The 106,392-nt window shown below is 29.1% G+C and carries 107 protein-coding genes (1 of these 107 running past the window's edge); 41 read left to right on the forward strand and 66 right to left on the reverse strand.

The annotated features are described in order from the left end of the window. Positions 1 to 480 carry the 3' portion of a lysophospholipid acyltransferase family protein gene (locus tag AMN70_RS05075; protein WP_075502409.1) on the forward strand. The gene continues 381 nt to the left of window position 1, outside the view, so only the last 480 of its 861 coding nucleotides appear in the window; its start codon lies off the left edge, out of view; its stop codon occupies positions 478 to 480. Between the two features lies 1 nt (position 481). Here the strand turns inward: AMN70_RS05075 and AMN70_RS05080 are convergent, their stop codons facing one another. Further along, positions 482 to 670, reverse strand: coding sequence for a DUF2093 domain-containing protein (locus AMN70_RS05080; protein WP_075502411.1), 189 nt, complete (start codon positions 668 to 670; stop codon positions 482 to 484). A gap of 20 nt (positions 671 to 690) precedes the next feature. On the opposite strand from AMN70_RS05080, the gene purD reads away from it, so the two are divergent. Both purD and rsmD read left to right on the forward strand, forming a co-directional pair. Continuing rightward, entirely contained in the window at positions 691 to 1,953 is a 1,263-nt protein-coding gene (gene purD / locus AMN70_RS05085) for a phosphoribosylamine--glycine ligase (protein ID WP_075502413.1), read from the forward strand. Then, positions 1,950 to 2,516 carry a 16S rRNA (guanine(966)-N(2))-methyltransferase RsmD gene (gene rsmD, locus AMN70_RS05090; RefSeq protein WP_075502415.1) on the forward strand — a complete coding sequence of 189 codons (567 nt, stop codon included), beginning with the start codon at positions 1,950 to 1,952 and terminating at the stop codon, positions 2,514 to 2,516. Before purD ends, rsmD begins: the two co-directional genes overlap by 4 nt. Here the strand turns inward: rsmD and AMN70_RS05095 are convergent. The 6 genes from AMN70_RS05095 to AMN70_RS05120 are packed head-to-tail and all read right to left on the reverse strand — an operon-like array spanning position 2,508 to position 8,910. After that, positions 2,508 to 3,668 (reverse strand): SIS domain-containing protein, encoded by a 1,161-nt coding sequence (locus AMN70_RS05095; RefSeq protein WP_075502417.1) that lies wholly within the window; start codon positions 3,666 to 3,668, stop codon positions 2,508 to 2,510. The genes rsmD and AMN70_RS05095 overlap by 9 nt on opposite strands. A gap of 4 nt (positions 3,669 to 3,672) precedes the next feature. After that, positions 3,673 to 3,984, reverse strand: a complete 312-nt coding sequence (locus AMN70_RS05100) for a DUF3035 domain-containing protein (protein WP_082255082.1) — start codon at positions 3,982 to 3,984, stop codon at positions 3,673 to 3,675. Next, positions 3,977 to 4,450, reverse strand: a complete 474-nt coding sequence (lspA, locus tag AMN70_RS05105; RefSeq protein ID WP_256998038.1) for a signal peptidase II — start codon at positions 4,448 to 4,450, stop codon at positions 3,977 to 3,979. The genes AMN70_RS05100 and lspA overlap by 8 nt, the downstream gene beginning before the upstream one ends. A gap of 1 nt (position 4,451) precedes the next feature. Beyond that, on the reverse strand, positions 4,452 to 7,169 hold the full coding sequence (ileS, locus tag AMN70_RS05110) for an isoleucine--tRNA ligase (RefSeq protein WP_075502419.1): 2,718 nt from the start codon (positions 7,167 to 7,169) through the stop codon (positions 4,452 to 4,454). Then, complete coding sequence (gene ribF / locus AMN70_RS05115; protein ID WP_075502421.1) at positions 7,169 to 8,086, reverse strand: riboflavin biosynthesis protein RibF; 918 nt, start codon at positions 8,084 to 8,086, stop codon at positions 7,169 to 7,171. The genes ileS and ribF overlap by 1 nt, the downstream gene beginning before the upstream one ends. A 5-nt stretch (positions 8,087 to 8,091) precedes the next feature. Next, positions 8,092 to 8,910 (reverse strand): TIGR01459 family HAD-type hydrolase, encoded by an 819-nt coding sequence (locus AMN70_RS05120; protein WP_075502423.1) that lies wholly within the window; start codon positions 8,908 to 8,910, stop codon positions 8,092 to 8,094. Positions 8,911 to 9,034: 124 nt separating this feature from the next. Here AMN70_RS05120 and groES point away from each other — a divergent pair, with 124 nt between their 5' ends. From groES to typA, 4 genes are all read left to right on the forward strand, one after another. Next, entirely contained in the window at positions 9,035 to 9,325 is a 291-nt protein-coding gene (groES, locus tag AMN70_RS05125) for a co-chaperone GroES (protein ID WP_075502433.1), read from the forward strand. 23 nt (positions 9,326 to 9,348) lie between these two features. Then, the gene (gene groL / locus AMN70_RS05130; protein ID WP_075502435.1) at positions 9,349 to 11,010 is read left to right on the forward strand and encodes a chaperonin GroEL; all 1,662 of its coding nucleotides are present in this window, start codon (positions 9,349 to 9,351) and stop codon (positions 11,008 to 11,010) included. 120 nt (positions 11,011 to 11,130) lie between these two features. Continuing rightward, positions 11,131 to 11,865: an FkbM family methyltransferase gene (locus AMN70_RS05135; protein WP_075502437.1), complete on the forward strand. Its 735-nt coding sequence runs from the start codon at positions 11,131 to 11,133 to the stop codon at positions 11,863 to 11,865. Positions 11,866 to 11,971: 106 nt separating this feature from the next. Continuing rightward, positions 11,972 to 13,798, forward strand: a complete 1,827-nt coding sequence (typA, locus tag AMN70_RS05140; RefSeq protein WP_075502439.1) for a translational GTPase TypA — start codon at positions 11,972 to 11,974, stop codon at positions 13,796 to 13,798. On the opposite strand, the gene AMN70_RS05145 is transcribed toward typA, so the two are convergent. Next, entirely contained in the window at positions 13,795 to 14,442 is a 648-nt protein-coding gene (locus AMN70_RS05145) for a membrane protein YczE (protein WP_075502441.1), read from the reverse strand. The genes typA and AMN70_RS05145 overlap by 4 nt on opposite strands. A gap of 52 nt (positions 14,443 to 14,494) precedes the next feature. On the opposite strand from AMN70_RS05145, the gene AMN70_RS05150 reads away from it, so the two are divergent. Beyond that, on the forward strand, positions 14,495 to 15,175 hold the full coding sequence (locus AMN70_RS05150; protein WP_075502443.1) for a DUF6134 family protein: 681 nt from the start codon (positions 14,495 to 14,497) through the stop codon (positions 15,173 to 15,175). 6 nt (positions 15,176 to 15,181) lie between these two features. Here the strand turns inward: AMN70_RS05150 and AMN70_RS05155 are convergent, their stop codons facing one another. After that, complete coding sequence (locus AMN70_RS05155; protein WP_075502445.1) at positions 15,182 to 16,498, reverse strand: TldD/PmbA family protein; 1,317 nt, start codon at positions 16,496 to 16,498, stop codon at positions 15,182 to 15,184. Next, positions 16,498 to 17,910 (reverse strand): metalloprotease TldD, encoded by a 1,413-nt coding sequence (tldD, locus tag AMN70_RS05160; RefSeq protein WP_075502448.1) that lies wholly within the window; start codon positions 17,908 to 17,910, stop codon positions 16,498 to 16,500. The genes AMN70_RS05155 and tldD overlap by 1 nt, the downstream gene beginning before the upstream one ends. A gap of 92 nt (positions 17,911 to 18,002) precedes the next feature. Between tldD and AMN70_RS05165 the strand changes: the two genes are divergently transcribed. Next, a complete protein-coding gene (locus AMN70_RS05165; RefSeq protein ID WP_075502450.1) occupies positions 18,003 to 18,365 on the forward strand; it encodes a DCC1-like thiol-disulfide oxidoreductase family protein in 363 nt (120 codons plus the stop codon). Here AMN70_RS05165 and AMN70_RS05170 read toward each other — a convergent pair. From AMN70_RS05170 to AMN70_RS05185, 4 genes are read right to left on the reverse strand one after another with little or no spacing between them, the layout of a single operon-like run. Next, the gene (locus AMN70_RS05170; RefSeq protein ID WP_075502451.1) at positions 18,345 to 18,638 is read right to left on the reverse strand and encodes a hypothetical protein; all 294 of its coding nucleotides are present in this window, start codon (positions 18,636 to 18,638) and stop codon (positions 18,345 to 18,347) included. The genes AMN70_RS05165 and AMN70_RS05170 overlap by 21 nt on opposite strands. Before the next feature lie 30 nt (positions 18,639 to 18,668). After that, positions 18,669 to 19,856: a DUF4670 domain-containing protein gene (locus AMN70_RS05175; protein WP_075502453.1), complete on the reverse strand. Its 1,188-nt coding sequence runs from the start codon at positions 19,854 to 19,856 to the stop codon at positions 18,669 to 18,671. A 28-nt stretch (positions 19,857 to 19,884) separates the two neighbouring features. Continuing rightward, complete coding sequence (locus AMN70_RS05180) at positions 19,885 to 21,072, reverse strand: SAM-dependent methyltransferase (protein WP_075502454.1); 1,188 nt, start codon at positions 21,070 to 21,072, stop codon at positions 19,885 to 19,887. Then, the gene (locus tag AMN70_RS05185; RefSeq protein ID WP_075502456.1) at positions 21,073 to 21,957 is read right to left on the reverse strand and encodes a dihydrodipicolinate synthase family protein; all 885 of its coding nucleotides are present in this window, start codon (positions 21,955 to 21,957) and stop codon (positions 21,073 to 21,075) included. Positions 21,958 to 22,005: 48 nt separating this feature from the next. Between AMN70_RS05185 and AMN70_RS05190 the strand changes: the two genes are divergently transcribed. Further along, a complete protein-coding gene (locus AMN70_RS05190; protein WP_075502459.1) occupies positions 22,006 to 22,968 on the forward strand; it encodes a glycosyltransferase family 9 protein in 963 nt (320 codons plus the stop codon). Here the strand turns inward: AMN70_RS05190 and AMN70_RS05195 are convergent. Next, complete coding sequence (locus AMN70_RS05195; RefSeq protein WP_075502460.1) at positions 22,965 to 23,468, reverse strand: J domain-containing protein; 504 nt, start codon at positions 23,466 to 23,468, stop codon at positions 22,965 to 22,967. The genes AMN70_RS05190 and AMN70_RS05195 overlap by 4 nt on opposite strands. Before the next feature lie 14 nt (positions 23,469 to 23,482). Here AMN70_RS05195 and AMN70_RS05200 point away from each other — a divergent pair, with 14 nt between their 5' ends. Continuing rightward, positions 23,483 to 25,558, forward strand: a complete 2,076-nt coding sequence (locus AMN70_RS05200; RefSeq protein WP_075502462.1) for a S9 family peptidase — start codon at positions 23,483 to 23,485, stop codon at positions 25,556 to 25,558. 100 nt (positions 25,559 to 25,658) lie between these two features. After that, positions 25,659 to 26,105 (forward strand): Hsp20 family protein, encoded by a 447-nt coding sequence (locus tag AMN70_RS05205; protein ID WP_075502464.1) that lies wholly within the window; start codon positions 25,659 to 25,661, stop codon positions 26,103 to 26,105. Positions 26,106 to 26,146: 41 nt separating this feature from the next. On the opposite strand, the gene AMN70_RS05210 is transcribed toward AMN70_RS05205, so the two are convergent. Continuing rightward, positions 26,147 to 26,452: a hypothetical protein gene (locus AMN70_RS05210; RefSeq protein WP_075502466.1), complete on the reverse strand. Its 306-nt coding sequence runs from the start codon at positions 26,450 to 26,452 to the stop codon at positions 26,147 to 26,149. Between the two features lie 126 nt (positions 26,453 to 26,578). Here AMN70_RS05210 and AMN70_RS05215 point away from each other — a divergent pair, with 126 nt between their 5' ends. After that, complete coding sequence (locus tag AMN70_RS05215) at positions 26,579 to 27,889, forward strand: NCS2 family permease (protein ID WP_075502467.1); 1,311 nt, start codon at positions 26,579 to 26,581, stop codon at positions 27,887 to 27,889. A gap of 38 nt (positions 27,890 to 27,927) precedes the next feature. Here the strand turns inward: AMN70_RS05215 and AMN70_RS05220 are convergent, their stop codons facing one another. Continuing rightward, positions 27,928 to 28,461, reverse strand: a complete 534-nt coding sequence (locus AMN70_RS05220; protein ID WP_075502469.1) for a phosphoribosyltransferase — start codon at positions 28,459 to 28,461, stop codon at positions 27,928 to 27,930. Between the two features lie 33 nt (positions 28,462 to 28,494). Here AMN70_RS05220 and AMN70_RS05225 point away from each other — a divergent pair, with 33 nt between their 5' ends. Together AMN70_RS05225 and AMN70_RS05230 are read left to right on the forward strand one after the other, a co-directional pair. Continuing rightward, positions 28,495 to 29,376: a glycosyltransferase family 17 protein gene (locus AMN70_RS05225; protein ID WP_075502472.1), complete on the forward strand. Its 882-nt coding sequence runs from the start codon at positions 28,495 to 28,497 to the stop codon at positions 29,374 to 29,376. Positions 29,377 to 29,391: 15 nt separating this feature from the next. Further along, on the forward strand, positions 29,392 to 29,679 hold the full coding sequence (locus AMN70_RS05230; protein ID WP_075502474.1) for a DUF1330 domain-containing protein: 288 nt from the start codon (positions 29,392 to 29,394) through the stop codon (positions 29,677 to 29,679). Here AMN70_RS05230 and AMN70_RS05235 read toward each other — a convergent pair. Continuing rightward, a complete protein-coding gene (locus tag AMN70_RS05235) occupies positions 29,676 to 30,311 on the reverse strand; it encodes a DNA-3-methyladenine glycosylase family protein (RefSeq protein WP_075502476.1) in 636 nt (211 codons plus the stop codon). The genes AMN70_RS05230 and AMN70_RS05235 overlap by 4 nt on opposite strands. Beyond that, entirely contained in the window at positions 30,304 to 31,188 is an 885-nt protein-coding gene (locus tag AMN70_RS05240; RefSeq protein ID WP_075502478.1) for a DMT family transporter, read from the reverse strand. Before AMN70_RS05240 ends, AMN70_RS05235 begins: the two co-directional genes overlap by 8 nt. A 35-nt stretch (positions 31,189 to 31,223) precedes the next feature. Here AMN70_RS05240 and msrA point away from each other — a divergent pair, with 35 nt between their 5' ends. The 4 genes from msrA to AMN70_RS05260 are packed head-to-tail and all read left to right on the forward strand — an operon-like array spanning position 31,224 to position 36,482. Further along, the gene (gene msrA / locus AMN70_RS05245; protein ID WP_075502480.1) at positions 31,224 to 31,667 is read left to right on the forward strand and encodes a peptide-methionine (S)-S-oxide reductase MsrA; all 444 of its coding nucleotides are present in this window, start codon (positions 31,224 to 31,226) and stop codon (positions 31,665 to 31,667) included. Next, positions 31,668 to 32,483, forward strand: a complete 816-nt coding sequence (locus AMN70_RS05250; protein ID WP_075502482.1) for a sulfurtransferase — start codon at positions 31,668 to 31,670, stop codon at positions 32,481 to 32,483. Beyond that, positions 32,484 to 33,353, forward strand: a complete 870-nt coding sequence (locus tag AMN70_RS05255) for an efflux RND transporter periplasmic adaptor subunit (RefSeq protein ID WP_075502484.1) — start codon at positions 32,484 to 32,486, stop codon at positions 33,351 to 33,353. Further along, positions 33,354 to 36,482, forward strand: coding sequence for an efflux RND transporter permease subunit (locus AMN70_RS05260; RefSeq protein WP_075502486.1), 3,129 nt, complete (start codon positions 33,354 to 33,356; stop codon positions 36,480 to 36,482). On the opposite strand, the gene AMN70_RS05265 is transcribed toward AMN70_RS05260, so the two are convergent. Further along, entirely contained in the window at positions 36,472 to 37,074 is a 603-nt protein-coding gene (locus AMN70_RS05265; protein ID WP_075502488.1) for a transglycosylase SLT domain-containing protein, read from the reverse strand. The genes AMN70_RS05260 and AMN70_RS05265 overlap by 11 nt on opposite strands. Continuing rightward, the gene (locus AMN70_RS05270; protein ID WP_075502490.1) at positions 37,071 to 37,463 is read right to left on the reverse strand and encodes a hypothetical protein; all 393 of its coding nucleotides are present in this window, start codon (positions 37,461 to 37,463) and stop codon (positions 37,071 to 37,073) included. The genes AMN70_RS05265 and AMN70_RS05270 overlap by 4 nt, the downstream gene beginning before the upstream one ends. Positions 37,464 to 37,507: 44 nt before the next feature. On the opposite strand from AMN70_RS05270, the gene AMN70_RS05275 reads away from it, so the two are divergent. Next, a complete protein-coding gene (locus AMN70_RS05275; RefSeq protein WP_075502586.1) occupies positions 37,508 to 38,221 on the forward strand; it encodes a 2,3-bisphosphoglycerate-dependent phosphoglycerate mutase in 714 nt (237 codons plus the stop codon). On the opposite strand, the gene AMN70_RS05280 is transcribed toward AMN70_RS05275, so the two are convergent. Genes AMN70_RS05280 through polA form a run of 7 tightly spaced genes read right to left on the reverse strand, consistent with a single transcriptional unit; the run spans position 38,199 to position 46,666 of the window. Further along, a complete protein-coding gene (locus AMN70_RS05280; RefSeq protein WP_075502492.1) occupies positions 38,199 to 38,885 on the reverse strand; it encodes a sugar phosphate nucleotidyltransferase in 687 nt (228 codons plus the stop codon). The genes AMN70_RS05275 and AMN70_RS05280 overlap by 23 nt on opposite strands. Beyond that, positions 38,886 to 39,833: a phosphotransferase gene (locus AMN70_RS05285; RefSeq protein ID WP_075502494.1), complete on the reverse strand. Its 948-nt coding sequence runs from the start codon at positions 39,831 to 39,833 to the stop codon at positions 38,886 to 38,888. It abuts the gene before it with no gap. A gap of 6 nt (positions 39,834 to 39,839) precedes the next feature. Beyond that, positions 39,840 to 40,280: a tRNA (adenosine(37)-N6)-threonylcarbamoyltransferase complex ATPase subunit type 1 TsaE gene (gene tsaE / locus AMN70_RS05290; protein ID WP_082255083.1), complete on the reverse strand. Its 441-nt coding sequence runs from the start codon at positions 40,278 to 40,280 to the stop codon at positions 39,840 to 39,842. Beyond that, positions 40,264 to 41,550 carry an adenosylhomocysteinase gene (gene ahcY / locus AMN70_RS05295; protein ID WP_075502496.1) on the reverse strand — a complete coding sequence of 429 codons (1,287 nt, stop codon included), beginning with the start codon at positions 41,548 to 41,550 and terminating at the stop codon, positions 40,264 to 40,266. Before ahcY ends, tsaE begins: the two co-directional genes overlap by 17 nt. A 43-nt stretch (positions 41,551 to 41,593) precedes the next feature. Further along, a complete protein-coding gene (locus tag AMN70_RS05300) occupies positions 41,594 to 43,135 on the reverse strand; it encodes a sensor histidine kinase (protein ID WP_075502499.1) in 1,542 nt (513 codons plus the stop codon). Further along, positions 43,135 to 43,842, reverse strand: coding sequence for a response regulator transcription factor (locus AMN70_RS05305; protein WP_075502501.1), 708 nt, complete (start codon positions 43,840 to 43,842; stop codon positions 43,135 to 43,137). The genes AMN70_RS05300 and AMN70_RS05305 overlap by 1 nt, the downstream gene beginning before the upstream one ends. A gap of 49 nt (positions 43,843 to 43,891) precedes the next feature. Next, the gene (gene polA, locus AMN70_RS05310; protein ID WP_075502503.1) at positions 43,892 to 46,666 is read right to left on the reverse strand and encodes a DNA polymerase I; all 2,775 of its coding nucleotides are present in this window, start codon (positions 46,664 to 46,666) and stop codon (positions 43,892 to 43,894) included. Positions 46,667 to 46,779: 113 nt separating this feature from the next. Here polA and AMN70_RS05315 point away from each other — a divergent pair, with 113 nt between their 5' ends. Then, the gene (locus tag AMN70_RS05315) at positions 46,780 to 47,331 is read left to right on the forward strand and encodes a biotin transporter BioY (protein ID WP_075502505.1); all 552 of its coding nucleotides are present in this window, start codon (positions 46,780 to 46,782) and stop codon (positions 47,329 to 47,331) included. Here the strand turns inward: AMN70_RS05315 and AMN70_RS05320 are convergent. Next, entirely contained in the window at positions 47,324 to 47,887 is a 564-nt protein-coding gene (locus AMN70_RS05320; RefSeq protein WP_075502507.1) for an ActR/PrrA/RegA family redox response regulator transcription factor, read from the reverse strand. The genes AMN70_RS05315 and AMN70_RS05320 overlap by 8 nt on opposite strands. Positions 47,888 to 48,037: 150 nt before the next feature. Here AMN70_RS05320 and AMN70_RS05325 point away from each other — a divergent pair, with 150 nt between their 5' ends. From AMN70_RS05325 to speB, 3 genes are read left to right on the forward strand one after another with little or no spacing between them, the layout of a single operon-like run. Beyond that, a complete protein-coding gene (locus AMN70_RS05325; protein WP_075502508.1) occupies positions 48,038 to 49,222 on the forward strand; it encodes a type III PLP-dependent enzyme in 1,185 nt (394 codons plus the stop codon). After that, positions 49,222 to 50,265: a 1,9-bis(guanidino)-5-aza-nonane synthase gene (locus AMN70_RS05330; protein ID WP_075502510.1), complete on the forward strand. Its 1,044-nt coding sequence runs from the start codon at positions 49,222 to 49,224 to the stop codon at positions 50,263 to 50,265. The genes AMN70_RS05325 and AMN70_RS05330 overlap by 1 nt, the downstream gene beginning before the upstream one ends. Positions 50,266 to 50,269: 4 nt before the next feature. Continuing rightward, the gene (gene speB / locus AMN70_RS05335) at positions 50,270 to 51,157 is read left to right on the forward strand and encodes an agmatinase (protein ID WP_075502587.1); all 888 of its coding nucleotides are present in this window, start codon (positions 50,270 to 50,272) and stop codon (positions 51,155 to 51,157) included. On the opposite strand, the gene AMN70_RS05340 is transcribed toward speB, so the two are convergent. From AMN70_RS05340 to AMN70_RS05355, 4 genes are read right to left on the reverse strand one after another with little or no spacing between them, the layout of a single operon-like run. Further along, entirely contained in the window at positions 51,141 to 51,692 is a 552-nt protein-coding gene (locus AMN70_RS05340) for a queuosine precursor transporter (protein WP_075502513.1), read from the reverse strand. The genes speB and AMN70_RS05340 overlap by 17 nt on opposite strands. Continuing rightward, on the reverse strand, positions 51,692 to 52,003 hold the full coding sequence (gene rpmB, locus AMN70_RS05345; protein ID WP_075502516.1) for a 50S ribosomal protein L28: 312 nt from the start codon (positions 52,001 to 52,003) through the stop codon (positions 51,692 to 51,694). Before rpmB ends, AMN70_RS05340 begins: the two co-directional genes overlap by 1 nt. A 54-nt stretch (positions 52,004 to 52,057) precedes the next feature. Continuing rightward, positions 52,058 to 53,104 (reverse strand): quinone-dependent dihydroorotate dehydrogenase, encoded by a 1,047-nt coding sequence (locus tag AMN70_RS05350; RefSeq protein WP_075502518.1) that lies wholly within the window; start codon positions 53,102 to 53,104, stop codon positions 52,058 to 52,060. After that, on the reverse strand, positions 53,104 to 54,666 hold the full coding sequence (locus AMN70_RS05355; protein ID WP_075502520.1) for a lysine--tRNA ligase: 1,563 nt from the start codon (positions 54,664 to 54,666) through the stop codon (positions 53,104 to 53,106). The genes AMN70_RS05350 and AMN70_RS05355 overlap by 1 nt, the downstream gene beginning before the upstream one ends. 88 nt (positions 54,667 to 54,754) lie before the next feature. On the opposite strand from AMN70_RS05355, the gene AMN70_RS05360 reads away from it, so the two are divergent. The 3 genes from AMN70_RS05360 to AMN70_RS05370 are packed head-to-tail and all read left to right on the forward strand — an operon-like array spanning position 54,755 to position 58,411. Further along, positions 54,755 to 56,194 (forward strand): TrkH family potassium uptake protein, encoded by a 1,440-nt coding sequence (locus AMN70_RS05360; RefSeq protein WP_075502522.1) that lies wholly within the window; start codon positions 54,755 to 54,757, stop codon positions 56,192 to 56,194. Between the two features lie 3 nt (positions 56,195 to 56,197). Continuing rightward, positions 56,198 to 57,658 (forward strand): AmpG family muropeptide MFS transporter, encoded by a 1,461-nt coding sequence (locus tag AMN70_RS05365; RefSeq protein ID WP_075502524.1) that lies wholly within the window; start codon positions 56,198 to 56,200, stop codon positions 57,656 to 57,658. Next, complete coding sequence (locus AMN70_RS05370; protein WP_075502526.1) at positions 57,659 to 58,411, forward strand: C40 family peptidase; 753 nt, start codon at positions 57,659 to 57,661, stop codon at positions 58,409 to 58,411. On the opposite strand, the gene AMN70_RS05375 is transcribed toward AMN70_RS05370, so the two are convergent. Beyond that, complete coding sequence (locus AMN70_RS05375; RefSeq protein ID WP_075502528.1) at positions 58,408 to 59,304, reverse strand: prephenate dehydrogenase; 897 nt, start codon at positions 59,302 to 59,304, stop codon at positions 58,408 to 58,410. The genes AMN70_RS05370 and AMN70_RS05375 overlap by 4 nt on opposite strands. Then, the gene (hisC, locus tag AMN70_RS05380; protein WP_075502531.1) at positions 59,305 to 60,387 is read right to left on the reverse strand and encodes a histidinol-phosphate transaminase; all 1,083 of its coding nucleotides are present in this window, start codon (positions 60,385 to 60,387) and stop codon (positions 59,305 to 59,307) included. 189 nt (positions 60,388 to 60,576) lie between these two features. Here hisC and metX point away from each other — a divergent pair, with 189 nt between their 5' ends. The 12 genes from metX to AMN70_RS05440 all read left to right on the forward strand — a co-directional run bounded on the left by metX (position 60,577) and on the right by AMN70_RS05440 (position 69,604). Then, positions 60,577 to 61,695, forward strand: coding sequence for a homoserine O-acetyltransferase MetX (gene metX, locus AMN70_RS05385; protein WP_075502533.1), 1,119 nt, complete (start codon positions 60,577 to 60,579; stop codon positions 61,693 to 61,695). A 2-nt stretch (positions 61,696 to 61,697) separates the two neighbouring features. Continuing rightward, on the forward strand, positions 61,698 to 62,294 hold the full coding sequence (metW, locus tag AMN70_RS05390; protein ID WP_075502536.1) for a methionine biosynthesis protein MetW: 597 nt from the start codon (positions 61,698 to 61,700) through the stop codon (positions 62,292 to 62,294). Between the two features lies 1 nt (position 62,295). Continuing rightward, a complete protein-coding gene (gene gloB / locus AMN70_RS05395; protein WP_075502538.1) occupies positions 62,296 to 63,015 on the forward strand; it encodes a hydroxyacylglutathione hydrolase in 720 nt (239 codons plus the stop codon). 65 nt (positions 63,016 to 63,080) lie between these two features. Then, positions 63,081 to 63,482, forward strand: coding sequence for a 50S ribosomal protein L21 (gene rplU / locus AMN70_RS05400; RefSeq protein ID WP_075502539.1), 402 nt, complete (start codon positions 63,081 to 63,083; stop codon positions 63,480 to 63,482). A gap of 11 nt (positions 63,483 to 63,493) precedes the next feature. Then, positions 63,494 to 63,748, forward strand: a complete 255-nt coding sequence (gene rpmA, locus AMN70_RS05405; protein ID WP_075502541.1) for a 50S ribosomal protein L27 — start codon at positions 63,494 to 63,496, stop codon at positions 63,746 to 63,748. Positions 63,749 to 63,775: 27 nt separating this feature from the next. Beyond that, positions 63,776 to 64,759, forward strand: a complete 984-nt coding sequence (cgtA, locus tag AMN70_RS05410) for an Obg family GTPase CgtA (RefSeq protein WP_075502542.1) — start codon at positions 63,776 to 63,778, stop codon at positions 64,757 to 64,759. Further along, positions 64,749 to 65,855: a glutamate 5-kinase gene (gene proB / locus AMN70_RS05415; protein WP_075502543.1), complete on the forward strand. Its 1,107-nt coding sequence runs from the start codon at positions 64,749 to 64,751 to the stop codon at positions 65,853 to 65,855. The genes cgtA and proB overlap by 11 nt, the downstream gene beginning before the upstream one ends. Next, positions 65,855 to 67,105, forward strand: a complete 1,251-nt coding sequence (locus AMN70_RS05420) for a glutamate-5-semialdehyde dehydrogenase (RefSeq protein ID WP_075502544.1) — start codon at positions 65,855 to 65,857, stop codon at positions 67,103 to 67,105. Before proB ends, AMN70_RS05420 begins: the two co-directional genes overlap by 1 nt. Further along, the gene (gene nadD / locus AMN70_RS05425; RefSeq protein ID WP_075502545.1) at positions 67,086 to 67,628 is read left to right on the forward strand and encodes a nicotinate (nicotinamide) nucleotide adenylyltransferase; all 543 of its coding nucleotides are present in this window, start codon (positions 67,086 to 67,088) and stop codon (positions 67,626 to 67,628) included. Before AMN70_RS05420 ends, nadD begins: the two co-directional genes overlap by 20 nt. Positions 67,629 to 67,645: 17 nt before the next feature. Beyond that, positions 67,646 to 67,996: a ribosome silencing factor gene (gene rsfS, locus AMN70_RS05430; protein WP_075502546.1), complete on the forward strand. Its 351-nt coding sequence runs from the start codon at positions 67,646 to 67,648 to the stop codon at positions 67,994 to 67,996. Next, entirely contained in the window at positions 67,993 to 69,129 is a 1,137-nt protein-coding gene (locus AMN70_RS05435) for a S41 family peptidase (RefSeq protein WP_082255084.1), read from the forward strand. Before rsfS ends, AMN70_RS05435 begins: the two co-directional genes overlap by 4 nt. A gap of 1 nt (position 69,130) precedes the next feature. Next, on the forward strand, positions 69,131 to 69,604 hold the full coding sequence (locus tag AMN70_RS05440; RefSeq protein ID WP_075502547.1) for an RNA pyrophosphohydrolase: 474 nt from the start codon (positions 69,131 to 69,133) through the stop codon (positions 69,602 to 69,604). On the opposite strand, the gene atpC is transcribed toward AMN70_RS05440, so the two are convergent. The 17 genes from atpC to AMN70_RS05525 all read right to left on the reverse strand — a co-directional run bounded on the left by atpC (position 69,596) and on the right by AMN70_RS05525 (position 89,876). Further along, positions 69,596 to 69,988: an ATP synthase F1 subunit epsilon gene (gene atpC, locus AMN70_RS05445; RefSeq protein ID WP_075502548.1), complete on the reverse strand. Its 393-nt coding sequence runs from the start codon at positions 69,986 to 69,988 to the stop codon at positions 69,596 to 69,598. The two genes, AMN70_RS05440 and atpC, sit on opposite strands and share 9 nt — an antisense overlap. Further along, on the reverse strand, positions 69,988 to 71,406 hold the full coding sequence (atpD, locus tag AMN70_RS05450) for a F0F1 ATP synthase subunit beta (RefSeq protein WP_023854661.1): 1,419 nt from the start codon (positions 71,404 to 71,406) through the stop codon (positions 69,988 to 69,990). Before atpD ends, atpC begins: the two co-directional genes overlap by 1 nt. 2 nt (positions 71,407 to 71,408) lie before the next feature. Further along, entirely contained in the window at positions 71,409 to 72,281 is an 873-nt protein-coding gene (locus AMN70_RS05455; protein ID WP_075502549.1) for a F0F1 ATP synthase subunit gamma, read from the reverse strand. A gap of 6 nt (positions 72,282 to 72,287) precedes the next feature. Further along, the gene (atpA, locus tag AMN70_RS05460; protein WP_075502550.1) at positions 72,288 to 73,823 is read right to left on the reverse strand and encodes a F0F1 ATP synthase subunit alpha; all 1,536 of its coding nucleotides are present in this window, start codon (positions 73,821 to 73,823) and stop codon (positions 72,288 to 72,290) included. Then, positions 73,824 to 74,381: an ATP synthase F1 subunit delta gene (atpH, locus tag AMN70_RS05465; protein WP_075502551.1), complete on the reverse strand. Its 558-nt coding sequence runs from the start codon at positions 74,379 to 74,381 to the stop codon at positions 73,824 to 73,826. Positions 74,382 to 74,489: 108 nt separating this feature from the next. Further along, positions 74,490 to 76,445: a replication restart helicase PriA gene (gene priA / locus AMN70_RS05470; protein WP_075502552.1), complete on the reverse strand. Its 1,956-nt coding sequence runs from the start codon at positions 76,443 to 76,445 to the stop codon at positions 74,490 to 74,492. A 22-nt stretch (positions 76,446 to 76,467) separates the two neighbouring features. Continuing rightward, positions 76,468 to 77,868, reverse strand: a complete 1,401-nt coding sequence (lpdA, locus tag AMN70_RS05475) for a dihydrolipoyl dehydrogenase (protein ID WP_075502553.1) — start codon at positions 77,866 to 77,868, stop codon at positions 76,468 to 76,470. After that, positions 77,869 to 79,161, reverse strand: coding sequence for a 2-oxoglutarate dehydrogenase complex dihydrolipoyllysine-residue succinyltransferase (odhB, locus tag AMN70_RS05480; protein WP_075502554.1), 1,293 nt, complete (start codon positions 79,159 to 79,161; stop codon positions 77,869 to 77,871). A gap of 5 nt (positions 79,162 to 79,166) precedes the next feature. After that, the gene (locus tag AMN70_RS05485) at positions 79,167 to 82,040 is read right to left on the reverse strand and encodes a 2-oxoglutarate dehydrogenase E1 component (RefSeq protein WP_075502555.1); all 2,874 of its coding nucleotides are present in this window, start codon (positions 82,038 to 82,040) and stop codon (positions 79,167 to 79,169) included. Between the two features lie 35 nt (positions 82,041 to 82,075). After that, positions 82,076 to 82,951, reverse strand: a complete 876-nt coding sequence (gene sucD / locus AMN70_RS05490; protein WP_075502556.1) for a succinate--CoA ligase subunit alpha — start codon at positions 82,949 to 82,951, stop codon at positions 82,076 to 82,078. Beyond that, complete coding sequence (sucC, locus tag AMN70_RS05495; RefSeq protein ID WP_075502557.1) at positions 82,951 to 84,111, reverse strand: ADP-forming succinate--CoA ligase subunit beta; 1,161 nt, start codon at positions 84,109 to 84,111, stop codon at positions 82,951 to 82,953. Before sucC ends, sucD begins: the two co-directional genes overlap by 1 nt. Continuing rightward, positions 84,111 to 85,076, reverse strand: a complete 966-nt coding sequence (gene mdh, locus AMN70_RS05500) for a malate dehydrogenase (protein ID WP_075502558.1) — start codon at positions 85,074 to 85,076, stop codon at positions 84,111 to 84,113. Before mdh ends, sucC begins: the two co-directional genes overlap by 1 nt. Before the next feature lie 60 nt (positions 85,077 to 85,136). Beyond that, on the reverse strand, positions 85,137 to 85,580 hold the full coding sequence (locus tag AMN70_RS05505) for a hypothetical protein (RefSeq protein ID WP_075502559.1): 444 nt from the start codon (positions 85,578 to 85,580) through the stop codon (positions 85,137 to 85,139). Positions 85,581 to 85,597: 17 nt separating this feature from the next. Further along, positions 85,598 to 86,962 carry a TRAP transporter large permease gene (locus AMN70_RS05510; RefSeq protein WP_075502560.1) on the reverse strand — a complete coding sequence of 455 codons (1,365 nt, stop codon included), beginning with the start codon at positions 86,960 to 86,962 and terminating at the stop codon, positions 85,598 to 85,600. Continuing rightward, on the reverse strand, positions 86,959 to 87,528 hold the full coding sequence (locus AMN70_RS05515) for a TRAP transporter small permease subunit (RefSeq protein WP_075502561.1): 570 nt from the start codon (positions 87,526 to 87,528) through the stop codon (positions 86,959 to 86,961). Before AMN70_RS05515 ends, AMN70_RS05510 begins: the two co-directional genes overlap by 4 nt. Before the next feature lie 81 nt (positions 87,529 to 87,609). Beyond that, positions 87,610 to 88,674, reverse strand: a complete 1,065-nt coding sequence (locus AMN70_RS05520) for a TRAP transporter substrate-binding protein (protein ID WP_075502562.1) — start codon at positions 88,672 to 88,674, stop codon at positions 87,610 to 87,612. A gap of 56 nt (positions 88,675 to 88,730) precedes the next feature. Continuing rightward, on the reverse strand, positions 88,731 to 89,876 hold the full coding sequence (locus AMN70_RS05525) for an iron-containing alcohol dehydrogenase (protein ID WP_075502563.1): 1,146 nt from the start codon (positions 89,874 to 89,876) through the stop codon (positions 88,731 to 88,733). 183 nt (positions 89,877 to 90,059) lie between these two features. On the opposite strand from AMN70_RS05525, the gene AMN70_RS05530 reads away from it, so the two are divergent. Together AMN70_RS05530 and AMN70_RS05535 are read left to right on the forward strand one after the other, a co-directional pair. Further along, positions 90,060 to 91,553: a CoA-acylating methylmalonate-semialdehyde dehydrogenase gene (locus tag AMN70_RS05530; RefSeq protein WP_075502564.1), complete on the forward strand. Its 1,494-nt coding sequence runs from the start codon at positions 90,060 to 90,062 to the stop codon at positions 91,551 to 91,553. A gap of 21 nt (positions 91,554 to 91,574) precedes the next feature. Further along, complete coding sequence (locus AMN70_RS05535) at positions 91,575 to 92,336, forward strand: IclR family transcriptional regulator (RefSeq protein ID WP_075502565.1); 762 nt, start codon at positions 91,575 to 91,577, stop codon at positions 92,334 to 92,336. Here the strand turns inward: AMN70_RS05535 and AMN70_RS05540 are convergent. The 14 genes from AMN70_RS05540 to trmD are packed head-to-tail and all read right to left on the reverse strand — an operon-like array spanning position 92,326 to position 106,294. After that, positions 92,326 to 93,105: a succinate dehydrogenase iron-sulfur subunit gene (locus tag AMN70_RS05540; protein WP_075502566.1), complete on the reverse strand. Its 780-nt coding sequence runs from the start codon at positions 93,103 to 93,105 to the stop codon at positions 92,326 to 92,328. The two genes, AMN70_RS05535 and AMN70_RS05540, sit on opposite strands and share 11 nt — an antisense overlap. Further along, complete coding sequence (sdhA, locus tag AMN70_RS05545) at positions 93,105 to 94,880, reverse strand: succinate dehydrogenase flavoprotein subunit (protein ID WP_075502567.1); 1,776 nt, start codon at positions 94,878 to 94,880, stop codon at positions 93,105 to 93,107. The genes AMN70_RS05540 and sdhA overlap by 1 nt, the downstream gene beginning before the upstream one ends. Then, the gene (gene sdhD, locus AMN70_RS05550; RefSeq protein WP_075502568.1) at positions 94,877 to 95,200 is read right to left on the reverse strand and encodes a succinate dehydrogenase, hydrophobic membrane anchor protein; all 324 of its coding nucleotides are present in this window, start codon (positions 95,198 to 95,200) and stop codon (positions 94,877 to 94,879) included. The genes sdhA and sdhD overlap by 4 nt, the downstream gene beginning before the upstream one ends. After that, positions 95,200 to 95,583 (reverse strand): succinate dehydrogenase, cytochrome b556 subunit, encoded by a 384-nt coding sequence (gene sdhC / locus AMN70_RS05555; RefSeq protein WP_075502569.1) that lies wholly within the window; start codon positions 95,581 to 95,583, stop codon positions 95,200 to 95,202. The genes sdhD and sdhC overlap by 1 nt, the downstream gene beginning before the upstream one ends. Then, a complete protein-coding gene (locus AMN70_RS05560; RefSeq protein ID WP_075502570.1) occupies positions 95,573 to 96,580 on the reverse strand; it encodes an aspartate-semialdehyde dehydrogenase in 1,008 nt (335 codons plus the stop codon). The genes sdhC and AMN70_RS05560 overlap by 11 nt, the downstream gene beginning before the upstream one ends. A gap of 15 nt (positions 96,581 to 96,595) precedes the next feature. Next, the gene (locus AMN70_RS05565; protein WP_075502571.1) at positions 96,596 to 97,705 is read right to left on the reverse strand and encodes a dimethylsulfoniopropionate demethylase; all 1,110 of its coding nucleotides are present in this window, start codon (positions 97,703 to 97,705) and stop codon (positions 96,596 to 96,598) included. Beyond that, positions 97,702 to 98,478, reverse strand: a complete 777-nt coding sequence (locus AMN70_RS05570; protein WP_075502572.1) for an alpha/beta fold hydrolase — start codon at positions 98,476 to 98,478, stop codon at positions 97,702 to 97,704. Before AMN70_RS05570 ends, AMN70_RS05565 begins: the two co-directional genes overlap by 4 nt. An 8-nt stretch (positions 98,479 to 98,486) precedes the next feature. Next, on the reverse strand, positions 98,487 to 100,103 hold the full coding sequence (locus tag AMN70_RS05575) for a long-chain-fatty-acid--CoA ligase (RefSeq protein ID WP_075502573.1): 1,617 nt from the start codon (positions 100,101 to 100,103) through the stop codon (positions 98,487 to 98,489). Continuing rightward, entirely contained in the window at positions 100,104 to 101,867 is a 1,764-nt protein-coding gene (locus AMN70_RS05580; RefSeq protein ID WP_075502574.1) for an acyl-CoA dehydrogenase family protein, read from the reverse strand. A 26-nt stretch (positions 101,868 to 101,893) separates the two neighbouring features. Continuing rightward, positions 101,894 to 103,000, reverse strand: coding sequence for a 3-isopropylmalate dehydrogenase (leuB, locus tag AMN70_RS05585; RefSeq protein ID WP_075502575.1), 1,107 nt, complete (start codon positions 102,998 to 103,000; stop codon positions 101,894 to 101,896). Beyond that, positions 102,993 to 103,598 carry a 3-isopropylmalate dehydratase small subunit gene (gene leuD, locus AMN70_RS05590; RefSeq protein WP_075502576.1) on the reverse strand — a complete coding sequence of 202 codons (606 nt, stop codon included), beginning with the start codon at positions 103,596 to 103,598 and terminating at the stop codon, positions 102,993 to 102,995. The genes leuB and leuD overlap by 8 nt, the downstream gene beginning before the upstream one ends. Then, positions 103,598 to 105,001 carry a 3-isopropylmalate dehydratase large subunit gene (gene leuC, locus AMN70_RS05595; protein ID WP_075502577.1) on the reverse strand — a complete coding sequence of 468 codons (1,404 nt, stop codon included), beginning with the start codon at positions 104,999 to 105,001 and terminating at the stop codon, positions 103,598 to 103,600. Before leuC ends, leuD begins: the two co-directional genes overlap by 1 nt. Positions 105,002 to 105,012: 11 nt before the next feature. Next, on the reverse strand, positions 105,013 to 105,591 hold the full coding sequence (rplS, locus tag AMN70_RS05775; protein ID WP_075502578.1) for a 50S ribosomal protein L19: 579 nt from the start codon (positions 105,589 to 105,591) through the stop codon (positions 105,013 to 105,015). A gap of 16 nt (positions 105,592 to 105,607) precedes the next feature. Further along, positions 105,608 to 106,294: a tRNA (guanosine(37)-N1)-methyltransferase TrmD gene (gene trmD / locus AMN70_RS05605; protein ID WP_075502579.1), complete on the reverse strand. Its 687-nt coding sequence runs from the start codon at positions 106,292 to 106,294 to the stop codon at positions 105,608 to 105,610. Positions 106,295 to 106,392 lie beyond the last annotated feature (98 nt).

Here is a 106,392-nt window from a genome sequence, read left to right on the forward strand (position 1 = left end):
TTAATGGCAATGCATATTGAAAAATCAGGAATTGATGTAGCAGCCATTTATAGACCACTAAATAATAATTTTTTAAATCCATTAATGGAAAATATAAGAAAAAAATATATTTGTCGTAAACAAATTAAGAAAGGTGTTTCAGGTACTAAAGAAATTTTAAAACATTTTAAGTCTGGGACTTCAATAGCTTTGATGATAGATCAAAGAGTTTCTCAAGGTATTAAATCTTTATTTTTCAATAAGAATGCTTTCACGACAACTATTCCAGCTCAATTTGTTAAAAAATTTAATTGTAAAATTGTCCCGATTTATATCGAACGAAAAAATGACGAAAAATTTTTGTTAGAAATTATGGAACCTATAACTTTTAAAGATGATCAAAATATCGAAAATATAACTTTGAAGTTAAATCAATTACTAGAACAAATGATACTAAGAAATCCTCATCAGTGGATATGGTCCCATAACAGATGGAAATAATTTAACTATTTTCTCTTTTAATAGTTGCCTCTTTGTAAGAATAATATGCCTCTTGTAATTCAACATTCCAGTAAGTTAATTTCTCAAGGGGAATTTTCTTTCCTGAGATTGCACATATAACATAATCCCCCTTCTGAATAACTTGAAAATTATTTGGTAAATATTTTATTTTTGCTAATTTTTTAAACATTTTTGGTTTATATACATTATATGAAAGTTGGTGTAATAGGAAGTGGTGGACGAGAACATGCTTTATGTTTTTCATTAAAAAGTTCAGATAAAATAAAACAAATTTATTGCTTTCCAGGTAACGCAGGTACAAGTTTAATAGCAAAGAATATAGATATAAATATTAACGATTTTGAAAAAATTAAAGATTTCATAATAAAAAACAACATTAATTTTGTTATTGTTGGTCCAGAAAAACCTCTTGTAGATGGAATAGTTGATTATTTAGAAAAATTTAATATCAAAGTTTTTGGACCGAATAAAATAGCCTCACAACTTGAAGGATCAAAAATATTTACAAAAAAAATTTGCGAAAAATATAAAATACCAACTGCAAAATTTGGAATTTTTTCTGATACAAATACAGCATTGTCTTTTTTAAAAAATTGTAATTTCCCAATAGTCATTAAAGCTGATGGTTTAGCTGCTGGTAAAGGTGTTTATATTTCTGAAAATTATAACGAAGCATCTAAAGCAGTAGATGAAATATTTAATGGAAAATTTGGTAATGCTGAAAATTTACTTATTGAGGAATTTTTAAACGGAGAAGAAATGAGTTTTTTTATTATCTCAGACGGTAAAAGTTATAAAATGTTTGGAACTGCTCAAGATCATAAAAGAGTTTTTGAGGGAGACAAAGGTAAAAATACTGGTGGGATGGGAGCATACTCACCCTCTAGACTAGAAACAAATGACCTTAATTTTAAAATAATTAACAGAATTATTGAACCAACACTTAAGGGCTTACAGGAATTAAATTGTCAATATAGAGGTTTTCTATACGCAGGACTTATGATCGTAAATGGAGATCCTTTTTTAATTGAATATAATGTTAGGATGGGTGACCCAGAATGTCAGACATTGCTACCAAAATTAAAAACTGATTTTTCAATAGTTATAGACAAATGTATTCAAAGAAAACTTCATGAGTTAGATATTGAGTGGCACAATGATAAATCAATTTGTATTGTATTATGTTCTCAAGGTTATCCTGATACTTATACAAACCATGTTGAAATTGATCTAAAAAAATTAAATTTAAATAAAAATCAATTTATTTTTCACGCTGGAACTAAAATTGTAAAAAATAAAATTTTATCTAATGGTGGTAGAGTTTTGAATATAGTTACGAGATCTAATGATTTTAAATCAGCTAGACAAAATTCTTTAAAAATCCTCGAAGAAATCAATTGGAAAAATGGATTTTATAGAAAAGATATAGGTTATAAGGTTATTCAAGAATGAGGATTATATCTGGATCTTTTAAAGGAAAAAAAATTTTAGAACCAAAAGATAGTAAAACAAGACCTCTTAAAGATCTTACAAAGGAATCTATCTTTAATATAATTAAACACTCAAACAAATTTGAGATAGATTTTTCAAAATCATATATTTTAGATTTATTTTCTGGAGTAGGATCTTTTGGCATTGAATGTTTATCAAGAGGAGTAAATAAAGTTATTTTTGTTGAAAATTATGAGGGTGTTTTACCTATATTAAAAAAAAATTTACATAATTTAAAGCTAGTCCAAAATTATGAAATAATTAAAAAAGATATTTTCAATGAAAATCTATTTTTAAAGTTTAATATTAAATTTGATATTATTTTTTTAGATCCACCTTATAAATATAAAAACTTATCAAATATACTTGACCAAATTCATAAACAAGAAATTTTAAAAAAAAATGGCATAATTATTTTACATAGACATAAAAATGAAAAAGATAATTTTAATTTAAATTTTAAATTAATAGAAAAAAAAATTTATGGGATTTCTAAAATAATATTTTTATCTAACTTAAATTAAAATTTTTTTTGTTTCTTTTTTTATTAATTCAACAGCTGGTTGATCATAAGGATTTATGTTCATTAATTTTCCTAAGAGTATCGTTTCAAGGATAAAATAAGTAAATAACTCACCGAGTGTCTCCTCTTTTCTGTTTTGAACAATAAAACTTCTAAAAGGAATTTTTTTTTGTTTAAAAACTTTTTCGGTAGCAAGAAATTGAGAGAAAGAAATTTGGTTAAGACTTTTATTTTTTAAAAAATTATGAGTATCCAAAATTTTAGTATTATTTATTTTTTTTGAATTTTTTTCTTTAACGAAAAAAAGTGTAAAAAAATGGTTTTGTTTTCCATCTAAATAATATTGCATTAAGCTATGGTTATCTTGAGGCATCATTGAAACTAAAGGGAGTATACCTTTATTCTTTTTTCCAAGACTTTCAGCTACTAACTGTTGATACCAATAAAATAACTCATTTGACTTAAAATCATAATTTAGAATTACAGAATTAGTTTTTTTTGAATTAATTAGCTTATATATACTCATAACATTTTTTATTAGTGTTTGAATAAAATACTTATTATTTACGAGATGATTTAATCTTCTGAACTTTTTTGGTTGAAATCCCATTAATTGTGCTGGTAGCATTCCTACTTCAGATAAAACAGAATACCTTCCCCCAATAAAATTATTATGGTGAACTACTTCACATTTTAATTTTTTAGCTAACTCAGTTAAGTAACTTTTTTTGTTTTCTGTTAAAAATATATTAATATCTTTTTCTTTTATCAAAATATTTGAATTTGAAATTGTTTCTAAAGTATTTCCTGATTTAGAAATTATAAGAGTTATTTTTTTTTTGTTACTATTCTTTAGGTTAGAATTTGAATAATTATCGTAAAAATCAATATTTTTATTTTTAGGATTTAAAAATTTATATATAGCTTTAGCGCCAAGAATGGACCCTCCCATTCCAATCAGTGCAATATGATTAATTTTTTTAAACTTATTAATTTTTTTACTTAAAAAAGAATCTTTATATTTGTTTGTTAAGGAAAATTTAATTTCATTATTTTCGTTTATAAAATTTTTATAAATTTTAAAAATCTTTTTATGTAAAAGAGAATTTTTCTTTAGGATAAAATTTTTAATTTTTATGTCTTTTCCTAACATCAAATTATTTTATTTGTTTTAAAATAGATTCTTCTAGAGATGCTGGTATATTATTCTTTTCAGTATTTTTAGATGAATTTTCATTATTACTTCCAATTATAAGTTTAATGTCATCATCTTTAGTTTCATTTTCATCTTTTATTTTATCATCTGGTAAAGGTAACTTATTATAGTCAGGAGGTAAAACTAATGGGCTTTTTTTTTCAACCAAGAATTCATCGGCACTTGATTTTTTTTTCAAAGTAAAAGCATCTTTCGCTGACTGACAACCAGACAAAAATAACATTAAAATTATAAAAGCAAAAATTTTACTCATATCTTTTCTTAAAAAACTCCAAACTTATTAGAATAATTACTCCTAATGAAATGAATATATCAGCAACATTAAATATAAACCAATGAAAATTATCAAAATATATATCTATAAAATCAGGGACAGCTGAATAATAAATTCTATCAAATATATTTCCCAAAGATCCACCTATTATCATTATAAAGCTGAATTTTTCTAAACCTTTAGATTTAATCATTAACCAAAAGATAATTAATATTATTATAAATATGAAAATTGTTAATAAATTATAATAAATTTTTTGATCAAATGAAAATAAACCAAAAGCTATTCCTTCATTCCAAATTAAATTAAAATTTAAAAAGGATGTTACGTTTATATTCATTTCTCCTTGTGCCTCAGCAAATCTAATGACAAGCAACTTGCTTATTCTATCAATACAAAAAATAATTATTATAAAAAAAAAATTTAAAAAATATTTTTTTGACATATCATTTATTATTATGTCTTTCACACGGTGACGTGCTTATTTTCCAGCAAACTGGACATTTTTGTCCCTTAGCCTTGGTCGTTTGGACTGTGATTTCTTGTTTATCGCTTTTTTCAATTTTAACTAAAGAAGTAATACACAATTCCGATAAATCTATTCCTTCAATAATTTTTTGATTATTTTCATTTAATTTAACCAATAACTCAGCTTCTAAGCTAGAACCGATTTCTTTATTTGCTCTTTTTTCCTCAATACTTAAGTTACAAGCATCTCTAATCTTAAGCAATTTTAACCATTTTGAATTAAGCTCAGCGTTTTCGAATTTTTTTGGAAAATCTAAAAAATTTTCTAAATGAATACTCTTTTTATCTTTTTTAATTAACCTATAAATTTCTTCAGTTGTAAATGACAAAATTGGTGCAAACCATCTAAGTAGTGAGTTTAAAATAATGTTAAGTAAAACTAGAGTGTTTTTTCTTTTTTCAGAATTAATTGGATCACAGTATAAAGTATCTTTTCTTATATCAAAATAAAAGGCAGATAAATCAACTGTGCAAAAATTTAAAAGTTCTTTATAGAGATTATGGAAATCGTAATTTTTGAAATATTTATAAAAATTTACATCTAAACTATAGATTTTGTGAAGCATATATTTCTCCAATTCAGGCATATTATTCAAATCGAGGTTCTTAAGATTTATATCTTCGAAATGATCATTTAAATTGCCTAATAAGTATCTAAAAGTATTTCTTATTTTTCTATAAGACTCAGAATGTTGATCTAATATTGAATAATCAATTCTTAAATCTTCAGCATAGTTAGATGAAGCTACCCATATCCTTAAAATGTCTGCACCATATTTTTTTAGTATATCCTCTGGAGCAATTACATTTCCCAATGATTTAGACATCTTAAGACCTTTTCCATCAACCACAAATCCATGGGACAGGATTGATTCAAACGGAGCTTTACCCCTAGTTCCGCACGACTCAAGTAAAGATGAATGAAACCAACCTCTATGTTGATCTGAACCTTCCAAATACATAGAAGCAGGCCATTTCAAATCTTTCCTTTTTTCTAAAACAAAAGAGTGCGTAGAGCCACTATCGAACCATACTTCAACAATATCACTTAATTTTTCAAAATTTTCTGCTTTATACTTTTTTCCTAAAAATTTTTGAGGGTCATCTGAAAACCAACAATCAGAACCTTCTTTCTCATAAATATTTGCAATATTTTCATAAACCTCATCATCAACCAAAATTTCTTTTGTATCTTTATTAATAAATATTGGAAGAGGTACTCCCCATACTCTCTGTCTAGAAACACACCAATCTGGTCTTGTTTCAATCATTGATTTTAATCTTTCTTTACCCTTGACAGGATAAAAATTAGTATCATCAATAGCTTTCAGAGCTTTATCTCTTAATTTATGACTATCCATAGAAATAAACCATTGAGGCGTTGCCCTATGAACTAATGGAGCCTTAGATCTCCAAGAGTGAGGGTATGAATGAATCAATTCACCATTAGATAATAATTTATTTTGATCTTTCAGTTTTTTAATAACAACTGAGTTTGATTTAAAAATATGTTGACCTTCAAAAAGTGGAACATTTTTTGTATACTTTCCGTCTCCATCAACTGTTTCAACCGCTTTAATACCATTATTCAAACATAGATTAAAATCATCAGGACCATGACTTGGGGCGCAGTGAACAATTCCAGTTCCTTGTTCTGTTGTTACAAATCTTGCTTCCAGCATTGGAATATCATATTTATATCCAAGATCATAAAACGGGTGTAGACATATAGTTCCTTGAAAATCTTTTCCTTTAAATTTTTTAATAATTTTAAAACTACTTATTCCACATTCTTTTAAAACATTCTCTTTTAAAGCTTCAGCAATAACAATTTTTTCATTCTTAATATTTTCAGAATCAACTTGAATTAATAAGTAATCTAAACTTTCATTATAAGCTAAAGCTTTATTTGCTGGGATAGTCCAGGGGGTAGTGGTCCAAATAACTATTTCACTTCCATTTAATTCTTTTATATTTGACGATTTGACAGAAAATAATGCATAAATAGTATCTGATTTATGATCTAAATATTCTACTTCAGCGTCAGCAAGAGCAGTTTTTTCTACTGTAGACCACAAGACTGGTTTAAATCCTCTATATAAACTCCCCTCTTTTAAAAACTTTCCAAGCTCTCTAACTATTTGGGCTTCGGCATCAAAACTCATTGTAGAGTAATAATTTTCCCAGTCTCCTACTACACCTAATCTTTTAAATTGACTTTTATGAACATCAATCCATTTTTCAGCGAATGCTCTACATTCTTTTCTAAACTCAACTATAGGGACTTCGTTTTTATTTTTTTTATTTTTTTTATATTGTTCCTCAATTTTCCATTCAATTGGCAATCCATGACAATCCCATCCGGGAACATAAACAGAATCTTTTCCATCCATTTGATGAAATTTTACAATTATATCTTTCAGAATTTTATTTAGAGCTGTGCCCATATGTATATTTCCATTTGCATATGGAGGGCCATCATGAAGAACAAATTTTTCTTTTCCTTTTCTAGAACTTCTTAACTCTTTATATAAATTTATTTCTTGCCAATATTTTAAAATTTCTGGTTCCCTTGTTGGCAAATTAGCTTTCATAGAAAAAGCTGTTTTTGGTAAGTTGATTTGGGATTTACTCATTATGTTTTTTTTGCAATTAACAAATCACTCTTAATTTGATTTTGTAATTGTTTAACATTTCTAAATTTTTTTTCTTTTCTTATAAATTTTATAAACTCAACTGACAAATACTTATTGTAAAGATTTCCAGAAAAATTGAACAAATGAACCTCTAGTAATAACTTATGTTGATTAAATGTAGGTCTATAACCTAAATTAGCTATTCCTTTGATTTTAGATTTAGAATTTTTTGTATTGGCTCTAACGGCATAAACACCTGGTTTAGCTAAAACATAATCTTTGATATCAATATTGCATGTTGGAAAACCAATTTTTTTTCCGTATTGTCTTCCCTTTTCAACTTTTCCAATAATTGTCCAATTCCTATTCAATAATTTATTTGCTTTATTCAAATAACCTTTTTCTAAATAATTTCTAATCAAGGATGATGAAGCTATCTTTCGTTTAAACTTTAAAGGTTTTGGATTTATTATCTTATATCTATATTTTTTTTCATAATTAATTAATTGATTGACATTTCCTTCTCTTTTATTTCCAAACTTAAAGTTATTACTTACAAAGATGAATTTTGCATTTAATTTTTTGAATATTATATCTCTGATAAAATTTATAGATTTTACTTTGGAGAATCTAATATCAAATTTTTTATTAATCACAAAATCTACTCCAAATTCATTAAGTAATTTTTTTTTTTGATCTAAATTAGATATTCTAAAATTTTTGATTTTTTTATTAAAAAACATTTTAGGCATTGGTTCAAAAGTCAAAACACCTATATTCAATCTAAGTTTTTTTTTATATCTTTTTGCTAAATTAAATAATTTTCTATGACCTAGGTGAAGTCCATCAAAATTTCCAATTAAAATTATTGATCTTTTATGTTTTTTTTTTAAATTAAAATTTTTATAAGTTTTCATTTAATTTACCACTTCAATTCACTTTGAGTGAAATTACAAATAGCTTCGTAATCCTTAAAAATATTTTCTAAACCATTGTCTTCAATCTCTTTTTTATGAATTCCATTTGTAATTAATAAAGAGTCATAATTTAATAAATTGGCACCTTTGATATCTGTATTAAGGTTATCACCTATACAAAGTATTTTTTTATCTTTATTATTTATAGACTGATTATAAACTTCCGGATAAGGTTTTCCAAAATAAATTACTTCTCCTCCCATTTTTTCAAAAACCATAGCAACAGACCCTGCACATAATTCCCTTTTACTTCCTCTATCTACAATTAAATCTGGATTTGTACACACCATTTTTTTTTTTATTTTTTTTTCTAGTAAATCTTTATAATAATTTAAATCTTCACTTTTATTATCAAATAAACCTGTGCATAAAAAATAATCACAATCATCTATATCTTTTGATTTTTTTTTTTCAAAAGCTTTAAATAAGTCAAAGTCTCTTGGAGGTCCTATATGATAAAATTTTTCAGTTGAAAAATTTTTTTTTAAGTAATCCAAAGCAGCTTCTCCAGAGCTATAAACATGCTTACGAAAATTGTTATCAAGTCCCATTTTTTCTAAAAAATCTTTTACAGTCGTATTTGGTCTTGGAGCGTTTGTAAGTAAGACGAATTCTTTATCATTTTTTTTAAGTTGTTGTAAAACGTTAATAGCCTCTTTATATAATGAAATGCCATTATGAATAACTCCCCACAGATCTATATAAAACAAACTATAGTTCTGTGCTATAGAACTAAGCCCCTCTTGATCTAAATTTTTAGTCATTAATTTATCTATAAACCATTAAACCTTGAATTTCCTACATTTTTTAAAAAAGTAAATTTTAAGAACATCTTGAAATAGTAGGTCAAATATCTATATGAAGTGCATATTTATAAAGGAGAATTTTATGAAATTTAGACCGTTACACGATAGAGTTTTAATAGAAGTTTTAGATAGCAGTGAAAAAACTGCTGGTGGAATAATCATACCTGATACAGCACAGGAAAAACCTCAAGAAGGCAAAGTGGTTGCAGTTGGTGGTGGTGCAAAAACTGAAGACGGCAAAACGATACCAATGGATGTAAAAGTTGGAGATAAAGTTTTATTTGGCAAATGGTCAGGAACTGAAGTTAAAATTGATGGCAAGGAATACAGCATAATGAAAGAGTCAGACATTATGGGAATTTCAAGCAAATAATTTAATTTAAAGGAGAAAATAAAATGGCAAAAGTAGTAAAATTTGATGCAGAAGCAAGGGCAGCAATGATTAGAGGAGTAAATATCCTTGCTGATACGGTTAAAGTAACACTAGGACCAAAAGGAAGAAACGTAGTTATGGACAAATCTTATGGTGCTCCAAGAATTACAAAAGATGGTGTTTCTGTTGCTAAAGAAATTGATCTCGAAGATAAATTTGAAAACATGGGTGCTCAAATGGTTAAAGAAGTTGCTAGCAAAACGAATGATGAAGCTGGTGATGGAACAACTACAGCAACTATTCTTGCACAAGCAATTGTAAAAGAGGGTGTAAAATATGTTACTGCAGGTATGAACCCTATGGATGTAAAAAGAGGAATTGATGCTGCGGTAGATGTAGTAAAACAAAATCTTGTATCTTCAGCTAAAAAAGTAAAAGATAGTGATGAGATTGCTCAAGTTGGAACAATTTCTGCAAATGGCGATAAAGAAATTGGCACTATGATTTCGAAAGCAATGCAAAAAGTTGGTAACGAAGGTGTTATCACGGTTGAGGAAAACAAAGGAATTGAGACAGAACTAGATGTTGTTGAAGGTATGCAGTTTGATAGAGGATACTTATCTCCATACTTTATTACTAATAGTGATAAAATGACAACTGAATTAGAAAATCCTTTTATTCTATTACACGAAAAAAAATTAACAAACCTACAACCAATGGTTCCTCTTTTAGAGGCAGTTGTTCAGGCTGGAAGACCATTAATGATTATTTCTGAAGATGTTGAGGGTGAAGCATTAGCTACTTTAGTGGTAAATAAATTAAGAGGTGGTTTAAAAGTTGTAGCTGTAAAAGCACCAGGGTTTGGTGACAGAAGAAAAGCTATGCTTGAAGACATTGCAATTCTTACTGGTGGTTCAGTTATTTCTGAAGACTTAGGAATTAAACTTGAAAACGTTAAACTTGAAGATCTTGGTTCTTGTAAAAAAGTTAAGGTTGATAAAGATAACAGCACTATAGTTAATGGTTCTGGTAAAAAATCAGATATAGAAGCTAGATGTTCTTCAATCAAACAACAAATTGATGAAACAACTTCAGACTACGACAAAGAAAAACTGCAAGAGAGATTAGCAAAATTAGCCGGTGGCGTTGCAGTCATTAAAGTTGGTGGAGCTACAGAAGTTGAAGTTAAAGAAAGAAAAGACAGAGTCGAAGATGCTTTAAATGCTACTAGAGCTGCCGTTGAAGAAGGTATCGTAACTGGTGGTGGTTGTGCCCTATTGTATGCTGCTCAAGAACTTGAAAAAGTTAAAGCTAAAGGTGAAGATCAAAAAGCTGGTGTTGATTTGGTAAGAAGAGCATTAGAGGCTCCTATAAGACAAATTACAAAAAATGCTGGTGTGGATGGATCAGTAGTTGTTGGCAAACTTTTAGAACAAAATAAAAAGACACATGGCTATGATGCACAAAATGAGGAATATTGTGACATGTTTGCTAAAGGAATTATCGATCCGGTAAAAGTTGTTAGAACAGCTCTTCAAGATGCTGCTTCTATTTCTGGGTTGCTAGTAACGACTGAGGCTATGATAGCTGACAAACCAGAGGAAAAAGATGCTGCTCCTGCCGGAATGCCTGGTGGAATGGGTGGCATGGGTGGTATGGGAGGCATGGGTGGCATGGGAATGTAAACCCGCTATTCCTTTCTAAGAATTAATAAACGCCAGAGAAATCAACCTCTCTGGCGTTTTTTTTTGTTTTTAAAGGTAAATTAAAGAAAATGAGCTATATATTTTAATTAATTTAAAAACATGAGTATAAAATTTAACTTTTTTAAAATTTTTTCTAAAAAATTTAAGACATTATTTAAATCTCTTTACAAACATAAGTTAGATTACAATTTAAACGAGCTCATAAAGAAAGGATTAAATTTAGAAATAATATATGACATTGGAGCATATAAAGGTGAATGGAGCAAAGGTATAAGTAAAAAATCTTTAAAAAATAAAAAATTTTATTTGTTTGAGGCAAATGTGAGTAATGAAAAATATTTAATCGATACAAAATTTGACTATTTTCTTGGAGTTCTCTCGGACACAAAAAAAGAATTAAAATTTTATTCAAGAGGGCTTACTGGAGATTCTTATTATAGAGAGCAGTCTGAGAGATATGACGAAAGATATAAATCTAAAAATGTTACTACTACAACACTAGATGATATTGTTGAAAAAAATAATTTAGATCATCCAAATTTTATTAAAATAGATACTCAAGGAAGTGAGATTGATATTTTGAAGGGTTCAAAAAAAACACTAGATACTTGCAATCTTCTATATTTAGAAACACCAATAATAGAGTATAATTTAAATTCTCCTAATTTAAGTGAATGCATTAAATATTTAGATACAATAGGTTTTGTGCCTTATGATATTTGTGAGATACACTATATGGATAATATTTTAGTACAAATTGATATTTTGTATATACGTAAAACTAAGTTCTTAGAAATTTTTCCAAATCAACAAACAATTGATTTGTTAAGATAAAATCAGAAAACATAAAGATTATTAAGTTTTGATCATTAAAAGCAAGTATAACGTGGTTTTTTTTGAGTTTTCAAAGTCTTTTTTTAATGTATAACGGCGAGAATTTATGAGCCAAGAAATAAGAAACATAACAATCATAGCTCATGTTGATCATGGAAAAACTACTTTGATTGACAATTTAATGAAGCAAAGTGGATCTTTTAGAGAAAATGAAATAGTAGACGAAAGACTTTTAGACTCTGGCGAATTAGAAAAAGAAAGAGGTATAACTATTTTAGCAAAACCAGCTTCAATAAATTGGAATAACTCGAGAATAAATATAATAGATACCCCTGGGCATAGAGATTTCGCTGCTGAAGTGGAGAGAGTTTTAAGTATGGCAGATGGTGCTTTATTGTTAATTGACTCAGCTGAAGGTGTAATGCCACAAACAAAATTTGTTTTAGCCAAAGCATTAAAACAAGGATTAAAACCAATAGTAGTTATAAATAAATTGGATAAAACCGATCAAAGAGCAAATGATGTTTTAAATGAAACATTTGATTTATTTGTAAGTTTAGATGCAAACGAGGATCAATTAGATTTTCCAGTTCTTTATGCTAGTGGAAGATCGGGTTGGGCCGACACGGAGATTGATGGTGCAAGGGAAAACTTAAATCCACTTTTGAATAAAATAATAGAACATGTAAAACCAGCTGAATTAGACAAAACAAAGCCTTTTGCGATGCTATCAACATTATTATATTCAGATAGTTTTTTAGGAAGAAGTCTAGTTGGAAGAATTAACCAAGGAACAGCTAAAGCTAATCAATCAATTAAAGCAATTAATTTGAGTGGAGAAAAAATTGATGAAGGAAGATTAACTAAAATATTTAGATATGAAGGTACAAAAAAAGTTCCAATTGAAGTCGGAGTGGCTGGAGATATTGTTGTAATAGCTGGACTAGAGAAAGCAAATGTAGCTGATACTATATGTGATTTAGTAGTTATGGATCCAATAGCAGCAACACCAATCGATCCTCCGACAATGTCTATTACAATTACTGTAAATACATCTCCTTTGGCGGGTACTGAAGGAAAAAAACTTACCAGTACTCAAATTAGAGATCGGTTAATTCAAGAAGCACAAAACAATGTGGGAATCACTTTTTCTGAGAACGACGGAAAAGACTCTTTTGTAGTAAGTGGGAGAGGTGAATTAATGTTAGAAATATTACTTACTCAAATGAGAAGAGAAGGTTTTGAAATGACAGTAACTCCCCCAAAGGTTTTATATAAAAAAGATGAAAACGGAAATAAACTTGAGCCAATAGAAGAAATTACTATGGATCTTGATGAAGAATATTCCTCAAAAGTTATAGATTCAATGAACAAAAGAAAAGGTAAGTTAATAGAGTTGAAGGATACAGGTAAAAATAAAAAACGTCTGATTTTTCATGCTCCAACGAGAGGATTAATGGGATACACTAGTAGATTTTTAACAATTACAAAAGGAAATGGAGTAATAAATAGAATCTTTCATGCATATGGACCATTTGAAGGTAATATGGAAGGAAGGAGAAATGGCGCTTTAATTTCAATGGAAAAAGGTAAAGCAGTTGCTTTTGCAATTTTTAATTTACAGGCAAGAGGTGAAATGTTTGTAACTCATAATGATCCTGTTTATCCTGGTATGATTGTTGGTCTATCGCCTAAACCAGGCGATATGATTATTAATGTTATGAAGGGTAAAAAGTTAACTAATATGAGAACTCAAGGGACTGATGAAAATGTTGTTTTGACCCCAGTACGAAAAATGTCAATTGCCGAGCAATTAAGCATGTTAAATACTGATGAAGCTTTAGAGATAACACCAGAATCGTGTAGATTAAGAAAAGCTATTCTTGATCCTCATGAAAGAAAAAAAAGCGAAAAATCAGGAGCTGCAGCTTAATTAAAAATTTTATCTACCAGATATAATCCTAAAGCAACACATGGACCAATTCCAAAAGCAAAAAGCAAAGTTCCAAATCCAACTGTACCACCCAAATACCATCCAATACTAACAACTGAAATTTCTAATGTTGCTCTCACAACAGCAATTGGTAAGTTTGATATTTTTTGTAAACCTATCATTAAACCATCTCTTGGTCCTGCTCCTAAATTAGATACTAAGTAAATACCTCCACCTATTCCTACTGTTATTACTGACACTACTGCTAAAATAAATTGATAAATCAAATTTGAAGGGGTTGGAACAAATTTAATACAAATATCTATCATTAAAGCAATTATTAAAGCATTGAAAATTGTTCCCATTCCAGGTTTTTGACCTAATGGTATCCACAAAATTAGAACAGCTATACTTATTAACAGTGTAATTGTTCCTATGCTTAAATTCACGTTTAAAGAAATTCCCTGAGCCAAAACACTCCAAGGAGATGCTCCAGTGAAAGATACTATTAATAAGCCTTCACCCAATCCGAAAAGCATTAATCCAAAGCATAAAAAAAAGAATGTGGAAAATTTTGGTTTAAAATTATATGGTTTTTCAGAACTCCAATTTACCTTTGGTATTTTCTTTATTTTTAAAAACATTTCTTAATAAGTTATTTCTATTATTGATAAAGTTTAATAATGTAATTGCCAAATGAAAAAATTTGTTATCATTTTAATATTTGCACTTTTTTCCTCCATTTCATTAGCCCATATGGATCATTATAAAAATTTAAATAAAATTGAAATGGAAATTTTCAGGAATGGTCAATTAATTGGTTATAGTAATTATTCATTTGTTAGAAAAGGTAATAACACTATTATTACAAATAGAACTAAGTTTTCTGTAAAAGTTTTGGGAGCAACAATATTTAAAATCGAAGGATATAGTGAAGAAAAATATTTTAAAAATCAACTAATTTCATTCAATTCTAAAACTAAACAAAACGATAAACAAAAATTTGTAGAACTCATTTTTGACAAAAATTCAAAAAAATTTGATATTAAAGGTTCTTCTTATAATGGAGGTGCATCCATTGATAATGTTATTGGAAATTGGTGGAATCATAAAATTTTGCAAGCAGATAGTCAAATTAGTCCAATTTCAGGAAGTATAAAAGAACAGGTTGTTACTTTTATTGGAAAAGTAAAAATTGAACAATATGGAAAAATTTATAATGTAGATCATTTCACACTTAAATCTAAAGATATGACTTTACCAAAAGATAAAAGATTAGATTTTAATATTTGGTATGATAAAAAAAATGCTCAAATTATAAGAATATCATATTCTAGAATGGGAAATTGGGAATATCGTTTAAAAAATTTTGAATAGATACTATTATTTACCTGCAACTACCATTCCTTCGATCATCATTGTTGGAGAATTTGTTGAATACTCAAATTCTAGATCATTAGCGAGTGTTATATTTTGAAACATTTCTTTAAAATTTCCCGCGATTGTAATTTCGTTAATTGGATATTTGAATTCACCGTTTTCAATTAAAAAACCTGTGGCACCCACTGAATAATCGCCCGTAACAATATTGCTCCCATGACCAATGGTTTCGGTTAAATAAAGACATTTTGAATTTGAATTCAAAAGATCTTTATAAGAAACTTTCCCATTATTAAAGTAAAGATTGCTTGTTCCGCCACTTCGACCATTAGATCTAAGTTTCAACTTTTTTCCATTATAGGTATCTATCAGGTAATGCCTCAGAACTCCTTGTTCTACTAATTTTAATGTATCAGTTTTAACTCCCTCAGCGTCAAAGACCCTTGAGCCAAGACCTTTTAATATATCAGGTTTATCAAAGATATTGATTTCATCTGAAAATATTTTCTGATTTATCTTATCTTTTAAAAATGATGTTCCTCTTGAAATAGCAGACGATGAAATTGCATTGGCAAAAGTACTTAAAATTCCTTTTGCAATTCTTTTATCAAAAATTAAGGCAATCTTTTCACTACTAATTTTTTTTGGACTGAGTTTTCTTATAGTTTGTTTAGCGGCTAATTTTCCTAATACTTCTGCATCTTTAATATCTCTTAGATGACATTTGCTTGTATATTCATAGTCACGTTCCATACTTTTTTCATCTTTTGCAACAGTAACGCTTGAGGCAATAAATGATGAATTTTTATAACCTTTACAAAAGCCATCGCTATTAGCTAGGATAAAATTTGATTTATCTTCAGTAAAGCTAGACTCAGTATTCACAATTTTTTTGTTACTCGAAGCTGAAATTTCTAATCTGGTTAAATATTCAATTTTATCCTCATTTTTAATGTGAGTTTCATCATATAAATCTAAATCTTTTACTTCTTTAGCCAATAAATCTTTATCTGGAAGTGAATTAAATTCATCCTCTGGTGTATTTTTTGTAGTTTCAATACATTTTTCAATAAGAATATCTAAATTCTCTTTTAATAAATTTGAAGATGATATTGATGATTTTTTTTTATCAATGTAAGTTGTTATACCTATAGCAAGATTATCCGATCTATTAGACTCGTCTAATTTTTTATTCCTGAAATTTACTGTTTCAGAAATTGAATTACTTACAACAACGCTTGAGTCTGTTGCTCCTTTTTTTTTTGCTAAATCCAAACAATACGATGCTTTTTCAGATAAATATTCCTGATCTTTGATCATTAAAGCTTTGTACCACCCACTGTCATTTTGTTAATCAATATAGAAGGTTGTGCAACACCAACTGGTACACCTTGTCCAGCTTTCCCACAAGTTCCAATTCCTGGGTCTAACATCATATCGTTTCCAACCATGGATACCTCTTTTAGAATAGAAGGACCATCACCTATAAGTGTTGCACCTTTTATAGGTGATCCAATTTTGCCATTAATAATTTCGTAAGCTTCCGTACAATTAAATACAAATTTGCCTGAAGTAATATCAACTTGCCCGCCACCGAAACTGACAGCAAAAATTCCTTTATTTACTGATTTAATCATTTCTTCTTGAGTACGATTACCATTTAACATCATTGTGTTTCTCATTCTAGGAAGAACTATATGCCTGTAATTTTCTCTTCTACCACTACCAGTGGATCTGGTTTTCATCAATCGAGCATTTAATCTGTCTTGCATAAAATTTTTTAATACTCCATTTTCTATTAAAACTGTTTTTTCTGTTGGTGTACCTTCGTCATCTATTGTTAAACTCCCTCTTCTGTTATCAATGGTTCCATCGTCAACAATAGTAACTCCTTCGCTTGCAACTTTTTGACCCATTAAATTATGAAACGCAGAAGTTTTTTTTCTGTTAAAATCTCCTTCTAAACCATGACCGACAGCTTCATGAATAAGTATTGCTGGCCAACCTGGCCCTAACACAACTTTCATTTCTCCAGCTGGTGCAGGTTTACTCTCTAAATTTACAGAGGCAATTCTTAAAGCCTCATCACATACTTCTTTCCAATTATCTTCTTTTAAATAAGAGTCATATGATTTTCTGCCTCCTATACCATAAACTCCAGACTCTTTTCTTCCATCTTTATCTAGCATTACAGAAACATTAAATCTAATCAAGGGTCGAACATCTGATAATGTTTCACCTCCAGATCTAATAATTTCAATTGTTTTTTGTTCACCACTAAAATTGGCTGTGACCTGTTTCACATTGCTATCTTTTGATCGCAAGTAATTATTTACTTTATTTAAAATCTCAATTTTTTCGTCAAGTGATTTTTGTTCTATAGGATTAATGTTCTCATAATATTTCTTATTAGTTTTAGGAATTGAATGATTATAAGTGCCTTTTGTTGATCTTAATGTCGATTTCAAACTTTCTGAGGATTGATTTAATGAATTTTTTGATATTTCATTTGAGTGAGAGTAAGCAACAATTTCATCTGAAACAGCCCTAAAACCAAAACCTAAATCTGAGCTATAACTAGAACCTTTTATTTTATTATCATCTAGTATTATTGACTCTGATTTTGAGTCTTCTAAATAAAGTTCCCCATCATCACATTTGTTTAAAGTGTCAGAGACAATATTCTCAGCATCATTTCTCGATAAATCTGAATTTTTAAAGAAATTAGTCATGAATAACAATACATAGTTCGTTTATGATAGTTTTCAATATGTGTATTTTACGCATATACATGATTAGATTATCAAGTAAATAATTAACTAGTATGAAAGTTTATTTTAATAATTCTTGTAAAATTTGTAAGGCAGAAATTGACTTATATAAAAAAGAAAATATCCAAGAAATAAGTTGGGTTGATATTACAAATAATATTGTTGCAGAAAAAGAAACCTCTAAATCTAGTAAAGAACTCTTGCGAAGACTTCATATAAAAGAAGGAGAAAAAATTTTACAAGGAGCACAAGCTTTTCTTTTATTATGGAAAAAAATACCTAAATACAAATTTTTATATAACTTTTTTAAATTACCAATAATTTTTAATTTATTCTCTTTTGGCTATGAAATTGTTGCATATTTTTTATATCTTAAGAATAAAAAACAATTAAATTCAACTAAAGAAAAACAATAAAAATTTACTGAGTAAAGACATAGAAGATACAAACATAATTAAAACAATCGAATACATAAACAACACGATTTTATTTTTTTTTCTTCTCAGCCTTACAAAATCTTTATCATCTAAATCTGAGATATCCCTTTCCCCAACTACTGGATAATCATAAGTAAATCTCCAAGTACTATCTCCAAGTCTTGGATCTAAATCATTATAATAATTAATCCATGCTAAAGTATATTTTAAAATCAAAAAAAGAATTATTATAAAAGTTGTACCTAAAACCATGGCTCATAATACCTATAAACTAACCAATGGTTAATTATTATTTTTATCTCTTTGTCTAGATATTAATTGGGTTAAAGAGTCAACCATTGTGTCTGAAGCTTTAAAAATATCTACATTCCTAAACTCATGGGAAATGTTTTGTTCTGGATTTGTTTTATCTTCAATTATAATTCCTTCATCTGGTGAATTGTTTTTAATATAAATAAGTAGCAACCAATCCTCATCGTCAGTCTCATCCCACTTGATAAATACTTCACCAGTTTCAAATCTTCTGTCTATGCAACGAAATATTGACATATTTCTTGTAATATGTCGTTTATTAAGTTGAAATACCAAACTACTCGCACTTCTATAAAAACTTTCTAAAGCGAATTCAACTTTTTGTCTTGCTAAAGTATACTCTTTTTCTTTAATTAATAAAGTTTCTCTATCTTCATTACCTTGTAGTTTTACTCCTAAAGCCTCTACTCTTTCTTTGATTTTTTGATCTCTGATAATTCTGTATTTTTCTTTTAATTTATCAATTCTTTCTTGTAATCCAGCGTAATCTTCTCTTTTTTCTCTTAATGAAATTTTTTCTAATTTCTCTAGCTCCTTGACCTCACGAATTCTAAATTTTTCAATTTGTTTATCTAATCTTAATTGTTTTAAAAATTGCTTCTGTTTTTCTGCTTGTTCAATTCTTAGAAGAGCTTGTTCTTTTCTCAAAAACAATTTGATATCTTTTGTCCTTTGCTTTTCTAATCTAGCTTCTTCTCTTAAAGCTTGTTCTTTTAGTCTTAATTTTAAAGCATCCTCATATTTTTTTTGTTTTTCTTCAGCTAATTTAGCTTTTCTATCATTTTCAATTTTTTCCAATCTTAATCTTCTTTTTTCATCATGTTTTAAAGTTTTATAATTTGAAATCGTTTCAGAAATCTTATCAAAGAAACTTTGTATATATTTTTCAAAATTAAGATTTAGCCTAAAATTGAATTCAGGCTTTAAGGCTAATTGAAATTTTACTAATCTTAAAGCTAAGGTATCCTTTTTTGCTTTTTTTGAGTAAACATACTTTTTATTAATTTGAGATTTTCTTTTTCTATTTTTTTTAAATTTAGATTTTAAAAGTTTTTTTGATTTTTTCTTTTTACTATTAGGTTTTTTAATTTTTTTGAAAATTAAAGATTTTTTTTTAATTTTTTTTCTTTTTCTATTTTTTTTTCTTTTTTTTTTCATTTAGAGAAAGACTAATACTATCAACTATTTATTGATAAATATAGTCCCTAGTCACAGGTGTTGATCTATAATTTTTTGTAAGTTGAAATTGATAAACAACTTGATCGCCCCACTTAAATGCCATTTCACAACCAGCAAGATAAAACTCCCACATTCTAAAAAACTTGTCATCAAACATTTTAATAATTTTATCTTTATTTTTTATACAATTTTCCTTCCAGTGTCTTAAGGTATGAGAATAATGAAGCCTCAAAACCTCAATATCTGTAACTATTAAACCAGCATTTTCTATTGGTGTAGTTACTTCGCTCAAGCTTGGAGTGTAACCGCCTGGAAAAATATATTTAGTAATCCATGGATGAGGGTCTCTTGGAGGATTGACAGATCCAATTGTATGTACTAATGACACGCCATCGTCTTTAAGTAATTTTTCTATTTGATTGAAAAACTTTTTATAAAATTTTCTTCCAACATGCTCAAACATTCCAACACTTACTATTCTGTCAAATTTTTCATTAAGTTGTCTATAATCCATTAATTTAAATTTTACTTGATTTTCTAAATTCATTTCTTTTGCTTTTTGATTACAATAATTTAACTGATTTTCCGAAAGCGTAATACCCGTTACTTCACATCCTGCACTTTTAGCAATATCAATTGCTAATGAACCCCATCCACAACCAATATCTAAAACTTTTTGATTAGGTTTAATATTTAGTTTTTTTATAATATGCTGTATCTTATTGTTTTGAGCTGTTTCTAGACTGTCATTTTCATTTCTAAAATATGCACAAGAATATTGTCTTTTTGGATCTAAAAATAAATCATATAGATCATCTTTAATATCGTAATGATGAGAGACGTTCATTTTAGATTTTTTTATAAAATTAAAATTCGTAAGATATCTATAAGAGCCTCTTACTTTATTAATTAGGTAACTAAAAAAATTAAGTTCTCTTCTACCTATGTTCATCAATGCTAGATCTAAAAAATCTGTCAAAGTTCCATTTTCAATGATGATTTCTCCATCTGTATAAGCTTCTCCAAAATATAAATCAGGATGAAATAATAATTTATAATGAAGATTTGAATTCAAAATTTTTAATTTGATTGGATTTTCTTTTGGGTTGCCAATAATATAATCCTTATTATTTGCATCGGTGAGTATAAAACCACCTTTTGTAAAAATTTTATTTAAAAATCTAGCTAATTGCATTTAGGCCGCCAAAGGTGATTTGTTTGAAAAATTTAGATCTTTCAAAGTTTTTAATAAATTTTGTTCGTCAGTTTTATTTAATAAACTCAAAGGAGGTAAAATATTTTTATAAATTTCGTCTTCTTTTGAAAAATAGGTATGTAATCCAGAAATTAGATTATATTTATCGAACGCTTCTCTTACACTACATAATTTGTGATTATAAAATTGTTCGTTTCCTAAATAAAAATCGTCATAAACCTTTCTAGATAATTCAGCTGTAACATTACATGTGGCGGTTATTATTCCTGCACATCCTAATTCTAAGCCTTTCAATAATTTAAGTTCAGAGCCAGGAAAAATAGAAAAATTGTCTAATTTTAAATTTTCAAACAGGTTATATGAGCTGTCTTTTACGCCAACTATCTGTTCAGGAAATTTTTTTACAAGTGTTTTTATACAGTCTATACTAAATTTATATCCACAAAGTTTTTCAAAATTATAAAGAACAATTTTACATTTTGGTATCGACTTAATTATTTTTGAGTAAAATTCTATTACCTCTGTATCACTGTACTTATAATACGCCGGAGGCATAATTAGAAATTTAGTAAAATTTAGCGAAGTTGCAATCTTTAAAAAATTAATTGTCTCAGTTAAAGAATTTAACCCCGTGCCAATTAAGTGCTTATCTTTATACTTGCTTTTTGCGAGCTTATTTAACATTTCAATTTTTTCTGCAACTGATATCAATTGAGATTGTCCTGTGCTTCCAAATATTGCAGTTCCATGACAGCCTTGATCAACCAACTTTTCAGCATGTTCTATTGTTTTTTCAACATTTAGGCTTAAATCAGAATTTAAAACAGACATCGTAGCTGCAAATATCCCACTTATTTTTGTCATAATAAAAATTTATATAAAAATATACTCAGTAAAGTTTATAAATACCATATGAAAATTTTAGCAGTTCAAAATAGAATGGGGATTGGGGATACAGTAATTTTTTTACCTTTTATAAAGGCGGTTTCAAAAAAATTTAATACACCTATAAGTTTACTTATAAAAGAAAGCTCAAAAGCTCATCAATTTCTTCATCAAACTGATTATATTGACAAAATCCTTATCTTAGAAAGAGATAATAAAACGAATAATAGGCATGGTGGTTTTTTTGGTATTTTTAATTTAGCTAAAGATTTAAAAAAACATAATTTTGATAAAATTTTTATTTTTAATTCATCTTTAAGATTTAACTTAATTGCTAAAATTTCTGGTATTCCAAAAATTTACCAATATCCATTATTCACAAAAACCAAACAACACATAACTGAGGTTCCTAAAAGATTCTTAAAAACAAATTTGGATTTAGATGTTGATGAAGATCCTGAAGTACAAATTGATAATGATTTAATTTCTAAAGCAGTACAAAAATTTCAAATAGATAAAAATAAGACAAATATTCTCCTAGGTATAGGTGGCTCTGGACCTACAAAAAGAATTCCTGCAAAAACTTTTTTAAGTGTAATTGATAAAATATCAAGTATAAAAAGTTGTAATTTTTTTCTTGCGACTGGTAAAGCAAATGAAGAACAAGAAATATTAAATATAATTTTGCAGTCTAAATTTAAAAATTTTTGTACACGTTTAGATGATTTACCTATTAGTGAAATTTTACCATTGATAAAGAGTTGTAATGTATCTATTTGTAACGACTCGAGCTTTAGTCATTTATCCTCAGCTTTAGGTATTAAAACAATTACTTTAATGGCTGATACACCCTTAATTTATGGAAACTATAGTACAAAAATGTTTCCAATAATTCCCGATGGAGAAAAAACAGTGTCACATAATACTTTAGGTAAAGAAAAAATAGATCCACAAAAAATTTTTGAAAAATTTATAGAGATTATAGATTAAGATATATCGTTTAAAACGATATCTTTAGCTTCATTAACTATAGATGATAGTCTAGAAGTTTCAGGGGAAATATCTGGATGAATTTTTTTTTGTATTTTTATATAAGCTTTATTTACATCTTCCTTACTAACTTTTTTATTCATATCTAAATTTAAAATTTTATATGCTTCTGAAACTGATATAGATGAAACATTATTTGAGTTTGATTGATTAAAAGAAAATCGACCAGACTTTCTAAGGGTTTGAATGAGTCTGAAAAGGGATATTAATTGAAAAATAGACAAACCCTTTAATTTCAATAAAGCTATACTTGCTAGTGTTAAAGGTAAAGTTAATAGAAATTTTCCACCAACAGCAAATAAAATCGCTAAACCGATTAATCCTAATATAATTAGAAATCTGATACCTTTTGAAATTTTTTTTGAGGAAATGCTGGTAATAAAACGCAATAGAAAATAAAAAATGAACAATATAACTACTGTATAAATTATTATATTCATATATTTGTATCACGATGAAAGTACCACAACTTGAAAAGAAACCAGAGTTAAAATCTTGTCACAATACAACTTGGGAGGATAATTATAGTTGGATTCACCAACATAATATTCTTGAAGTTTTAAAAGATAATTCCAAATTACTTCCTGAAGTAAGAAAATATCTTGAAGAGGAAAACAATTTTACAGAACATAATTTAAAAGATACAAAAAAATACCAAAAAATATTATTTGATGAAATTAAAGGTAGAATAAAATTAGATGATGAATCTTTAAAGTTTAAAGATAAAGAATTTGAATATTGGACCAAGACAACAACAGCAGGGAATTATTCCATAAAGTTAAGAAAAAAAATTGGAGATGATATAATAGAAGAAATTTGGAATGGTGATAAAGAAAAAGAAAAATTAAAGACTGAATATTTTGGTGTTGGAGACTTAGAGGTAAGTTACAATGACAAACTTTTAGGTTATTCCTTAGACTTAAAAGGCTCTGAATACTTTACAATTTACATTAGAGATATTTCAACAGGAAAATTAGTTACTGAAAAAATAGAAGAAACAAGTGGAGGTATTACTTTTAGTCTAGATGACAAATATTTTTTTTACTCAAAACTGGATGAATTTCATAGACCAAGAAAAATCTTTAGACACAAAATTGGATCATCAGTTAAAGATGATGAACTAATTTTTGAAGAAAAAAGTGAGGCATTTACTGTGGGCATAAATTTGAGTTCAGATGAAAAATATTTTTTTATAACAACGTCAGATCATAACACATCTGAACAATATTATTTTAAAGTTACGGAAAAGACTCCAAATCCAAAGTTAATAAAAAAGAGAAAAAAGGGTATAATTTATTCTATCAATTCTTGGGATGAATATTTTTATTGTCATACTAATGATAATGCAGAAGATTTTAAGATTGAAAGATGTGATGATTTATTAAATCAAAAATGGGAAGATTATATACCTGCTAAAGATGAAGTTTTAATTGGAGGACTAATATTTTTAAATAATTGGATACTCAGGGGTGAAAAATCGAATGCTTTAGGAAAATTATTTGTAAAAAATAGACAAACAGGGGTTGAGGAGGAATTAAAATTTACCGATGAGACTGTCATTGTCCCCGGAGTTTCATTGATACAAAGAGATAAAAATACTGACTTGGTTTACTTGTCATACTCATCCCCTAAAACACCAAGTAAGACCTATTTATATAATTTAGAAACAAAAGAAAAAAAATTAGTGAAAGAACAAGAAATACCATCTGGTCATAAATCGGAGAACTATATAGTCGAAAGATTAGAGTGCCCTTCTCATGATGGAAGATTGGTTCCTATGACAATTACTAGACATAAAAAAACAAAAATTGATGGATCAGCAAATTTACTTTTATATGGTTATGGATCATATGGAAGCTCGATGACGCCAGATTTTTCCTCAACTAAATTGAGTTTAATTGACAGAGATATTATTTGGGTAACCGTACATGTTAGAGGTGGAATGGAACGTGGAATGAAGTGGTGGAAAGAGGGAAAACTTCTGAACAAAAAAAATACTTTTGAAGATTATATCTATGCTGCAAAATTTTTAATTGATAAGAAATATTCATCAAAAGGAAAAATTATTGGCATGGGTGGATCAGCAGGTGGTTTATTAATGGGAGCAGTAGTAAATCAATCGCCAGAATTATTTCTTGGAATTGTTATGGCTGTACCATTTGTTGATTCTTTAACAACTAATTTAGATCATTCTTTGCCCTTAACTGTCGGAGAATTTGATGAATTCGGGAATGCAAAAGATAAAAAAGACCATTTTGATTATATTTACTCTTATGCTCCATATCACAATGTTAAAAAAATGGATTACCCTCACATGTTAATTACAACAAGCTTAAGTGATAATAGAGTATTGTTCGATGAACCAGCAAAATTTACAGCTAAACTAAGAGATTTAAAAACAGATAATAACTTGCTTTTATTAAAAACTGAAATGAATGCGGGCCATGGAGGTAAATCAGGTAGAGATGGTGCTATTGAAGAAATAGCTTTTGACTATGCATTTATATTAAAGATCTCCAAAAAAATTTAAATTTAATATCTTGAAAAAAATAAAATAGCTCCCATATAAATACTGTTGGTTGCCTAATGGGACTAACAATAAATAAACTTGCTTTACAAAGGAGGATATTATGACAAGTAAAGATTTATCTATATTTAACTCACTTAGACCTTTTTCAATTGGTTTTGATGATATGTTTGACCAATTTGAAAGTATGTTGGGTAATGGGCATTTAACCATGCAATCAAACTACCCTCCATACAATATAAGAAAAACGGGTAAGGATAACTATGCTATAGAAGTTGCCTTAGCTGGATTTTCAAAAGATGATGTGGAAGTTGAATTTGAAGATAATTTGTTAACTGTAAGAACAAAACAAGTAAACAAATCAGAAGATAAAAACTCTAGTGGAGAAATAATTCACAAGGGAATTTCTCAAAGACAATTTGCTAGATCGTTTACAATTGCGGACGACGTAAAAGTTGGCGATGCTAAGCTTAAAGATGGTCTTTTAATAATTTCTTGTGAAAGAATAATCCCAGAACATAAAAAGAAAAAACTTATTGAAATCAAATAAAAATTAATCCTACTTGCGGAGGTTATATCTCCGCAAGCAATTTAAAAACACCCATTCGAAACAAATCCAATTACTATAGATTCAGCATCAACTTCAAATCTTCTCTCACAAGGAATACCATATTTTTTTGTTTTATATATTAACTCATTATTACCTTTTTCATTTTTAAAGTCCTCATCAGGATTTCCGAGATCAATTTTTAATTTGTCACTTGGTTTTCCAATATATTTACTTAATCTTTTATTTTCTTTTTCAACGATAGCATCAGTTTTATTTTTTACTGTTTGACAACCAGAAAACAAAAAGAAAGTAGTAAAAATTATTACTAATAAATAAAAATTTTTCATTTTTTATAATATCAATACAAATGAGGCATAAATATAAACTTATAAGTTGAAATGTGTGAATAACCGTCAATTAAAAAGAGTATAATTTTCGAGAATCTAATAATTATTTAACAACTAGGAGGAATAATGCTTGATAATTATTTTGATTATAAAAAACACAAAACAGATTTTAAAACAGAAGTAATTGCCGGTGTAACAACATTTTTAACAATGGCGTACATTATGTTTTTAAATCCATTTATTTTATCTGGTGAATTTGCTGGACCAGATAAAGGCTTTTTTGATTTTGGAGCCGTATATACAGCAACAATTTTAGCCACAGCTTTGGCTTGCTTCATTATGGCATTTTATGGAAAGACCTGGCCGATTGGACTTGCTCCTGGTATGGGTATCAATGCTTTTGTTGCTTTTGGAGTTTGTGCTGGAATGGGTTACACGCCACAAGAGGCATTAGGTGCAGTACTTGTTGCAGGTGTATTGTTCTTAATAATATCTTTAACACCAATTAGGGCTTGGCTGATTAACTCTATACCCAAAAGTCTTAAACTAGGCATCGGGGCAGGTATTGGATTATTTTTAGCTATTATTGGTCTTCAAATAATGGAGGTGGTTGTAGACAATCCTGTAACATTGGTTCAATTAGGTGATTTAAGCAATCCACTTGTTCTTTTAGGATGTGCAACTTTTATAGCAATAATTGTTTTAGATAAAATGAATGTTAAAGGAAATATAATAATTGGTATTTTAGCATTTAGTATAATCGCGTGGGCAACTGGCCTTGCAAAATTTAACGGTATTGCAAGCTCCCCACCACCAATGACATATTTATTTGACTTTGATCTTTCTGCTGCAATGACTGCTGGAATGTCTACTGTAATATTTACTTTATTATTTATCGATTTTTTTGATACTGCTGGAACTTTAACATCTGTAGCAAATGTTGCTGGTAAAGTGGATAAACAAGGAAAAGTTCAAGACATTAATAAAGCTATGTTATCTGACAGTGTTGGCACAGTTGCTGGAGCAATGATGGGAACTACAACTGTTACAAGTTATGTTGAGTCTGGCGCTGGTGTAAAAGCTGGAGGAAAAACTGGAATGACATCACTAGTAATTGGTATATTATTTTTAGCATGTATATTCTTTGCCCCACTCGCAACTAGTTTACCAAAACAAATTGATGGTGCAGCCTTACTATTTGTATCTGTTTTATTTATCAGAAATATAACTGATATAGAGTGGAATGATATATCTGAGTCTGCTCCTGCAATTCTTGCAATGATATCTATGCCTTTGACGTATAGTATAAGTAATGGGATCGCTTTGGCATTTGTTTCTTATGCTTTAATCAAAATATTTACTGGAAAGTTTTCAAGTACTTCTCCTGCAATATGGGTAATTGCAATTTTAAGTGTTGTTAGTTTTGCGGTAAGTTAAACAAAAAATTAATAGGGCTAGGTTCACTAGCCCTATTGTTAGTTTCTTTTTATAATTTCATCTATGGATAGTTCTTCATAATGCTCTGTAGGTTGAACTATCCAAGGATCAGAATTTAACTTTATTGGACAAAAATCAGGTTCAAAAGTAGATGATTTTTTTTTCCATAAACAAGCTGTTTTTACTTCTTTAATATAACTTTTTGTTGGCCCATAATTTTTGAGCCATTCAATACTTTTGTTTAATGTAAGACCTGTGTCTGATAAATCATCTATTAACAAAACTTTGGCAAAATCTTTATTATCGGCTAATGAACTTATTTCTCTAGCAAACATAAGTTGGCCCTGTTTGTCTTCTAGACTTTCGCCTGAATAACTTTGTATGACTATATATGCTATTGGAAGTTTCAAAATTCTTGATAAAATATCTAGGATAGGAGCAGCTCCTCGCATTATACCCACCAAAACTGTTGGTTTATAATTATTATGTATTTGAATTGCTAATTTTTCTACTATTTTAGTATATTCTTCAAAAGTTATGATTAATTTATCAGCCATGTAATTTTTTATCATATAAAAAAAATTAAAAAAGATTTAAAAGTTGTTATGAAAGTTTTTGATTGTTTTATGTATTTTGACGAAGAGGTGGTGTTAGATTTAAGGTTAAATACACTCAATGATTTTGTGGATTATTTTGTAATAGTTGAAAGTATTTACACTCACAAAGGTGATAAAAGGGATTTAAAATTTAATCATAAAAAATTTGAAAAATTCAAAAAAAAAATAATTTATCTGATCCATGATGAAGAGCCTGATAATTTAATTAATATAAATGATCCAGACAATGATCATCATGCATATATAATGAATGCCGCATATAGAGAAAATGGTCAAAGAAACTTTATCGAAAAAGGTTTAGATATTGCTGAAAAAAATGATCTCATATTAATTTCAGATGTTGATGAAATACCTAGACTTGAAAATTTAAATTTAGATGAAATTAAAGAAAAAATAATCCTATTTAAACAAGATATGTTTTACTACAAATTTAATCTTAAATTACCTAATCTAATTTGGACTGGGACAAAAGCTTGTAAAAAAAAGGATTTGATTTCACCTCAATGGTTGAGAAATATAAAAGATAAAAAATATTCTTTTTTAAGATTTGATATTTTATTTTCTAAAAAAAAATATAGTAGTATTAAATTTGTCGAAAATGGTGGATGGCATTTTTCAAACATTAAAAATGCAAAAGAAATTGAGTATAAATTAAAATCATATCTCCATCATAGAGAATTTGATGTTAATCCTATGACAACAAAGGAAATTGAAAAAATAATTAAAAACAAACAAGCAATCTATGATCTTAAAGTTGATAAAAGAGTTAATAAAATAGGTGATGGCAGTAAACTTGAAAAATATTCATTAGATCGACTACCAAAATTTTTACAAAATAATTATAATAATTATCAAGAGTGGATAGATTAACATGAAAGGAAAATTATGAAAGGCTATTGGGTGTGTATATATGAGAAAATTTTAAACAAGGAAAAACTAAAAGAGTATGCTTTAAAAGCTAAACCAGCCGTAGAAAATTTTTCTGGTAAATTCCAAGTCAGAGGTGGAAAAAATAGAACCAACGAAGGAATAGATTCACCTAGAATTGTTGTTGTCGAATTCAAAAATTATAATACTGCTGTAGCATGCTATGACTCTAAAGAATATAAAGAAGCCCATGATATTCTAAATGGTCATGTTATTAGACATCATCAAATAGTAGAAGGTAGTTAATACTGTATTGGTTCAGGGTCTATGCTTCTCCACAAATACCATGTAGCTACTGAACAATAAGGTGAAAATCTTTTTTTAAGAGTATTGACAAATTTTTCTGGTGGTAAATATTTTTTATTATAATTTTTTGAGATAGCCCTTAAAAGTCCTATATCCTGAACAGGCCAAATGTTGGGCCTATTGTAAGTAAAGAGTAAAATCATTTCTGCCGACCATCTTCCAACCTGCCTTAAATTGGAAAGATAAATAATCGCCTCTTCATCACTCATTTTAGATATTAATTTTGGTTTAAAAGATTTATTAATAATCTGTTTTGATAAACTTTTTATTCCCAAAACTTTTTGTCGACTTAAGCCACATTTTTTTAGTTGATTAAAAGTTAAACTGTAAACTTTTTTTGCGTTAATCTTATTATTACATTTTCTTTTGAATTTCAAAAAAACAGAGTTGGCAGCTGAAACACTTATTTGTTGCCCAACTATGCTTTTGCATAAAGAGTAAAAGATATCTTTTCTAGAAGTAAGAATAATTTCTGAAGGGCTTTGATAGATCCTAATCAATTTTGACATTTTTTTATCTTTTTTCGATAAATATTTTTTTGCTTTAGACCAATATTTTGGAACTTTAGTCATTAATTGTTTTGGAAGTAATAATATTTTTTTTGTATATTTCTCTTCTAAAAATTATCAATGTTGAAATAATAACTAAAAAAGCTCCAATTAATGTTTTAATTGTAGGAATCTCTCCCCAGATAAAATATCCAAAAATTATTGCAAAAACTAGGGCCAAATATTTCAAGGGCGTGACTAATGAAACTTCTGAATATTTATAAGATTGACTTAACCATAAATTAGCAACGCCACCAAAAATACCTATAAAAGATAACAAAACGAAATGTTCTAAGCTTGGAATTACCCAGCCTTGTGGAATAGTAAAAAAACTTAACAATGTTATAGATAATGAAAAATAAAAAGAAATTAACCACACTGGTTCACTCGTAGAGAGCTGTCTTATAGTAATTGCAACATATGAAAGCCCTAAACAAAAAATTATTGGAAAAATATAATAAATATTTAACTGACTGATGCCTGGCTCTGTTATAATTAAAATACCTATAAAACCAACAATTACAGCTAACCATCTAAAGATACCAACTTTTTCACTTAATAAAAATATAGAAAAAATTGTTGTAAATATTGGGGCCGCAAATGATATACTAACAACAGTTGCTAAAGGTAGTTTTCTTAATGCAATAAAAATTGCTACTAATGCAATTAATCCTGAAATGCATCTTGCAAAATGTAATCCTGGTCTCTTAGTTTTATAAAAATTATGAAGTCTATCCCTAGGAATTACAAAAAAATAAAAAACTATACCAAAAAAACCTCTAAAAAATAAAACTTGTCCTATAGGGTACTCAACGGACCATTTAACTATTACATCCATTAAAGAAAATGCACATATTGATAGAAACATGTACAAAAAGCCCAATTGATTTTTGCTTAACATAGGAATAATTAGTAAATTAATTTCAAGTATTATCAATGGAAATAGCAATTTTAGCTTTAGGATGTTTTTGGGGTCCAGAAATTAAATTTAGTAAAATAGAGGGAATAAAAAAAACAGAGGTTGGATATTGTGGTGGAAATAACTCAAATACTTCTTATAAAGAAGTCTGCACTGGAACTACTAATCATGCAGAAGTTGTAAAGTTAGAATTTGACCCAAAAATTATATCTTACGAAAATATTATTAAAAAATTTTTTGAATTTCACGATCCAACAACTCTAAATTCCCAAGGTCCGGATTATGGAACACAATACAGAAGTGAAATTTTTTATGAAAATGAAAATCAAAAAGAAATTGCAAAAAAGATCTTAAATAATATAAATGAAAAACTTTCAGGTAAAGTTGTTACCAGAATTTCCTCTATTCACAATTATTGTAAAGCAGAGGAATATCATCAAAAATACTTAGAAAAAAATTGAATGTCATTAATTGAGACAAATGAATTAGAAAAAAATTTTCATGATTTTAAAATAATTGACTGCTCTTGGCATATGCCTCTAACGAATAGAAATGGATATGAGGAGTATAAAAATAAACATATTCCTAATTCGATTTTTTTTGATTTAGATAAGAATTCAAATAAAAAAACTGATTTGCCTCATATGTTGGTTGAGTTAAATGAATGGGAAAAAATTGTTTCTGAAATGGGAATCAATAATAATGATCAAATTGTAATTTATGACAACTCAGATGTAATAAGTTCATGTAGATGTTGGTATAATTTTATATATTATGGTCACAAACCAGATTTAGTAAAGGTTCTTAATGGTGGATTAAAAAAATGGATTAACGAAAATAGAATTACATGTACTGAGCTACCCCATATAAAAAAAAAAAATTATATAGCAAAAGAGATAAGAAATTTATTAAAAGATAAAAAAGAAATTGATGAAAATATTTCAAAAAAAAATTTTAAAGTTATTGATGCAAGAAGCATTGAAAGATTTAGGGGTGAAGTAAAAGAGCCAAGAAAAGGTCTTAGAAGTGGAAATATTAAAAATTCGATTTGTATTCCATTTAATGTATTAATAAATGATGATAAAACTTTTAAATCAAGAAAAGAACTCATTGAAATATTTAGTAAAGATTTAAAAGATATTTCCTCAGATAGTGTGGTATTTACATGTGGTTCTGGAGTTACAGCATGTGTTTTAGCTCTAGCTTATTCTTTAATTAATGATAAATATTTGCCGAAAATATATGATGGCTCCTGGGCCGAATATGGAAAATTTTAGATGAAAAGATCTACCAAAATTATAAGTATTGTTACAATTTTTTTTCTCGTGATTGCGATTGTTGTTATTGCTAGAACTATGATTGGAAATCATTTTAAAAACAAATTTAGTAAAGTACCACCTCCAGGTATAATTGTTACTCAAGTAATCAATGAAGAATTTAATGAAAGATTAGAAACTTTTGGCACAGCCATTTCAAATAAAAGTAAAACCTTTAAAATTAGAAAAGATGATGTAGTTGGTCAAATAGAACTCAAAGATAAAATTAAAAAAGGTGATATAATTTTAAATTTAAAGAGTGGAAGCATAACTGCGCCCTTTAGTGGGATTTTAGGCTATACAGGTTTAACTGAAGATATATTTGTTTCTGACAATATCTTTATTATTACATTAGACGATAATTCTTTAATTTTTTCAGATATTAAAGTTCCAGAAAGCTATGCGCCATTTATAAAAAAAGGTTTGCCAGTTGAAGTTCAAGTATCAAGTTACAAAAATAAAGTATTTGAGGGAAACATAGATTTTATTTCAAGTAGAATTAATGCTGATACAAGGAGTTTGCTTTCTAGAGTTAAAATAAATAATCAAAATTTAGAGTTACTATCAGGATCTTTGCTTGAAATAAGTGTAAAATTTAATCTAAGAAGTTCATTAAGTGTTCCTGATACAAGTATAATGATGGAGGGGGAAAATTCTTATGTTTATAAAGTTTCTCAAGATAATATTGCTAATAAAACCCAAGTTAAAATTGGTTCAAGAGGAGATGGCAAGGTAGAAATAATCTCGGGTTTAAGTCTTGGTGATCTAATTGTAGCTGAAGGACTAAAAAAAGTTAGACCTAAAGGTAAAATCAAACCTATTAAAAATTAAATGTCAATAACAGAACTAAGCATTAAAAGGCCAGCAGTATCATGGGTGATGTCTCTAATTTTAATTATTTTTGGAATATTTGTTTTTTGGAAATTGCCTGTAAGAGAATTGCCTGATGGAATCCAACCACCTGTGGTCCAAATAAAGGTAGAATATCAATCAGCTGCTGCCTCTATAGTCGATCAAGAAGTTACTCAGGTAGTCGAAGATGTTATTGGGGGAGCAGAAGGCATAAAAAATATTGATTCAAAATCTGAAAATGGAAGAAGTACAATCAATGTGGAATTTGATACAAGAATTGATTTAGACAATGCTGCTAATGATATTAGAGAAAGAGTTGCGAGAGTTGTAGACAACTTACCGGCCGAGTCAGACCCGCCCCAGATACTAAAAAGAGCTGCAGGTTTTACCACTACAATGTGGCTATCCCTTTCATCCAAAACATGGAGTGACTTAGAGTTAGGAGATTATGCAGAAAGATTTTTAATTGATCAATTTTCAAGTGTTAAAAATGTTGGAAGAATTTTAGTTGGTGGACTTAGAGAATTAAGTATTAGAGTTTGGGTAGATCCAATTAAATTAGCTGCTTACAATTTAACAATTCAAGAAGTCGAGGAGGCTTTAAAAGGAGAAAATATTAGATTACCTGCCGGTACTTTAGAGGCAGATAATATTGATTTAACCTTAAATTTAGATAAATCATATAACAACATTAAAACAATTAAACAATTACCGATAAAAAAATCTTCAAATAAAGTAATATTACTATCAGATGTAGCAGATATTGAATTTGGACCCGTTTCTGAAAAAACTTTATTTAAGGCTCAAACTAAAGATCAAATAAATTTAAAAACTGTTGGAATAGGTATTTATGCTAGAAGTGGTGCTTCAACAGTAGAACTCTCACATGATATAAAAAAAAAAATAACTGAGGTAAAAAAATCTCTTCCAGAAGGATTGGACTTAAGGGTTTCATTTAATAGAGCAAACTATGTTGAAGCTGCGATTCAGGAAGTATACAAAACACTTGTAATTGCATTTATTTTAGTAGTTATTATAATTTATTTGTTTTTAGGTAATCTAAAGGCAGTAATTGTTCCTGCTATTGCTCTTCCTGTAAGTTTAATTGCGTCCTTTTTAGGACTTTATATTTTTGGATTATCAATAAATATCTTTGTTCTTTTAAGTTTTATTTTAGCGATAGGTATTATTACAGATGACTCTGTAATAATGACTGATGCAATATATAGAAGAATAGAAAATGGAGAAACCCCTTTAATTGCATCTTACAAAGGTTCTAAACAAATTTCATTTGCTATAATTGCTACGACATTAATTTTAATTGCAGTTTTTTTACCTTTAATTTTTATCGAAGGAATTTCAGGAACCCTTTTTAAAGAAACAGCAATAGCGTTATCCTTTTCTATTATAATCTCGTCTTTTGTCGCACTCACTCTTTCACCTATGTTGGCTAGTAAATTTTTAAAAAAGAGAAATTCTAAAAATAATTTAATTAAGAAATTTGAAAAAATTTTCTTAAATTTCTCAAATTTTTATAAAGAGACATTAGATGTCGTCATAAATAAAACAAAAATAGTTAGTGTTTTTATTGTATTTATAATTTTGATATCAATTTTTTTATTTAGTTTTGCAAAAAAAGAATTATTACCAAAGGAAGATAGAGGAGCTTATTTGGTGCTTGGTTTTACTGATGAAGGTAGTTCTTTTGAATATACGCAAGAAAAAGCTCAAGAAGTAGAAAAAAGATTAATACCTTTATTGCAGACAGATGATAGTCCTTACTCTAGATTTATTATGCGAGTACCTGGATTTGGAAGTTCAGCTAATTCCTTTAATAGTTTTATTATAATTGCCCTTCTAGATGACTGGAAAAATAGAAAAAAAGATTCTCAAACTGTAATGAGAGAAGCAATCGGAAAAATCGTAACACTTCCTCAAGCAGTAGCATTTCCAATTTCACCACAGTCGATAAGAGTTTCGAATTATAATAAACCAGTCCAAATGGTGATATACGGACGTACTTATGAAGAGTTAGAGGAAATACAAAATAGTATAATAAAAAAATTAAGATCTAATAAGAATTTATCTAGAATAGAGTCTGACTATAATAGAAATAAACCAGAAGTGAAACTTATAATAAATAAAAATAAAGCAAAAGATTTAGGTATTTCTACTCAAACAATTGGTAAAACCCTTGAAACATTATATGGCGGAAAAAAAATAACTACATTTAATCGTTTAGGAAAAGAATATCCTATAATTGTTCAACAGTATTTGTCAGATAGAAGAAATAAAGATGGTATTTCCAAAATTTTCGTAAGATCTGAAACATCAGGAAAACTTATTTCTTTAGCTAACTTAGTTGAATTTAAAGAGGAAGGATCAGCAAAAGAATTAGCAAGATATAATAGACAAAGAGCTGTGACTATTTCTGCAAATATAAGTGAAGGATATACCTTAAATGAGGCAATTTCCTTTTTAGAAAAAACTATGGCTGAGTCTGCACCTGAAAATCAAATTTCATGGAAAGGAAAATCTGAGGAAATTAAAGAGACTAGTAACGAATTAGTTATAATTTTTATGCTAGCATTATTAACAGCATATTTAGTAATGGCAGCTACATTTAACTCCTTTATACATCCTTTTATTATAATTCTAACTGTGCCGTTAGCTATATTTGGAGGTTTAGTGTTTATAATTTTTTTGAATACCTCAATAAATATTTTTTCACAAATAGCTCTTATAATACTTATTGGGATTTCAACAAAAAATAGTATTTTGATTGTTGATTATTCCAATCAAATAAGAACTACTGGAAAAAATATTGAAACAGCAGTTAAGGAAGCATGTAGTATTAGGTTCAGACCAATAATTATGACTTCTTTGAGTACAATGATAGCAATGATGCCTTTAGTCATAGGTAATATTGGTCCGGGGGCAGGAGAAGGTTCGAGGTTGGCTGTTGGTGCAACAATTTTAGGTGGAATGATAATCTCTACATTTTTTACTCTTTATGTTACTCCATCAATGTATTTAGCTTTAGCAAAAAATACAAAAAGAATAGATGCTGTAGATATTGAGCTAAACAAACAATTATTTAAAAAATAAAATATTTATTTTTATTTAATCTATTTGAACACTTTATAAGTTGTCTTTTATAAATTTTGGATTGTTTTTCAACTTTTCTTGCTAAACTAATTATTTTATTATTTTTTTTATAATCTTTATAATTTCCCCATCCCTCATGATAAGCTATATACTGTTTAAAAGCATCATTTAGAGGTATTTTTAAAATTAATTTTGTTTTGTTTGTATACCAGCCAATAAAATCGACACTATCTTTAAATCTTGCTCTAGTTGCCAATTTATTTCCTGTCTCTTTTTTATATTGTTCCCAAGTCCCTTTAACTGCTTGTGAATAACCAAATGAACTTGATGGACGTTTAAAAGGGATAACTTTGAATAATTTTTGCCTCGGTGGTTTGGCTAGCCAATCAAAATCGGATTCCATTTTTATGATTGCTAATTGAATATAAATTGGTGTACCCCATTTTTTTTGAACTTTTTTTGAATGTTTATACCAAAGATATCTTTCATCAAAAATTTTACAACTGTTAGCAGTATTTTGAGGAATAGAAGAACATGAAGAAATAAATACAAAAGAAACTATTAGAAAAAAAATTTTAAAATTTATGATCATTTAATTTGTTTAAAAAATCTTAATAATTTAAAAAATAAAAAAATTAAAAAAACCCCAAGAAAATTTCCATATAAATCACGAAATTCAAAATCTCTTTGAGGAATTAAAATGTGACACAATTCCAAAAAAATAGATATAAAAAATAAATACAAAAATAAAATATTTACTTTATTTTTATGGTGCGAAATTAAACCCAAAACTGACAAAAGAATAAAGGCATAAACGTGATTAGATGAAAATATTATAAAATTTGATGTTAATTGTGGTTGTTTTTGAATATCGTTATATGCAAGGTAGCCTAAAATACTTCCTGGATAAAGATATAATATAATCAGTCCAATATTAGATGTATGAAAGATAATTTTTGTTAATAAAGATATTTTTTTCATTTAACTATCAATATTTTTTTTATATTAAATTAAGTTCAATAAAAATGAGTTATTTAATTTTAATTAGACATGGTCAAAGCATCTGGAACCTTGAAAAAAGATTCACAGGCTGGGTAGATGTAGATTTAACAGAAAATGGTAAATTAGAAGCAAAAAAAGCTGGTGATCTAATAAAAAAATCCAATATACATATTAATTATTACTATTCGTCACTTCAATTAAGAGCAAATAAAACTCTTGAAATTATCCAAGAACGTTTAAATGATGAGAAAAAATATGTAAGAGCATGGCAATTAAATGAGAGACATTATGGTGAGCTTACCGGATTAAATAAAATCGAAACAATTAAAAAACTTGGAGAAGATAAAGTGTATCAATTTAGAAGGTCTTGGAATACAAAACCGAGTCCACTAAATAAAGAAAGCCCATTTCATCCATTGAATATAGATACTTACAAAGATATTCCCTCTAAATTTATTCCTAATACAGAGTCACTAATGGATACTTTTCAGAGAACTACTGAATATTTTAAATTAGAAATTATGGACAAAATCAAAGATGGAAATATATTAATATCAGCGCATGGAAATTCTATAAGAGCGTTGTGCAAATTTTTATTTAAACTTGATGAAAAACAAATTACTAAGTTGGAAATTCCTACAGGTAATCCATTATTAATTAATATAAATAAAAACTTACAAATTTTAAATTGTAATTATTTAGATAAAGATAGAGCTAGAGATCTTTTAGTTTTTTAAAGATATCCAAGTTAGTTATATGATAGAATTTATGTTTACTTTCAAAACCATACAATTGTTTTTTTTTAATCAAATCATGCCAAATTTTTGTGATTGAAAAATTCTCTATTTTCTTTTGTTCAAAAATAGATCTGTTTAATATTTGACATCCTGTATATATAAATTCGTTATTATTATGATTAATTAGATTATTCATTAAACCAAAATCACCTCTTAAATCCTCATCGAAACTTAATTTTTTATCTACCAGTAAAAGAATATTCTTTAATTTTTTATTAAAATAAAACTCGATCATTCTGTTGATCTCTTCATCATAATTTTTTTTCCATATAGTATCAGGATTAAAAACTAAAAAATTTTCATCATTAGATTTATCAATCAAATTTAAAACTCCTCCTCCTGTGTTAAGAATATCATTACCATCGTCTATAACTTTAACTTCAGCATTATAATTTCGAATTTTTACAAATTCATTAATCTGTTCTTTTAAATGAAATGAATTAATCAATATTTTTTTTATATTAAGATCTAGAACAAGACTAATACAATAATCTAATAAAGTAGTATCTTTAAACTTTAAAAGAGGTTTTGGCGTTTTAAGTGTTATTGGATTTAATCTTTTACCAAATCCTGCACATAATATTAAAGCTGTTGTTATTTTCATTTATTTTCTAACTTTTTTGATAGTATAAAGTAAATCATTTAAGTTTTTAAATTTATCATTATTTCTTGATCTTAACTCTATTAATTTCCAAGCATGAGGAATTAAACTTAGATATTTCTTTTTTTTATCCCTTAGTGCTAATCTGGTAAATATTCCAATTATTTTCAAATTTCTTAATACTGAAATTATCTCAAAATCGTTCTTAAAATGGTTTTTCTTTATTTTTTTATGAAAACTTAAATATAATTTATATACTTTTTGTTTAATTCTCGTTGACGTTTTAAATCTTACGTCATCAATTAAAGATGCTAAATCATAAGCCCTATTACCAATTAAAGCATCTTGTGTATCTATAATACCAATTTTATTTTTTGTAATCATTAAATTGGAAACATGGAAATCTCTATGCACAAAAGTATCATTTTTAAGATGAAGTTTTTTAATTAATTTTTTAATCTCTTTTATAAATTTTTTTTTAAAAAATTGATATTTAGTTTTTGTTAACTTTTTTTTTACATACCAATCTGAAAAAAGTTTTGCTTCATCCAATAAAATTTTAGATTCATATAAAGGAATTTGATAATTATTCTTCCGAAAATTTTTTATTTTTCTGAGACGAATTATTTGAATATTACGTAATAATTTTATGATTTTTTTAAAAATTAATAACTGGTGAACTTTTTTTTTTTTAAATAAATCAAAAATAGTTTGATCACCAAAATCTTGGATTTCTATGAAATTTTTAGAATAATTTTCATTTAATAATTTTGGTGCTAAAATGTTGTTCTTTATCAAAATTCGATTTACCGCATCATAATTCAACAAATTAGATTTTTTATCTTTTTTTGCAAAAACTAATATTGATGACGAGTCTTTATTTATTTTTCTATAAAAAATTCTATGTGAAGCATCTCCTTTTAATTTTTTAATATTTTTTTTGGATATCATTTAATTTTAAAACTTAATAAATCTATTTTGATACTCATTTTCATACTCAAAGTATAGTTCTGTTACTTTGTTAGGTTTTTTTTTTATAATCTGAGGCCATTCTATAAATAAGATAGCTTTATGAGACTCATCAAATAAATCTAAATTTTGAAGATCCTTTGAAGAATTAAGTCTAAATAAGTCATAATGTTTGATTAAATAATTATCTATCACATATTCGTTCATTATATTAAATGTGGGACTAGTGACCTCAGTAAATTTTTGTTTAAATTTAAACTGTAAGTGATTGATAATATATTTTACAAATGTAGTCTTACCAATACCTATATCTCCAATAAGAAAAAAAATATCTCCTAACTTTAAATTTGTACAAAAATTCTTCGAAAATTCTTCTAATTTTTTTTCTGAAGATATATCGATTTTACTACCTTTAGTAGCGATATGCATTTGGCTTGTATGGACCTTCAACTTCAACACTGATGTAATCCGCTTGTTCTTTTGATAATTTAGTTAATTTAGCACCAACTTTTTTCAAATGTAACATTGCGACTTTTTCATCTAGATGTTTTGGAAGAACGTAAACTTTATTTTCATAATTTTTGTGGTTATTCCATAATTCTATTTGGGCAATTACTTGGTTTGTAAATGAAGCACTCATCACAAAACTTGGATGACCTGTTGCACATCCTAGGTTAACTAATCTTCCCTCTGCTAATAATATAATTCTTTTTCCACTTGGTAGTTCAATTTCATGCACTTGTGGTTTAACTTCAGACCATTTATAATTTTTTAATGCTTCAACTTGAATTTCATTATCAAAATGTCCAATGTTACAAAGTATAGCTCTATCTTTCATGTTTCTCATATGATCAGCTGTAACAATATCTTTATTTCCAGTAGCTGTTACTACAATATCTGCTTTATCAATGGCCTCGTCCATCAGAACAACTTCATACCCTTCCATAGAAGCTTGTAATGCACATATAGGATCAGCTTCTGTAACCAAAACCCTTGCTCCACTTTGCCTCAATGATGCAGCACTCCCCTTACCTACATCTCCAAAACCTGCAACTATAGCTACTTTACCTGACATCATTACATCAGTTGCTCTTCTTATTCCATCAACTAAACTTTCCCTGCACCCATATAAATTATCAAATTTTGATTTAGTAACTGAATCATTTACATTGATTGCTGGTACCATTAATGATTTATTTTGTTGCATTTTATTTAATGCTTTAATTCCTGTTGTTGTTTCTTCAGAAACACCTCTTACATCTTTGAGTAAATCTTTATAATCTTTATGCATCATTGCAGTTAGATCACCACCATCATCTAGCAACATATTAGGTTTCCAATCTTTTTTACCCTCAATTGTTTGTTTAATACACCAAATATATTCATCTTCAGTTTCACCCTTCCAAGCATAAACTGGTACTCCTATTTTAGCTATTGCTGCTGCAGCATGATCTTGAGTAGAAAATATATTACAAGAGGACCATCTAACTTCTGCACCAAGGTAGACTAATGTTTCTATTAATACAGCTGTTTGAATAGTCATATGAAGGCACCCAATTATTTTTGCACCTTTTAAAGGCTTTTGATCTCCATATTCTTCTCTTAAAGCCATCAATCCAGGCATCTCACTTTCTGCAATAGAAATTTCTTTTCTTCCAAACTCTGCTTGAGAAATGTCTTTTACTTTGAAATCATCCATGGCGAGTTTTCTAGCAATAATATTTTATTTAATCAATAAGTCTTTATATCTTAGGAAATATTATTTCTAAATTGGCTCCATTTTTATCTGTTCTATTCGATGCTGATATTGATGCTTTATGGAGATCAACCAAATTTTTAACAATATTTAATCCAAGCCCAGAATGTTGTCCAAATTTGTCCGGTCTATTACTATAAAATCTTTTAAATATTTTATTAGTATCTCTTTCCTTAAAACCTGGTCCTTCATCAAGAATATTTATTAGAACTTGATTATTGGAATTTTTTACAACTTTAACCTCTATATTTTGATTATTTTTACTAAATGAAATTGCGTTATCTAATAAATTTGCAACTATTTGCTCTATTCTATTTTCTATTCCATTAATAATATAAGTTTTATCATTTTTGTAATTGCATGAAATTTTAATTCCACTTTTGACATGATAAATATTATTATAATCATCAACAACAGACTGAATAACAGGGGCTAAATCAATTTTTTTAAATTTTTCTTTACTTAAGGCAACTTCATCTTTCAAAATTTGAGAATAGTCAGTAATTAATCTTTCAATTCTTTGTACATCATGGCTCAAAATATTAATCAATTTTAATCTTTCTTCTGAATCTTTAGTATCATTAAGTATTTCTGATGCGCTTTTTAATGATGCTAAAGGATTTCTTATTTCGTGGACTAGATCTGTGGAAAAATTTTCAGCATGCGAAATTCTTTTTTGGAGCTCTAAAGTCATATCATCAAGAGATTTTGAAAGTAAACCAAGTTCATCATTTCTTATTTTAAGATTATCTATATTTATTTTTTTATGATCCTTATTTTTAATTTTATTAATATAGTTAACTAGATTTTGAATAGGTTTTAAAAAATATCTATTCAATACGAATGAAAAAATCAAAATTACAATTCCTACTGCAAAAGCAGTCCTTATAATAAAAGTTTTTCTTTCATTAATTGCTGCTCTTACATCATTTGCGTTTTCGGTAATTGCAATATAGCCAATATTTTTATCTCCTCTAAAGACATTTTTAATAGTTGTTAATTTAAAATTATTAAATTCTTGTTGAATAAAAGTGAAAGGAATTCCATAGTTTTTTGATCCTGCGTAATTAAACAGAATATCTTTAAGCGATACAAGATTATCGCTACCTATATTAATATTTTTTCCCTCTGTTATCTCTTTTGTTTTTTTTTCATTTAAAATTTCTAATTCAATAATATCTAATCTTGATGAAAATGATCTTGGATCGAGATCAAGAGTATCTGTATCCCCGATTAAATCTAGCTCATTATTAAAAAAAATTACTCTGTCTAGACTTTGAAAAATGAATCTCGTAGAAAACAAAAATCTTCTAATATCTTCCTCAAAAAATTTGATCTCTAATCTTTCAAGGTTTTCAATAGTATTATTAATTATTTTAATATGATTTGACGATTTTTTTTTAATTAAATTGGGTTGGACATTCTTTAAATATAAAAAAGTAAATAAACCAATAACTGTAAAAAAAATAAGATTTATAAATAAAAATTTTTTTAGAATAGATAGATTTTTTAAAAGATAATTAAACATTAACTAACATTCCATCTATATCCACTTCCATACCTAGTTTCTATAGCTGAAAAATCAGGATCAACTTTTTTGAATTTTTTTCTTATTCGTTTAACATGACTATCTATTGTTCTATCCTCAATGTCTGTATCCTCTCTATAAGCAATGTCCATTAGTTGTGCTCTTTCCTTAATTATCCCAGGCCTTTTAGCTAATTCTTTAACTAATAAGAATTCTGTTGTAGTTAATTTATCTGGTAATTGTTTTCCATTCCACTCGCATTCTAATTGAGAAGGATCTAATTTTAATTTACCATGCGATATAATACTTTTATTTTCCTCAATACTATTATCGACATCTTTTTTTCTTAATTGTACTCGAATTCTCTCTATTAAAACTTTAATTGAAAACCCACCTGATTTTTTGATAAAATCATCAGCACCAAGTTTAAGCCCTAATAACTCGTCTAACTCTTCATCTTTTGATGTAAGAAAAATTACTGGCATGGATGTTTTTTTTCTTAATTTTTTTAATAACTCCTCACCATCCATTTTTGGCATTTTAATATCAATAATTGCTAAATCTGGCGGAGTTCTTGATAATCCAATTAATGCACTTTCTCCATCTATGTATGTTTGAACTTTAAAACCTTCTTTTTCAAGAGCGATGCTTAGACTCGTTAAAATATTTCTATCGTCGTCTACTAAAGCAATAGTTTGTTTGTGCATGATATACATTAAAAATACTAAATTGTTCTAATTTGGGCAATGGCTTAAATTAATGAAGTGATCCCCAATTATCTCCACTATTTATATCAACAGTCAAAGGGGTTGAAAAAGAATGATAATCACTCTCAGCTACACTGGTCATTTCTTTCTCAATTATTTTAATCATCGCATTTTCATCTTTTTTTGGGATTTCAAAAATCAATTCATCATGAATTTGTAGAAGCATTTTTGAATTAGAATTTTTTTGCTCTGATAATTTTTTGTTTAATCTTATCATAGCTAATCTCATTATTTCAGATGCTGATCCTTGAATCGGTGCATTAATTGCGGCACGTTCTTGAAAATTTCTCACATTAAAATTTTTATCATTAATTCCATTGAAATGGGATCTTCTTCCAAATATATTATTTACATATCCACTTTTCCTACAAAATTTTATTGTATCATCCATATAAACTTTAATTTCTGGAAATTTTGCAAAATAGGAATTTAAAAATTCTTCTGCTTCGTAATTTGAAACATTTATTTGTTTAGCTAATCCGTATTGTGAAATTCCATAAATTATTCCAAAATTTATAGCCTTAGCCTTTCTTCTATGGTCTTGATTAACCTTTTTGATATCAATATTAAATATTTGACTAGCAGTTAATGAGTGAATGTCTTCTTTATTTTTAAAGGCTTTTTTAAGTTCTTTTACATTAGCCAGATCAGCTAAAATTCTCATCTCTATTTGATTATAATCTGCAGAAATTAATAAGTGTCCATTTTTTGCAGTAAAGGCTTTTCTTATATCTTTTCCATCTTCTGATTTAATCGGAATATTTTGTAAATTAGGGTCACTAGAGGCTAGCCTGCCTGTTGATGTTGCAGCAAGTAAAAATGATGTGTGAACTCTTTTTGTAATTGGGTTTATATGTTCAGGCAAAGAATCTGAATAAGTATTTTTCAATTTTGAGACCTGTCTCCAGTCTAAAATTAATTTTGGAAATTTATGTCCTTTAAAAGCTAAATCCTCTAAAACATTTGCACTTGTTGCAAAACTTCCTTTTTTAGTTTTTTTTAATCCCGCTATTTTAAGATCGTTATAGATTATTTCTCCTAGCTGTTTTGGAGATGCAATATTGAATTCTTTTTTTGAAATTTTGAATATCTCTTTTTCAAGTTTCAGAATTTTTTTTTCAAATTTAGATGACAGAGATTTTAAAAATTTACTATCAATTTCCACTCCCTCAATTTCCATAAATGCTAGAATTTTGATTAATGGTTTTTCAAATATTTCATAAATATTTATCATTTTTTCTGATTTTAAATTTTTAATAAATTTCTTATACAGTCTAAAAGTAACATCAGCATCTTCAGCTGCATAATCTTTTGCCCTTTCTAACTCTACATCACTAAAGTTAATTTCTTTCTTACCCGATCCTACCATTTCTTTAAAAGAAATAGTTTTATGACCTAAATGAATTTCAGATAATGTATCCATATTATGTCTGTTTTTTCCTGCATCTAAAACGTAAGACATTAACATTGTATCCTCTATTGAAGAAAGAGTGATCCCATGATTGTATAAGACAATAAAATCAAATTTTATATTTTGACCAATTTTTTTTATACTAGGGTCCTCAAATAATTTTTTTAACTTTTTAATGACTGCATCTTTGTCAATACATTTGGATGATTTATGACCAACAGGTATGTAACACGCTTTTCCAATTTTTGAACAAAGAGAAATACCTACTAAATCAGCTAAATGAGGATCTAATGAAGTTGTTTCTGTATCTACAGCAACTTCACCAACTTCCTCCGCTTCTTCTATCCATTTGTCAATTTCATCTAAACTGCTAATTAAATGATAATCTTTATTGCTAATTATTTGCTGCTTTTCTAAATTTTGAGACTCTGTCTTGCTATTTTCTAGTTCAGGTTCACCATAAACAGAAATTGCAGAACTTAACAATCGGTTAAATTCCATTTCTCTTAAAAATTTATATAACTTTTCTTTATTTATATTTTGTAATTTAAATTCGCTTAATTCTCTATTAACAGGAGAATTGTGATCTAGAGTCACTAATTTTTTGCTTATTAAAGCTTTATCTTTATTTTCTAATAAAGTTTCTCTTCTTTTATTTTGCTTAATCTCATGAGCTGATTTTATTAAATTTTCTAGAGTATCATATTTATTTATTAGCTCAGCAGCTGTTTTAACACCTATTCCAGGAACACCAGGAACATTATCACTACTGTCTCCTGCTAAAGATTGAACATCAATAACTTTAGATGCATCTACACCAAATTTTTTAACAATGTCATCATCAGTTATAAATTTATTTTTCATAGGATCAAAAATTCGAACTCCTTTTTTATAAAGTTGCATTAAGTCTTTGTCTGATGAAACAATTGTAACTTTTGCACCCTTTTCTAAAATTTGATCAACATAAGTAGCTATCAAATCATCTGCTTCATAATTAGGAAGTTCAACAGAAGGCAAATTGAATGCTAAAACAGACTTTCTTATATATTCGAATTGTGGAGCTAAATCGTCTGGTGCTTCTGACCTATTGGCTTTGTAATCACTGTAAATTTCATTTCTAAAAGTTTTTCTCGCTGAGTCGAAAATTACTGCAAAATGAGTTGGTTTTTGCAAGTTTTGATTAGATTTTGAGTCTTCTAACAATTTAAATAACATACTACAGAAACCACTTACAGCTCCTGTTGGCAGCCCATCACTTTTTCTCGTTAATGGTGGCAAAGCATAATAAGCTCTAAAGATATATCCAGAGCCATCAATTAAATAAAAGTGATCTGTTTTTTGAATTTTATTCATGAAATATAATAAATATTACAATGCTAACATAATCTGTATATAAAAAAATTAAGTTTCATTAGTTTAAACAATTATAAGTAGATTATTTTTTATATTTTGAGTATTATTTAATAATGGAATTAACAAAAAATCTAACTCAAGCTAAACTGATTAAATCTCTGGTTGTCGTGATTTTTGGATCATTAGCACTAACGATATCAGCTAAAATCAAAATTCCTTTCTATCCAGTTCCTATGACAATGCAAACATTTGTTGTATTATTTTTAGGGATAAGTTTAGGACATAAAATTGCACTAGCTACAATAGGACTATATTTAATAGAAGGTATTGTTGGACTTCCTGTATTTTCAAATTCTCCTGAAAAAGGTGTTGGATTAGTTTACTTTACCGGGCCAACTATGGGATATTTGATCGGTTTTTTGACAGCTTGTTATTTAGCTTCTAAGATAAAAGATATTGATAATTTTTTTGTAATATTGTTTAAATTAATTATAGCAACTTCAACCATTTATATTTTGGGTTTAATTTGGCTTGGAACACTAATTGGATGGGATAAGCCAATTTTTGCTTTAGGCGCAAAACCATTTTTATTAGCTGAAATATTTAAAATTATAATTTTGGCTCTTTTAAGTAAGCAAATAATTAAAATTAAAAAATTTATCTAGGTGATCTCTTAGAAAGAATCCTTTGAAGAGTTCGTCTATGCATTTTAAGCCTTCTTGCAGTCTCAGAGACATTTCTATTGCATAGTTCAAATACTCTATGAATGTGTTCCCATTTAACTCTGTCAGCAGACATAGGATTTTCTGGAGGAGCGGCTTTCTTTGCTGGATCTGCTAATAACGCTTTTTCAACATCATCAGCATCTGCGGGTTTAGCCAAATAATCAATAGCTCCTTCTTTAATTGCTGCCACTGCTGTAGGAATATTTCCATATCCAGTTAACATAATGATTCGGCTAGATGAGTTCGATGTTTGAATTTCTTTTACAACCTCAAGTCCATTTCCATCTGCCAACCTCAGATCAACAACTGCGAACCCTGGTTTTTTAAGTTTTACACTTTCAATACCCTTTTTTACACTTTCAGCTTGTAAAACTTCAAAACCTTTTTTTTCCATTGCTCTTGATAATCTTTCTCTAAATGGATTATCATCATCTACTATAAGTAAGGATTTATTGTCGAAATCACTTAAGTTTTGAAGTATTGCTTCATTTTTCATAAGACTGATATGGAGATTAATTTAAATATTTCAATAGAGAATTATTTGCTTTACATCCATAAATTATTGGCTTAATTGCAACTTTTATAAAAGGTTTTTAAATGATTTTAAAAGCTTTTTTTTTGTTAAATTTTTTTGGAGGCATTTAACATGCTAAAATTTAAATCAGTTGAAGAATTAGTTAATCAACTGAAACCTGAAAAACCTGTTTATTGTATCAGAAAAAATTCTGTTACTAGAGCTTCAAAATTTTTTCAAAACAATTTTCCTGGTGAGATTTTATACGCTGTTAAAACAAACCCACATCCTGAAATTATAAAAACACTTGTAGAAAGTGGCATTGATCAATTTGATATAGCCTCAATAGAAGAAATTAAACAAGTAAAAAAATTTACAAGTTCAGCTAAATGTTCATATATGCATACTGTCAAAAGTCCTGAAAGTATAAAAAGAGCTTATTTTCAATTTGGAATAAAAACGTTTTCATTAGACACTAAAGAAGAGCTCATCAAAATTATTAATAACACCAATAATGCAAAAGATTTAGAATTATTTGTAAGAGTAGCAGTATCAAATGAACATGCTGAAATAGATTTGTCAAAAAAATTCGGAGCCCTAAACTCAGAAGCTTTAGGTTTGCTGAGATTAGCAAAGCAACATGCTAAAAAAGTTGGATTAAGTTTTCATGTTGGTTCTCAATGTATGCATCCAATTTCATATGCAAAAGGTATTTCAGAAATAGGAAATATTATTAAGAAAACAAAAATAATCCCAGACTATATAAATGTCGGTGGTGGTTTTCCAACTATATATCCAGACTTAATTCCTCACAACTTAATGGAATATTTTGGTGAAATTAAAAAAGGTTTAGAAAATTTAAAATTAGACAGATCACCAAAAATTATTTGTGAGCCTGGGAGAGCTTTGGTGGCTGAGAGTGGTTCAACAATAGTGAGGGTCAATTTAAGAAGAAAGCAAAAGTTATATATAAATGATGGAACTTATGGAACTCTTTTTGATGCGGGTACTCCAAATATAGTTTATCCATCTAAAATGATTAAAGAAACTTCAAATAAGATCATTTCAAAAAAGATTACTGCATTTAATTTTTTTGGTCCAACCTGTGACAGCATGGATTATATGAAAGGTCCATTTTTACTTCCAAATAATATAAAGGAAAATGATTATATTGAACTTGGTCAACTAGGTGCATACGGACTGACTTTTAGAACTCAATTCAACGGTTTTTATTCAGATGAGATTTATGAAGTCGAAGACGCTCCGATTATGAGCCTGTATGATAAAGACATAAATAAATCCACATTTGTTGCTTAATGTCGAGTGACAAAAAACTAACTCATAACAGCAAAAAAGATTTTCTTAAAAATCCTGTGGAGCATATTGATATCACTTCGTTTGACTCAAGACCAATTATCTCATCAATGGAAAAAATGTCTTTTGTTTCTAGAGAAACAGCTAATGCAGCAAATATATTTAATGAAATGCTTAAGGATAAAGAATGCACTATCTTTTTAACATTAGCTGGATCTACTTCTGCTGCAGGATGTATGAATATATATAAAGATCTTGTGAAATATAATATGGTGGATGCAATAATAGCAACTGGTGCATCAATTATTGATATGGATTTTTTTGAAGCACTTGGATTTAAACATTATCAGGGTTCACAATTTCAAAATGATACTGAGTTAAGAAAAAATTATATAGATAGAATATACGATACATATATCGACGAAGATGAACTTCAAATATGTGATAAAACTATATGTGATATCGCTGATACTTTAGAAGCTAGAAGTTATACTTCCAGAGAATTTATAAGAGAAATAGGTAAATATTTAAAAAAGAACTCAAAAAAAAAAGAGTCTTTAATTGAAACTGCCTATGACAGTAATGTTCCCATATTTTGTCCAGCTTTTACAGACTCAAGTGCAGGTTTTGGATTAGTAATGCATCAAGAAAAGAACCCTAAAAAACATATGACCATTGACTCTATTAAAGAATTTAGAGAATTAACAGAAATCAAGATACAGTCTAAAGTATCAGGATTATTTATGATTGGTGGTGGAGTGCCAAAAAATTTTATTCAGGATACGGTAATTTGTGCTGAACTTTTAGGCAAAGAAGTTGATATGCATAAATATGCTATACAAATTACAGTTGCAGATTCTAGGGATGGTGCATGTAGTAGTTCAACTTTAAAAGAGGCTAGTTCATGGGGTAAGGTTGATATTACAAAAGAACAAATGGTTTTTGCTGAAGCTACAAGTGTTTTACCATTAATTGCTAGTGATGCTTTTCACAAAGGTGAGTGGAAAAACAGAGACAGAAAAAACTTTTCTAAAATTTTTGGATAAAAAATTGAAATATCTTTCAAATAAAAACGGATTTTTAGGAGTTGATAATAAATTCAATTTTAGAGAAAAAGTTGTAATAGTTCCATTTGGTCTTGAGAAAACTGTAAGTTATGGCAAGGGTACAAAGAATGGACCTAAAGAAATAATTAAAGCATCTCATCAAGTTGAGCTTTATGATGAAGAACTCAATTGTGAACCATATAAAAAAATTGGAATTAAAACTTTAAAACCATTTAAAATAGACAAAAATATTAATAAAGCATTGGATAAGATTTCAAGTATAAATAAAGATATATTAGATAAAAAACTTTTTCCAATGACTTTAGGAGGGGAACATTCAATAACACCTGGTTGCTTGAAACCATTTATAAAAAAATATCAAAAAATTTGTCTTCTTCATTTTGATGCACATGCTGATTTGAGAAATAACTATGATGGTGAAAAATATTCTCACGCATCTGCAATTCGGAGATGCCTAGATAGTCCTAATGTATCTCTAATATCTTTCGGAATTAGAAATATTTCAAAAAGTGAAATTCCATTTCTGAAAAAAAATTCTTCAAGAATAACAATTTTCTGGGCAAAAAATAAAAATAATTGGAATTTTGAAAAATTTAAAAAATTAATTAAAAACAAAACTGTTTATCTTACTTTTGACGTTGATAGTTTAGACTCTAGTATTATGCCTGCAACTGGGACCCCAGAACCAGGAGGATTATTTTGGGATGAAACTTTAAAGATTATTAGAATAGCATCAAAACACTCGAATATAGTTGGTGCGGATATAAATGAACTTGCTCCTATTAAAGGATTTAATTCTTACAATTTTTTAGTAGCAAAATTAGCTTATAAAATTTTAAGTTACAAATTTTTATCTAAGAAGCTGGTCTAAAAGTATTCAATAAAATTCTAAATGGTATAAGCATTATCAAAGCTACAATTAATTTAACTAATAAATCTCCCAATGATAAAGTCACCCAAGGAACTCCTGTTGCATAAAAAGAAATTGAAAAAAATAAGAAAGTGTCAACTACTGACCCAATTAATGATGAAGTTAAAGGAGCAATAAACCATCTTTTTTTCCTTAATTGATCGAAAATTTGTACATCTAAAAGCTGTGCTGATATGAATGCTATCCCCGATCCAAAAGCAATTCTAATTGAAATCAAGTCTTGAAAATTTGTAGAAAATATAATTGTTGATCCTACTCCTATAAAAAAACCTAGATAAACAATTTTTTTTGCAATTGATTTTCCATAAGATCTATTAGCCAAATCTGTTATCAAAAAAGCTATTGGATAACTAAAGGCTCCATAAGTTAAAATTTCACTTAATCCATAATAATTCACTGGAAACTGAACAAGATAATTTGATGATAAAACAACTACTCCCATCAAAAATGAGAGGATATAAAAATTATAATTCATTAAATTGACTTAGATACAGTGGTTTTTTTGAAAGGTGATCTAATCAATATGTTTTTTTTCATTTTTTTTAGTCTTGGAGATAAATTTTTATTCTTTACTGATCTTAAGAACTCATCAAAGCTTCCTTTTTTATCAACTGATCTTACCCCAGCATTACTTACAGTCAATTTAAGGCTTCTCTTTAATAGGTCACTCGTAAATTTTACTTTTTTTAAATTAGGCAAAAATCTTCTTTTAGTCTTATTGTTAGCATGACTAACATTATGACCTTTTAAGGGAATTTTTCCAGTAAGTTCACATTTTTTTGACATTCTAGCCGACTGTATAAGGTGTGATAGGGTTCGCGTCAAGTTAATAGAATAAATTTAAGTTTTATTTCCAATGATTTCTCTAAAATTTTTAACTCCATCTTTCAATAGTAGATCATGTAAATCATCTTTAATCGAGTTAACAATATTTGGTCCTTTGAATACCATCCCAGTATAAAGTTGTATCAATTCAGCTCCAGATAAAAACTTATTGTATGCACTTAGACCTGAGTCAACACCACCTACCCCGATAATCTTTATTTTATTTTTTAATTTTTTGTAAAATTTATTAATTAATAAATTTGATTTATCTTCTATAGGTTTACCGGATAATCCACCTTTTTGATGTTTTTGAATATTCTTTAATCTTTCTCTCAACACATCGGAGGTATTTGAAATAATAACAGCTTCAATGCTATTACTCATCAATACATCTGATATTTTTTCGATTTCAACATCGTTGATATCTGGGGCAATTTTTAAGACTATTGGTATTTTTGAAGTTAAATTTTTTTTTTCTTTTTTTATCTCATTCAATAATTGATCGAGTTTAGATTGATCATGGAAATTTCTTAGATTTTCAGTATTTGGTGAAGAAATATTTATAGTAACATAATCTGCTAAATTATGAAATGCTCTCAAACCAACTAAATAATCTTCTAGCCTATTTTTTGTATCTTTGTTAGGTCCTATATTTATACCAAGTAAGCCAGTCTTGGGATTCATTTTAATTCTTTTAGATATATTTTCAGCTCCATGATTATTAAATCCTAATCTATTAATCAAAGCCTCATCCTCAACTAACCTAAAAACTCTGGGTTTAGGATTGCCATACTGCCGTAATGGAGTAATAGTTCCAACTTCTACAAAACCAAAACCTAATTTGAATAGTTGATTGTATATTTCTGCGTTTTTATCAAAGCCAGCGGCCATTCCGATTGGGTTATCAATGATTTTGTTAAATATTTCTGTTTCAAATAGTTTATCGTAATTTTTACTTTTGAAAATATTAGGAACAAAGTTAAATTTTAATGACTTTATTGCTAAATCGTGTGCTGTCTCTGGATCTAATTTAAAAATTAATCGTCTTAAGTTTGAAAACATTATTTTATTTTCTTTATTATAAGCTCTTTAGTTTCATTAACACCAAAAAAACTGATAAAAAATCCCATACGAGGTCCATTCTCATCTCCAAAAACAACTTGATAAATCAATTTGAACCAATCTCTTAGGTTTTCTGAATAACCATTTTCTTTACCAACTGAATATATCAGAGTTTGAATATCTTCAGGAGTCATCTGATCATTGCATTTTTCAAGAGTTTTGATTAATGACTCTAAAGCAATCTTTTCAATTTCATTTGGTTTTTTATAATCTTTTTGAGATTTAATTACATCATTGAAATATTTTATTGCATATTCCACAAGCCTATCAAATATTGGATAATTTTTTTCATCAATTTCAGGTTTATATTTTTTTACAAATTTCCATAAAAGTTCCTTAGAGTCTGCATTGCTAGTTTCTACAAGATTTAGTAACATTGAAAATGACATTATAAAATTTTCTTTTGGAATTTTTCCATTATGAACATGCCATAAAGGATTCATTAATAATTGTAACTCATCCTGTTTTTTTGCCCTTTCAATAAAATCTAAATACTCATCTACCGCTTTAGGAACTACCTCTTTGTAGAGTTTTTTTGCTCTTTTAGGATTTTGATACATAAACAAAGATAAACTTTCTGGAGATGCATACTTGAGCCATTGATCAATTGTAATCCCATTACCTTTAGACTTAGAAATTTTTTCACCTTTTTCATCTAGAAATAATTCATAAGCAAATCCAGAAGGATTTATTTTTCCAATTAATTTTATGATTTTTGATGATAAAATTGCACTTTCAATAAGATCTTTTCCATACATTTCAAAATCAACATCTAGTGCATACCATCTCATCGCCCAGTCCACCTTCCATTGAAGTTTGCAATGACCATCTAAAATACTTTGTTCTATTTTTTTTCCATTATTATCAAAAATTATTTTTGAATTAGTTTTATCAATTTCTATAACTGGTATTTCTAATACATGTCCACTCTCTGGACAGATGGGTAAGAAAGGGCTGTAAGTCTTTTGTCTTTCTTTACCTAATGTTGGTAAAATTATATTCAATATTTCATCATAATTATCCAAAATCAGTTGAAGAACAGGATTAAAGAATCCTGATTTATATAACGAGGTAGAGCTTTTAAAAGTATAATTAAAATTAAAATTATTTAAGAAATCTTTAAGCATTTCATTATTGTGTTCCCCAAAACTTTTAAATTTCCCGAATGGGTCTGGTACCTGAGTTAATGGTTTATGTAAATTTTTCTCTAATAATTTTTGTTCAGGAACATTATCTGGAATTTTTCTTAATCCATCCATGTCATCAGAAAAAGTAATTATTTCTGTTGGAAAATCTGTTAATTGTTTTAAAGCATTGACCATCATAGATGTTCTTGCAACTTCTCCAAATGTACCAATATGAGGTAAACCGCTAGGACCATAACCTGTTTGAAGTGTAATTTTACCTTTTTTTTCTATTAAAGATTTTCTTTCACGAAGCATTTTTTTTGCTTCCATAATTGGCCAAGCGTTTGTTTTATCTAGATTTTCTTTTTTTATCATGAATTCCACTTCAAAATTATTATATTAGTGAATTTACTAATTCTTATAGAGTTGAAATTTATTTACCATAAAATAATGTTCTTTCAAAATGTCTAATTATAAAACTGTTTTTTTTACACTTGGAATTTTACAAATAATTCTAGGAATATTTATGTTTATTCCAATCATTTTTCAATTTATCTACTCCGAAATTGATTCATCGTTTTTTGGTGCATCATTAGTAACAATTATTTTTGGTATCCTGTTTTTTCTGGCAAATTTAGATCATGATAAAAGACTAACACTTCAACAAGCATTTCTCCTCACAGCATTATCTTGGTTAAGTGTTGCAATTTTTGGTTCATTGCCCTTTGTTTTTTCAGATTTAAATTTTACTTTTACTAATGCATTCTTTGAAAGCATGTCTGGAATTACAACTACTGGATCTACAATCATTTCAAATTTAAATGAAATGCCAAAAAGTATATTGCTTTGGCGCGCAATACTTCAGTGGCTAGGAGGTATTGGAATAATTATTATGGCAATTACTTTAATGCCAATAATGAATGTAGGTGGAATGCAATTATTTAGAATTTCAAATAATGACTCATCTGAAAAAATATTACCAAAATCAAAAGAAATAGCGCTTCGTTTAATCTACATTTATTCAACATTAACTTTGTTATGTGGAATAACTTATAAAGTTTTTGGTATGAATTTTTTCGATAGTTTAACACACTCTATGACAACTATAGCAACAGGAGGATTTTCTAATTATAATGAATCAATAGGCTTCTTTAACAGCGTTTCAATTGAAATATCAGCAATGATTTTTATTATTTTAGGAAGTTTGCCATTCATTGCATATATCAAATTTATAAGTGGAAATAAAAAAATATTAATAAGTGACTCTCAAATTAAAACTTTTTTTAAAATCATATTTTTGAGTGTTGTCATTTTAACAGTCTATCTAATAATGATTGGTTCGGAAAAATTTAATTTCAGATCTGTAACATTTAATGTAATTTCAATATTAACCGGGACTGGTTATGTTAATGCAGACTTTGATACTTGGGGAAGTTTTACATTAATTTTATTTTTAGGATTAATGTTTATTGGTGGTTGTGCTGGATCAACAACATGTGGAATAAAGATATTTAGAATTCAAGTATTATATTTATTTATAGTTAATCAACTTAAAAAAATAATCTATCCAAAAGGTATCTTTGTTTTAAAATATGATGAAAATCCAATTGATAACAAATTTATATCTTCAATAATTTCATTTATATATATGTATTTAGTTATTTTTTTTATTCTCACTGCTTTATTATCTTTGACTGGATTAGATTTTATAACTTCTATTTCTGGCGCGGCTACATCTATTTCAAATGTTGGACCTGGTTTAGGCTCAACTATTGGACCTAATGGTGATTTTTCTGCAATACCAGATACGTCTAAATGGATATTGAGTATAGGTATGATTTTAGGAAGATTAGAATTATTTGCTATACTTGTTTTATTTCTACCATCTTTTTGGAAAAATTAATTTATGAAAAAAATTAATATTTTTTTTGAAAAAAAACCTTTGAAAATGATCTGTTTAGGATTTTCATCAGGTCTTCCTATACTTTTAGTTTTTTCAACTCTTTCCGTCTGGCTCGTAAAGGCAGGTATTAGTCGGAGTACTGTAACATTGTTTAGTTGGGCTGGTTTTGCATATGCATTTAAATATTTATGGTCCCCGCTAGTTGACAATTATAAATTGCCAATACTTAAAAACTTAGGTCATAGAAGAAGTTGGCTTTTATTATCTCAATTATTGATAATTTCTGCTTTGATTTTAACTGCTTTTTCCGATCCAAAAGAGAATTTATTTTTTACTGCTTTATTTATTGCTATTTTAGCTTTTTTTAGCGCTACTCAAGACATCCTAATTGATGCTTTTAGAATTGAGTCTGCTCCACAACACTTACAGGGCCCTTTATCATCAATGTATATAGCAGGATATAGAATCGCTATGCTTGTAGCTGGTGCAGGGAGTTTATGGCTAGCATCGTTTTTTGGTACTGAAATTTATGATCAAAATGTATGGAAAAAAGTTTACCTCATAATGTCCTTATTCATGTTGATTGGAGTATTTGCCACTTTTGTGTCGGATGAACCTAAAATAAAAAGAAATTTTAGTTCTGATAATCACATTAAATTCCTAGTCTCTATTTTTATTTCGGTAATTGGTTTTATATTTTTATACTCATTAATAGATAACCCTTTCGGAAAAAAAGAAGTTTTATCAAGTTTCATATTTTCATTTTTTAGATTAATAATATGTTTTATCTTCGCTTATCTAATCATTGTTTTATTGGTTTTAATCAAATTTGCTCCAAAAAATAAAATTTCAAAAAGTTATATGGGTCCAATTTTGAACTTTATAAAAAGATACGGAAAATTTGCTTTTTTAATACTTCTTTTAATTTCACTATATAGAATAGCTGATATCGTTATGGGAGTAATGGCCAATATATTTTATTTGGAAAAAGGTTATAAAATTTCAGAGATTGCTACTTTTTCCAAATTTTTTGGGGTTTTTGCTACAATATTTGGTGGATTTATTGGTGGTTATAGTTCTTACAAATTTGGAACTATGAAATGTTTATTCTTTGGTGCTTTAATCGCCGCATTAAGCAATTTATTATTTGCATGGTTAGCAATATCACCAATAAGTATTAATTTTTTAATTACAGTAATAACTGCTGATAATATATCTAGTGGATTTGCTGGAGCAGCGTTTGTAATATATCTATCTGGTTTAACATCAATAAAATTTACAGCAACACAATATGCATTATTTAGCTCAATAATGCTTTTTATACCAAAATTAATTGCGGGGTACGCTGGAGGATGGGTTGATTTGATGGGATATCCTTATTTTTTCTCATTAACAGCCTTTTTAGGTTTGCCAGTTTTAATTTTAATTATTTGGATTAGTAAAGTAGCGCCAATTAAAAATTAAATGAAAAATTATTTTTTAAATATTCCTGTATCTAACATCTATTCTAAACCTTCTATCAAATCAGAAATAACCTCACAAATGTTATATGGAGAAAAATTCAAAATACTATCAAAAAAGAAAAATTGGGTAAAAATTAAAACTAGTTTTGATAATTATAAAGGTTTTATTAAAGACAGGATTTTTTTTCAAAGTTTTAAAGCAAACAAAAAAGTAAATGAACTTAAATCAAAAATATACAAAAAACTAAATAATAAATTTTTTCCTACAAAAAAATTTTTATATTTTGCTTCTGGAATTTCTGTGATAAAGGAAAGTAAAAACTTTGTTCAATTCGAAAAAAATAAATGGATAAAAAAGAAACACCTAAAATCGATTTTACACACTGAAAAAAATTATAAAAAAATTTTTAAACAATTTACTAAATCTAAATATTTATGGGGTGGCAAGACATCTGAAGGTATCGATTGCTCAGCATTGATTCAAATATACTATTATTATAATAGAGTTTTTTTCCCAAGAGATTCAAAGGATCAAATTAAATACTGCAAAAAAAGAGCAATTAAAAATTTTAAAGAAGGTAATATTATTTTTTGGAAAGGTCATGTAGGCGTGTGTCTTAATCAAAATATGTTCATACATGCTTATGGACCAAGAAAAAAAGTAGTAATAATGCCTATAAAGTTTACTATTAATTTAATAAAAACCACTGCAAATTTAGATGTTAAAAAGATAAGTAATATTAAGAAATTTTAATTTCTACCAAAATCAGGCTTATTAACATCTTGTTTTAATTTTATTATTTTTGATCTGACTTTTTTAGTTTGAGTAAGTTTTTTCAAAATTGATTTGTTATCTTTTAAATTAATGTCTTTTTTAAACTCATTTAAACTTTTTATGAATAAATTAATAGCTTTTGAGACATTATTTTTGTTATTAAAAAAAATATCTCTCCACATAACTTCATTTGAGGCTGCAATTCTTGAAAAATCTCTTAATCCTCCAGCACTAAATTTTATTAAGTTATAGTTTTGTTTTTTTTCAAATTCTTGGGCAGATTTTACTAAATTATATGCAATTAAATGTGGTAAATGGCTTGTCATAGAAAAAATTTTATCGTGTTTTTCGGATGACATAACAACTGTTTTTGAGCCAATTTTTTTCCAAAATTTATCCAAAATTTTTAAATCATTTTTTTTTGTATTTTTTTCTTTTATCAAAATACACCATCTATTAACAAACATATTAGATTTACCGTGTTCAGGCCCACTTACTTCTGATCCTGCTATAGGATGACTGGACACCCATGATATCTTTTTTTTTAAAAATTTTTGAATAATTTTAGATGTCACCACTTTAGATGAACCAATATCTGTAATTAAACAATTGGGTGGGATAAATTTATTTATCTTTAAAATAATTTTTTTATATTCACTCATCGGAGTACAAAAAATAATTAAATCTGTATTAATCACTCCTTCTTTTAAAGATTTAACTATTCTTACTGATAAATTTAGTCTTTTAATCTTTAAAATATTTTTTTTTGATTTTTCAAAAATATATATATTTTTTGCAATTTTTTTTTCCTTTATTCTCCTCAACAATGACGATCCAAGCAAACCACAACCTATAATTAAAATATTTTTCATTTAATTTAATATTCCTTTAACAACATTCATAAATTTTAAATTTTCTTTTGACGATCCAATGGTTAATCTCAATTTATTCTTAATATGATAACCATTCTCGGTTGATCTTAAAATTATTCCTTTTTGTTTTAACTTTTGGTAGAAAAAACTTGCTGAATAATTACTTTTTTCAAAATCTAGCATTAAAAAATTTGCCGATACAGTATTTGAAAAAATACTATAATTTTCAAGAAATTTTTTAATCTTTTTTGCATAAAACAAATTATGATTAATTGATTTTTTAATAAATTTTTTATCCTTAAGTGACTCAACTGCAGCTAATTGAGCTATTTGATTCACATTAAAAGGAGGTTTAATCATATTAAGAGCTTTTATAATTTTTTTTGATCCATAGCCCCATCCAACCCTCAAAGCAGCTAGTCCGAAGATTTTTGAAAAAGTTCTAAGAATAAAAACATTATCATTATTTTTGAATAAATTTAAACCTGAGGCATAATCGGAGTTTTTCATATATTCCGAATATGCATCATCAATTACTAATAAAATATTTTTGTTCAGTTTTTTTCTAAGCTTAAGTACCTCTTTTTTGGTTAAGTAAGTTCCTGTTGGATTATTTGGATTTGCTATAAAAACAATTTTCGTTTTCTTGCTAATCTTTTTTAATATTTCATCAATTGAAATTTTAAAATCAATTTCCTTTGCAAATACAACCTTTGCTCCAACAATTTTCGAGTAAATTCTGTACATTAAAAAACTATACTCTGGCAAAACTACTTCGTCTTTTGGACTCAAAAACAATTGACAAATCATTTGAATAACTTCATCTGAACCTGCACCACAAATAATTTTTTCAGAATTACATTTATAAGTTTTAGAAATGGCTTTCCTTAAATTGCTTGCCTTCCCATCAGGATATTTACTTGATATTAAATTTTTATTTAACATCAATTTTTTAACTTTTGGACTAAAACCTAGGGCAGACTCATTAGCTGACAATTTAATTACATTTTTAAATTTTTTGATTCTAGATTTACCCGGCTTATAGGCCTCTATATTGAATTTTTTGAATTTTAGAGCAATCATTTTTTTAATTTATGGGTTCTTTATAGATAAAATTACAAATTTTTATAGAGAATAAGAAGCTTTTTTAAAAAATTGACATAATAAATAAGTTCTTGTAAAAAAAATATGCGCTGATTTAACTGAATTGCGAGCGCTTAAAAAAAACCGCTAAAATAGTTTTTTTTCTCACAATTCAAATAAAGCTCAATTATGAACATTGAAACAAACATTAAGACTTTAATAGTAAAAAAACCATTAAAACTAGATTGTGGGAAAACTATCAAAGATTTTCCAATCGCATATGAAACATATGGTTCACTTAATTCAAAAAAAGATAACGCAATATTAGTATTTCACGCATTAACTGGAGATCAATTTGTGACTGGGCTCAATCCCATGACAAAAAAAGATGGATGGTGGAGTTATGCGGTAGGTCCAGATAAAGCTATAGATACAAATAAGTATTTCGTTATTTGTTCAAATGTAATTGGAGGATGCATGGGTTCATATGGACCAAGTCACATAAATCCTGATACTAAAAATATATTTGGAACAAATTTTCCAGTTATAACTATAAATGATATAGTGAATGCTCAATACAGTTTACTTGATCATTTTGGAATTGATAAATTATTTTCTATAACTGGCGGCTCTATGGGAGGAATGCAAGTACTTCAATTTATTAGTAATTTTCCTGATAAATCAAAAACAGTCGTCCCTATAGCAACTACTTCAAGCCATTCTGCACAAAATATTGCTTTTAATGAATTGGGAAGACAGGCGATAACTGCTGACAGTAATTGGAATGATGGAAATTATTCATCTAAAAATATTAATCCAGGCAAAGGATTGGCAGTGGCTAGAATGGCTGCTCATATCACCTATCTGTCAAAAAAAGGGTTACAGGAAAAATTCGGAAGAAAATTACAAGAAAGAGAAGATCTTAAATTTGGTTTTGATGCAGATTTCCAAATTGAAAGCTATTTAAGATATCAAGGCTCTGTTTTTGTAGATAGATTTGATGCTAATAGTTATCTCTATATTACTAGGGCGATGGATTATTTTGATTTAGCAAAACAATTTAATGGAAATCTTTCCAATGCATTTAAAAATACTAAAGCTAAATTTTTTATAATTTCTTTTACCTCAGATTGGCTTTATCCAACACAAGAAAATAAAGATATTGTCATTGCACTAAATTCTATTGGAGCAGATGTAGGATTTGTTGAAATAGAATCAGATAAAGGTCATGACTCATTCTTATTAGATGTTCCAGATTTTCTGAGTGCACTCAAAAACTTTTTAGATAAATCTTATATAGAAAATTAAGTATGAAGAATGAATTTAAAGTAATAGCAGATCTAATTGAAAAAGATAAAAAGGTTTTAGATGTAGGATGCGCTGATGGAACTCTAATGAAATTTTTGAAAGAGCACAAAAATATCAAAATTAGAGGATTAGAAATTTCAAAAAATAAAGTTCAGGAATGTATTTCAAAAGGTTTAACTGTGATTGAAGGAAATGCTGAAAAAGATTTAAAACAATTTCCTGACAAATCTTTTGATTATGTTGTTTTAAGTCAAACTCTCCAAGCATTTTTAAATCCAGAGTTAGTTTTAAATGAACTATTGAGAGTTGGAAAAAAAGCTATTGTAACCATTCCTAATTTTGGTTATTGGAAAGTGAGGTTTCATTTATTATTTAGAGGAACAATGCCAATTACTAAAACTTTACCAGATGAATGGTATAACACACCAAATTTACATATGTGTACTATTAAAGATTTTGTCACTTTTGTTAAATCCAGAGATATAAAAATTTTCAAATCTTTGGCTTTGAATAATCTAAATACTTCATCAATTAACGAAAATAATCTAATCTTCAAAAATTTATTTGCTGATTTAGGCATATTTTTAATAGAAAAATAATATGCAAGTTGAAATAATTCCATGTCTTCAAGATAATTACAGTTATCTAATAATTGATGAAAACAACAATTCTGCATGTGTAGTGGATCCAAGTGAATCCAAGCCAATAATTGATTTTTTAAAAAATAAAAATATAAATTTAAAATATATTCTTAATACTCACCATCACCATGACCATATTGGTGGAAATATTGATTTAAAAAAAGAATTTGGATCTATAGTAGTGGGTTTTAAAGAAGATTCTAAAAGAATTCCTGGAATTGATGTTTTATTAGAAAATAATCAGATATGGGAAGCTGAAAATTTTGTAGCCAAAATAATTCATATACCTGGGCACACATCAGGCCATATTTGCTTTCATTTTTTTAATGAAAAATTAGTTTTTACTGGAGACACTCTTTTTTCTCTTGGTTGTGGAAGAATATTTGAAGGGACTTACAAAGAAATGTTTAATTCTTTAGATAAGATTAAATCTTTGCCAAGAGATACAAAAATTTATTGCGGTCATGAATATACATCAAATAATTTAAATTTTTGCCTGAAGCACGACCCTGAAAATTTTAATTTAAAAAGAAAAAAAGAAATCATAAAAAAACAAGTCATGAAAGGCTTACCCACAGTTCCATCTACTATTAAAGATGAACTAGAATGCAATATATTTTTAAGAGCAAATGATTTAGAGACTTTCTCAAAATTAAGAGATTTAAAGGATAATTTTTAGGTTTTCAGCTTGACTATATTTAAGCTCAGACTATATTGCCATTAAAAAATTTTACTATAAATACTATGTCTTTCGCAGTAATACAAACAGGTGGTAAACAATACAAAGTTAAATCTGGTGAGATTTTAAAGATTGAAAAAATATCAGATATGAAACCTAATGCCAAAATCGAATTCAAAGAAATTTTAGCTTACGGAGATGATAAAAATATAGAAATTGGATCTCCAATAGTTACAGGAGCAAAAGTTGAGGCTGATTTAATAAAAAACGATAAGAATAAGACTGTATTAATTTTTAAGAAAAGAAGAAGACATAATTCAAGAAGAAAAAATGGACATAGACAGGAATATTCTATGATTAAAATAAGAAAGATTTTTTCAAAAGATGGTAAAATTTTATCTGAAGTTGAAAAAAAAGTAGCTCAAGTAAAAAAAACTAAAGTAGCTACAAAAGAGGAAAAAAAATAATTAGGTAAATTATGGCAACAAAAAAAGCAGGTGGATCATCAAGAAACGGAAGAGATAGTGCTGGTCGAAGACTTGGTGTGAAAAAATACGGTGGAGAAAATGTAATACCTGGAAATATAATTGTTCGTCAAAGAGGCACAAAAATTTTCCCAGGTGAAAATGTAGGAATGGGTAAAGACCACTCAATTTTTTCAGTTATCAAAGGGAAAGTAGTTTTTAAAAAAACTAAGGCAGATAGAACTTTCGTTTCAGTAAAACCCAATTAATAGTACAACCAAAATTAATGTTGTATTATGAAATTTTTAGATCAAGTAAAAATCTACGTTAAGGCTGGTAATGGTGGCGATGGATCACCTAGCTTTAGAAGAGAAAAATTTATTGAACATGGTGGCCCAGATGGTGGTGATGGTGGCAACGGTGGTTCTGTAATTTTTAAATCTGTAAAAAACCTCAATACTTTAATTGATTATCGTTATCAACAACATCATAAAGCTGAAAGAGGAGAAAATGGTATGGGACAGAAACGTACCGGTAAAAGTGGAGAAAATTTAATTCTTAAAGTTCCATTAGGTACACAAGTATTCGAAGAAGATAATAAAACTTTAATATATGATTTTACAAAACCGGGAGAGAAATTTGTAGCCGCATCAGGAGGAAAAGGTGGATTAGGGAATACAAGGTTTAAAAGCTCCACAAATAGAGCACCAAGAAAATTCACTAAAGGCACAAATGGTGAGGAATTTACAATTTGGTTACAATTAAAAACAATTGCGGATATTGGAATTATTGGATTACCAAATGCTGGGAAATCTAGTTTATTAGCTGCAGTCACTAATGCAAATCCTAAAATTGCAAATTATCAATTTACAACTTTAAATCCAAATCTAGGTGTAACATCATATGACAATAAAGAAATTACACTTGCGGATATTCCCGGCTTAATAGAAGGTGCTCATGAGGGTATAGGATTGGGAATACAATTTTTAAAACATATAGAAAGATGTAAAACACTTTTACATTTAATTGATATCTCTAATCAAGATTTAGAAAGTGCTTATAACCAGGTCAGAAATGAACTTAAGAATTACAGTACCGAACTTTTAAAAAAAAAAGAAATTATAGTCTTAAATAAGGTTGATTTAATAGAAGAGAAGTTAGTAAAAGAATTAATTGAAAAGTTTTCAAAAAAAATTGATGGAGAGATTTTAACACTTTCTACTCTTAAAAAACAATCAGTATTAAAAATAAAAGCAAAACTTATTTCATATGCCACTTAAAAAATCAAAAATAATTACAATTAAAATAGGCTCTTCATTATTAGTAGATAAAAATAAAAAAGTTAGAAAAAAATGGTTATCAAGCTTTGCTCGAGATATTCAAAAATTAAAGAGTGAAAATAAAAAAGTTGTAATCGTCAGTTCGGGAGCTATTGCTTTAGGTTGTATAAAAATGAATTACAATAAAAAAAATCTAAAATTAGATAAAAGTCAAGCAATTGCATCTATAGGACAAATTGAGTTAATGAATTTATTTTCCAATACTTTTACAAGGTATGGTTTAAATATTTCCCAGATTTTACTTACTCTTGAAGATACAGAGAAAAGAAGAAGATCAATAAATGCAAAAAGGACTTTTGAAAATTTATTTAATTTAAATTTTATTCCAATTGTTAATGAAAACGACACAATTGCAACTTCTGAGATCAAATATGGTGATAATGATAGACTTGCATCGCGTGTTGCTCAAATAACAAACTCAGATACTTTAGTTCTTTTGTCTGATGTTGATGGTTTATATAATAAGAATCCTAAACTTTTTCGGGATGCTAAATTGATTAAAAAAGTAGAAAATTTTAATGAAGATTTAAAAAACATCGACTTTAAAGGAATCACTGAATTTGGAATTGGTGGCATGAATACAAAAATAGAAGCTGCTAAAATATGTCAACTTTCTGGATGCAACATGATTATAGCTAATGGTTTATATTTAAATCCGATAAATAAAATAATAAAAAAAAATAAATTTACATTATTTGTTTCAAAAGTTTCTAAGTTGGATGCAAGAAAAAGATGGATAATTAGTTCTGTATCTCCTAAAGGTGAATTAATTATTGACGATGGAGCGAAAAAAGCTTTGAAAAACGGGAAGAGTTTGTTAGCAGCTGGTATAAAAAAAATACATGGTAAATTCAAAAAGGGAGATCATATAAAGATATTAGATAAATCAAATAAAGAATGTGCGCGAGGTTTATCCTCGTTTTCATCTAATGAAGTTAAAAAAATATTAGGTCATCAATCAGAAGAAATTGAAAAAATATTAGGTTATACAACAAAATCAGAAGTTGTTCACAAAGATGATATGGTAGAAATTTAATGAAAAATTATTTGTATGCTTTGGGCAAAAAAGCTAAAAAAGCCTCAATAAAATCTGTTAGTTTAAGAAAAAAAAATAAAGTTTTAAAAGACTATTGCAATTTTCTTATAAAAAACAAGAAGAGAATAATTTCTGAAAATGCAAAAGACTTAAAAATAGCTAAGGAAAAAAAACTAAAAGAAAATCTTCTTCAAAGACTTTTAATCAATGAAAAAAGGATTTTTGAAATTATAAACTCAATAAAAAAAATTATTAAATTCAAGGACCCTGTCAATCAATGTTTAAAAAAATGGAAAAGACCGAGTGGACTAAAAATTGAAAAAATCACAACTCCAATAGGTGTTATCGGGGTAATTTATGAAAGCAGGCCTAATGTTACATCTGATATTGCGTCACTATGTTTTAAATCAAACAATCCTGTTATTTTAAAAGGTGGATCTGAAGCTTATTATTCAAATAAAATTTTTACGGATTTATTTAGAAAATCTTTAATCAAAAATAAAGTGGATATTAATTATGTTCAACTAATTAATTATAAAAATAGAAAAGTAGTTGATTTTTTATTAACAAAAATGATTAGATATATAGATGTTATCATTCCAAGAGGTGGAAAAAGTTTAGTAAAAAAAGTAAAAGACTTGTCTAAAGTACCAATTATCGGTCATCTTGAGGGTATATGTCATACATATATCGATAAAGATGCTAATTTATCTATGGCTAAAAAAATTACTTTAAATGCAAAATTAAGAAACACAGCAATCTGTGGAGCAACAGAGACTATCTTGATACATCAAAATCTTTTAAATAAATTCTGTATTCCGATATTGTCTAATCTAGAGGAAAATGGTTGTAAAATCATTGGAGATAATAAAATTAAAAGATTCTACAGAAAAAAAATACAAACCGCAAAAAAAAGTGATTGGTCAAAAGAATATTTATCTTCTACAGTATCAATAAAATCAGTAAAAAATATTGAAGAAGCAATTGATCATATAAACAAATATGGAACAATGCACACTGATTCAATAATCACTAAAAATTCTAAATCAGCCAAAAAATTTTTAAAAGAGATCAAAAGTTCAATCGCAATGCATAATACCTCTACACAATTTGCAGATGGAGGAGAATTCGGTTTTGGAGGTGAAGTGGGTATATCTACTAATACTCTTCCTCCAAGAGGACCTGTTGGTTTAAATCAACTTGTTTCCTATAAATATCAAGTTTCAAGTAATGGTAAAACAAGAAAATAAATTGAATAAAAAAAAAATAAAAATTGGAATTTTAGGTGGTTCATTTGATCCAGCACATATAGGTCATTTAACAATTTCAAAAGAAGCGAAAAAAAGATTTAGATTAAAATCAATTATATGGGCTATCACGAACCAAAATCCATTTAAAAAAAGAAATACAAATAATTTAAAAAAAAGAATAAATTTTTGTAAAAAAATAATTGGTAAAAATAAATCAATAAAAGTCAAATATTTTGAAGAAATTATTAAGTCAAACAAAACTATTGATTTGATAAATTACCTAAGCAGAAATAAAAAATATGAATTATTTTTTCTTATGGGTGCAGATAATCTCATAAATTTTCATAAATGGCATAAATATAAAAATATTCTTAAAAAATCGAAACTGATAGTTTTTGATCGTCAAGGTTATAAAAAAAAATCCCTAAATTCAAAGACATATGTTAAATCTAGTCAAAATGAGGTTACATTTGTTGAATTTAATAAAGTCAACATTTCATCTTCTCAATTAAGAAAAATTTGATAGTCTAAATATAATTAATGGATAAAAATTTGGATCTTAAAGACATTATTATTAAGACTCTTGATCTAAACAAAGCTCTCGACATTGTAAGCATTGACCTTAAGGATAAAAGTTCTATGGCTGATTATATAATAATAGCAAGTGGTACCTCTTCAAGACATATTCAATCTTTGTCTGAACAAGTTTTAGAAAAATTTAAGGACAATGGTCTTAAAAATTCCAAAATCGAAGGTAAAGAAAGTAATGACTGGAAGTTGGTGGATGGCATAGATCTTATTGTGCATATATTTCACCCAGAAAAAAGAAAATTTTATGAATTAGAAAAAATTTGGTCAGAATTAATACCTAAAGAAAAAATAATGATATGAGAATTGGCTTAGTAGTATTTTTTTTTTTAAATAATTTATTTTTTATAAATCTTTGTTTTTCTTCTGAAACGAACATCTATAAAAAGATTGATCTTTTCGGTGAAGTATTAGAAAAAATTAATGAGGAATATGTAGATGAAATAAATCAATCAGAAAGTATGGACTCTGCTATAAATGGCCTTTTACAATCACTCGATCCGTATTCAGCTTATATGTCTCCAGAAATATTTAGTGAAATGCAAACTGAAACAAGTGGAGAGTTTGGGGGTCTTGGTATTGAAGTAAGTATGGAGTCCGGAGTAGTGAAAGTAATCTCACCAATAGACGATACTCCTGCATCAAGAGCAGGTATAAAAGCAGGAGATTATATAGTTAAAATCGAAGATACACAGGTGCAAGGAAAAACCTTAAGCGAAGCAGTTGAATTAATGCGAGGTCCAGTAGGCTCGAGTATTGAACTTACTGTGCGTAGGAAAGGAGAAAAAAAAGCCCTAAAGTTTAATATAACAAGAGAAATTATTGAAATTCAATCTGTAAAGACCGACTTACTAGAAAATAATATTGGATATATTAGGTTAACATCATTCAACGAGAACAGTGGGGAACAAATTAAAAATAAAATAAAAGATTTAGAAAAAAATGAAAATATTAAAGCTTACATTTTAGATTTAAGAAATAACCCTGGTGGATTATTATCCCAAGCTATAACAATATCCGACTTTTTTTTAAATAACGGTGAAATTGTATCAACAAAAAGTAGAAAACCTTCAGAGAATAGAAAATGGTTTGCAAAAGAAGGTGATATAACTAACGGTAAAACATTAGTTGTACTTATAAATTATGGATCAGCATCAGCCTCTGAAATAGTTGCTGGAGCCCTTAAAGACCATAAAAGAGCTGTTATTCTAGGTGAAAATAGTTATGGAAAAGGATCGGTTCAATCTATCATTCCTTTAAAGAATAAAGGAGCTATTAGATTAACGGTAGCAAAATATTATTTACCCTCTGGAAAGTCAATCTCAGAAGTGGGAGTAAGTCCAGATATTGAAGTTGATGAAGAGGGTGAAGAATTTAAAATAAAATCAGAGACCGATAATCAATTAAATTACGCTATTAAGTTACTTAACGGATAATATGAATAAAAATTTTAAAGATTTACCACTGAGAAGTGGGGTCGGAATTGTGTTATTGAATAAACAAAATAAAGTATTCGTAGCAAAAAGAATAGATAATCCTAAAAATTTTTGGCAAATGCCTCAGGGTGGTGTTGATGAGGGTGAGGATAATTTAAAAGCTGCATTTAGAGAACTAGAAGAAGAAACAAGTATCAAAAGTGTAGAACTTATAAAAGAGCTCGATGGTACATTAACCTATGATTTACCTGATAGATTACTAGGTATCATTTGGAAAGGTAAATACAAAGGTCAAAAACAAAAATGGTTTTTAATGAGATTTATTGGAAATGATAATGAAATAAATATAAATACATCTAATCCAGAGTTTTTGGATTGGAAGTGGATTGACTTAGATTTAATTACTGATGTAGTGGTTGATTTTAAACATCATGTTTACAAAGAGCTTAAAGAAAAAGTAAAAAAATTAATTTAGAGTTTTTAAAACTTCAACTTTTTGATCTGCTAAATACTTAGATTGATCGTTTATATCAGTTCTATTAGCCTCTTCTTCTGCCTGTTTAAGTAAATCTTGTTGCTTTGATTTATCCATATCAGCAAGATTAAAAATTGTACTTGTTAAAATAGATAGATTGTTATTTTTGAACTCAACAATACCATCTTCAACATAGTAATTTTCATCACCTGATTTTGATAAAATCCTGATGATCCCAGGTTTCAAAAAGGAAATAATAGAAATATGATCCTTCAATATTCCCATCTCTCCCTCAAAAGCAGGGACCACAACTTCTGAAACATCGTCTTTTACTAAAAAAGATTTTTCAGGATTTACTATTTCAACTTTAAACTCTTCGCTCATTAAGCAGCAGCTTCTTGTTCCATTTTCTTAGCTTTTTCTATAGCTTCTTCAATTGTTCCAACCATATAAAAAGCAGCTTCAGGTAAGTGGTCATACTCACCTTTACAGATTGCATCAAAACCTTTAATTGTTGAATCAAGATCAACAAGTTTTCCTGGAGAACCAGTAAATACTTCTGCAACGAAGAATGGTTGAGATAAAAATCTCTGGATTTTTCTAGCTCTTGCTACAACTAATTTATCTTCCTCTGATAACTCATCCATACCAAGAATAGCTATAATATCTTGTAGTGATTTATACGATTGTAGAATTCGTTGAACATCTCTTGCTACTCTATAATGTTCATCTCCAACAATTCTTGGATCTAAAATTCTTGATGTAGAGTCAAGTGGATCTACTGCAGGATAAATACCAATTTCTGCAATTTGTCTTGAAAGTACAGTCGTTGCATCCAAGTGAGCAAATGATGTTGCTGGAGCGGGGTCTGTTAAATCATCAGCTGGTACATAAATTGCTTGTACAGATGTAATTGACCCTTTGTTTGTAGTCGTAATTCTTTCTTGTAGGTTACCCATGTCAGTAGCTAATGTTGGTTGATATCCAACAGCAGATGGAATTCTTCCTAACAAAGCTGAAACCTCTGATCCTGCCTGAGTAAATCTAAAAATGTTATCTACAAAGAAAAGTACGTCCTGACCTTCTTGATCTCTAAAGTATTCAGCTACAGTTAAACCTGTAAGTGCAACTCTTGCTCTTGCTCCAGGAGGTTCATTCATCTGTCCATAAACTAAAGCAGCTTTTGAACCAGCTCCCTCTTTTTTAATTACTCCAGACTCAATCATTTCATGATAAAGGTCATTTCCTTCTCTAGTTCTCTCTCCAACTCCCGCGAAAACTGAAAAACCACCATGAGCTTTTGCAACGTTATTAATTAATTCCATAATTAAAACTGTTTTTCCTACTCCCGCTCCACCAAATAATCCGATCTTTCCACCTTTTGCATACGGTGCAAGCAAATCAATTACTTTGATACCTGTTACAAGGATTTCAGTTTCTGTTGATTGGTCATTAAATTCAGGTGCAGCTCTATGAATTGGCCAACTTTCTTTGGTTTTAACTTCACCTCTTTCGTCAATTGGTTCACCAATTACATTAATAATTCTTCCGAGAGTTTCAGGCCCAACCGGAACTTGAATAGGAGCGTTTGTGTTGGTAACTTCATCACCTCTTTTTAGTCCTTCAGTAGCATCCATAGCAATTGTTCTAACAGTAGTTTCACCTAAGTGTTGTGCTACCTCTAAAACTAGTCTGTTATCACCATTTTTACATTCCAATGCTGTTAAAATTTCTGGTAGTTCACCATCAAATTTTACATCAACTACCGCTCCAATAACTTGTGTGATTATTCCTTTGCTCATAATTATAAACTTTCTGCTCCTGATATGATTTCTATTAGTTCTTTTGTAATTGCTGCCTGACGACTTCTATTATATTCGATAGTAAGTTTGTCAACCATTTCACCTGCGTTTCGGGTCGCATTATCCATTGCACTCATTCTAGACCCTTGTTCGCTAGCTGAATTCTCTAACATAGCCTTAAATATTTGCGTAGAAATATTTTTTGGCAATAAATTGCTTAAAATTTCATCTTCATCTGGTTCAAATTCGTAACTTTCTTCTGAACTGTTTTCTTCTCCTTCATTGTTTAAAGGGATAATTTGCTGTGCTTGAGGAATTTGAGTAATTACATTTTTAAATTGGTTATAAAAAATTGTACAAACATCAAATTCTCCTGCCTCGAATTTTTCAATTACCATTTTCCCAACTTTGTCAGCATCAAAATAATTTGCATTTTTAGACTCTTTGAAAGAAATATTTTCAATTATTTTATCACCATAAACTCTTTTTAATTGGTCATTTCCTTTTGAGCCTACTGTAATAATTTTAAGTTCTTTACCTTCATCTAAAATCTTTGCAAAATAACTTTTAGATTTTTTAATTATATTAGAATTAAATCCGCCACATAAACCTCTATCAGAAGTCATCACCACACAAAGATGAGTTTTTTCCTGACCAGTCCCTGACAATAACTTTGGTGCATTTTCTTTATCAGATATACCATTTGATAAATTTAAAATAACATTATTCATTTTTTCAGAGTAAGGTCTTCCCTTCTCAGCGCTTTCTTGAGCTCTTCTTAATTTAGCTGCTGCAACCATTTTCATAGCTTTAGTAATTTTCTGTGTAGACTTTACACTAGCTATTCTTTTTTTTAGGTCGTCTAAACTTGCCATAAATTTTTAAGATTTAAAATTTCCTTTTAATTGAGTGATTACCTCAACAAGTAATTTTTCTTTATCTTCCTCAAGTTTTCCTGAACTTAAAATTGACTCGATAATTTCAGGCTTATCTGATTTACATTTTTCAATAATCTTGCTCTCAAATTCGGCAACGTCTTTTAAATCAATATCATCCAGATAACCTTTTACTCCACAAAATACTGAAATAACTTGTTCTGCAACAGTCATGGGTGAATATTGTTTTTGTTTTAAAAGTTCAGTTAACTTAGAGCCTCTATTTAAAAGTTGCTGGGTAGATGCATCTAAATCAGATCCAAATTGAGCAAAAGCTGCCATTTCTCTATATTGTGCAAGTTCAAGTTTCATTGAGCCTGAAACCTTTTTCATAGCCTTTGTTTGTGCAGATGATCCAACCCTAGATACTGATAAACCTACGTTAATTGCAGGTCTTATACCTTGGTTAAATAGTTCTGTTTCAAGGAAAATTTGTCCATCTGTAATTGAAATAACGTTAGTAGGAATAAACGCGGATACATCTCCACCTTGTGTTTCAATAATTGGCAATGCTGTAAGTGATCCACCACCATGTTCGTCACTTAATTTTGCTGCTCTTTCAAGTAATCTACTATGAAGATAAAATACATCTCCAGGATAAGCCTCACGTCCTGGAGGTCTTCTTAATAGCAATGACATTTGTCTATAAGCAACTGCTTGTTTAGACAAATCATCATAAATTATTAACGCATGCATTCCATTATCTCTAAAATACTCACCCATAGCACAACCTGTGTATGGTGCTAAGAATTGTAAAGGAGCAGAGTCAGATGCGGTAGCAGCAACGATTGTTGTGTACTCCATAGCTCCAGCTTCTTCTAATGTTTTTTGAATTTGTCTTACTGTTGATCTTTTTTGTCCAACTGCTACATAAATGCAATAAAGTTTTTGTTTTTCATCACCAGACTCATTTATTTTTTTTTGATTAATAATTGCATCCACAGCAACTGCAGTTTTACCGGTTTGTCTGTCTCCAATAATTAATTCTCTCTGTCCTCTCCCAATTGGGACAAGACTGTCAATTGATTTTAAACCTGTTTGCATTGGTTCACTTACTGATTGTCGGGGAATAATACCGGGTGCTTTTACTTCAACTCTACTTTTTTTAATTCCTTTGTCTAATGGTCCTTTTCCATCAATAGGATTTCCTAAACCATCCACTACTCTTCCTAATAATTCTTTTCCAACTGGAGTATCAACAATATTACCAGTTCTTTTTACTACATCCCCTTCTTTAACATTTCTGTCATCACCAAAAATTACGACACCAACGTTTTCACTTTCTAAGTTTAGAGCCATACCTTTTGAACCATCAGCAAACTCTACCATTTCACCAGCTTGAACATTATCCAAACCATAAATCCTAGCAATACCGTCTCCAACTGATAAAACTTGACCAACTTCTGTGACTTCTGCTTTATCACCAAAATTTTTAATTTGTTCTTTTAATATTTTTGTAACTTCTGAAGGATTTATTTCCATTTATGCCTCTATCATTCTATTTTCGATTTGTTGTAATTTATTTTTAATTGAGGTATCGACCATAGTACTTCCTACTTGTACTACCAAACCTCCTATTAAACTTTCATCATGTTTGTAGTTTAATTTTATTTTTGAGCTAAAATTTTTTGTTAACTCCTCTGTAATTTTTGCAATTTCTTCATTAGATAATTCTTTTGCTGATTTTAATTCTGCCTTAAGTTCACCTCTTTTTCTTGAACAAATTTCGATAAAGCTTTTAAGGATACGTTCAATAAAAAAGAAACGTCTTTTTTGAATTAAGAAACTTAAAAAATTTTTAAATAAAGACTCAAATTTATTATTTTCAGAGATTGTATTGATTACTTTTAGTAAATCTTCTTGGCTTGTAGTTGGATCTTTAATCAAATTAGAAAAATCTTCACTTTGATCAATTAAATTAAGAATAGATGAAGACTGATCTTCGATCTGACTTAAAAGATTGTTTTCCTCTGAAAGTTCAAAAAGGGCAAGAGAATACCTTTCAGCTGAAGTTATTGAAAATCCTGTGTCTTTACTCAACTTAATTCCTCTATAATGTTGAAGATTATTTAAAAATCACGCTCTAAATAGCATACGACCTTTGTGTCTTCAAGTAACGGATTCGAAAAAAAGTCCTCTTTTTGGTCGTTAATTAAAGTTAATTGGGTCAACATCAACTGAAAGTTTTATTCCAGAAGAAAATTTATATTTTGGAATAATTTTTGCAAGAGAGCTTTGTAGTTTAATGGATTTTAAGCCTCTAATTAAAAATCTAATTCTAAATTTTCCCTTTAATCTAAATAATGGAGCATTCACTGGCCCTAATATTTTTCCTTCAATTTTATTTTCAATAAAATTTTGAAAATTAATAGCTTCTTTTTCTAATTTAATTTCATTATCTCCCGTTAAGATTAAAGAAATAAACCTTTGAAATGGAGGTAGTTTATTTTTTTTTCTTATCTCTAGTTCTCTTTCTAAAAAAATATCTGGATTTTTACTTGTAATTTCTGAAATCATCTTAGTATTATTTTCATAAGTTTGAAAATATACCGTTGCTGGCTTTCCTGTTCTTCCTGCACGTCCTGAAAGTTGATGATAAAGCTGCAAATTTTTTTCTGCACCTCTTAAATCATGTCCTTGAGATGAAAGATCGATATCAACAACTACAATACAATTCAAGCTTGGAAAATGAAAACCTTTTGAAATTAATTGAGTTCCAACCAAAATATGCGTTTCATTATTAATAATTTTATCCATTTTTTCTTTAGAATCTTTTTTATTCATTGTATCACTTGAAAAAATCTCTATTTTTTTTCCAGGAAATTTTCTTTTGACCTCTTCTGAAATTCTCTCAACACCAGGGCCACTAAAAATAAATTCACAATTCCCTTCTTTTGTACAGTTCCTTTTAAGATCAGATTTATATCCACAATAATGGCATAATAAGTTATTTTTATTTTTATGATAAACTAAATTGATACTACAATTTGGACATGTAAAACTTGTAAAACACTTATTGCATAAAGCATTTGGAGAAAAACCTCTTCTGTTTAAAAAAAACAAAACTTGATCTTTTTTTTCCAAATGTAAATTAACTTTTTCAATAATTTTATTTGATAGCCATGATTGTTTTTCAAGTTTTGTATTATTTAAATTAATAATTTCATAATTAGGTAAAGCTGCGTTTTGATATCTTTCGTTTAACCTAGAAACCTCGTATTTACCTTTTTTAATATTTTCAAAAGTTTCTATAGATGGAACAGCAGTAATCAAATTGATTGGAATATTTTCAAAAGATGCTCTAGAAATCGCCATGTCACGAGCATTGTAGGTTATGCCCTCATCCTGTTTAAATGATTGATCATGTTCCTCATCAACAATTATCATTCCTAATTTTTTAAATGGTAAAAATAATGAAGACCTTGCACCAATAATTATTTTTATTTTACCATTAGAAACACCGCTCCAAATTAATTCCTTTTTTTTTTTTGAAATACCAGAATGCCAAACTGCGGGCTTAAAACCAAAATATTCAAAAAATTTTTGTTCAAACTGACTAGTTAAACCTATTTCTGGTAATAAAATTAATCCTTGAAAACCCTTCTTTATCAGAGGTTTTAACGCTTCAAAATAAACTAAAGTTTTACCTGATCCAGTAGTACCTTGCAAAACATGAACTCTAAATTTTTTATTTGAAACATTCATTTTTTTTAAAGATTTATTTTGATCACTAGAAAGCTTGATTAAGTTTTGTTTAATTTTGTTATCAAATATTTGATAAAGTTGAGTTTCTTTATTTTCTATTGCCTTACTGCTTAAGAGCACTAGTTTTAATGCCATACCCTTTGGGATAAGATTATATTCTGCAAACCAATTTAAAAAGTTTATTGTATTTTCTTTTAATGGAGTAACGTCTAATTTCTTGATTACATTTTTAGTCTTAAAATCTTTATTGTTATTTTTTTCAAATTCGTCCCAAACAACACCAGTAATTTTGGATTTTCCAAAAGGTACAAGTACATAATCACCAACTTTAAGATTTAAATTACTTTCATAAGTAAATGGATGATTAAAAATATTTGGTACAAGAATCGGAAATTTCATACTTTTATAATATGAAAAAAAATTAAGAGTGTATTGCTCTTTTATCTACTGATAGTGCTGCTTCTTTCACTGCCTCTGAGAATGTTGGGTGAGCATGACATGTTCTGGCAATATCCTCTGAACTTGCCCCAAATTCCATAGCAACACCAATTTCTGCTATTAATTCTCCAGCGTGAGGTCCTATTAGGTGCGCTCCTAAAACTTTATCTGTTTTTGCATCTGCTAAAATTTTTACAAATCCTTCGGCATCGTCAATTGCTTTCGCTCTGGAATTGGCCATAAAAGAGAATTTCCCAATTTTATAATCTATTTTCTTTTCTTTTAATTGTTCCTCAGTCTTTCCAATAGAAGCAACCTCTGGTGTTGTATAAATTACTCCTGGTATTGTATCATAATTGACATGTCCAGATTGACCAACAATATTTTCTGCAGCGGCAATACCCTCATCTTCTGCTTTATGAGCTAACATTGGGCCACTAATAACATCACCTATAGCATAAATATTTTCTTTAGTAGTTTTAAAATTCTTATCAGTTTTTATTCTTTTTTTTTCATCTAACTCAATACCTAGCATCTCTAAATTTAAATCTTTGGTATTTGGTTTTCTTCCAACTGAAATCAAAACTACCTCACAGTCAAAATCGTTTTTTTTTCCATCTTTATCAGTGGTAGAAACCACTGCGCCAGAATTATTTTTTTTTATTGTATTAACTTTATGCTGCATGTGAAATTTTATTCCTTGTTTTTTAAGAATCTTCATAAATTCTTTTGAAATTTCCATATCCATACCAGGTGTTATATTTTCCAAAAATTCAATCACGTGGACTTCCGTCCCGAGTCTCGACCAAACTGATCCCATCTCTAACCCAATATATCCACCTCCAACTACAATCATTTTTTTTGGGACTTTTTCAATATTTAAAGCTCCTGTTGAAGACAAAATTATTTTTTCATCAAATTCTATTCCAGGAAGTGAAACAGGAACAGAACCAGTAGCAATTACTGTTTTCTCAGCATTAATTATTATTTCTTTGTTCTCAATATCTTTAATTAAGATTTGTTTTTCTGACTTAAAACTTCCAACACCTTTAAAATATTTAACTTTATTTTTTTTTAGCAGAAATTCCACACCTTTGGTTAAAACTGTAACTGCTTTATCTTTGCTTTTCATCATTTTGCTTAAATTTAATTTCACTTCACCAACTTCTATACCCTTATTGGATAAGTTCTTAACTTTGTTAAACTCTTCCGATAGATTTAATAGACTTTTTGATGGTATACACCCAACATTTAAGCAGGTTCCCCCCAAAGATCCTCTAGACTCAATACAGGCTGTTTTTAATCCTAGTTGAGCAAGCCTAATCGCACAAACGTATCCCCCGGGTCCACCACCAATTACTACTGCTTGAAAATTTTCTGACATTTAAATTTCTAAAAACAACCTTCTTGGGTCTTCTAAATTTTCCTTAATCATCTTTAAAAACGATACTGAATCTTTTCCGTCTATAATCCTATGATCGTAAGACAAAGCTAAGTACATAATTGGTCTTATCTTTATTTCTCCATCGACTATAATTGGTCTTTCAACGATATTATGCATTCCTAATACGCCGGATTGAGGTAAATTTAAAATTGGCGTGGATAACATTGATCCATATACGCCACCATTACTTATAGTAAATGTTCCACCTTGTAAATCTTCAATAATCAATTTGCCTTCTTTTGCTTTTTCTGAAATTTCTTTTATATTTTTTTCAATATCAGCAAATGATAATTCGTCTGCATTTTTTAAAACTGGAACAACCAAACCCTTCTCTGTGCCAACAGCAAAACTAATATTATAATAATTTTTATAAATTATATGCTCACCATCTATCTCAGCATTAACTGCTGGAAAAGATTTAAGAGCAACAATAGAAGCTTTCACAAAAAAAGACATAAAACCTAATTTAATTCCATACCTGCTTTGAAAATCAGATTGATTTTCTTTTCTCATTTCTATGATATTAGACATATCAACTTCATTAAAAGTAGTTAAAATTGCAGCATTTTCTTGAGCTTGTTTTAATCTTTTCGCTATGGTTTGTCTTAATCTAGTCATTCTAATTTTTTCCTCAGGACCAAATTCAGTTTTTCTTTCAGATGGCTTGGGTTGTACTCCCATTAGACTAATTAAATCTCCTTTTAAAATTCTTCCATCTTTTCCTGTTCCCTCTATTGATTGTATATCTATATTATTTTCAGTAACAATTTTTCGAACGGCTGGTGACATATCTTCTTTTTTTGTTTTAATATCTAAAGTTTTTTCATCTTCAATTTCATTTGTTAGAATTAAAGGTTCTTCATCCTTTGGAACTTGATCTGTCGTTTTATCAAAAACTTTTAACTCCTTTTCCGCAACTTCTAAATTGACAACATTATCTTCATTTGATGAAGGTTCAATTTTTTCAATTATTTCTTTTTTATTCTCACTAGCTCCATTATTTGAGACTAAACCAAGAAGAGCACCTACTTCGACAGTGCTTCCATCTTTGGAATTAATTTTAGACAACACACCACTTACTGGTGAGGGGACTTCTAAATTAACTTTATCTGTTTCTAACTCAACAATTGGTTCATCAGCCTCAACTACATCACCTTCATTTTTTAGCCATTTTGAAACAGTTGCTTCTGTAATACTTTCGCCTAAAACTGGAACTACAATTTTTTCACTCATTAGTTTTATTCAAACACTTTTTTTATAATTTCTTGTTGTTGAGAAATATGTCTTTTTGCATATCCGGTTGCTGGTGATGCATCTGGACTTCTTCCTATATAAGAAATCTTATTATTATTAGCCTTAATATTATCTAATGTCCATTGGATATAGTCTCTTACTGAAAACCAAGCTCCCATATTTTTTGGTTCCTCTTGACACCAATAAAATTTTGCATTTTTAGCATATGGTTTAAGTTCTTTTACAAGCGTTTTAGCAGGAAATGGATAAAGCTGTTCAATCCTATAAAATATAACATCATCCCTTTTCAACTTTTCTCTAGCCTCAAGTAGATCAAAATATATTTTTCCAGAACACAATATCACTTTTTTAATTTTCTCTGGTTTTTTTAATTTAATGAAACCTTTAATTTTAGGATCAATAGCATGATCCCATAAAATTCTATGAAATGAATTTTTCTTGCTAAAATCTTCTATATTAGAAACACAATTTTTGTTTCTTAATAATGATTTCGGTGTCATAATAATTAATGGTTTTCTAAAATCTCTATGCATCTGCCTTCTTAAAGCATGAAAATAATTAGCTGGTGTAGTGCAATTCATGACTTGCATATTGTCATTTGAACATAATTGTAAAAATCTCTCTAATCTTGCAGAAGAATGTTCAGGTCCTTGACCTTCGTATCCGTGAGGCAATAGCATCACTAACCCAGAGGCTCTAGACCATTTTCTCTCACCTGATGCAACAAATTGATCAATCACCACTTGAGCACCATTTGCAAAATCTCCAAATTGTGCTTCCCAAATAGTTAAGGTGTTAGGTTCAACTAAACTATAACCGTATTCAAATCCAAGAACTGCAAGTTCAGATAAAAAACTATCAACAACTTCAAAGTTTTTTTGTTTTTTTGAAATATTATTTAAAGGTATATACCTAGAATTATCCAATTGATTCCTTAATACTGAATGTCTTTGACTAAAGGTTCCTCTCCCAGAATCTTGTCCCACCAGTCTTACTGGATAGCCCTCATTCAATAATGATCCAAAAGCCAAAGATTCTGCTGAAGCCCAATCTATATCTTTCCCACTTAAAATTGCTTGTTTTCTACTATCTAAAACTTTTGCTATAGTTTTATGAATATTTACCTCCTTTGGAATATTATTTATCTTCTCTGAAATTTCCCTTAGTTCTTTAGTGTCTGATCCAGTGATTCCTCTTTTATCTTTACCTCTTTCAGGTTTGTACCTCGACCAAGTTCCTTCAAACCATTCTATTTTAGGTTTATAATCTTTTGCACTTTTAAATTGTTCGTCTAATAAATCTTTAAATTTTTTAATTGATAAATTTAAATAGTCATTTGTAATTGAATCCTCTTTAATAAGTTTGTTCCCATAAACCTTTACTGGAGATGGATGAGATCTAATTTTCTTATACATCAATGGTTGAGTAAAAGAAGGTTCATCTCCCTCGTTATGACCAAATCTTCTGTAACAAATTAAGTCAATCACTACATCTCTATTAAATTTTAATCTGAAATCTGTCGCTATTCTTGCAGCATAAACTGCTGCTTCAGGATCATCTCCGTTGACATGAATAATCGGAGCTTCAACCATCTTTGCAATATCTGAAGGATAAGGAGAAGATCTAGCAAATCTAGGGCTTGTCGTAAAACCTATTTGATTATTTATAATAATATGAATTGTTCCTCCAGTATTGTGGCCTGGAAGACCTGACATCGCAAAACACTCTGCTACAACACCTTGTCCAGCAAAAGCTGCATCTCCATGAATTAAAATAGGAATAACTTTTTTTCTTTTTTTGTCTAAATGAAAAAATTGTTTAGCTCTTGTTTGCCCTAAGACGACTGGATTAACCGCCTCAAGATGAGATGGATTATCAGTTAAACTCACATGCACTGAGTTTCCATCAAATTCTCTATTAGATGAAGCTCCTAAATGATATTTTACATCTCCAGTATCATCTTTAGATTTTGAGTTTATTTCTCCCGCAAATTCATTAAATATTCTTTTATAAGACTTTTGTAATACATTAGCCAAAACATTAAGTCTGCCTCTATGAGACATTCCTATTTTAACTTCTTTTATTTTTGATTGCCCACCGATTTTAATAATTTGTTCAAGAGCAGGGATTAAACTCTCACCTCCATCAAGACCGAATCTTTTAGTACCAACGTATTTTGTATGCAAAAATTTTTCAAAACCCTCGGCTTGAATTAATTTATTTAAAATTGCCTCTTTTCCATTTTGTGTAAATTTAAAATCATCAGTTTTTTCAACTCTATCTCTAAACCATTTTCTCTCATTTGGATTTGAAATGTGCATGTATTCATAACCTAATGATCCGCAATATTTTTCTCTTAAAAAGTTAAGTATTTCTGTAATGTTTGAATATTGTTTATTTGTTACCCCATCTAAAAAAATTTTTTTTTTGTAATCCTCTTTTTTAAAACCATACGACTCTGGATGTAGTTCATCTAAATAATCAGATTTTAATAATCCCAAAGGATCCAATTTAGCGATTAAATGACCTCTTTGCCTATATGACCTTATCATTGCAACTGCTTTAATTGAATTTGCATTAGATTTCGTTGTTTCTATTTCCCTTGGCTGATCAATTTCAACATTTGTCTCTGTAATTTTTTTTAATGCAACTTTTTTGTAGGGTCTCCACGACGGTCCATTAATTTCATTTAAAATAACGTCTTTTTCATCTCCTATTTTATTAAAGTATTTCTTCCAGCTTTCAGGTAATGAAGGGTCATTATTTACATATTTTAAGTACATCTCCTCTAAAAAAATACTATTTGACTTAGTTAAAAAAGATGTTTTTTCGTATTCGAGGTTCTTAGAAGAAGACATTATTTTATTCTAATATAGACTTACAAGAATTTTTTTCAATTAGACAATTTATTAAAAAGTGTCTCCCCAATTTTTGATGGTGAGTTTGCTACTGTAATCCCACATTCTTCCATCTTTTTAATTTTATCTTCTGCTCCACCTTTACCTCCTGAAATTATTGCTCCTGCATGGCCCATTCTTCTACCCGGAGGTGCTGTTATTCCAGCAATAAAACCTACTATTGGTTTTTTAATTTGATGATTTTTTATAAACTCAGCAGCTTCCTCCTCTGCAGTTCCACCAATCTCACCTATCATCAAAATTGATTGGGTTTCTTTATCATGTAAAAACAAATCCAAACAGTCTATAAAATTAGTTCCATTTATGGGGTCACCTCCAATTCCTATACAAGTAGATTGGCCTAATCCATTTTCAGTAGTCTGAGCAACAGCTTCATAGGTCAAAGTTCCAGATCGCGATACTATACCTACTGATCCTTTTTTATGAATGCTTCCTGGCATAATTCCAATTTTGCACTCATCTGGAGTTATAATGCCCGGACAATTCGGACCAATTAATCTGCTCTTTGATTTAGATAACTTTTGTCTCACTTTTAACATGTCTTGAATCGGTATTCCCTCTGTAATACAAATTATTAACTCTAGTTCAGTATCTATAGCTTCAATAATTGCAGCTGCAGCAAATTTAGCGGGTACATAAATCATAGTTGCATCTGCTCCAACTTTGTCTTTTGCTTCTTTTACTGAATTAAAAACTGGCTTCCCGAGGTGTTCTTGACCACCTTTATTTGGAGTAACTCCTCCAACAAGATTGGTTCCGTAATTTATAGCTTGTTCTGAATGAAAAGTTCCATGACTTCCTGTAAAGCCCTGACAAATCACTTTAGTATTTTTATTTACTAAAACTGACATTATTTAATTACCTCAACAATTTTTTTTGCTGCATCATCTAAATTTTCAGCCGAGATTAAATCTAGACCCGAATTATCTAAAATATTTTTTCCCTCTTTATAATTTGTTCCTGCAAGTCTAACTACTACAGGAACTTTAATTTTCATCTCTTTTGCTACATCAACAACGCCTTGAGCTAATACATCACATCTCATTATTCCGCCAAAAATGTTGATTAAAATACCCTTTACATTTTTATCTGATAAAATGATTTTAAATGCAGCTGAAACTTTTTCTTTTGAAGCTCCACCTCCTACATCTAAAAAATTTGCTGGCTCAGATCCATAAAGCTTAATTATATCCATTGTGGCCATCGCTAGTCCAGCACCATTGACCATACAACCAATACTTCCATCTAATTTAATGTAAGCCAAATCATGTTTACTAGCCTCAATTTCTGATGAATCTTCCTCATTTAAATCTCTAAGTTTCAAAATTTCTGGATGTCTGAATAAAGCATTGCTGTCAAAACTTACTTTAGCATCTAAACATACAATTTTTTTTTCTTTTGTTAATATTAATGGATTTACCTCTACCATGTTCGAGTCTGTATTTATAAACATCTTATAAATTGATTTTACTAATAGAATAGCTTCATTTTTAGAACTGCCCTCCAGATTAAATATTTCAACAATTTTTTGACATTCTTCATTCGAAATATCTTCTTTTAATTCAACTTTAGTTGTTGAAATTTTTTCCGGAAATTTATTTGCTACTTCTTCAATATCCATTCCTCCTTGATCACTCGAGATAAATGCAATTTTTGAGGATGCACGATCTACTAAACAAGATAAATAAAATTCTTTATCGATTTTTGATGAAACTTCTACATAGAGTCTTTTTACCTCTCTTCCCTCTGGCCCAGTTTGATGAGTAACTAGTTTTTTTCCTAAAAGTTCATTTGCTGATTTTTCAAGTTCACTCAAATTATCTAAAATTTTTACACCGCCCGCTTTTCCTCTTCCACCTGCATGGATTTGGGCTTTCAAAACATATTTTTCTGTTTTTAAAGATTTGCATTTCTCTAAAAGTTCCTTGACGGTAAATCCAAAAACTCCTTCTGGAACAACAGCGCCATATTTTTTTAAAATTTGCTTAGCTTGATGCTCGTGTATGTTCATTATTTAGCTAAATCTGGATCAATTTTAGATGCTGCTTCCCAGAGTTTCTTAACAGCATTGATAGAGTGGATGAATTCAGATTTTTCTTTTTCATCTAAACTTATCTCCTCAATTTTTTCAACACCATTTTTACCAATGATAACTGGAACTCCAGCATAAATATCTTTAATTCCATATTCACCATTTAAGTAAGCTGCGCAAGGTAGCATTTTTTTTTCATCTTTAAGATAAGCTTTAGCCATTTCGATACCTGAGGCTGCTGGTGCATAAAAGGCTGAACCTTTTTCTAAAAATTTAACAATTTCAGCTCCACCATCTCTAGTTCTTTGATTAATTTTTTCTAATCTTTCTTCTGAAATTTTTCCCTCTTTAACTAAATCTAACAAAGCTTTCCCGGAAACTTTTGTAAATCTTGGCAAGGGCACCATCGTGTCTCCATGCCCGCCCATAACCATAGCTTCTATTTCTTTCACAGGAACATTAAATTCTAATGATAAAAATAATTTGAATCTTGAGCTATCTAATATACCAGCCATTCCAACTATTTTATTTGATGGTAAGTTTGAAAATTTTTGTAAAGCCATCACCATTACGTCTAATGGATTTGTAATACATATAACAAAAGCATTAGGAGCATTTTGTTTAATTCCTTCTGCAACTTGTTTAATTATCTTTAAGTTGATACCTAGTAAGTCATCTCTGCTCATGCCAGGTTTTCTTGGTACTCCAGCTGTTATAATAATTACATCGGAACCATTTATATCTTTATAATCATCAGTTCCTAAAAAATTGACATTAAAACCATCTACCGAAGAAGATTGAGCTATATCTAAAGCTTTACCTTTCGCAAGACCACTTGCAACATCAAATAAAACGACCTCATCAACTAACTCTTTAATTCCAATTAAATGTGCAAGCGTTCCACCTATTTGACCTGCACCAATTAAAGAAATTTTTTTTTTCATGATAGAGCTTATCTTTTATTGATAACTTGTGATTATTCAATAAAAATTTAAATCTTTATTTTAATCGTCTTCAATTAACTTAGAACAGATAGCCATATCCTCAGATATGTAAGAGCCTTTAAAGTGTGATTTATTTTTTTCCCAATTTTTTTTACCGTCAGCTATGTAATTACTGAATAACTCTTTTCTGTTATTCTCAGCTTCTTCTTGGGCTTCTTCAAGCTTCTTATTTTCCTCTATAACCATTAATTCTACAGATTTAAATAGCAAATTATTTGAAATTTCTATAAAGTTTTTTGATGATATTGCATCAGATTTAAGAACTATTCCGGATGCGTAAGCATAAACTGAACTACACCTTTTAAGAAGATATATCTGTGTGGAGCCCTTTTCAATATCTTTTCCATCTAAATATTTTTTTAAAGAAATGTTTAAATCAGCTTTAGCAATACTAATTAAACACAATAAAAATAATATTGTAATGATCAATTTTATTTTATTCATGATGATATATTTCTATATTATGGGCCGTATGCTACTTTTGGCAACCATGTTACTATTTCTGGAAAATTAAATACTATAGCAACTGCTATCACTTGAAGAATTACAAATGGAATTATTCCTTTGTAAATGTTTGTTATTGAAATCCCTTGAGGGGCAACACCTTTCATGTAAAATAAAGCGAAACCAACAGGCGGAGTAATAAATGAAGTTTGCAAAACAACTGCAAACATAACTATAAACCATACTAAATCTACGCCCAGATCTACCATCACTGGTGCTAAAAAAGGTAGAATAATTAATGTAATTTCGATCCAATCTAAAAAGAATCCTAGCAGAAACGCAACGAACAAAACTACAATTACAACTCCACTAGTTCCAAAAGGTAGTGCCTTAAGAGCTCCTTCTATTAATTCGTCGCCTCCCAAACCCCTCAAAATTAAAGCAAACATAGTTGCTCCAACAAAAAGAGCAAAAATATAAGCTGTAGTATGTGTTGTTTTTCTAATTACAATTTTTAAATCTGAAAAAGACAATCTTCCTCTAATCATTGCCAATAAAGATGCCCCCAAAGCTCCCACTCCTGATGCCTCTGTAGGTGTAGCTATCCCCATAAATATACTTCCTAAAACTGCTACGATTAACAGTGCTGGTGGTATAATAGATTTAAGTACCCTTAAAACTATTTTAAAATCTACTGGTTCTGCATCTTTTGGTAGTGGGGCTGCTTTTGGATTCATGTATGCATAAACGACAATAAATATTGTATAAAGTAATCCAAGTAATAAACCTGGAAATACTGCACCCATAAACAAATCTCCAACTGATATTCGAACTTGATCTCCCATGATTACAAGCATAATGCTAGGAGGGATTAAAATTCCCAATGTTCCAGTGGCACAAACTACTCCACATGCTAAATTTGGATTGTACTTATTTTTTAACATTAATGGCACACCTAAAATTGTAAGCAATACTACTGCGGCACCAATAATTCCTGTGGAAGCAGCAAGTAAAACTCCAATGAATACGATTGAGATTGCTAGTCCACCTCTTGTTTTACCAAATAATTTAGACAGATCTGTCATTAAATCTTCAGCAATCCCAGACTTATCCATCATGATTCCCATAAAAATAAACATTGGTAATGCAACTAAAACCCAGTTAGCCATGACGCCATAAAGCCGGTAAACCACCATTGAAGCAAATCCAAAATCTACACCATAAAAAGTGTCAAATAAATTATCAGAGATCATTGATATAAATATAAAGAGAACTCCTAAGCCACCCATGGTCCAAGCTACTGGAAATCCATAAAATATTAATGTTATAAAACTAAAAAATAGGGCTATTGCTAAAAAATATTCTGTAACTAATGAGATCATTTTTTATCCTCTAATCCAAATCGAAGTGTGGTTATTATTCTTGTTATTCTTGATATTCCAGAAATTAATAACAAGAAGAAACTAATTACTAAAAAACCTTTTACAAACCATCTAGCAGGCAAACCATTAGCAGAGGTTGATCTTTCACTTGTAGTCCATGATAATTCAAAAAAAGGAACTGCATAGTAAAGAACAAGAATTACAAATGGTAAAAATAAAATTAATATACCAAATAGTTCAAACCATAACTTTTTTCTAAAACTCAATTTTTCACTTAAAACATCTACTCTAACATGGGAGTCTACAATATATGTTGAAGATAAACCAACTAACCAACCAATACAGTAAAGATGCCATTGAAGTTCTTCCAATTCAATCATTCCATTTTTAAAGACGTATCTTAAAACTACGTTCAAGATGATAACAATGACCAAGAATACCCATAGCCAATTAAAAATTTCACCAATCTGTAAAACAAAATCATCTATTTTTTTTGTGATAGATGTATGTCTAAGCGGCAGCTTTTTATCAAGAGAACTTCCTACAGATGTAAAATCTTTAGACATAATTTTTTTTACTTAAAAACAAAAGCAGCCGGTAAAACCGGCCGCTTTTATTATTATAATCAACTTTTTTAGTATTAAATACTAAAAGTTTCGAGGTAAATATCCCCATTTTTGCCAAACATCATACTCTTTCATGAATGCTTGTTGAGAAGCCCATACTTTAGCAAAGTCAGCGTCTTTAGCAGATTCTTCTTTCATTACTCTAGCGCTTACTTTTTGTAGTTCTCTCAATACACTATCAGGCAATCTAGCAGCTGTAACACCTTTACCAGGGAAGCTTTGAATTTGCTTACCTTGTAGATATTCACCAGTTGTAATTGCTCTCATAGCTGCTGCTGTACAAGCCATTTCAAATAAAGCTTGGTCTGCTGCACCCATTTTTTTCCATAAATCTAAGTTGATCATGAAATGAGTTGAAGTTGATACTTGGTGCCAACCTGGGAAAAGATTGAACTTCGTGATTTTATGAAAACCTAAAACCTCATCAATAGCAGGCATAGAATATTCAGTAGCATCTAGTGTTCCTTTTTCTAGAGCAGCAAATATTTCTCCACCAGCCATTAAAGTAGCAGAAGCTCCTATTTCATTTAAAACCATTCCTCCTAAACCAGAGAAACGAATTTTCAATCCTTTAAGATCTGCTAAGCTAGTTATAGGGTTTCTATACCAACCTGCAGTTTCAGGTCCAATTGTACTACACAATAAAACTTGAATATTTTGTTTATTGTATATTTCATTAGCTAGTTTAGCACCTTCTCCTTCAAACCACCAAGCTGCATATTCCCAAGGCTCCATACCAAAAGGTACTGCTGCAAATAAAACTGCCGCAGGTATTCTTCCTTGATCATATGCCATGTAGTTATAAGCTGCAGGCAAGTCACCTTTACTAATTGAAGGTGAGATTTCTAATGGCGGAAGTATTTTTCCAGGCTCATAAACCTTTAATTTTATTCTACCATCAGTCGCTTTATCTAATGTATCTGATAAACGAGCAACAGGATCTCCTAATGCAGGCCAACCAGTATTAAAAGTAGATTGTACTTTCCATCTTATTTTTTCTGCTGCAGTAACTTGTTGTAATGAAAAAGTAATCATTAAAGCAAATACAGCAAAAAAACTAACAGATGTTTTTATTAGTTTTTTCATTTTCCCCTCTCTTCTGTTTTGAGTTGTTTTAAATTAGAGAACATTCCCAACTCATTTTAAAATGCTCTCCATGCTTTTCCGTAAAGATCAACCATTTCATTTACAGAAGGCACTCTTGGATTAAGGCTAGGGGCACCTGAAATCTCAGCATCAGTTGCCATATTTTCTAACTCAGCCTCAAAATTTTTTTGATTGATTCCAAATAATTTCATGGATGGAACCTCAAAATCTTTATTAATTTTATAAAGTCCTTCAATCAACTTATTACATGCAGTTTCATCATTATCTTCTGGTAAAGCAAAATTTCCTGCTTTACTACAATCAGCATATTTGTTTCTTGCATGATCAATAGAAAATTCAGTTATAGTTGGTAATAACATTGCATTACTTAATCCATGAGGAACCTTAAAGTTACTACCTAAAGGTCTACTCATTCCATGAACTAAACATATTGAAGCATTTGAAAAAGCTAAACCACCTAAAGTAGCTGCTAGCATAAGTCCTTCTCTAGCTTTCATGTCCTTAGGATTTTTGTCTATTTTGTAAATATTTTCTGTAACAAGCCTTATTGTATCTAAGGCCATTCTATCTGAAAACAGTGTAGCTTTCTTACTAACATAAGCTTCTATGCCATGTGTTAATGTATCAATTGCACTATCTATTGTTAATCTTCTTGGCTTAGATAAAGTCAACTCATAATCAACAATTGAAACAATAGGTACAAAGCCTTCTCCTCTACATGAAATTTTTTCATGATTATTGCTTTTTGTGTCTATGATAACAGAATGATGTGTAACTTCTGATCCTGTTCCTGCAGTAGTGGGTATTGCTATAATCGGTAAACCTTTTTTATCGAAAGTTCTCGGGGGCTTATAATCTTGAATGTCACTACTATATTGCGATAAAACAGCAATTGCTTTTGCAGTATCTATTGGACTTCCACCACCAAAGCCTATAACTGCATCATTTTTGTTTTTCTTTAATAATTCAATTCCATTTAAAACAACAGTGTCTGTAGGATCAGGTATCGTCTCATCAAATACATTGGATTTGAAACCTTCTTTATCTAGCAATTCTTGAAGTTTTTTAACATAACCGAATTTTACCATTTGTTTATCTGTTACAATCAGCAAAGATTTTACAGATCCAATTATTCTAATTATTTCTGGTAGTTGATTTAGGCTGCCCTTGCCAATCTGCATATACCTTGGCACGCAAACTCGGACATTGTCTCTATTAACCAAGCATCCCCCAAATTTTATTATTACAATCTAACCGTACCTAAAAATAGGAGTCAACTTTAATTGATAATATTTTTCTCATTTAAGGAATACTATTTGCAATAGAAAAAAAGCTGCTATAAACTAAAAATACAAAAGAATACGATGAAAAAAATTAGTCATTTCATAGATGGAAAAATTTATAGTGATGACAAGTCCAGACTAGGTCCAATATTTAATCCAGCAATAGGAGAAGAAATAGCAAAAGTTGAGTTAGCCAGCAAAACAACAGTTGAAATGGCTATAGAAAATTCAGCAAAAGCTTTTCAAAAATGGTCCAAAACTACTCCGATAAATAGAGCAAGAATTCTAGCAAAATTTAAAGATTTATTAATAAAAAATATGGATGACCTAGCTGTTATGGTTTCAGAACAACATGGAAAAACTATTCCTGATGCAAAAGGCTCTATTCAAAGAGGCATCGAAGTTGTTGAATACGCAACAGGAATAACTGACTCACTTAAAGGTGATCATTCTGCAAATGTTGGAACAAATGTAGACTCTCATACATTAAGACAACCTTTAGGAGTTTGTGCAGGAATTACACCCTTTAATTTTCCAGCAATGGTTCCTATGTGGATGTTTCCCGTTGCAATCGCATGTGGAAATACTTTTGTTTTAAAGCCATCAGAAAAAGATCCAAGTTGTCCAATGAAATTAGCAGAATTAGCAATTCAAGCAGGTTTGCCTCCAGGAGTTTTAAATTGTGTGAATGGAGATAAAGAAGCTGTAGATACTTTATTAGAGAGCAAAACAGTGCAAGCAATTAGTTTTGTGGGATCCACCCCGATTGCAGAATATGTTTATCACACTGGCACAAAAAATAATAAAAGAGTTCAAGCATTAGGTGGAGCGAAAAATCATATGATTATAATGCCTGATGCTGATATTGACAAAACAACTGATGCACTTATTGGCTCTGCTTTTGGATCTGCAGGAGAGAGATGTATGGCTATTTCAGTGGCTGTATGTGTAGGAAAAAAAACTAATGAAAAAATAAAAACAAAACTTTTAAAAGAAGCATCAAAACTAAATGTTGGTCCTTATACTGATGAAAAAAGTGATTTTGGTCCTTTAAATAATCAGGCACATTTTAAAAAAGTATTAGGTTATATTGACACTGGAGAAAAAGAGGGAGCAAAATTATTAGCTGATGGCAGAAAATTTAAAAAACAAGGATATGAAAATGGTTATTTTGTAGGTCCAACTATTTTTAATGATGTAAAACCTGATATGAAAATTTATAAAGAAGAAATTTTTGGTCCTGTACTTAGCATGATGACTACAGAAACTTATGAAGATGCCTTAAAACTAGTAAATGATCATGAATTAGGGAATGGTGCTGCAGTCTTCACAAAAAGTGGAAATATCGCAAAACATTTTACTGAAAATGCAAAAATTGGAATGATTGGAGTTAATGTTCCTATACCTGTACCTGTGGCTTATCACAGCTTTGGTGGATGGAAAAGATCCTTATTCGGAGATCATTCGATGCATGGACCAGAGGGTGTTAGATTTTATACAAAATTAAAAACAGCTACTGTCACCTGGGTAGAAGATAATGCTGGGCCAGAATTCACTATTCCAGTTTTGTCTTAAATCTGTTTAAAGTTAAGTTGAATGAACGGAAGTAATACCAGAACCTCTCCAAAAAGAATATTAAATATTCTTGAAGAGATACTGTTAGACCCAGATAGTTTTACAGCAAAAAAAATATCTCATAAATTAAAAATACCTCTAGCTACAATTTATCGACATATAGACACCCTGTGTGAAGAAAAATATATAATACCCACTGGAACGAAAAAATACATACCAGGTCCAAAAATAAGAAATATAATTTTAAATAGCTTACCATATGAGCCAAATTTTACTTTAAGAAGATCTCACTTAAGAAAACTCACTAATGATATCCAAGAAACTGTAAGTTTATCGATTCCTATCGGAACCAAACTTGTTTATTTCGATAGAATTGAATTTCATTGGCCTATGCAATTAAATTTAGAAGCTGGAGATCATCTTCCTCTACACGCATCAGCTTCGGGAAAACTTTATTTATCTTGTTTAAAAGAAAAAGAAGCTATTGAGATTTTTAAAAATATTAAAACTCCTAAAACTGCAAAAAATACAATAATTGAGATTACTCAATTTAAGAATGAACTTAAAAAAATAAATTCAAATAAATATGCTTTTGATGATGAGGAGTGGTTTAATGGAATGGTTGGACTTTCTGTACCGATATTTAACAAGAACAACGAATTATGTTTTTGTTTGTCAACACATACTGCTAAAAGTAGAAAAAATATAGAAGATTTAAAAAAAATTTTACCTTCTATGCAAACAGCTGCTTTAAATTTAAAAAAAATTCTTTTTAAAGATTAGATGCTGCTACCATTTTTTTGATTTCAGCAATAGCTTTTGCGGGATTTAACCCTTTTGGACATGCACTAGTACAATTTAAAATTGTATGACATCTATAAAGCTTGAGCTCATCGGCAACTTTTTTTAGTCTTTTTTTTCTCTCTTCATCACGACTATCTATAATCCATCTATACGCCTGAAGTAAAACAGCTGGTCCTAAATATTTATCACCGTTCCACCAATAACTAGGACACGAAGTTGAACAGCAGGCACACATTATACATTCATACGCCCCGTCAAGTTTAGCTCTATCTTTTTTTGATTGATAAATTTCAGTTGACTGAGTTTTACTCTGAGATTTTAACCAAGGTTCAATAGATTGATATTGTTTATAAAGACCATCTAAATCACCAATTAAATCTTTTTTTACTTTAAGATGTGGTAATGGATAAATATTAATTTCACCATCTATTTGGGAATGTGAAGTAGTACAAGCTAATCCATTTTTGCCATCTATGTTCATTGCACATGACCCACAAACGCCATGAGCACAAGATCTTCTGTAAGCTAATGTTGAGTCTATTTCATTTTTAATTTTATTTAAAATATCTAAAACTTTAGATGGACAATTATTCATATCTACCTCATATGTGTCTATTCTTGGATTTTCTCCATCAGATGGATCCCATCTGTAAACATTTACTTTTCTGATATTGTTCGATCCTGTTTTATCTTTAAAATACTTACCTTTTTTAACTTTAGAATTTTCAGGTAAATTTATATTAACCATTAATATACTCTTTCTTGAGGCGGAAAATATTGTACTTCGTTTGTGAGTGTTGACTTATGAACTGGTCTATAGGTAATTTTTGTATTTTTTCCATCACACCAAGATAATGTATGTTGCATAAATTGTTCATCATTACGTTTAGGGTAGTCTTCTCTAGCATGGGCTCCTCTGCTTTCTTTCCTGTTGTATGCTGAATCCACCGTTACAACAGCTTGTCTTATAAGGTTATCAAACTCAAGTGTCTCTACTAAATCAGTATTAAAAACTAATGATTTATCTTTTACTGAGATAGAATTCATACCATCATAAGTTTTTTTAATTTCTTCAACACCCTCTTTTAAGGTTTTTTCTGTTCTAAAAACTGCACATTTTGATTGCATTGTCTTCTGCATAGATAATCTTAATTCTGCAGTACTATTTTCTCCTTTGGCATTTCTTAACTTGTCGAATCTATCTAAACATTTTTGTGTTTCTAAATCTCCTATTTCCTCATGAGGAGCTCCAGGTTTAATCAATTCAGCAGCTCTTTTTGCTGCAGCTCTTCCAAAGACAACTAAATCAATCAATGAATTTGAACCTAATCTGTTTGCTCCGTGAACTGAAACACATGCAGCTTCACCTATTGCCATTAAACCAGGAACAGTTTTTTCTGATCCATTAACTGTTAAAACCTCAGCTTTATAATTTGTAGGTATACCGCCCATGTTGTAATGGACTGTTGGCACAACCGGTATAGGCTCTTTAGTAATATCTACATCAGCAAATAACCTCGCTGCATCAGTTATTCCTGGTAATCTACTTTCAATGATTTCCTTATCTAAATGACTTAAGTTTAGATGAACGTGATCTCCATCTTTCCCAACTCCTCTCCCTTCATTTATTTCAATTGACATAGAACGGCTTACAACATCTCTTGATGCAAGATCTTTAGCTTTAGGGGCATATCTTTCCATAAATCTCTCACCTTTTGAGTTTGTAAGATATCCACCTTCTCCTCTTGCACCTTCCGTAATTAAAGTTCCATGCCCATATATTCCAGTTGGATGAAATTGAACAAATTCCATATCTTGCAAAGGTAATCCTGCTCTCAAAACCATTGCATTTCCGTCACCAGTACAAGTATGTGCAGAGGTAGCTGAATAATAAACTTTTCCATAGCCTCCTGTTGCAATAATTACAGTATGAGATCTAAATCTATGAATTGTTCCATCGTTTAAATTCCATGCTATCAATCCTTTACATTCGCCATTCTTCATTAATAAATCTAAAGCAAAATATTCAATAAAAAATTCTGTATTATGTTTAAGCGCCTGACCATAAAGTGTATGTAAAATTGCATGGCCTGTTCTATCAGCAGCAGCACAAGTTCTCTGAACAATGCCATTGCCATAATTTTTGGTCATACCACCAAAAGGTCTTTGATATATTTTACCATCATCTGTTCGACTAAATGGAACTCCATATTTTTCTAATTCAATCACAGCTTTTGGAGCTTCTTTGCATAAATATTCAATACTATCTTGATCTCCAAGCCAATCAGCACCTTTAACTGTATCGTACATGTGCCAACGCCAATCATCTTCTCCCATATTTCCTAAGGCAGCTGAAATTCCACCTTGAGCAGCAGAAGTATGACTTCTAGTTGGAAACACTTTTGAAATACAAGCAGTTTTTAAACCAGCTTCACTTAAACCTACAGCGGCCCTTAAACCTGAACCTCCAGCACCGAGGACTACTACATCATATTCGTGATCAATTATTTTATATGAACTCATATATTAGATATTAATATAATTGTAATTAATGGAATTACCACTGCTGAAGCATATAAAAGTCTGTTTGCGACATTTTTGATTTTATCTTTTTTAATATAATCTTCAAAAACCTCGCTAATACTTAAAGCTGAAAAGAAATATGCAACAATAATAAAAATACTAAATAGAAACTTAGAAAATGAATTTGTAAAAAAATTGACAACATTTATATAGTCCTGGTCGTAAATAACTATTAAGTTTAAAATAAACCACAACATCAATGGAACTAATATAGCTCCACTAATTTTCAAAAAGATCCATTTTTTTGTAGCGTTAATCATTATATAAAATTCTTTCCAATCAAATAAAAAACTATTGTTAAAATTATTGATCCAAAGATAACTAATAGTCCAGTAATTCTTGTTGTCTTTAATTCAAATCCATATCCTAAATCCATAATCAAATGCCTAATCTCACTTAAAACTTGGAACAAAAAAGACCATGTTATTCCTAGGATCATAAATTTTCCGATAAAAGAGTTTAAGAATAAATTTATAATTTCATAACTACTTTCACCTAAAAGAAGCAAAGAGGCCCATAAACAAACTAATGTAATTGCGATAATATTAATTATACCTGTAATTCTATTAGAAATAGATACCAAAGACGAAATATGCCACTTATAAATTTGTATGTGAGGTGATAAAGGAGATTTATTTTCCATAAAAATTATTTTTGATTAATGTTTCAGCTATTTCTACCGAATTCAAAGCTGCACCTCTAAGTAAGTTGTCTGAAACAATCCACAAGTTTAATCCATTTTTTATAGTCTTGTCCTCTCTTATTCTTGAAATAAAGGTTTCTTCTCTACCTTCTGCCTCAAGAGGTGTAGAATATCCTCCATCTGATCTATCATCAATAACTTTACAGCCATCAAAATTGTCTAACGCATCTCTAACTTTTTCAAGTGAAAAAGGTTTTTCAAATTGAATATTTACTGATTCAGAGTGAGAGACAGATATAGGTAACCTTACACAAGTAGCTGTTAAATCTATTCTGTTGTCTAAAATTTTTTTTGTCTCATTAATCATTTTGAGTTCTTCTTTAGTATAACCATTATCAGAAAATACATCTATATGAGGAATAGCATTAAAAGCTATTTGTTTTGTAAAATTTTGAGAATTTATTTTTTTTCCATCTAACGCTAATTTAGTCTGTTCAATTAACTCATCCATAGGTGCTTTGCCTCCTCCTGAAACTGATTGATAAGTAGAAACAACTATTCTTTTAATAATATATAAATCATGCAAAGGTTTAAGTGCAATTACTAATTGAGCAGTTGAGCAATTTGGATTTGCTATAATATTTTTTTTGATATTATTTAAGTCTTCAGAATTAACTTGTGGAACTATTAAAGGTACGTCTGGATCCATCCTATAATAGCTTGAGTTATCTATTACAAGACAACTTTTTGCGGCTTTTTCTACAAATTTTTCTGAGATTTTTCCTCCAGCTGAAAAAAAAGTTATTTTTACTTTTGAAAAGTCAAAACTTTCTAAATCAAAGACTTCATATTCTTTACCTTTAAATTTTATTTTTTTTCCGACACTTTTAGACGATGCCAACAAATATAGATTATCAATAGAAATATCTTTTTTTTCAATAACTTCTAATATTTTTCTACCAACATTTCCAGTTGCACCGACTATCGCAATATCCATGATGTGAGTTTTATACTAGATGAAAGGCAAATCGCAAACTTTTAGAGCGAAAATTTTACCTTCAATTTCAAGCTTACCAGTCTCTGAAGCTTTGCAAAAAGGCTCATTTATCATTGCAATACCTATAACTTTTTTAAAATAAGGTGAATAACATGCTGATCGAAGATTTCCCATAATTTTCCCATCATCGCTCATGATATCTAATGAACCAGTTAAACTAATATAATTTGTTTCAATATGAACCCCCATAAGTTTTCTTTTTACTCCTTCAGACTCAATCTTTTTCAATTTTTCTTTTCCTAAAAACACTGCATCTGTATCTAAATTTACATATTTATCAAATCCACATTCAAAAGGGTTGTCGTTATTATCAAAATCATTTCCGTAAGATAGAAGTCCACTTTCAATTCTTTCAATAAGATTTGGACAACCAGGTTTTACATTAAATTCTTGACCAATTTGAAAAAAATAATCATATAAATCTAATCCAGACTCCGTATTTTCAACATAAACCTCAAAACCACCTTGTTTTGACCATCCTGATCTAGCTATCAAATGTTCAACACCTTTATAATCAAAATAATCAAACCCAAAAAATTTTAATTCTTTAATCGTTTTTCCAAATACTTTTTCCATTAAATCAAACGATTTCGGACCTTGTATTGCAATTATATCTACCTCGGGTTCAAAAATTTTAACATTAAATTGATTTCCTGCTGCTAGACCTTTGGCAAAAAAAATAACATCGGAGTCTGCAATCGAGATCCACCATTTATCTTCAGCTAATTTTAATATTACCGGATCATTAACTAAATTACCATTATCATCAATTAATGGACAATAATAACATCTCCCAATTTTTGATTTTGATAAATCTCGACAGGTCATAAGCTGAACAAGTTTCCCTGAATCTGGTCCAGAAATTTGAACTTGTCTTTCTGCTGCAACATCCCATATTTGAACATTCTTTTTTAAATGCTCACAAGACTCTTCTATTGATCCAAACGCAGCTGGTAGCAACATGTGATTATATACTGTATAAGCTGTAACTCCTTGTTTTTCTATTCTTGAGGTGTAAGGAGTGCTTCTTATTCTTCTTGATTTAGCTATAGAATAGTTTTTCATTTATTTAAAAATTCAAAAATCTTTTCTCGCATTTCAAAAGCTTTTTCAATCATAATCATGTGTCCTGATCCAATAATAGTATGAGTAGTTGAGTTTTTGACTAAATTAGTAAATTTTTTTCCACTTTCTAAGTTAATCATCTTGTCAAGTTCTCCAAATATAAACATGGTAGGACAATTTATAGCTTTAGCCGCATCAGATCCATTTTGATAATTATTACATGCAATTAGATCGACAGCTAAAATTTCACTAATATCTCTAGGTGATTGAATTATTTTTTCTACTGGGTTTCCACCAATAAATTTTTTTGAACCTTCATAGCCCCATTTCATCATTAATTTGACAGCATCAGAGTCTCCATCTGAAGCTAAATCAATTAGATCTTTATTAACAGGCATTTGATAAGAGCCTCCAACAAATACTATTTTTTTTAATCTGTCTTTATATTTAAATGAATATTCAAGAGCTTCTAGACAACCTTGTGAATGACCAACAAGAATTATATTCTTTAATTTTAATTCTTCAAAAACCTTTTCTAACCAATCTGCAATTTTTTCGATACTATTCAAACATGGGCCTTCAGAATTACCATGCCCAGGTAAATCAATTGATAAAACATTAAAGTTTTTGTTTGAAAAAAATTGTTCAGTTAAAGACCAAACGATATGTGATAAACCACTTCCGTGCAAAAATACTATTGTGTCTTTAGAATTTTTTATACCTTGGCCAGCATCAGAAGCATAAACGCTTTTATTTTGTATAGTTACTTTCAATCAATTACCTAAAATTTTTTTCTAAGTTCAAATTTTTGAATTTTACCTGTAGAAGTTTTTGGTAATTCACAGAAAACGACCTGTTTTGGAACTTTAAAACCAGCCAAAGTTTCTTTACAAAAGCTTATTAATTCTTTCTCAGTAGTTGGTTTATCTTTAACCATCTCAATAAATGCACAAGGTACTTCTCCCCATTTTTCATCGGGTTTAGCTACCACAGCGGCAATTGATACTGAGGGATGTTTGGATAGAGTATTTTCTATTTCAATTGATGAAATATTTTCTCCACCAGAAATAATTATATCTTTTGATCTATCCTGTATTTTCACATATCCATCTGGATGCATCACTGCTAAGTCTCCAGAATGAAACCAACCACCAGCCATCGCTTTATTTGTAGCATCCTTATCCTTAAAATAACCCTTCATGACTACATTTCCTTTGATCATTATTTCACCAATCGTCTTTCCATCTTTTGGAACTTCAGTCATTGATTTTGGATCCATCACAGCAATCCCTTCTGTATTAGGATATCTAACTCCTTGTCTTGCTTTAATTTCGTTCTGTTTTTCCTCATTGAAGTCATTCCAAGCATCATTCCAAGCACATTGAGTTACGTGTCCATAAGTTTCGGTTAAACCATAAACATGCATAACTTCAAAACCAAGCTCTTTCATTTTTTTGAAAATTATACTTGGCGGTGGGGCTCCTGCGGTAAGCACATATACTTTTTGTTTTAATTTTTTTTTATCAGACTCTGGTGCACCAGTTATCATATTAAGTACAATGGGCGCTCCACCAAAGTGAGTGACATTATGTTTGTCTATTAACTCAAATATTTTTTTAACATCTATATTCCTTAAACAAATTGTTCTTCCATTTAACATAGGGATAGTCCAAGGATAACCCCATCCATTGCAATGGAACATTGGGACAATAGTTAAAAAATTAAGTCTGTTTGGCATGTTCCAAGCAACTGCACTGCCCGTGGACATTAAATATGACCCCCGATGATGGTAAACAACGCCTTTAGGGTTTCCAGTGGTTCCAGATGTATAGCTCAATGATATTGCTTGCCACTCATCCTCTGGCATTCTCCAGTCAAATTTTTCATCACCGGTATTTAAAAAACTTTCGTATTCTAGATCACCAATTTTTTCACATTTTGATTGGTCTGCATATTTATCATCTATATCAATAATTATAATTTTCCTTTTTAAAATGGTTAACGCTTTTTTAACTTCAATATGTAATTGTCTATCAACAACAAGAACTTTAGCATCACTATGTTCTAAAATATAAGCAATAGTTTTAGCATCTAATCTTATATTAATTGTATTTAAAACTGCACCAGTCATAGGAACAGAGTAATGTCCCTCAAAAATTTCAGGTGTGTTGAAAGCTAAAAATGAGACAGTATCTCCTTTTTTTATTCCAATTTTATTAAGGGCGCTAGCAAATTTAATAGTACGTTTGTAAATCTCAGCCCAAGTGTATTTACGATCTTCATAGACAATAGCTTCATAATCAGGATAAATCTCTTTTGCTCTCTTCAAAAAAGTCAAAGGGGTTAAAGGAACATAATTTGCGCTATTCTTATCTAAATTAGTATCGTAATGACTCATTTAATTGAATTTAAAATTCATAATATTGGAACTTCCAGAAATCGCTGATTTGTAATGTTGCTCAGCTCTTGGTAGAACTTTATCAAAATAAAACCTAGCAGTATCGATTTTGTCATCATAAAAGCTTTTATTTTCATTATAATCTTTAAAACTTACCTCTAGTACTTTTATCCATGCGTAAGCAATCGAAACAAATCCGAGAGTTTTAAGATAATCATTAGCAGCAGCACTTACATCATCTTTATCTGTTTTAGATTTATCAATCATCCAATCACTAAATTTTTTTAATATATCTAAATAATTATTAAAATCTGAAATGAATGGTCTTATTTTTTCGTTATTAGAATTACATTCATTTTTAACCTGGTCTAAAAATTTATTAATTACATTCCCGTTCTTATTTGATAATTTTCTAAAAACTAAATCGGCAGCTTGCACAGAATTTGTACCCTCGTAAATTGGTGTGATTCTATTATCCCTATACAACTGTTCTATTCCTTGATCTTTAGTATAACCATACCCACCATAAATTTGCATTGCATCACTAGTGATCTCCATTGCTAAATCTGTAAACAAAGATTTAACTACTGGAGTCATTAATGAGACATAGTCAGATGCCTCCTGCCGTGCTTTTTCATCTGGATGATATAGACTTACCTCAGTTTGTTGAGATAACCAAAAACATAAGGCTCTCTCGCCCTCAATAATAGATTTCATATTTAACAACGATCTTCTAATATCTGCATGCTCAATTATAAAATCAGCACCATTTTTAGATTTTGAATTATTCGACTTACCTTGCTTTCTTTCTTTTGCGTATGAAAGTGAGTTTTGATAAGCAATCTCTGATATACCTAAACCTTGTATCCCAACAACGATTCTCTCAAGATTCATCATTGTAAACATTGCACTCAAACCTTTTTCCTTATCACCAATCATGTAACCAGTTGCTTCATCAAAATTGAGAACACAAGTTGCTGATCCTTTAATTCCCATTTTTGTTTCGATAGAACCAGTTGATATTCCATTTCTTGGACCAACATTTCCATCTTCTTTTACAATAAACTTTGGAACTAAAAACAGGCTGATACCTTTAGTGCCAGCTGGAGAGTCATCGACTCTTGCTAAAACTAAATGGATAATATTTTCAGTTAAATCATGATCACCAGAGGTAATAAAAATTTTCTGACCAGTTAATTTGAATGTACCATCGGATTGTTTTTTAGCCTTTGTTTTTAATAGTCCTAAATCAGTACCACATACTGGCTCTGTTAAGCACATTGTTCCACTCCACTTACCTTCTACAATTTTTGGTAAATATTTATTTTTTATTTCGTCACTAGCATGATGATTAATACAATTATAAGCACCAATACTTAGTTCACTATAGAGTTTAAAGGAAAGGCTAGCAGAGGATAGCATTTCATCAAAAAATGCACTTACAGTTTTTGGCATACCTTGACCTCCATATTTTGGATCACATGATAAAGATGTCCAACCATCTTCAATATATTTTTTATAAGCCTCTTTGTAACCCGGAGGAGTTCTTACAACCCCATTTTCTAAAATTGCAGGATTTTCATCCCCAGCTTTAGCTAATGGTAAAATTAAATTTTGATTTATTTTTGCTGCTTCTTGTAAAATATCTTTTACTAAATCTGGTGTAACTTCTTTATATTTTTCCAATTCATTATACTCTTTGTTGTTTCTTAGTTTTTCAAAAAGAAACATCATATCTTCAACAGGTGCAGTATAAGTTGGCATAATTTGATTTTAAAATAATTAATTAATTATTGCAATTTTGAAATGATCGCATCACCCATTTGTGATGTAGTCACCTCTTTTGTACCTTTTGATAAAATATCTTTAGTTCTTAAACCATCATTTAACACATCTTGTACAGCTTTTTCCAGAGCTTCTGCTTCTTTATCTAAATCTAATGAATACCTCAAAGCCATAGCAAAACTTAAAATTGTAGCTATTGGATTAGCAATACTTTTACCAGCTATATCTGGAGCCGAACCATGAATAGGTTCATACATAGCCCTCATCTCTCCATCTTTATTTTTTGCACCTAAAGATGCAGAAGGCAAAAGGCCTAATGAACCAGTTAACATTGAGGCTTGGTCAGATAACATATCTCCAAACAAATTATCTGTTACAATTACGTCAAATTGCTTTGGATTTCTCAACAACTGCATAGCACAATTGTCTGCAAGCATATGATTTAATTCAACGTCTTTAAATTCTTTATCGTGTAATGTCTGAACCTCTTCTTTCCAAAGTTGGCCTGCTTCCATAACGTTTGATTTTTCGCAAGATGTCACTTTGTTTGATCTTTTTTTTGCTAAATCAAAGGCAACTCTAGCTACTCTTATAATCTCATTGCTTGTATAAGTATGAGTATTAATCCCTTTTCTTTCACCATTTTCTATTGGTTTAATTCCTCTAGGCTCACCAAAATATATTCCTCCTGTTAACTCTCTAACAATCATAATATCTAAACCTGAAACAATTTCAGGTTTTAATGTTGAGGCATCAACTAATTGTTTAAAACATATTGCTGGTCTCAAATTAGCAAATAGTTTTAATTCTTTTCTCAATTTTAAAAGTGCTCTCTCGGGTTTTTTAGAAAACTCAACATTATCCCACTTTGGTCCTCCTACAGCGCCTAACAAAACAACTGCACTTTCTAATGCCTTGTAAAAAACCTCATCTGTGATTGGTGTACCATGCTTATCGTAAGAGCATCCTCCCGCTAAATCTTCATCCATCTCAAAATCTAAAGATTTTTTATCATTGAACCAACTGATAATTTTTTTTACTTCACCAATAACTTCGGGTCCAATACCATCTCCAGGAAGTAATAATATCTTTCTTTTTTTTACCTTAATCACTTATAATCCATGGCTTAGAGCTTTTTAATTTTTGCTCAAAACTATTAATTTTATCAGACTTGTTTAAAGATAGTGCTATATCATCTAAACCTTCTAAAAGACATTTTTTTTTAAAGGAGTCTATTTTGAATTTAATTTCATTATTACCATAAACTATTTTTTCTTCTTTAAGGTCTACTGAAATTTCCTCTTTTCTATTAGCATATTCTGACAATTCTTTTATTTTTTCCTCATCAACTATAATTGGTAAAATTCCATTTTTAAAACAATTGTTATAAAAAATATCAGCAAAACTAGAGCTAATTACACATGTAATACCAAAATCTAATAATGCCCAAGGGGCGTGTTCTCTTGAGGATCCACAACCAAAGTTTTTTCCTGCTATAAGTATTTTTGAATTTGTAAATGGATTTTGATTTAATATAAAATCACTTATTTTATTTCCATTATCATCATACCTCATTTCAAAAAATAAATTTTTTCCTAGTCCAGTTCTTTTAATAGTTTTTAAAAACTGTTTTGGAATAATCATATCAGTATCGATATTTACTATTGGTAAATATGCTGGAATACTTTTTAAGGTGGAAAATTTTTGCATTAATTTTGATACTTTCTTACATCATCCAAATTTCCAGAAATTGCTGCTGCAGCTGCCATTCCCGGGCTCACGAGGTGTGTTCTTCCACCTCTACCTTGTCTTCCCTCAAAGTTTCTGTTTGATGTTGATGCACATCTTTGCTCTGGTTTTAATTTATCAGCATTCATTGCTAAACACATAGAACATCCTGGTTCTCTCCATTCAAAACCAGACTCTTCAAATATTTTATGTAAACCTTCTTGCTCTGCTTGTTCTTTCACTAAACCAGACCCTGGAACAACCATTGCATGAACATGAGAGGCAATTTTTTTATCTTTTAAAATCTTTGCTGCTTCTCTTAAATCCTCAATTCTTCCATTTGTGCAACTACCTATAAAAACCTTATCAATCTTAATATCTTTAGCAGCCATATCAGGTTTTAAACCCATATATTTTAGTGCTCTTTCAATAGAGTTTTTTCTATCTTTATCCTTTTCATTGTTTGGGTTTGGAACTTTGTCCTCAATAGTAATGACATCTTGAGGTGAAGTTCCCCAAGTAATCATTGGTGAAATTTCATTAGCTTGAAGACTTATTTCTTTGTCAAAATTTGCACCATCATCGGATTTTAAACTTCTCCAGTATGCTAAAGCTTTATCCCAATTTTCACCTTTAGGTGACATAGGTTTTCCCTTCAAATACTTGAAAATTTTTTCGTCTGGTGCAATCAAACCCGCTCTTGCTCCACCCTCTATAGTCATGTTGCATATAGTCATTCTTTGCTCAACACTCAATGATCTGATTAAATCACCAGCATACTCAATAACACATCCTGTTCCGCCTGCTGTCCCTATTTTTCCAATTATTTGTAAAATTACATCTTTTGATGTAACGCCTAACGGAAGTTTTCCATTAACATTTATTCTGAAATTTTTTGCTTTTTTTTGCACTAAAGTTTGTGTCGCTAGCACGTGTTCAACCTCTGAGGTACCTATTCCAAATGCCAAAGCACCAAACGCTCCATGTGTAGCTGTATGACTATCTCCACAAACTATAACTGTTCCAGGTTGAGTAAATCCTTGTTCAGGCCCAATTATATGAACTATACCTTGACGCTTATCCTCCATTCCAAAAAGTTGGATATCAAATTCCTTGCAATTCTTTTCTAATGTATCAACTTGAATTTTAGATTCTTTATCTGAAATACCGTTGGTTCTATCAGTTGTTGGGACGTTGTGATCTGCAACGGCCAATGTAAGCTTTGGGTGTCTTACTTTTCTTTTAGAATTTCGTAAACCTTCAAATGCTTGTGGACTAGTCACTTCATGAACGAGATGCCTATCAACAAATAATAAAGCTGTACCATCATCTTGCTGATCAACTAAGTGTTCTTTCCAAATTTTGTCGTAAAGGGTATTAGGCATTGAAAAAAAAATTATTTTTTTTCTGGAGAAGTTTCAAGTTTTTCTTCAGTTTTAGGTTTTGGTTCAACTTTGGCAGTTTCTTCTTTTTTTGGCTCTTTCTTAGGAGTTTCTTCTTTCTTAGCCTCTGCCTTAGTTATATCTTCTTTACTATTAGATTCTTCTGTTGAAACAGGAGCTAAATTTTCTTCAGTTACTGTTTCTGGTTTTACATCTATATCAATACCAATCTTCTTTCTTATTTTTTCAGCAATTCTAGCTGATTTACCAGTTCTGTCTCTTAAGTAATATAGTTTAGCTCTTCTAACTTTTCCTGAACGGATGACATTAATTGAGTCAATTACTGTACCAAATAGGGGGAATGTTCTCTCAACACCTTCACCAAAAGAAATCTTTCTTACAGTAAAAGAAGAATTTAAATCTCTACTTTTTTTTGCAATACATACTCCTTCAAAATACTGAATTCTCTCTTTTTTTCCCTCTGTTATTCTTACACCAACTTTTACAACATCACCTGGAAAGAATTTTGGAATCTTTTTTTCCGATAGAATTTTTTTTACATTATGTTGGTTTATTTCTTCAATCGTCTTCATTTAAATATTTATTAAGTTAATTCTTCTTATATTTTTGCCACAAATCTGGTCTTCGGACGCGTGTTATAGCCTCAGATTGAGATAAACGCCAGTCTTTAATTTTGCTATGATCCCCTGATAATAAGACATCTGGTACTGATTTTTCCTCCCAAATTTGAGGTTTTGTATATTGAGGATATTCTAAAAGACCATTTTCAAATGTTTCCTCAGAAGATGATTTATCATTACCTAAGACTCCAGGCAAAAGTCTTAACACACTATCAAGAACTACAAGAGCAGCTGTTTCCCCACCAGAAAGCACATAATCTCCTATACTTATTTCCTCAATATTTCTTGTTGATAATACTCTTTCATCAACACCTTCAAAATGTCCACAAATTAAAGTGAATGATTTTTCTTTTGATAAATCTTGAGCAAGTCTTTGATCAAATTTTTTACCTTTTGGTGAAAGATAAAAAATTCTTTCCCCATTTTGGGTATTATTATCAATTGATTTTGCTAATATATCTGGTTTTAACAGCATACCTGATCCACCGCCATATGGAGTATCATCGACAGTTTTGTGTTTATCTGTTGCTGCATCTCTTATATTTACTACATTAAGACTCCATAACTTTTTAGCCATTGCTTTTCCATATAGTCCTTTGTTTAACGGACCAGGGAAAATTTCTGGATAAAGTGTTAACACTTGTGTCTTTAACATAATTAAACCTTAAATTACTTTTTCTCCTCTTTTGGAGCTTCTGCTTTTGGAGCCTCTTCCTTTTTAGCTTCTGCTTTTGGAGCCTCTTCCTTTTTAGC

This window comes from Candidatus Pelagibacter communis (assembly GCF_001179925.1).
Lineage (GTDB): Bacteria > Pseudomonadota > Alphaproteobacteria > Pelagibacterales > Pelagibacteraceae > Pelagibacter > Pelagibacter ubique_E.

Coding starts and splice junctions, on each gene's coding strand:
- AMN70_RS05580 (WP_075502574.1), bottom strand. CDS start 101,867: ATGCCAACTTATACTGCACCTGTTGAAGATATGATGTTTCTTTTTGAA.
- AMN70_RS05225 (WP_075502472.1), top strand. CDS start 28,495: ATGAAAGTTTTTGATTGTTTTATGTATTTTGACGAAGAGGTGGTGTTA.
- AMN70_RS05135 (WP_075502437.1), top strand. CDS start 11,131: ATGAGTATAAAATTTAACTTTTTTAAAATTTTTTCTAAAAAATTTAAG.
- AMN70_RS05220 (WP_075502469.1), bottom strand. CDS start 28,461: ATGATAAAAAATTACATGGCTGATAAATTAATCATAACTTTTGAAGAA.
- AMN70_RS05540 (WP_075502566.1), bottom strand. CDS start 93,105: ATGGTTAATATAAATTTACCTGAAAATTCTAAAGTTAAAAAAGGTAAG.
- AMN70_RS05165 (WP_075502450.1), top strand. CDS start 18,003: ATGAAAGTTTATTTTAATAATTCTTGTAAAATTTGTAAGGCAGAAATT.
- ahcY (WP_075502496.1), bottom strand. CDS start 41,550: ATGGATGATTTCAAAGTAAAAGACATTTCTCAAGCAGAGTTTGGAAGA.
- groL (WP_075502435.1), top strand. CDS start 9,349: ATGGCAAAAGTAGTAAAATTTGATGCAGAAGCAAGGGCAGCAATGATT.
- AMN70_RS05420 (WP_075502544.1), top strand. CDS start 65,855: ATGAAAAATTATTTGTATGCTTTGGGCAAAAAAGCTAAAAAAGCCTCA.
- AMN70_RS05325 (WP_075502508.1), top strand. CDS start 48,038: ATGCTAAAATTTAAATCAGTTGAAGAATTAGTTAATCAACTGAAACCT.
- AMN70_RS05315 (WP_075502505.1), top strand. CDS start 46,780: ATGGAATTAACAAAAAATCTAACTCAAGCTAAACTGATTAAATCTCTG.
- AMN70_RS05575 (WP_075502573.1), bottom strand. CDS start 100,103: ATGAGTCATTACGATACTAATTTAGATAAGAATAGCGCAAATTATGTT.
- AMN70_RS05180 (WP_075502454.1), bottom strand. CDS start 21,072: ATGCAATTAGCTAGATTTTTAAATAAAATTTTTACAAAAGGTGGTTTT.
- AMN70_RS05370 (WP_075502526.1), top strand. CDS start 57,659: ATGAAAAATTATTTTTTAAATATTCCTGTATCTAACATCTATTCTAAA.
- ileS (WP_075502419.1), bottom strand. CDS start 7,169: ATGAGTAAATCCCAAATCAACTTACCAAAAACAGCTTTTTCTATGAAA.
- gloB (WP_075502538.1), top strand. CDS start 62,296: ATGCAAGTTGAAATAATTCCATGTCTTCAAGATAATTACAGTTATCTA.
- AMN70_RS05250 (WP_075502482.1), top strand. CDS start 31,668: ATGTCATTAATTGAGACAAATGAATTAGAAAAAAATTTTCATGATTTT.
- AMN70_RS05150 (WP_075502443.1), top strand. CDS start 14,495: ATGAAAAAATTTGTTATCATTTTAATATTTGCACTTTTTTCCTCCATT.
- AMN70_RS05190 (WP_075502459.1), top strand. CDS start 22,006: ATGAAAATTTTAGCAGTTCAAAATAGAATGGGGATTGGGGATACAGTA.
- AMN70_RS05155 (WP_075502445.1), bottom strand. CDS start 16,498: ATGATCAAAGATCAGGAATATTTATCTGAAAAAGCATCGTATTGTTTG.
- AMN70_RS05365 (WP_075502524.1), top strand. CDS start 56,198: ATGAAAAAAATTAATATTTTTTTTGAAAAAAAACCTTTGAAAATGATC.
- AMN70_RS05515 (WP_075502561.1), bottom strand. CDS start 87,528: ATGTCTAAAGATTTTACATCTGTAGGAAGTTCTCTTGATAAAAAGCTG.
- purD (WP_075502413.1), top strand. CDS start 691: ATGAAAGTTGGTGTAATAGGAAGTGGTGGACGAGAACATGCTTTATGT.
- leuD (WP_075502576.1), bottom strand. CDS start 103,598: ATGCAAAAATTTTCCACCTTAAAAAGTATTCCAGCATATTTACCAATA.
- AMN70_RS05535 (WP_075502565.1), top strand. CDS start 91,575: ATGAACGGAAGTAATACCAGAACCTCTCCAAAAAGAATATTAAATATT.
- ribF (WP_075502421.1), bottom strand. CDS start 8,086: ATGAAAACTTATAAAAATTTTAATTTAAAAAAAAAACATAAAAGATCA.
- AMN70_RS05265 (WP_075502488.1), bottom strand. CDS start 37,074: ATGATCATAAATTTTAAAATTTTTTTTCTAATAGTTTCTTTTGTATTT.
- AMN70_RS05340 (WP_075502513.1), bottom strand. CDS start 51,692: ATGAATTATAATTTTTATATCCTCTCATTTTTGATGGGAGTAGTTGTT.
- AMN70_RS05270 (WP_075502490.1), bottom strand. CDS start 37,463: ATGAAAAAAATATCTTTATTAACAAAAATTATCTTTCATACATCTAAT.
- atpA (WP_075502550.1), bottom strand. CDS start 73,823: ATGGAAATAAATCCTTCAGAAGTTACAAAAATATTAAAAGAACAAATT.
- lspA (WP_256998038.1), bottom strand. CDS start 4,450: ATGTCAAAAAAATATTTTTTAAATTTTTTTTTTATAATAATTATTTTT.
- AMN70_RS05080 (WP_075502411.1), bottom strand. CDS start 670: ATGTTTAAAAAATTAGCAAAAATAAAATATTTACCAAATAATTTTCAA.
- AMN70_RS05330 (WP_075502510.1), top strand. CDS start 49,222: ATGTCGAGTGACAAAAAACTAACTCATAACAGCAAAAAAGATTTTCTT.
- AMN70_RS05530 (WP_075502564.1), top strand. CDS start 90,060: ATGAAAAAAATTAGTCATTTCATAGATGGAAAAATTTATAGTGATGAC.
- AMN70_RS05355 (WP_075502520.1), bottom strand. CDS start 54,666: ATGATAAAAAAAGAAAATCTAGATAAAACAAACGCTTGGCCAATTATG.
- AMN70_RS05215 (WP_075502467.1), top strand. CDS start 26,579: ATGCTTGATAATTATTTTGATTATAAAAAACACAAAACAGATTTTAAA.
- rpmB (WP_075502516.1), bottom strand. CDS start 52,003: ATGTCAAAAAAATGTGAACTTACTGGAAAAATTCCCTTAAAAGGTCAT.
- msrA (WP_075502480.1), top strand. CDS start 31,224: ATGGAAATAGCAATTTTAGCTTTAGGATGTTTTTGGGGTCCAGAAATT.
- sucD (WP_075502556.1), bottom strand. CDS start 82,951: ATGTCAGTTTTAGTAAATAAAAATACTAAAGTGATTTGTCAGGGCTTT.
- odhB (WP_075502554.1), bottom strand. CDS start 79,161: ATGAGTGAAAAAATTGTAGTTCCAGTTTTAGGCGAAAGTATTACAGAA.
- sdhD (WP_075502568.1), bottom strand. CDS start 95,200: ATGATTAACGCTACAAAAAAATGGATCTTTTTGAAAATTAGTGGAGCT.
- leuC (WP_075502577.1), bottom strand. CDS start 105,001: ATGCCTAATACCCTTTACGACAAAATTTGGAAAGAACACTTAGTTGAT.
- AMN70_RS05185 (WP_075502456.1), bottom strand. CDS start 21,957: ATGACAAAAATAAGTGGGATATTTGCAGCTACGATGTCTGTTTTAAAT.
- AMN70_RS05275 (WP_075502586.1), top strand. CDS start 37,508: ATGAGTTATTTAATTTTAATTAGACATGGTCAAAGCATCTGGAACCTT.
- AMN70_RS05100 (WP_082255082.1), bottom strand. CDS start 3,984: ATGAGTAAAATTTTTGCTTTTATAATTTTAATGTTATTTTTGTCTGGT.
- AMN70_RS05435 (WP_082255084.1), top strand. CDS start 67,993: ATGAGAATTGGCTTAGTAGTATTTTTTTTTTTAAATAATTTATTTTTT.
- rsmD (WP_075502415.1), top strand. CDS start 1,950: ATGAGGATTATATCTGGATCTTTTAAAGGAAAAAAAATTTTAGAACCA.
- AMN70_RS05440 (WP_075502547.1), top strand. CDS start 69,131: ATGAATAAAAATTTTAAAGATTTACCACTGAGAAGTGGGGTCGGAATT.
- AMN70_RS05455 (WP_075502549.1), bottom strand. CDS start 72,281: ATGGCAAGTTTAGACGACCTAAAAAAAAGAATAGCTAGTGTAAAGTCT.
- rpmA (WP_075502541.1), top strand. CDS start 63,494: ATGGCAACAAAAAAAGCAGGTGGATCATCAAGAAACGGAAGAGATAGT.
- lpdA (WP_075502553.1), bottom strand. CDS start 77,868: ATGTCAGAAAATTTTCAAGCAGTAGTAATTGGTGGTGGACCCGGGGGA.
- AMN70_RS05170 (WP_075502451.1), bottom strand. CDS start 18,638: ATGGTTTTAGGTACAACTTTTATAATAATTCTTTTTTTGATTTTAAAA.
- sdhC (WP_075502569.1), bottom strand. CDS start 95,583: ATGGAAAATAAATCTCCTTTATCACCTCACATACAAATTTATAAGTGG.
- AMN70_RS05235 (WP_075502476.1), bottom strand. CDS start 30,311: ATGACTAAAGTTCCAAAATATTGGTCTAAAGCAAAAAAATATTTATCG.
- priA (WP_075502552.1), bottom strand. CDS start 76,445: ATGAAATTTCCGATTCTTGTACCAAATATTTTTAATCATCCATTTACT.
- polA (WP_075502503.1), bottom strand. CDS start 46,666: ATGAATAAAATTCAAAAAACAGATCACTTTTATTTAATTGATGGCTCT.
- AMN70_RS05510 (WP_075502560.1), bottom strand. CDS start 86,962: ATGATCTCATTAGTTACAGAATATTTTTTAGCAATAGCCCTATTTTTT.
- AMN70_RS05565 (WP_075502571.1), bottom strand. CDS start 97,705: ATGAAAAACTATTCTATAGCTAAATCAAGAAGAATAAGAAGCACTCCT.
- AMN70_RS05205 (WP_075502464.1), top strand. CDS start 25,659: ATGACAAGTAAAGATTTATCTATATTTAACTCACTTAGACCTTTTTCA.
- metX (WP_075502533.1), top strand. CDS start 60,577: ATGAACATTGAAACAAACATTAAGACTTTAATAGTAAAAAAACCATTA.
- rplU (WP_075502539.1), top strand. CDS start 63,081: ATGTCTTTCGCAGTAATACAAACAGGTGGTAAACAATACAAAGTTAAA.
- AMN70_RS05485 (WP_075502555.1), bottom strand. CDS start 82,040: ATGTCTTCTTCTAAGAACCTCGAATACGAAAAAACATCTTTTTTAACT.
- typA (WP_075502439.1), top strand. CDS start 11,972: ATGAGCCAAGAAATAAGAAACATAACAATCATAGCTCATGTTGATCAT.
- rsfS (WP_075502546.1), top strand. CDS start 67,646: ATGGATAAAAATTTGGATCTTAAAGACATTATTATTAAGACTCTTGAT.
- mdh (WP_075502558.1), bottom strand. CDS start 85,076: ATGAAAAAAAAAATTTCTTTAATTGGTGCAGGTCAAATAGGTGGAACG.
- AMN70_RS05280 (WP_075502492.1), bottom strand. CDS start 38,885: ATGAAAATAACAACAGCTTTAATATTATGTGCAGGATTTGGTAAAAGA.
- AMN70_RS05195 (WP_075502460.1), bottom strand. CDS start 23,468: ATGAATATAATAATTTATACAGTAGTTATATTGTTCATTTTTTATTTT.
- AMN70_RS05240 (WP_075502478.1), bottom strand. CDS start 31,188: ATGTTAAGCAAAAATCAATTGGGCTTTTTGTACATGTTTCTATCAATA.
- AMN70_RS05520 (WP_075502562.1), bottom strand. CDS start 88,674: ATGAAAAAACTAATAAAAACATCTGTTAGTTTTTTTGCTGTATTTGCT.
- AMN70_RS05305 (WP_075502501.1), bottom strand. CDS start 43,842: ATGCACAAACAAACTATTGCTTTAGTAGACGACGATAGAAATATTTTA.
- AMN70_RS05200 (WP_075502462.1), top strand. CDS start 23,483: ATGAAAGTACCACAACTTGAAAAGAAACCAGAGTTAAAATCTTGTCAC.
- AMN70_RS05350 (WP_075502518.1), bottom strand. CDS start 53,104: ATGTTTTCAAACTTAAGACGATTAATTTTTAAATTAGATCCAGAGACA.
- AMN70_RS05260 (WP_075502486.1), top strand. CDS start 33,354: ATGTCAATAACAGAACTAAGCATTAAAAGGCCAGCAGTATCATGGGTG.
- tsaE (WP_082255083.1), bottom strand. CDS start 40,280: ATGCATATCGCTACTAAAGGTAGTAAAATCGATATATCTTCAGAAAAA.
- rplS (WP_075502578.1), bottom strand. CDS start 105,591: ATGAAGACGATTGAAGAAATAAACCAACATAATGTAAAAAAAATTCTA.
- atpC (WP_075502548.1), bottom strand. CDS start 69,988: ATGAGCGAAGAGTTTAAAGTTGAAATAGTAAATCCTGAAAAATCTTTT.
- atpD (WP_023854661.1), bottom strand. CDS start 71,406: ATGAGCAAAGGAATAATCACACAAGTTATTGGAGCGGTAGTTGATGTA.
- AMN70_RS05255 (WP_075502484.1), top strand. CDS start 32,484: ATGAAAAGATCTACCAAAATTATAAGTATTGTTACAATTTTTTTTCTC.
- AMN70_RS05095 (WP_075502417.1), bottom strand. CDS start 3,668: ATGTTAGGAAAAGACATAAAAATTAAAAATTTTATCCTAAAGAAAAAT.
- AMN70_RS05285 (WP_075502494.1), bottom strand. CDS start 39,833: ATGATATCCAAAAAAAATATTAAAAAATTAAAAGGAGATGCTTCACAT.
- AMN70_RS05320 (WP_075502507.1), bottom strand. CDS start 47,887: ATGAAAAATGAAGCAATACTTCAAAACTTAAGTGATTTCGACAATAAA.
- proB (WP_075502543.1), top strand. CDS start 64,749: ATGCCACTTAAAAAATCAAAAATAATTACAATTAAAATAGGCTCTTCA.
- sdhA (WP_075502567.1), bottom strand. CDS start 94,880: ATGAGTTCATATAAAATAATTGATCACGAATATGATGTAGTAGTCCTC.
- groES (WP_075502433.1), top strand. CDS start 9,035: ATGAAATTTAGACCGTTACACGATAGAGTTTTAATAGAAGTTTTAGAT.
- AMN70_RS05560 (WP_075502570.1), bottom strand. CDS start 96,580: ATGGATATTGCGATAGTCGGTGCAACTGGAAATGTTGGTAGAAAAATA.
- AMN70_RS05505 (WP_075502559.1), bottom strand. CDS start 85,580: ATGAATAAAATAAAATTGATCATTACAATATTATTTTTATTGTGTTTA.
- metW (WP_075502536.1), top strand. CDS start 61,698: ATGAAGAATGAATTTAAAGTAATAGCAGATCTAATTGAAAAAGATAAA.
- tldD (WP_075502448.1), bottom strand. CDS start 17,910: ATGACTAATTTCTTTAAAAATTCAGATTTATCGAGAAATGATGCTGAG.
- AMN70_RS05360 (WP_075502522.1), top strand. CDS start 54,755: ATGTCTAATTATAAAACTGTTTTTTTTACACTTGGAATTTTACAAATA.
- AMN70_RS05120 (WP_075502423.1), bottom strand. CDS start 8,910: ATGACTAAAAATTTAGATCAAGAGGGGCTTAGTTCTATAGCACAGAAC.
- AMN70_RS05230 (WP_075502474.1), top strand. CDS start 29,392: ATGAAAGGCTATTGGGTGTGTATATATGAGAAAATTTTAAACAAGGAA.
- AMN70_RS05375 (WP_075502528.1), bottom strand. CDS start 59,304: ATGAAAAATATTTTAATTATAGGTTGTGGTTTGCTTGGATCGTCATTG.
- AMN70_RS05145 (WP_075502441.1), bottom strand. CDS start 14,442: ATGTTTTTAAAAATAAAGAAAATACCAAAGGTAAATTGGAGTTCTGAA.
- sucC (WP_075502557.1), bottom strand. CDS start 84,111: ATGAACATACACGAGCATCAAGCTAAGCAAATTTTAAAAAAATATGGC.
- cgtA (WP_075502542.1), top strand. CDS start 63,776: ATGAAATTTTTAGATCAAGTAAAAATCTACGTTAAGGCTGGTAATGGT.
- nadD (WP_075502545.1), top strand. CDS start 67,086: ATGGTAAAACAAGAAAATAAATTGAATAAAAAAAAAATAAAAATTGGA.
- AMN70_RS05210 (WP_075502466.1), bottom strand. CDS start 26,452: ATGAAAAATTTTTATTTATTAGTAATAATTTTTACTACTTTCTTTTTG.
- trmD (WP_075502579.1), bottom strand. CDS start 106,294: ATGTTAAAGACACAAGTGTTAACACTTTATCCAGAAATTTTCCCTGGT.
- hisC (WP_075502531.1), bottom strand. CDS start 60,387: ATGATTGCTCTAAAATTCAAAAAATTCAATATAGAGGCCTATAAGCCG.
- AMN70_RS05300 (WP_075502499.1), bottom strand. CDS start 43,135: ATGTTTAATTATCTTTTAAAAAATCTATCTATTCTAAAAAAATTTTTA.
- AMN70_RS05525 (WP_075502563.1), bottom strand. CDS start 89,876: ATGCAGATTGGCAAGGGCAGCCTAAATCAACTACCAGAAATAATTAGA.
- AMN70_RS05175 (WP_075502453.1), bottom strand. CDS start 19,856: ATGAAAAAAAAAAGAAAAAAAAATAGAAAAAGAAAAAAAATTAAAAAA.